This is a genomic window from Pseudomonas sp. I8001 (assembly GCF_013385345.1).
GTDB lineage: Bacteria > Pseudomonadota > Gammaproteobacteria > Pseudomonadales > Pseudomonadaceae > Aquipseudomonas.
Map to the genome: position 1 here is coordinate 229,006 of NZ_JACAQC010000005.1, position 115,343 is coordinate 344,348.

A 115,343-nucleotide genomic window follows, 5' to 3' on the forward strand; every position below is an offset into this window, starting at 1 on the left:
GTCTGGTGGCTTTTGCTCCCCACCTCTCGGATGGCTCGCGAATGATCGGCGGGCGTGGCGCTCTTGATAATCCGCTGCTGAGCTCTCACGTATTCGGATTCTTCTGCATTTACTGGCTGTACGTATGCATGACCACCAAGCGTGCGCACGTACTCTGGTTCAGCGTTCCGGCACTGGCAATCATGGGCGCTGCAGTGATGGCCACCGGCTCGAGAACGCCGCTGGTTGCCCTGCTCCTTGCCGTGCTCTGGATGAGTTTCATCACTCGCAATCGGCGCTCGGCCCTGCTGATCGCCTGTATGGCGCTGGGGGCCGCGGCGCTGCTGCTGCTCTATCCCGAACTGATCACCAATCGTGGCAGCTCGTCCCGCTTCGAACTCTGGAGCATGTCGCTTGAGCGTATTGCCGAACACCCCTGGATCGGCCACAGCTACGACTCAGAGTTGTACCTGACACTCGCCGACGGCAATCAACTGCGCGAACCCCACAGCTTTGCCCTCGGCGTGCTCTATTACGTCGGCATCATCGGCTTCATCCCGTGGATATTCATGCTCGGCTGGGGCCTGTACAAAAGCCTCAAGGAACGTGCGCAGCCATTGTTCATCCTGGCCTCCTCCCTGCTGGCCTATGGCATCGGTGCCGGCCTGACCGAAGGCGGCGGCATTCTCTCGCGACCAAAAGAGCACTGGTTCCTGCTGTGGATCCCGCTGGCACTGATCGCCGGCCTGAGCATCGCCCAGCGTCGCCGCAGCCTGCTGCGCATGCCGGTTCAACGCCTGAAATCGCAAGACTTCGAACAGCTGTGCGCCAACGCCCACGTGATCGAAGCCGATGGCCTGGGGCCCAAGGTCCTGCGCCTGGAGGATGGCAGCTTCCTCAAGCTGTTCCGCCCTCGTCGCTGGTACACCTCAGGCAGCTTCAATCCCTATTCAGAGCGCTTTGCCAGCAACAGCGAGCAACTGCGTGCATTGGGGATTCCATCACCGGTCATCCTCAATCTCTATCAGTTAAAGGATGCGAGCAGCGCCGTACGTTATCAGCCGCTGCCCGGCCTGACCCTGCGCCAGGCCCTGCAAAGCCTGGACAGCAGCCTGCGGGAATCGCTGATCGAACGTTTCGGCCGGTTCATGGCCCAGCTCCACGAGCGCGGCGTGTACTTCCGCTCCCTGCACCTGGGCAACGTACTTTTGATGGATGATGGCGAGTTCGGCCTGATTGACGTGGCAGACATGCGCATCTACCCATCGCCGCTGCGTAACGCCCTGCGCCAGCGCAACCTGCGGCACATGCAGCGTTATCCCCAGGACCGCAACTGGTTGTTCGAAACCCACTTTGAACAACTCGCCGCTGGCTACGCTTCGGCTGCATCGCCAAGCGCCACGGCGAAGATCCGTGACCAGGTGTCCAGGCTCAATCGTCCGGTTGCGCAGGTAGCGAACCCGGCCAAGTGATGGTTTGAAGCGCCGGGGTTGCAGGCCCCGGGCCATTGCGGTGAACGCAATGGCCCGGCCGAAGCCCTATGAGCTGCGCTGCGGCGCCAGGTACAGCCGCACCAACCCACGCAAGGTCTTGCGACCCCAGAACTTCAACGGAATCTGCTTGAGGATCTCCCGCGCCAGTGGGCGGTCACGGTCGGCGGTCTTGAGGAACATCGAGTTCAGGAAGTTGTAGCGAACCTGATCGTAGGCGGGATGATCGCTGAACAACCCGTAGGTCTTGAGGATGTTCTGGATCATGTAGCGGTGATTCTTGTAGGTGTTGGTCGCGTGCTGGCGATAGCGCGCCATCACCACGCTCAACACGTCGATGGTGTACCCGGCGTGGGTGATCTTCAATTCGATCAGCAAGTCTTCCAGCGGAATCAGCGGATCGAACCCTCCGACCTCTTCCAGCGCCTGCCGACGGATCATCAGCGTCGGTGCCGGCGGAAAGGGCTTGCGATCGAGGAACAGGTCATCGAAATCCAGGCTGCGAAACGGCAAGTCGCGGCGCTGCTTCTTCTCCGGGTATGGCTTGCCGTCCCCATCAATCAACTCGATATTGCCGGCGCAAATACCCACCTTCGGCTTGCCTTCCATGTAGGCAACCTGGGTGGCGATGCGCTCGGGCAGCATGATGTCATCGGAGCCGAATGGCGCGATCAGGCTGCCTTTGGCGCGAGCGATGGCACCGTTCAGGGTATTGGTCAGGCCCTGGTTCTGCTGCACCTGGAAATCAAACCCGTGTTCGGCCTGCAAGCGCTGGATGCGCTCCACGCTGTCATCCCTGGAGCCATCGTCTACCACCAGCAACTCGATGTTGGGGTAGGTCTGGCCGAGCACACTGAGAATGCTCTGCTCGATGTACGGCCCGTGGTTGTAGGAGGCGATGATCACAGTGACCAGGGGTTGCTGCAGACTCATGCTTTACCTACTTCACGCAGACCGGTTTCGATCAGGTTCAAATACTTGTGCCGGAACTCGTCCAGGGTGTGGTTTTCTTCCAGGTAGCGGAACACTTGCTCACCCTTGGCGCGCAGTTCTTCGTCGCTCAGCGCCAGGTAAGTGTCCAGTGCTGCCGCCAACTGCTCGACATTGCCCGGATCATGGGAGAGGCCGCCGGCACCTTGCACCAACGGCAGCATCGCCGGGCCATTGGAGGCGATGACCGGCAGATGGCCGCTCATGCCTTCCAGCAGCGCCAGGCCCAGGCCTTCGAACAACGACGGCATGGTCCAGATGTCGAAACCGCGCACATACTTCATGCCATCTTCGCGAAAGCCCAGCAGGTGCGCACGGCCGGTCAGGCCCAGGCGCTCGATATCGGCGCGCAGGTCTGCTTCGGCGCGGCCGGAGCCGATGATCCCCACCTGGGCCTCAGGGTATTTGTCCTTGAGGGTGGCGAACGCTTGCAACAAATGGGTGTGGCCCTTGATCGGCACCAGGCGGCCCAGGGCGCCAATCATCCGCGCATCCAGCGGCAGGCCAAGGGCCTTGCGCGCTTCATCCCGTGGCAACTGCAAGGCTTCGGCCTGGGGGATGTCGATGGCATTGGTGACAAAGGTGGTGTTTTCGCGGGTGAACCCGCAGTTGAGGTCCACCAGGTAATCCCTGACCGCTGCCGACACCCCGACGAATCGCCACGCCGGGCTGACCCACTTCTGCGTCTGGCGCCGGCGGTAGCCCCGGGCGTACTCGCCAAAACCGTGGGAGATGCCGATGCACAGGGGGATCTTCAACCAGCGGTTGAGCGACAGCATCATGTTCACCGACTTGAAGCGGTTACAGATGACCACGTCGAATTTCTGCTCGCGGCAATATTTGTAGATCTGCCACATCGCGCCGAAACGAATGCCCTTGAGGGACTTTTCCGGCAACTCGAAATAATGGGAGTGCTCAGCCACGCTCAGGGGCTGGCCGGGCAGCGGGCGGCCGCTGAGGAACCCGGATGTGACCTCGAAACGTTCAGCCGGCAAGGCCTTGACGATCTGCTCGCCGAGGTCGGCGAAGTCGTGGGTCTTGACGTTGTAGTCCGGCTGTAACTGCAAAACCTTGAAACGAGGTTTCATAACTCTCCATGCTGCAATCTGGCTGCGGGCGCGCAGCCCGGCGAAAAGGGGCGGCAGGCGCTGCAAGCCTGCCTTCAATAAGGTCTCAATCCTGCTTCAACACCCAGAGCAACTCATGACGGCGCACCGCCTTGCGGAAGAACTCATTCTCTCCGTAAGGCGATGGACTACGGCCCGCCAATAATTGCTGCAACCACCTGCGCACGCGGCGCTTGAACGGCGCCCGCGGCTGCAAGTCGTGCATCATGCCCAGGGCCATGGCCTTGTCCTGCTGCTGGCTGAGCGTCAGCGGCAAACTGCAAGGCACCAGTTCACGAGAGGCATCAAAACGCGGCGGCAAGGCCACGCCAGCGCCCGAATCACCCATGGGCCAACGATCGTTATCATGCAGGTGGTTGGCGTAGCCGAGCAACGTGCCCGGTTGCCACTCCAGGCCTTGCAAGGCTTCGAGAATCGCAGCGTGGGCGCAGATGTGATCCGGGTGCGGATCCAGCAACGGCGTCGGCAACACGATCACCTGCGGGCGCGCCTTGAGCAGCAATGCCCGCAGGTCGGCAATCAGGTTATTCCAGGTCGGGGCGCCGTCCACATCCCCGGGCAAGGCCAGGGCATTGAACTGGCGAAACAGCCGCGTATCGCCCAACTGAGCTTCCCGGGAAGCCTGGGGCTGATCCGGTGCGGCCTGCATCGCTGCAAGCTGCATGCAGAAGTACCCCAACTGCACGCACTGCGCTTCGGGAACGCCCGCCCAACGCGGCACGGTGACGCTGTCCCAGGCACGCAGGCGGCCTTTAAGCCGTGCGGCATCGGCCTTGGGCATGCCCATTTGTTGATAGTGATCGGCTTCGATTTCGCCCGCCGTCAGGGTGACGATCCAGCTCTCATCGGCTTGGCTGTAGAGGCTGAAGGCGGCCAGCTCGGCATCGTCGGCATGGGGCGCGATGACCATCACCCGTTGGCGACGGTAGTCCGGCTGGCGGAACAACCAGAGCGTAGGCTGCCCCTTGATGCGGCAGAAGCGCCCGCGCAAGCGCAGCTTACCGCTGGCCAGCGCTTCGCCCATGCCCGTCAGGTTGAGGTAACGCCGGCCTGAAAGACCACGCTCGAAGACTTGCCGGTCGGGTGCATCCAGGCCCGACACGTCCACCGCCGGGTCGAGAAAACGCCCGAGCCAAGAGCTTTTGAGTTCAATCCCGACGATCAGGGTTTCATCGCCCACCAGAGGCGTGTCCAACAGCAGGCGCCCGGCTTCAAGACGCAGGCCCGTGCACTCGCTCCCTTCAGGAAACGCGTACTCATAGTCGTCTTTAGGCGAGTAGAACAGATGATCGGCAAACCAGGCCTCATGCGCGGCCCACAGCACCACGGCCAGCACCAGCGGCAACCACCAGGCCACCAGCACACCGACAGCCACCAACAGCAACAGGCCCACCACCAGCGCAATACGCTTGTTGCGCCGGTGCTGCTTGAGCAATTGCTGTTTGCGACTCATACGCTGAACACCGGCACCGGGTTGCACCAGCGCTCCTTGTATTCACGGTCGGAACGCCCGAAGGAGAAACGCAGCGGCTTGTCGCTCGCTCGCGCTTGCTCCCAGGCACTTTGGGTATTGAGGAAACTCAGCACGCTGCCGGGGCTGAACGCCTTGGTTTCAGGGTCGACACCGCCGTTGACGTATTCGGCGCTGACCCACTGCGGCGCCTGCACCTGATACACCAGTTGCACGGCAATCGCAGCATCATTGAGAAACAGCACCGAGCCGAACAGGAATTCCTTGAGCAACTCCAGCACCTCGGCCAAGCGCTCGGCTCCCGCCGCAGGGAAACCCCAACGCCGCTGGAACAGGTCGCAATAAATCGCCGCCAGTTCGCTGCTGGAAAACTCGCCGACCGCCCTTACCACGCCGCCCGCCTCTTCCAGCAAACGCAGTTCGCGGCGCTGGTTGTAGCGAAACTTCTTCGACAGCTCTTCCGGTGTGCGCGCCATGGCCAACTGCTCGGCCTGGGGCTTGAGGGTGCTTACGCGCCCCTCATTCAGTGCAGAGAGATAGCGCGCGCGATGGCGCAACGGCACCTGCGCATCGGCGGCAAGCGGCAGGATGATCTCGGCGTTACCCAGATCAAACAGGCCTTTTTTGCCTTTGCGCTTGAGCACGTCCTTGGACAGGGCCAGGTCGCGCCCCCAGGTAGCAATTGCGCCCTTCAGCTCACCGTCCTGCTCCCAGCCCAGGTAGCGCACCGGAATCTGCGCCAGGTGCGCCAGCCGCTCGACGATCTGCGGATGAGTCGCCACGCTGCCGCCAAAACGCTGCCAGGCCTGGGCGTAAACCTCGGCCTCGACAGGCGTCCAGCCACGTTCACGCCAGCCCTGGAAGCGGTTCAGCATTTAGACCACGGCGTCATAAGGGTCCACGCCGTCCTTGACCACGAGGATGTCTTCCATGATCAGGTACTGCAGGTCGGAACCGAAGAACATGTTCAGCGCGTCGGTCGGCGAGCAGATCATCGCTTCGCCACGACGGTTGAGCGAGGTGTTCAGCGACACACCATTGCCGGTCAGTACTTCCAGTTCTTTCATCATGTCGTAGTAGCGCGGGTTGTATTCGCGCTTGAGCACCTGGGCACGGGAGGTACCATCTTCATGGACCACTTCCGGCACGCGGGTTTTCCACTCTTCCGACACTTCAAAAGTGAAGGTCATGAACGGCGCCGGGTGATCGACCTTGATCATCTGTGGCGCAACGGTGTCGAGCATCGACGGGCAGAAAGGCCTCCAGCGCTCGCGGAACTTGATCTGGTGGTTGATCCGGTCAGCCACGCCGGTGGCGCTTGGGCAACCGATGATCGAACGACCGCCCAGGGCACGCGGGCCAAACTCCATGCGGCCCTGGAACCAGGCCACCGGGTTGCCGTCGACCATGATCCTGGCGATGCGCTTGGGCATGTTTTCAATCTTGCGCCAGGCCGGCTTGCTCTCGTGCTTGGCGCACGCCGCGATCACGTCTTCGTTGCTGTAGGACGGGCCGAGATAGACGTGTTCCATCTTCTCAACCGGTACGCCACGGGCGTGAGACACGTAGGCGGCTGCACCCACCGCAGTACCGGCATCGCCGGACGCCGGCTGCACGAACAGCTCCTTGACGTCGTCGCGGGCAATGATCTTCTGGTTCAGCTTGACGTTCAGCGCACAGCCGCCGGCAAACGCCAGCTTGCCGGTGTCTTTGAGGATGTCGCCCAGGTAATGGTCGATCATCTGCAACGCCAGCTTCTCGAACAGCGCCTGCATGCTGGCCGCGTAGTGGATGTACGGCTCGTCGGCGATATCGCCTTCGCGCTTCGGACCCAGCCACTCGATCAGTTTTGGCGAGAAGTAGAAACCCTTGCCCTTCTCTTTGTAGCGACGCAGGCCGATGACGTTGGCGTAGTCGGTGTTGATCACCAGCTCGCCGTTTTCAAAGGAGGCCAGGCGCGAGAAATCGTACTTGCTGGCATCGCCATACGGCGCCATGCCCATGACCTTGAACTCACCGTCGAGCATCTCGAAACCGAGGAACTCGGTGATCGCGCCATACAGGCCGCCGAGGGAGTCCGGATCGTAGAATTCCTTGATCTTGTGGATCTTGCCGTTTTCGCCGTAGCCGAAGAAGGTGGTGGCGTACTCGCCCTTGCCGTCGATCCCGAGGATCGCGGTCTTCTCCTGGAAGCCCGAGCAGTGGTAGGCACTGGAGGCGTGAGCCAGATGGTGTTCAACCGGTTCGATCTTGATTTTCTTCGGATCGAAGCCCAGTTGCTCCAGGCACCAGACGATCTTGTTGCGATAGCGCTTGTAGCGACGGTTGCCCATCAGGATCGCGTCGAGGGCGCGGTCCGGGGCGTACCAGTAACGCTTGGCGTAGTGCCAGCGGGCCTCGCCGAACAGGCTGATGGGGGCGAACGGAATCGCCACCACATCAACGTCGGAAGGCTTGATACCGGCTTGTTCCAGGCAGAACTTCGCCGATTCGTAGGGCATGCGGTTCTTTGCATGTTTGTCGCGTACGAAGCGCTCTTCTTCGGCGGCCGCGATCAGCTTGCCGTCGATGTACAAGGCTGCGGAAGGATCATGGCTAAGGGCGCCGGACAGGCCAAGAATCGTCAATGCCACAGGGGTCTAGCCTCTTTTAGTCTGCATGCAGGCGCGTCACGCCTGAAAAAAGTGTGCTCCCCGCCTGGGCGAGAAACAGCTAAAGGGCGGGATTATAGCGTAAACACGGCGCGGGATGATCTAGGGATTGTGGCGACCGGTTGTCACTGCAGGCCTAGCGGAAAATCTCGATGCTGCCGTCCCTGTTCTGGCGGTAGACCGTGTAGGGCAGCACAAGGGTGTCGAGCAAGCCGGAGGCCACGAGCTCGGCGGCGAAGATCGGCAGGGAGCCGGAGGCATCGCGCGTGTGCTCTTTGGTGGTGTCGGGGGCGCCGTTCAAGGTGCAGAAACCGTAGATCACCCCACTGTAGATGCGCGGCACGTTTTCACAATAACTGCGCGATTCCTTGAGGTTCTGGCTGGCAACGGCGTCCGGGCGAAACACCGTGTTGATGGTGCCGCAACCGGTGGTGGATACCAGTACAGCGGCGAGAAGAAATCTGGTTGCAAGACTCACGGACAACTCCATTTGGCATAAGTGTGGGCATTCATCCCTGGCCCATACACCCCTACTGGATCCGTTTATGAACCCGGGCGCCAATAAATACTGATGTTGCCATCGGTACCTTGGCGATAAACCGTGTAGGGCAGGACCACTGTATCAACAATGCCCGAGACCGTTATATCCAATAGAACGAACGGCACCAGTATTCCAGTAGGGTCCGGCACGGCATGCAGCAGGCAGAAATCGAAGGCGACGCCACTGTAGACACGAGGAATCGACTGACAATAGGTTTTTTGCTTTCTGAGTTCACGTGCCGCTGCCGCATCCTCGCGCAATACCGTATTGGCCGTTCCACAGCCGCTCAACACAAGGATTCCAATGCTTAGCGCAGCAGTCATTTTTAGCGTCATGGCCAGCCCTCTGAATGGTCAGCAACGCTAACATCGGCCCTGTTCGTGCCCCAGACCCCGTGCACCGCCGCGCCATGTAGGAGGATTCCGAAATGGTAAAAGCTGGCTGAATCGTTAAACTCGCGCACTTTTGTGCGTCATGGATGCTGGTTTACTCATGAAAGTTGTTGCCCCCAAACGCTTCGCCCTGTTGCTTCCCGGCCTTCTGGGCCTGTGTAACGGCGCCCAGGCCGACGAGGCTCCGCTGGTCCTCGACCCCAGCGTGGTCACCGGTTCGCGCAGTGCCAGCCCGTCGTTTGACCTGCCGTATTCGGTGGACAGCATCAGCCGCGAGCAAATCAGCGATGGCCAACTGGGCATCAATGCTTCAGAGGCACTGTCCCGCGTGCCCGGCCTGGTGGTTCAAAATCGCCAGAACTACGCCCAGGACTTGCAGATTTCCTCCCGTGGCTTCGGTGCCCGCTCGGCATTTGGTGTGCGCGGTATCAAGCTGATCGCCGACGGCATACCCGCCAGCACCCCGGACGGTCAGGGCCAGGCGGCCACGTTCAACCTCGACACCGCCGAGCGCATCGAAGTCCTGCGCGGCCCGGCCGCCACACTGTATGGCAGCAATGCCGGCGGCGTGATCCAGATGTTCTCCCGCAACGGCGAAGGCCCGCCGCGCATCGGTGCCGAGACGCTGGTGGGCAGTGACGGCCTGAGCAAGAACCACCTCACCGCCGAAGGCGCGGCAGACGGCGCAGGCTTCGTGCTGGACGCCTCGCGCATGGACACCGACGGTTATCGCGACCACAGCAGCGCCCGCCGCGACCAGACCTTTGCCAAGCTCAATTTCGAGCCCGATGAAGACAGCAAACTGGCGCTGATCTACAGCAGCCTGGAACAGAACGGCACGCAGGATCCGCTGGGGCAGGCGTGGGATGCGTACAAGGCCGACCCGCGCTCGGTCAGCAGCGCCGCCGAGCTGTACAACACCCGCAAAAGCATCGACCACCAGCAACTGGGGATGAATTACGAGCGGTATTTCGGTGACGCCACACTGCAGGTGAATGCCTATACCGGGCGACGGAGCGTGATTCAGTACCTGTCGATTCCCAAGGGAACGCCCGCCAACGAACGCGGCGGCGGCGTGGTGCAGTTCGACCGCAAGTTCTACGGCGGCTCCGTGCGCTGGATGCAACCGGTCGACAGCGTGCCGGGCGAGCTGATGATCATCACCGGCCTGGATTTCGACCAGAGCGAAGACAGCCGCCACGGCTACCAGAACTACAGCGGCAACACCCTTGGCGTAAAAGGCCAGTTGCGCCGGGATGAAATCGACACCGCCCGCAGCCTCGACCCCTACATCCAGGCCAACTGGGCCATCAATCGCTGGACCCTGCAAGCCGGGGTACGCCACAGCACCATGGAACTGGATGTCGACGACCAGTTCCTGAGCAACGGCGACTCCAGCGGCAACAAGACCTATCAGAAGAACACACCGTCCGTGAGCGTGATGTACGCCTTCACGCCCGACCTGCACGGCTACGTCAGTGCCGGCAAGGGGTTCGAGACGCCAACCCAGGCGGAACTGGCGTACGCGCCGGGCAACATCGAAGGGTTCAACTTCGGCCTGAAGCCGTCGGAAAGCACGCAGTATGAAGTGGGCTTGAAGGCACAGTTGAACGACACCCGGGTCAACGCCGCTGTCTTCCAGATCACCACCGAGGACGAGCTGGTGGTGGACCAATCGATCGGCGGCCGCACCAGCTACCAGAACGCCGGCCGCACCCTGCGCCGCGGCTTCGAGCTGGGCATCGAAAGCCAACTCAGCGAGCAGTGGAGCACCAACATCGCCTACACCCGCCTGCAAGCCACCTACGACAGCGACTTCATTGGTGGCGGCAAACCGGTGGACAAAGGCAACTACCTCCCCGGTGTGCCGCAAACCACACTGTTCGCAGAGCTCAACTGGAAACCCCGGGACTGGGTCAGCACCGCCGTGGAAGGCATGTACCGCAGCAAGGTCTACGTCGAAGACACCAACCAGCAACACGCGGCACCGGGCTACAGCGTGTTCAACTGGCGTGCACGCTTTGAGCAGAAGGTGGAGCACTGGACGTTCCACCAGACCCTGCGCCTGGATAACTTGCTGGATCGCCAGTACGTAGGGTCGGTCATCGTCGGAGACGGCAACGGCCGCTATTACGAAGCAGCGCCGGGACGCTCGTGGTATGCAGGCGCCGGCGCCGAGTACACATTTTAGAAACTGACCATCGAACTTGTGGCGAGGGAGCTTGCTCCCGTTGGGCCGCGCAGCGGCCCTAAACCCCTAGCCCACTGCCTTTGGCAACCGCTGATCAATCACCCGATACAACGCACTGCTCTCAGGCCAGTTACGCATAAACCTTGCCCGATCCCTGGCATATGCCGGAGCGAAGCTGCTCAAGGACGTGTGCTGACACATCGAATCCAGGTCGATCAGCGCCCAGCGATCCGTGTGCCAGAACAGGTTATGCCCCTTGAAATCCCCATGGCTGATGCGCTCGCGGATCAACTCTGCGAACAAATAATCCAGGGCCTGCAATTCGGCCTCGGGTGCCTCGCCACTCTCAACATACGGCGCGAACCGCTCGATGATGTCCGGCCCCGGCAGGTACTCGGTCACCAGATACGCGCGGCTGCGCAGCCACAGGAAGCGCTTTTCCAGCAACGCCAGCGGCTTGGGCGTGGCGATGCCGAGGAACGCCAGGCGATTGCCTTCGCGCCACGAATGCCAGGCCCGGCTCGGGCGCCAGAAGCGCTTGAGCCAATGGGCAAAACCCTTGATGTTGTAGCGCTTGATCACGAGTGGTCGACCGGCCACCTCGACCTTGGCGACACTGGCCGCCCCACCGGTTTTATACAGGTGGCCCTGGTCGAGCAGCGCATCGGCCTGCGCCAGCACCGGCAGCATCGCCGCTTCTTCCTCACGACGAGTCGCGCGCAGGGCGAACGGCCCGCGCACGACGCTGAACAGCGTGCACTCCCGGCCAACCTTGCTCAGGAAGTCCTTCAAGCGCCAGACGCTGACCTTGCGTACCTGCTTCTGTAACGCTTCGAGCGGCAACGCGTGTTCGCCATTGCTCAGCAGGTAATACACCAGCAACTCTTCGGTAAACGGCTCGAGGTTTTTCGGCAACTGCGCGAAAAACACCCCAAGGTTTTCCAGCACCCGGTTGCGCGACAGCGGTTTGCCCGCTTCTTCGACACAGATCCCGGCGCCGTCGATCAAATACAGTTTGCCGTCCTGACGCAGCAGGTTGTCCAGGTGCAGGTCTTCCTGCCACAGGCCCTTGGCGTGCATCTGCGCAATCGCACCCAGCGCTTCGGCGAGCACCGCTTGCTGCTGGTCAGCCAGCGGCGGCAAGTGTTCAACAGCCTGCCACGCATCAGCCAGGCTATCGGCGCCTTCCAGAAACTCGAACAGCAGCCAACCACCCTCACCCTCTTGCAGACCATCGGCCAGCAACAGCGGTGTGGTCAGGCCTTGTTCGGCCAACAACCGCACGCCCCTGAGTTCACGCTGAAAATGCCGCGCCGCCTTGCTGCCCACCAACAATTTGGCCAGCACCGGGCGCCCGCGCCACACAGCTGCGCCGACATAACGCTGGCCCGGCAATACCCGCAGCAGGCTCAGCAGTTGCAACTGCCCAGGCCCGGCAGCGTCTGCCAGTTCGATGCTCAGGGGCAGGCTTGGCGTGCGTCCGGCATTTTTCAGTTCGGACAAACGCATCAGCGGTTCTCCTTGTGACTGCGCCGGGCCGCCAGGCGCTGGTGCCAGGTGGCAACCAATGCGCTGTCCTGCGGCTGGTCCAGGTAAGCCGCCAACAGCTGGCGAACCTGATCGTCCGACCACTGCGGCGCACGGCGCAACAGCGGTTCCAGGTCCTTGACCCGGTCCCGCCAGCCGAACAGCAGCGGGCGGGTTTTCTCCAGGTCGATCAACTGCGCCGCGTACCCGTCGCCGGTGGCCTGCAGGAAAATATGCTTGGGATAAAAACAGCCATGCACCTGGCCCACGCTGTGCAACTGACGAGCAAGCTGACCGCAGGCCAGCAGGATTGCCCGCTGCTGCACGTCGCTCAACTCAGACCATTGCTCCAGCAATGAATCCAGGTCATTCCAACCATCCAGCGCCCGGGTCAGCAACATCGCCCGATGCTCTCCGGCCACTTTGCGCTCACCGAAAAACGCCGCCTGCAATGCCGGAATACCCAATTGCCGATAGCGGCTGATATTACGAAATTCGCGGGCAAAACTCGGCTCGCCAAACGGGCGGTGCAAGGTGCGCGTCAGGTAGTTGCTCTGGCGCTTGAGGTAGTAGCCCTGGCCTTCGAGTTCGAGGCGAAACACGCTGCTCCAGCCGCCGCGGCTGGTATTGGGCTCGTCCACCGCATCCAGTTGCTTGGCCCATAGCGCGTCGAAAGTGCCGAGGCCGTTGCGCTCAAGCAATGCTCGATCTTCGGCCGCCAGGAAATCACTCATTCTCGCCCCTCGAAAAACTTCACCACGTGGCGAATTCGCTGTTTGTCCGCCGCACTCAAGTGTTTGCGCTGACGGTATTGCATGTAGAAACGCAGGCGCTGGGTAGCCGACAAGTGATACTTGGCGACTTTGTCCAGGCAGGCCAGGTCCTTGGTAATGCGGTACTTGAGCCAGAACCCGCGCCAGAAATCGCCATTGGGGCAATCGATCAGGTACAGGGTTTGCTGGTCGTCTACCAACAAGTTGCGCCACTTCAAATCGTTGTGGGTAAACCGGTGGTCGTGCATGGTCCGCGTGTATTCAGCGAGCTGGCGACTGATCTTGTTGACCCACACCGGGTCTGACAGTTGCGGGTCATTGCGCTCGGCCAATGCCGACAAGTCTTCAGTCTTCGGCAGCTCGCGCGTGATCATCGCCCCGCGGTGATACGCCAGGCCTTTACGCTCCAGACCCCAGGCGATCACATCGGCGGTGGGTATGCCCCACTTGGCGAAGCGCTTGAGGTTCTGCCATTCGGACTTGACTCGTGGCTTGCCCAGATAGCGGCGCAACCCCTTGCCTGCACCGACGTAGCGCTTGACGTAATAGTTGACCCCGCCGCGCTCCACGCGAATCACTTCGGACAACGGATCGCGGGTCAGCCGCTCGCCTTGCAGGGCGAACACGGCTTCCAGGCTACCAAAGTCATCCGCCAGGGCGGCGTAAGCGGGTTCCAGGTTCCAACCCGCCATCAGAGCGCATCCCCGTATCGTTGCTTGCGTGCGTAAAGCTTGGCGGCCATGCGTTCCAGCGCCGACAGCAGCGCGCTTTGCTCGCCCAGGATCTGGCGCAAAGGTTGCTGGAAGTACGCCTTGAGAAACCGCAGTTTGTCGCGCCGGGTCAAACCGATCTCCAGGGCGGAGTAGTAAAGCCCCGCCAGGTCCTTGTCACGCCAGCGCCGGGGAATCTTCGAACGCACCTGGGCACGGTGCAGGTCGATCACCGAGAGCTTGATGTTGTGCACGGTAACCGGCTGGTCGGTGTGCAACAGGAAATGGCACAGGTAGCAATCACGATGGTTCACGCCCCCCCGGTGCATCGTGCCCAGGGTGCGCGCAAGCTCAACGGTCAAGGCATGCCGAATCGCCGGCACGGGCGGCTGTTTGACCCAGTCCATGGTCAGGTCTTCAAGGCTGACGATAGGCGCCAGCTCTTCAGTGACGATGAACGAGTGCTGGTCGGCCGGGTTGCTGCCCTTTTCACCAAAGGCCACGCCGGTCATGGTGGGCACGCCGAGTTCCTGCAGACGCTGGATCGCGTCCCACTCCTGGCCCGCGCCCAAGACAGGCAACTTGGCCGTGATCAGGTTCTTGAGGATTTCACCCCAGCCAATTCCCCGGTGGATCTTTACAAAATAATGGCGGCCTTCCACTTCCGTACGCAGGGTACGGCGCGCGGCCAGCTCACGAAACACCTGGCCGTCCAGCTTCTCGACTTCGGCGAACGCATCGCGTCCGGCCCACAGGGTCTTGAACGGTTCGGCAAGAATCAACTTCATCGGTTTGGCTCCGCCAGAATCAGGTCCGCAGCGTACTGCGGCATGCTATAGAGGTCGGCCGTCTCAGCGAAGGCCAGACCATTGCGGCTCCACGCCGCGCGCGCTTGTGGATCGTCGAGCATATCCACCAGGTACTGGTTGAGCTGCGCCTGCTCGAACGGTTCGTCCAACACCCGCCCACTCTGGGCCTTGTCGATGTAAAACGCGTAGCCGCAGACCTTGCTCACCAGCACCGGGAGGCCGGCGACCACCGCTTCGATCAGCACCATGCCGGCCGCCTCGTTGTACGCGGGGTGGATCAACAGGTCAGCGCCCAGCAGAAAGCGCGGGATATCGCTGCGGCCCTTGAAGAACTGCACCTGGTCGCCCAGGCCCAGCGCAGCACTCTGCAATTGGAATACTTTGGGGTCGTCCTGGCCGATTACAAATAGCCGGGTGCGTTTCTTCAGGCTCGACGGCAGCGCGGCCACGGCCTTGAGGCTGCGATCGACGCCCTTGGTCTTGAAGCCCGAGCCAATCTGCACCAGCAGCAAATCATCGTCGGCCAGGCCGAATTCGCGACGAAACTCGGCGCGGATCTCGGCAGCATTGGGCGGCGCGCGGCGGTCGCGGGCGATGCCCGGCGGCAACAAATGAAAACGCTCGGCCTGGGTCCCGTAATACTGGGTGAACAGCTGCTGCTGGTGTTCGGACAGCACCATGATCTGCGTCTTGGCGTCTTTGTCGAACACTGCACGCTCGTATTCGGCAAAGTGCTTGTACCGGCCGAACCAGCGATACATCGGGTTGCGCAGGTTCTGCGCCTTGTCTTCGAACACGCCGTCGGCGGCGAAGTACAGGTCCAGCCCCGGCATCTTGTTGAAGCCCACCACGCGGTCCACCGGGCGCTTGGCCAGGTCGGCCTGGATCCAGGCGTAGAGCTTTTCATTGCGCCGATGGTTGACCAGCGCCTTGACCGGCGCCACCAGTACTTCAAAGCCCGGCGGCACGTCACCCTCCCAGATCAGCGTATAGACGCGAATCTGATGCCCGCGCTGCTGGCACTCCAGGGCAATGCGCATGAAGTCGCGCTGCAGGCCACCAAAGGGGAAGTATTTGTAGAGGACAAAAGCCAGTTGCATCAGTGTTCCTCAGCCAGTAACAACGTGCTTAAACGAGTTGCGACACGCTCAGGGTTCAGGCGAGTGAAGCACAGGGGCCACTCGCGCTTGAGATCGAACCGACGCTGGTCTTCGGCAGTCGGTTGATAAGTGCATTTCTTTTGCAGGCATGGCGCACACGGGAAGTCGCTGGCCAGGTGAATCTGCGCCTTGCCATAAGCCCCGGTCAGGCCGGGATTGGTAGGGCCGAACAGGGAAATCGTTGGCACATCCAGCGCTGCGGCCAAGTGGCCAAGGCCGGTGTCGACCGCAACACACGCCTTCGCACCCGCCAGCACTCGGGCCACGCCCGCGAGGTTCAGCCTGGGCAGCACTTCGGCGTTTTTCAGGCCCTGGGCCAGGCGTTCAGCCCGAGCTTTTTCGGCGGCATTGCCCCACGGCAACTTCACGTCCACGCCAAAGCGGTCCATGCGTTCGGCCAGGTCGCGCCAGTAGGCTTCCGGCCAGTGCTTGGTGTCCCAGGTGGTGCCGTGCAGCAGCAGTACAAACGGTTTTTTCGGCGGCAGGCCCAGCAGCTTGTCGACACTGAGGCCGTAGTCGCCCAGGCCTTTTGGCAGGTCATAACCGAGGGCGACGGCAAACAGCTGGCGCAAGCGCTCCACCGCGTGCTGCCCACGGGCCACGGCCAGGCGCCGGGAATAGAAGTGCGCCGCCAATGGCTCGCGAACCGACTGTTTGTCGAAACCGGCCACCGGGGCACGTACGTAGCGGGTCAGCCAGGCACTTTTCAGCAGGCCCTGGGCGTCGATCACCAGGTCGTATTTGGTCGACTGCACGCTCTTCTTGAAGCGCCGCCATTCGCCACTCTTGAAGGTCTGCCAGAGGTTCTTGCGCCAGCGGCGGATCGCCACCGGGATCACCTTGTCCACCGCCGGGTGCCAGGTGGGAATCTCGGCGAAGCCTTCTTCCACCACCCAGTCAAACCGGATGCCCGGGATCGCCCGCGCCGCGTCGGTCAACGCCGGCAAGGCATGAATCACATCGCCCAGGGATGAGGTCTTGATTACCAGAACCCGCAACTTAACGAACCTCGACCACAGTGCCCTGCAACCGCTGCAACGCGTCGCTGACAGGTTGCGGCAGCAACTGGCGCAGGCAGTTGTAGTGGCCGAAGCGGCAGGTGCGATCAAAACACGGGCTGCAATCCAGGCCCAGGCGCACCACTTCGACCTTGTCGGCCAGCGGTGGGGTAAACCCGGGAGACGTCGAGCCATACACTGCCACCAGCGGGCGGTTCAGCGCCGCGGCCACGTGCATCAGGCCGGAGTCGTTGGACACCACCGAGTCGGCACAGGACAGCAGGTCGATGGCCTCGGCCAGGGATGTGTCGCCGCTCAGGTTGACCGCCTCTTCGCGCAGCCCCGGGATCAAGCGCTGGCGAATATCCTCGCCCACCGAATGATCGTTTTTCGAGCCGAACAACCAGACCTGCCAGCCCTCGCGAATCTTCATCTCCGCAACCTTGGCGTAATGCTCCGAAGGCCAGCGCTTGGACTCGCCAAACTCGGCGCCAGGGCACAGCGCCAGCACCGGACGGTCCAGCTCCAGGCCGAACTTGGCCAGGGCGGCGTCGCGGGTGACCTGGTCGATTTGCAGGCTCGGGCGCGGATAAGGCGTCGGCAACTCGGCTCCCGGCGCGTAGGCCAGGGCCATGAAGCGCTCGATCATCAGCGGGTAACGGGCCTTGTCGAGCTTGCGCACATCGTTGAGCAGGCCATAGCGAAACTCGCCACGCCAGCCGGTGCGTTTGGGAATACCGGCGAAGAACGGCACCAGTGCCGACTTCATCGAGTTGGGCAACAGGATCGCCTGATCGTACTGGCCAGCCAGGGACTTGCCGATGCGTCGACGGGTCGCCAGCTCCAGCGCGCCGTGGCCGAGCGGGAAGCTCAAGGCCTGACGCACCTCGGGCATGCGCTCAAGGATCGGCCGGCTCCACTCGGGGGCGAGCACGTCGATTTGGCAGTCGGGATGACGTTGCTTGAGGCACTGGAACAGTGTCTGCGCCATCACCATGTCACCGACCCAACTGGGCCCAACGATCAGAATATTCATGTAGTTTCCACAAACGATACGGGGAGGCTCATGCCTCCCCGCCTTATATAGTGTTTCAGCTTAACCCCAGTTCATGCCAGATTCGCTGCACCTGGCGCCGTTCGTCAGCGAACTGGTCCCCGGCCACCGTACCGGCCTCGTTCTGCAGGGCCTGGCGGTGAGCGGCGGAACGGTAGGCTTTATACACCTCGCGCAGCAAATGGGCATCGGCGGCGGGCATCAGCCCGACCTGCTCCAGGCCTTCCAGAATGCGGATATTGTCGGTGTAGCGCAGCAACGATGGATGTTGCGCAGACCACGCCAGAGCCGCGTATTGCACCATAAATTCAATATCGACGATACCTCCGGCGTCCTGCTTGAGGTCGAACGACGCCGTGGGTTCGAAGGCATTCGCCGCCGTTCCCGCCGCCGTGGACTTGGTGCCGAGGTTGTCGCGCATCTTGGCGCGCATCTCGCTGACCTCCTGGCGCAGCTTGTCCAGGTCCTGCGCACGGCCCAGCACTTGCGCCCGTACCTGCTCGAAAGCACGGCCCACATCCTGACTGCCTACCAGCACTCGCGCACGCACCAGCGCCTGGTGCTCCCAGGTCCAGGCTTCGTTTTCCTGATAACGCGCAAATGCGCCCAGGGAACTCACCAGCAAACCGGATGCGCCCGAAGGCCGCAGGCGCATGTCCACTTCATACAACTGGCCCGAGTTGGTCTGGGTGGTCAGCAGGTGAATGATCCGCTGCCCCAGCCGGGTAAAGAACTGCGCGCCATCGATCGGCTTGGCACCGTCGGTTTCGGCCTGGGGGTCACCGTCATGGATAAACACCAGGTCCAGGTCCGAACCATGCCCCAATTCGATGCCGCCGACTTTCCCATAACCGACAATGATGAAGCCAGGATCGCACAAGGTGCCGTCCACCCGTTGCGGCGAGCCGTAGCGGGCAACCGTCTGGCGCCAGGCCAGGGCCAGCACTTGTTCGAGGATGGCTTCGGCGAGCCAGGTCAGGTAGTCGCTGACTTTCATCAGCGGCAGGCTGCCGGCGATTTCCGAGGCGGCCACCCGCAGGCGGTGGGCCAGCTTGAAGTGGCGCAGGGCTTCCATCTGCTGCTCAAGGTCGTCTTCGGGAATACGCGTCAGGCGCTCGCGCAATTCGGCGGCCAGTTCCGGCGCCAGCGGCGGCTTGAACAGGCGGCCTTCGTTGAGCAGTTCGTCCAGCAGCAGCGGGAAGCGAGTGATCTGCTCGGCAATCCACGGGCTGGCGGCGCACAGGGTCAGAAGGCGACGCAGGGCGTCGGGGTTTTCCGTCAGCAACACCAGATAAGCGGAACGCCGGGCGACGGCTTCGACCAAGGGCAGGACGCGCTCCAGTACCAGGTCCGGGTTGGCATGTTCGACGGCCTGGGCCAGCAAGCGCGGGATAAATGCATCCAGACGCTCGCGACCCAGGCGCTGCATGGCACGCAATTGCGGACTGCTGCGCAGGCCGGCCAGGGTTTTCAAGGCTTTGGGCGCGTCGGTAAAACCACCTTCCTGCAACTGACGGCAGGCGGCTTCCTCGTCCTGGGACTCCTCCCACAACGGTAACCACTCACCGCCCACCACCAACTCGCTCTCTTCGCCCTCTTCTTCATCCGGATCGGCAATCACCTGGCGGAAATGCCAGTCCACCCGGCCACGCCAGTACATCAGGCGCTCATGAAACGCGGTCCAGTCCGGAAAGCCCAGCATAAAGGCAATCCGCGCCTGGTCTTCGGTGCCATCCGGGAGCATCTGCGTCTGGCGATCGGCGATCGCCTGGATCGCGTGCTCGGTGTAGCGCAGGAATTCATAGCCATCGCGCAGCTCGGCGACCACCGCCGGCGGCAGGTAACCCTGGCCTTCCAGGGTACCCAGCACTTTTAACAGTGGGCGCTGCTGCAGGCTCAGGTCACGGCCACCGTGGATCAGCTGGAACGCCTGGGCGATAAATTCGACTTCACGGATGCCGCCCGAGCCGAGCTTGATGTTCTCGGCCATGCCCTTGCGCCGCACTTCCTGCTGGATCAGCTGCTTCATGGTGCGCAGCGCTTCGATGGCGGAGAAGTCCAGGTAACGCCGGTAGACAAACGGTCGCAGCATGTCGAGCAGTTGCGCACCGGCCACCTGGTCACCGGCCACCACCCGCGCCTTGATCATGGCGTAGCGTTCCCAGTCGCGGCCCTGGTCCTGGTAGTACTGCTCCAGCGCGTTGAAGCTGAGCACCAGCGCCCCGGCCGAGCCGTAAGGTCGCAGGCGCATGTCGACCCGGAACACAAAGCCGTCGACGGTCATCGGGTCCAGGGCCTTGATCAGTTTTTGACCAAGGCGGATGAAGAACTCCTGGTTGTCCAGCGAGCGCTTCACGCCAACCGTGTCGCCGCCTTCGGGGTAGGCGAAGATCAGGTCGATGTCGGACGACAGGTTCAGCTCCACTGCGCCGAGCTTGCCCATGCCGAGGATGACCATGTGCTGCGGTTCGCCGCTGCGACGGCCCGTGGGTGTGCCGAACAATACGCAGTGGCGCTGGTACAACCACTGATAGGCCTGGTCGATGCTGGCGTCGGCCATGTCCGACAGGTCGCGGCAGGTTTGCACCAGGTCCGCCTGTCGGGTCAGGTCGCGCCAGATGATCCGCACCTGCTGGCGGGTGCGCTGGCGGCGCAGAACCCGGCCCAGTTCGTCTTCTGTCTCGGCTTGTTGCACGGCCGTTGCAATCTGCCCGCACAGCTCGCCGGGGGCAAAGCTGCGGTCCAGTTCGCCCCAGGCCACCAGCTCGAGCAACATCAAAGGGTCACGAACACTCTGTTCAATGACGAAATCACTGGCGGCGCACACACGGGCGAAGTCAGCCCAACGTTGCGGCGTCCACTCAGAAAGGCCATTATCGCCGTCCAATCCGGCCACGGCGTCACGAAATGACTGCTCGGCCCGCTTGGCAAATGGAAGCAGGATGGCCGGGAGTTCGGCCTGCATTGGAAGGCTCATGGTCTATCCTTGATCGGCGCGTAAAGGGCTTGTAGCTGTGAACGCAAGAACCACGCTCGGTGAAGGACTGTCGAACAAAGGTTAGAAATAGCTGAAAATTTTTCTTTTTTGGCAGTCAACATCAAATCTCTACCCTTTCTTGTTCGCAAAAGATCAACAATAACGATTATGCTCGCCAGCTAGACCGAGCAATCCGCTCAGTCTTGTGTAGTTTTACTACTCGTATATACATTCGAAAGGCTGAAATGGCCGACGATTTGTAGTAAAACTACAGGACGCCGAAGCAACCTTCGGCCATCCAAGAATTTATGTCGTCTGCCCACAAGGCCAGTCGCAAACTTCAGGCAACCGATTCTGGTAGCCTTTCCGCCCTGGAGCAAGCCATGCAAGACCTCGATCCCGTCGAAACCCAGGAATGGCTGGACGCCCTGGAATCGGTTCTCGACAAAGAAGGCGAAGACCGTGCTCACTACCTGATGACCCGTATGGGCGAACTCGCGACCCGCAGCGGCTCGCAACTGCCCTACGCCATCACCACGCCGTATCGCAACACCATCCCGGTAACCCACGAAGCACGCATGCCTGGCGACCTGTTCATGGAACGCCGCATTCGCTCGCTGGTACGCTGGAACGCCATGGCGATGGTAATGCGCACGAACTTGAAAGATTCTGACCTGGGCGGTCACATCTCCAGCTTCGCTTCCAGCGCAACCCTGTATGACATCGGCTTCAACTACTTCTTCCAGGCCCCGACCGAAGAACATGGCGGCGACCTGATCTACTTCCAGGGCCACACCTCGCCAGGCGTCTACGCCCGTGCGTTCATGGAAGGCCGCATCACCGAAGAACAAATGAACAACTTCCGCCAGGAAGTCGACGGCCAGGGCCTCTCGTCCTATCCGCACCCTTGGCTGATGCCTGATTTCTGGCAGTTCCCGACGGTATCCATGGGCTTGGGCCCGATCCAGGCGATCTACCAGGCACGCTTCATGAAGTACCTGGAAGCCCGTGGCTTCATCCCTGAAGGCAAGCAGAAAGTCTGGTGCTTCCTGGGCGACGGCGAGTGTGACGAGCCGGAATCCCTGGGCGCCATCTCCCTGGCCGGCCGCGAGAAGCTGGACAACCTGATCTTCGTCATCAACTGCAACCTGCAGCGCCTCGACGGCCCGGTTCGCGGCAACGGCAAGATCATCCAGGAACTCGAAGGCGTGTTCCGTGGTGCTCAGTGGAACGTGACCAAAGTCATCTGGGGCCGTTTCTGGGACCCACTGCTGGCCAAGGACGTCGACGGCATCCTGCAACGCCGCATGGACGAAGTCATCGACGGCGAGTACCAGAACTACAAAGCCAAAGACGGCGCGTTCGTACGTGAACACTTCTTCAACACGCCTGAACTCAAGGCAATGGTTGCAGACCTGTCCGACGACGAGATCTGGAAACTCAACCGTGGCGGCCACGACCCGTACAAGGTCTACGCGGCGTACCACGAAGCGGTCAACCACAAAGAACAACCGACCGTCATCCTGGCCAAGACCATCAAGGGTTATGGCACCGGTGCCGGCGAAGCGAAGAACACTGCGCACAACACCAAGAAAGTCGATGTCGACAGCCTGAAGTTGTTCCGCGACCGCTTCGACATCCCGGTCAAGGACGAAGAGCTGGAGAACCTGCCGTTCTTCAAGCCGGAGCCAAACAGCGCCGAAGCCCGCTACCTCAGCGAGCGTCGCACTGCACTGGGCGGTTTCGTGCCACAGCGCCGCGCCAAGAGCTTCAACATCCCGACTCCGCCACTGGATACCCTCAAGGCGATCCTGGACGGCTCGGGCGACCGTGAAATCTCCACCACCATGGCCTTCGTGCGGATCCTCGCGCAGTTGGTCAAGGACAAGGAAATCGGCTCGCGTATCGTGCCGATCATCCCGGACGAAGCCCGTACCTTCGGTATGGAAGGCATGTTCCGTCAGTTGGGCATCTACTCCTCCGTCGGCCAGCTCTACGAGCCAGTCGATAAAGACCAGGTGATGTTCTACAAGGAAGACAAGAAGGGCCAGATCCTCGAAGAAGGCATCAACGAAGCGGGCGCCATGAGCTCCTTCATCGCTGCCGGTACTTCGTACTCCAGCCACAACCAGCCGATGCTGCCGTTCTACATCTTCTACTCGATGTTCGGTTTCCAGCGTATTGGCGACCTGGCTTGGGCAGCAGGCGACAGCCGTACCCGTGGCTTCCTGATCGGCGGTACTGCCGGGCGGACCACGCTGAACGGCGAAGGCCTGCAACACGAAGACGGTCACAGCCACATCCTGGCGGGCACCATCCCGAACTGCCGCACCTTTGATCCAACCTACGGCTATGAGCTGGCGGTGATCATCCAGGACGGCATGAAGAAGATGACCGAAGAGCAGCAGGACGTTTTCTACTACATCACCGTGATGAACGAGTCCTACCAGCAGCCAGCCATGCCGGCCGGTGTCGAGGAAGGCATCATCAAGGGCATGTACCTGCTCGAAGAAGACACCAAGGAAGCCGCTCACCACGTGCAACTGATGGGCTCCGGCACCATCCTGCGCGAAGTGCGTGAAGCTGCAAAAATCCTGCGTGAAGAGTTCAACGTCGGTGCTGACGTATGGAGCGTTACCAGCTTCAACGAACTGCGTCGCGACGGCCTGGCCGTAGAGCGCAGCAACCGCCTGCACCCGGGCCAGAAGCCTGCGCGCACCTACGTCGAAGAGTGCCTGGCTGGCCGTAAGGGTCCGGTTATCGCCTCTACCGACTACATGAAGCTGTTTGCTGAACAAATTCGTCAGTGGGTACCGTCCAAGGAATTCAAAGTCCTGGGCACCGACGGTTTCGGCCGTAGTGACAGCCGCAAGAAGCTGCGTCACTTCTTCGAAGTCGACCGTCACTTCGTGGTGTTGGCAGCCCTGGAAGCCTTGGCTGACCGTGGTGAAATCGAACCCAAGGTGGTAGCAGACGCTATCGTCAAGTTCGGGATCAACCCGGAAAAACGCAACCCACTGGACTGCTGAGGAGACTTTCTGTGAGCGAACTCATTCGCGTACCTGACATCGGCAGCGGTGAAGGTGAAGTAATTGAACTGTTTGTGAAGGTCGGCGACACCGTCGAAGCCGACCAGAGCATCCTGACCCTGGAATCGGACAAGGCGAGCATGGAAATCCCCGCTCCCAAGGCCGGCGTGGTCAAAAGCCTGAAAGTGAAGCTGGGCGACCGCCTGAAAGAAGGCGACGAACTGCTTGAGCTGGAAATCGAAGGTGCCGCTGATGCGGCCCCTGCGGCGGCCGCTCCTGCTGCTGCCCCGGCGCCTGCCGCCGAGAAGCCTGCCGCTGCTGCCGAGGCCCCTGCGGCTCCGGCGGCTGCACCTGCCGCCGAAACAGTCCAGGACATTCATGTTCCGGACATCGGTTCGTCGGGCAAGGCCAAGATCATCGAGCTGCTGGTTAAAGTCGGCGACACCGTCGAAGCCGATCAATCGCTGATCACCCTGGAGTCCGACAAGGCCTCCATGGAAATCCCTTCGCCGGCTGCCGGTGTGGTGGAAAGCATTGCCGTGAAGCTGGAAGACGAAGTCGGCACTGGTGACTTCATCCTCAAGCTGAAAGTAGCGGGCGCTTCGGCTCCTGCTGCTGCCGCTCCAGCCGCCGCTGCTCCGGCCGCCAAGGCTGAAGCCGCACCGGCTGCCGCCGCGCCTGCACCTGCGCCTGCTGCAAAAGCCGAGGCCGCACCGGCTCCGGCGGCTGCACCTGCGCCAAGCGGTGCCAAGGTTCATGCCGGCCCTGCCGTGCGCCAACTGGCCCGTGAATTCGGCGTCGAGTTGAGCGCGGTAACCGCCAGCGGTCCTCACGGTCGCGTGCTCAAGGAAGACGTGCAGGTTTACGTCAAATCCATGATGCAGAAGGCCAAGGAAGCTCCGGCTGCCGGCGCTGCTACCGGTGGCTCGGGCATTCCGCCGATCCGCACCGTCGACTTCAGCCGCTTCGGCGAAATCGAAGAAGTGCCGATGACCCGCCTGATGCAAATCGGCGCGGCCGGCCTGCACGCCAGCTGGCTGAACATCCCGCACGTGACCCAGTTCGACCAGGCCGACATCACCGACCTGGAAGCATTCCGCGTTGCGCAGAAAGCCGTGGCCGAGAAGGCCGGCGTGAAGCTGACCGTGCTGCCCCTGCTGCTCAAGGCTTGCGCACATTTGCTCAAGGAACTGCCGGACTTCAACAGTTCGCTGGCGCCAAGCGGCAAGGCGATCATTCGCAAGAAGTACGTGCACATCGGCTTTGCCGTTGACACTCCGGATGGCCTGCTGGTACCGGTCATCAAGAACGTCGACCAGAAGAGCCTGCTGCAGCTTGCCGCTGAGGCTGCTGCACTGGCTGCCAAGGCCCGCGACAAGAAGCTCACCCCGGACGACATGCAGGGCGCGTGCTTCACCATCTCCAGCCTCGGGCACATTGGCGGCACTGGCTTCACGCCAATCGTCAACGCGCCGGAAGTGGCGATCCTGGGTGTTTCCAAGGCCACTATCCAGCCTGTGTGGGACGGTAAAGCGTTCCAGCCGAAGCTGATGCTGCCACTGTCGCTGTCCTACGATCACCGTGTGATCAACGGCGCGGCTGCCGCACGCTTCACCCAGCGCCTGAGCCAGTTGCTGAACGACATCCGCACCATCCTGCTTTAAGCCACAACAGGTCTTCTGCCCATGCAGAAGACCTGGCTTCAACGATTTCCGAGCGCCACGCTCGTACCTCAACCCCGCCAATTGGCGGGGCTTTTTTTGCCTGCTTTCCAGGGAAAACCTGGACACGGAAATCGAGGTTGTACACCGCCCATCACCCCGGTTGCAGAAAACCGCTCGCTGGCCGATAACCCACTTATAGCACTTAGCCTTCATCCTCTCTTGTCAGCCTGTGCTGCATGATGCAACCTTGCCGCAGGCAACAGTAAAGAGGGCGTGAGCCCGGCGCGATGCGCATTTTTCCAAGCGAGTTTCCCCATGAAAAGCCAACCCGATGTCGCCCGTACGGCGGCCGAGGTAGTGACGCAATTACCGGTGCCTTCGCGCCTCGGTATGCTGCGTTTCGAGCGGCTTAATGAGGCTAGCTGGGCCCTGCTGTACCTCGACCCCAATTGCGAACGCCAGTTCGGCCTGCCCGCGATGGAACTGTGCGCCCTGATCGGCTCGCCCTACGCCAGCCTGATGGAGCCCCAGGCGCGCTATCAGCTGCATGATGCGATCCAGGAACAGCTGACCATCAGCCCGCATTACCTGGTGCGCTACACCCTGCACACCAACGACGGCCCGTTGAGCCTGCTGGAACTGGGTGAAGCCTACAAACAACACAATCGTCACCTGCTGCGCGGCTACCTGATGGTGGTCGACGGCCTGTTCAGTGATCTCCCACCGGCCCCTGCGGCAGACCTGGAGAGCCAGAACAGCCGCTTGCAGATTGCCCTGGAACTCAACCAGCGCGCCCAGCAGGAACAACTGCAACACCTTGAGCGGGTACGCGCCCAGCAGGAATTGATCCTGCTGCTGGCCCGCCAGCGCTACAGCACCAACAACTCGCTGCAGGAAGCCGCCGAGCTGATCACCCGCAGTGCCTGCGATATCTACCAGATCGACTGCGCGAGCATCTGGAACCTCGAAAACCAGCATCTGGTGCCGATTTCCGCTTATCACCGCGCCGATCAGCAGCACCACCTGCCAGAGTCTATCGATGCCAGTGGCTTCCCGGATTACCTGGAAGCCCTGCAAACCAGCCGTGCGATCGACGCCACCAACGCCATGCGCGACCCACGCACGCGTGAAATGGCCGAGAGCCTGCGCCCGCGGGACATCCACGCCATGCTCGACGCCAGCATCCGCGTCGATGGCAACGTGGTCGGCGTGTTGTGCCTGGAGCAAAGTGGCAGCACCCGCGTCTGGCAGTCCGACGAGATCGCCTTTGCCGGCGAGCTGGCCGACCAGTTCGCCCAGGTGATCAACAACCACAACCGCCGCACCGCCACCAGTGCCCTGCACTTGTTCCAGCGAGCCGTGGAGCAAAGCGCCAATGCGTTCCTGCTGGTCAATTGCGACGGCGTGGTGGAATACGTCAACCCCAGCTTTACCGCGATCACCCAGTACAGCACCGAAGAAGTCCACGGCCACCAGCTGTCGGAACTGCCGGCACTGGAGAACCTCAGCGAGCTGCTGTTCGACGCGCCTTCAAGCCTGGCCAAGAGCAACAGTTGGCAAGGCGAGTTCAAGAGCCGGCGCAAAAACCTCGAACCCTACTGGGGCCAGTTGTCGATCTCCAAGGTTTATGGCGACAACCGTGAGTTGACCCATTACATCGGCATCTACGAAGACATCACCCAGACCAAGCTGGCCCAGCAGCGCATCGAGCGGCTGGCCTACACCGACAACCTGACCAACCTGGGCAACCGCCCGGCGTTCATCCGCAACCTGGACGAACGCTTTGCCCGGGACAGCGACAGCCCCATCAGCCTGCTGCTGGTGGACATCGACAACTTCAAGCGGATCAACGACAGCCTCGGCCACCAGACCGGCGACAAGCTGTTGATCAGCCTGGCCCGGCGCCTGCGCAACAGCCTGACCGCCAGTGGCAGCCTGGCGCGGTTTGCCAGTAACGAATTTGCCGTGCTGCTGGACGATACCGACCTTGAAACCGGCCAGCAGGTCGCCAGCCAGTTGCTGGCCACCCTCGACAAGCCGATGTTCGTCGACAACCAGCTGATCAGCGTCACCGGCTCCGTGGGCCTCGCCTGCGCGCCGCTGCATGGCCGCGATCCGCAGACCCTGATGCGCAACGCCGGCCTGGCGCTGCACAAGGCCAAGGCCAACGGCAAACACCAGGTGCAGGTATTTACCGAAGCGCTGAATGCCGAAGCCAGCTACAAGCTGTTCGTGGAAAACAATCTGCGCCGCGCCCTGACCCAGAACGAACTGGACGTGTTCTACCAGCCCAAGCTGTGCCTGCGCAGCGGTCGTCTGCTGGGGATGGAAGCGTTGTTACGCTGGAACCATCCGGAAAAGGGCATGATCCGCCCCGATCAATTCATCAGCGTGGCGGAAGAGACCGGGCTGATCATCCCCATCGGCAAATGGATCGCCCGCCAGGCCTGCCGCATGAGCCGACAGCTGACAGCCGCAGGCATGGGCAACCTGCAAGTAGCGATCAACCTGTCGCCCAAGCAGTTTTCCGACCCGGACCTGGTGGCCTCGATTGCCACGATCCTCAAGGAAGAACAGTTGCCGGCCAACCTGCTGGAACTGGAGTTGACCGAAGGCCTGCTGCTGGAAGCCACCGAAGACACGCGCCTGCAACTGGACCAACTGAAGAGCTTCGGCTTGACCCTGGCGATGGATGACTTCGGTACCGGTTACTCGTCGCTGAGCTACCTGAAAAAATTCCCGATCGACATCATCAAGATTGATCGCAGCTTCATCCATGAAATCCCGGACAACCAGGACGACATGGAAATCACCTCGGCGGTGATCGCCATGGCCCACAACCTCAAGCTCAAGGTGGTGGCCGAAGGCATCGAGACTGCCGAGCAGCTGGCGTTCCTGCGCCGCCACCGTTGCGACGTCGGCCAGGGCTACCTGTTCGACCGGCCAATCCCGGGGGCCGAGCTGATGACGATGCTTAAACGCTACCCTCGCGGGCCAATCGCCTGACAGCGCGGTAACACTCGGGCACACTGGCAGTCTGAACTCTTACTTGTAACTCAATCTGACTGAGAGGACTGATCATGGTCTTGCGCTCGGAAATCCTGGTGAATAAAAACGTGCTTCCCACTCAAGAACAAGCTTTGCCTGGCCGTGAAACCCCGATGTCGCTGCCCGAGACGCACTTCGTCAACGGCAACCCCCTACTGGGCCCCTTTGTCGACAACGTAGAGTTTGCGATCTTCGGCCTGGGTTGCTTCTGGGGTGCAGAGCGTCGTTTCTGGCAGCGCGACGGTGTGGTCAGTACGGTGGTGGGCTATGCCGGCGGCTACACGCCGAACCCGACGTATGAAGAAGTCTGCTCGGGCCTGACCGGCCACAGCGAAGTGGTGTTGGTGGTGTTTGACCAGGACAAGATCAGCTACGAAGAGCTGCTGAAAATGTTCTGGGAACTGCACAACCCGACCCAGGGCATGCGCCAGGGCAATGACATCGGCAGCCAGTATCGTTCGGTGATCTACGCGGTCAAGCCGGAGCACCTGGAGGCGGCGAAGGCCAGCGCAGAGGCTTATCAGGCGGAATTGACCAAGGCCGGCCTGGGCACCATCACCACAGAAATCGAAGAAGCACCGACGGTGTACTTCGCCGAGGCGTATCACCAGCAGTACCTGGCGAAGAATCCGCAGGGTTACTGCGGAATCGGCGGCACCGGCGTGACCTGCCCGATCTAAGAGCGACACCGATAAAAATGTGGGAGCGGGCTTGCTCGCGAAAGCGGAGTGTCAGTCACTGAATGTGTTTCTGATACACCGCTTTCGCGAGCAAGCCCGCCCCCACATTGGGTCTTCAATACCTTGCGATTGGCTTACTCGGCGATAAGCCAATCCATCTGCCAGCCACCCTGGGTTTGCCCAAGCTGCTTGGACAACCACGGCAGCAGCTCACGCAACTCCTCCTCCAGCCCCCACGGCGGATTGGCAATTGCCAGACCCGAACCGGTCAGGGTGTTGGGCGTGTCCAGCGGATGCACCAGCAATTCCACCCGCAGCAACTTCGGCGCACCGGTACCGGCCAGGTCCTGGTAGAAGCGGCGCAGCATGCGCTGGTCCTTCACCGGGTACCAGATCGCAGCCACTGTCTGGCGCATCCGGCTCACGGCTTCCTTGAGGGACGCGGCGCAGCGCTGCATCTCGTCGAGCTTCTCGAACGGCGGGTCTATCAACATCAACGCACGCTTTTCCGGCACCGGCAGCAATGCCCGTGGCACGTGCCAGCCTTCGCCAAGGTGGACTTTCACCCGACGATCACCCTTCATGTTGTCCTTGAGCAGTAGGCCGTCTTCCGGGTGCTTTTCGTTGAGCAGCACGCGGTCCTGAGGACGAGTCAGGCGTCGCGCCAGCTCCGGCGAACCCGGGTAGTAGCGCAATTCGCCATCCGGGTTCATCTCGTGCAGCACACGCATGTAATCGGCGGTCAGCGGCGGCAGGTCGGCCTGGCCCCACAGGCGGGCGATGCCTTCCAGGTATTCACCGGTACGGTTCGCCTGGTCGCCCTGCAGGTCGTACAGACCAATGCCGGCGTGGGTGTCGAGATAGGCAAACGGCTGCTCCTTGCGCGACATCAGGGCGATGAGGCGGGTCAAGGTCAGGTGTTTGAAGACATCGGCGTGGTTGCCGGCGTGATAGGCGTGACGATAATTCATGGTTGCTCCTGCGCAGGGGGCGAAGTTTACCTTTTACGCAGGCAAAGGTGCAGGGCTGCGCGTCAGGTGGCGCTTATGCCGCAAACACAGGGGCGCTGCCGAAAATAGTCTAATTGGCGGTGCGAAAGCGGATTTATTGTGGCGAGCAATTATCCATGGAGGTCATAACAACTCATGAAAGACGCCACCATCGCTTTGCACCATGGCTTCAAGTCGGACCCGACTACCAAGGCCGTCGCCGTGCCGATCTACCAGAACGTCGCTTTCGAATTTGATAACGCCCAGCACGGCGCCGACCTGTTCAACCTCGACGTGCCCGGCAATATCTACACGCGCATCATGAACCCCACCAACGACGTGCTGGAGCAACGCATCGCGGCGCTGGAAGGCGGCATCGCGGCCCTGGCGGTGTCGGCCGGCAGCGCGGCGATCCACTACGCGATCCAGACCCTGACCCGTGCCGGTGACAACATCGTCACCACCCCGCAGCTGTACGGTGGCACCTACACCCTGTTCGCCCACTTGCTGCCGAGCTTCGGCGTTGACGTGCGCTTCGCCCGTGACGACTCCGCCGAAGCCATCGCCGAGCTGATCGATGACAACACCAAACTGGTGTACTGCGAGAGCATCGGCAACCCGGCAGGCAATATCATCGATATCGAAGCCCTGGCCAACGTCGCCCACGCCCGTGGCGTGCCGCTGATGGTGGACAACACCGTGGCCACGCCAATCCTGTGCAAGCCGATCCAGTTCGGCGCGGACATCGTCGTGCATTCGGTGACCAAATACGTGGGCGGCCACGGCAACTCGCTGGGTGGCGTGATCGTCGACAGCGGCACCTTTCCCTGGACCCAGTACCCGGAGAAATTCCCCGGACTCAACCAGCCGGAGCCGGCCTATCACGGTGTGGTCTACACCGAAAAATTCGGCCCGGCGGCGTTCATTGCCCGCGCCCGTACCGTGCCGCTGCGCAACACCGGCGCGGCCCTGGCGCCGATGAATGCATTCCTGCTGCTGCAAGGCCTGGAAACCCTGGCCCTGCGCATGGAGCGCCACACCGAAAACGCCTTGAAAATTGCCCACTTCCTGCAAGACCACGCACTGGTGGAGTGGGTCAGCTACGCCGGCCTGCCGGATCACCCCCACCATCACCTGGCGCAGAAATACATGCAGGGCAAACCGTCGGCGATTCTGTCCTTCGGCCTGAAGGGTGGTTATGAGGCAGGTGTGCGTTTCTACGATTCACTGCAGATCTTCAAGCGCCTGGTGAACATTGGCGATGCCAAGTCCCTGGCCTGCCACCCGGCTTCCACCACCCATCGCCAGATGAATGAACAGGAGCAGGCGAAGGCCGGGGTGAAGCCGGAGATGATTCGCCTGTCGGTGGGCATCGAGGCCATTGAAGACCTGATCGAGGACCTGCAGCAGTCGCTGACCTCAACCCAGCTCTGAGGCCAGCCAGGCGGCCAGCGCCTGATGGCTGACATCCGGCCGGCGCACGAAGTAGGCGACCTTGTGCTTCAAGGTCGCCGGCACAAAGGCGCTGTACAGGTCCGGGCGCTGTTCTTCCAGCCACTGCAACAGGTTGTCCACCTGCGTAACGCTCGTTTGCTCACCCAGGCGCTGGAGAACATGCGGCGGCACTTGCCACCATGGGCCGGGCTTTGCCGCTCCCGCTGCCGTAACCGCTACCTCATGCTGGCGACCATTGATCCAGTAGCGACTGAACACCGGGAGCAACTCCTTTGCCTGTGGCCCCAGCGCCTGCAACACAGGCAGGACATAAGCACCGTCCCAGAAGCGAAAGAACACCGCCGGCCCTTCCGGCAACAGTACCTTGGTCAGGCTGCGCAGATGCTCGACGACGGTGTGCAAGGAACAGGACGACACCGCCAGCCAACCCCAGTCGATACCTTCGCATTCGGCGGCCCATTTCAGAAAAGCGCTGTCCGCGGCGACCACCGCGACGTAGGGCATGACCTCATCCCACGCAGCATACTCGCTGCCCGCCCAGATGGGGCTAAGTGCACGTCCGTCGGTACGCCGCCACGCATCGAGCGGCTTGCAGTCGCTGGCATTGCCCATCACCGCAAACAACTGCTCGCCCGCCTGCAACGGCGCAGCCTCAAGCCACTGCCCGGGAGAAATCATGGCGCACCACCGGGCAGTGATGTATTGCGATGCAGGGGCGTATTGCACACGCCATTCCTGCAGCGCTCGCACTCTTCGCAAAAGGGTGCGCTGCGCTTCAGGCTTAACACCTGGACGGCACTCAACGGTGCAGGCATTACCGCCAGCAACTTTTCCTGCAGCCCCGGCGTCAGCGGCGCTCCCGCCGGTGCCGGGGCGCCGCCAAGCTGAATTTGCGTGCTGCTGAAAATCCCGCCCGCCGAAACGTTGATCCACTGCCCACCGGCCTGGAGGGTCACGCTGGCACCCGCATCAATAACGACGTTTTGCCCGGCACCGATGTGAATGGTCAACCCGGCACGTACCTGCTGGGAGCCCGCGACCATCAGGTGATCGTCCTGCTTGAGTTCGGTCAGGCGGTTGCCGTGGGTGGTGCGCTGTTCTTCGCCCTGAAGCTCGTGACGATCAAGGCCTTTGACGATCACGTCGCGCTGGTTGTCGACCTGCACGTGCTGGTCGTGCAGTACATGCTGGGTCCAGTTGCGCTGGGCGCGCAGGTAGATTTCCTCGGCACCCTTGCGGTCCTCGATGCGCAGCTCGTTGTAGCCACCGCCGCCGGGGCTGGTCTGGCTACGGAAGATGCTGCGGGTCTTGTCGGCTGGCAGGTCCAGCGGCACCGGCGTGGCGGCATTGGCCAGGCAACCGACCACCAGCGGCGTGTCGGCGTCGCCGTCGACGAAACCCACCAGCACCTCCATGCCCACCCGCGGGATCAACACCGAGCCGTAGTGCTCATGGGCCCAGCCACTGGCCACCCGCAGCCAGCAACTGGAATGTTCGTCGTGCTCCCCGGCGCGATCCCAGGCCATCTGCACCTTGACCCGGCCATACTCGTCACAATGGATCTCGCTGCCTGCCGGCCCTGTAACCACGGCGTTTTGATAGCCAGACACCGGCGGTCGCGATACCAGCAGCGGTGTTCGAAACGGCACCTCCCATGGCGTTACGACAAAGTGATTGCTGTAGCCCTGAGCCGATTCATCACCTGAGGCGTCGATGGTCGACTCCTCCAGCACCTGAGGCTGACGCCCTGCATGCGTCACCTGGGTGACCAGCCACAAATCATTCCATTCCTGGCGAGGATGCCCTTCCATCCTCAGGAACTGCCCGCTGACCAGGGACGGCTGGTCGCTATGGCCACTGGCCTGGCGAAAGTCACCGCGATGGCGCTCCAACCTACGTTGCGCCAGGTATTTACCATGAACGCGATCCGTAAAATTCCCGGGATAACACTGTTCCTCCAGCATGGGACGCTGGCCGCCGGACACCGTGCTTTCCAAGCTCAGGCGTGGCTTTCTGAAGTCGTAGTCCCGCAGATTCACATCGCTGGTACGGGTCTGCAACCGCAGGGTAAAACGCTTGATCACCGGCGTGTCGGCAACCATCCCCGAACCCGCCGCGTATTGAGTGGCTTGCTCAGGCTGGGCGAACACGCTCTGGTCATCGCCGAACACCAAAAGGTGGCGCTCGGGGTGGTGCTGGAAGTGGTAGTGAATGCCCGACTCGGCGCACAAGCGCTGGATGAACGCCAGATCGGTTTCGCCAAACTGAACGCAGTACTCACGCTCGGGGTACACCCCGCTCAGTTGAAACGAGAAGGCATCCGCCTGGATACCCTGCCCTTCCAGCACCAGTGCAATGACCTGCGGCACCGTCCGGTTCTGGAAAATCCGCTGGTGAGCGCTGTGCTCAAGATAAGCCAACTGCGGAACCAGCGTGATCTGATAACGCGTCAGGCGCTTGCCCGAGTCGCCTTGCGCCACCCGATAGACCTGGCCATGAATACCATGGCCATGCGCATCAAACCCCAGGAACGCCTGGCGATGCATCAAGCTTTCCAGGTCAAGGTCGGGTTGCTCGCTGACCAGTTCAAGGTCAAAACGATAGGGCAGGCTGATGAATTCATCGCCCGTGAACTCACGTACCTTGAGATCACTGGGCACACCGTCGAGGGTCAGGCTAAAGGCACTTTGATTGGCAGGAGCGAACATCCGGTGTTTCTCTGCGAGTAGTGGGTGGCCGATTCTGCACCAGCTGTTTGCCGAGCTGAGTGCGCTGCAGGCAAATCAGTAAATCCCTACATCGCAGGCGCTTTAATCTTCATGTATCAGGCATCGAAGCCCTACCACCAGCGTGCTAGCGTATTCGTCCCCCGTCGCCCCATGACAATGGAAAAAACATGGCCACCCGCTACGCAAAAATCGTCCTGACCCTTGCCCTGGCAGCCTTCGCCACACTCGTGGCCTTCAGCAACATCACCGACTACGGCTCCAACTTTGCCTTCGTCAAACATGTGCTGAGCATGGACACCACCTTCCCCGGCAACGCCGCGATGTATCGCGCCATCACCACCCCATGGCTGTGGCACGGTGCATATTGGCTGATCATCGCCGGTGAAGCCCTGACGGCCGTGCTGCTGGCGCGTGGAGCACTGGCCTTGTGGCGGGCTCGTCGTGCCACAGGTATCGACTTCAATCGCGCCAAGAAAAGCGCAATCGTCGGGCTGACCCTGGGTTTCGTGGTGTGGTTCTTCGGCTTTATGGTGATCGGCGGCGAGTGGTTCCTGATGTGGCAATCCCATCAGTGGAACGGCCAGGAAGCGGCGTTCAAGTTCTATATGGCGATCCTGGGTGTGCTGATTTTTCTCAACCAGCCGGACACTGACCACGACTGAAAAACCACGAATTCAAAATCGGTGGATGCCCTTTCACAAACTACTGTCAGATAGCTGACGGTAGTTTGTAGCCCTTTTCCCAAAGTATAAAAACCGCCTCACATTCAACGCTCACAGCCACCAGGCGAGCGCTTACATTGGCCGTTTACTTCAGTGATCATCTGAACCTGTGAAAACAACACTGCGAAATCTGGAAGGCAAAAAAAACGGCCCGTCATCCAAAAGATGCGGGCCGTTTTCACTTCAGCGGGCATTCAAGCCCCCGCCGATTACTTGTTGAGGTTGTAATCCGCCTCGGCTGCGTCAAACCGCTGAAGCATGCCAGCCGTCGGAGCGCCCAGCTTGCTCACGAAGTAGATCGCCAGGCTGGCGAAGATGAAGCCCGGGATGATTTCGTACAGGCCAAACAGGCTGAAGTGCTTCCACACGATCACGGTGATCGCACCCACCAGGATGCCGGCCAATGCGCCATTACGCGTCATGCCTTTCCACAGTACGGAGATCAGTACCACAGGACCGAACGCAGCACCGAAACCGGCCCAGGCGTAGCTCACCAGGCCCAGTACGCGGTTTTCCGGGTTGGCGGCCATGGCGATGGCAATCAGCGCCACCAACAGCACCATGGCGCGACCGACCCATACCAGCTCGACCTGGGAGGCGTTTTTACGCAGGAAGGTTTTGTAGAAGTCTTCGGTGAGGGCACTGGAGCACACCAGCAACTGGCAGCTCAGGGTGCTCATTACCGCCGCCAGGATGGCCGACAGCAGCACACCGGCAATCCATGGGTTGAAGAGCAGCTTGGCCAGCTCGATGAACACACGCTCGTGGTTCTCGGTCACGGGACCGGCGACTTCCGGGTGCGCCGAGAAGTAGGCGATACCGAAGAAGCCCACCGCCACGGTGCCGCCCAGGCACAGGATCATCCAGGTCATGGAGATGCGACGTGCGTTGGCAATCGATTTCACCGAATCCGCCGCCATGAAACGCGCGAGGATGTGCGGCTGGCCGAAGTAACCCAGGCCCCAGCCCATCAGCGAAATGATGCCGATGAAGGTGGTGTTTTTCAGCATGTTGAAGTTGTCAGGGTTCTGCGCTTCGATCGCCAGGAAGGTGGTGTCGACGCCACCGGTGGCCAGCAGCACGATGATCGGGGTCAACAACAAGGCGAAGATCATCAGCGTGGCTTGCACTGTGTCGGTCCAGCTCACGGCCAGGAAACCCCCGACGAAGGTGTAGGCAATGGTCGCGGCAGCACCGGCCCACAGCGCGGTCTCGTAGGACATGCCGAAGGTGCTTTCAAACAGACGGGCGCCAGCCACGATGCCGGAAGCGCAGTAGATGGTGAAGAACACCAGGATCACCACCGCAGAGATGATTCGCAGCAGGCCGCTTTTATCTTCGAAACGGCTGGAGAAGTAATCCGGCAGGGTCAGGGCGTCGCCGTTGTGCTCGGTCTGCACCCGCAGGCGGCCGGCTACAAACAGCCAGTTCAGGTAGGCACCGACGATCAGGCCGATGGCGATCCAGCTTTCCGACAGGCCAGACATGTAGATCGCGCCGGGCAAGCCCATCAGCAACCAGCCGCTCATGTCCGAGGCACCGGCCGAGAGCGCGGTAACCACGCTGCCGAGGCTGCGACCGCCGAGGATGTAGTCGGAAAGGTTGTTGGTGGAGCGATAGGCCATAAAGCCGATCAGCACCATGGCAGCGATATAGATCACAAATGTGATCAGGGTAGGATTACTTACGCTCATTGAGTTACGCCCTGGCTTTGTTTTTATGTAGCGGCGGTCTGTCCGGACGGCCATCCACTTTGCTAGTGGATAGACGAAGCCTGGCGCCGCGCATTTATGACTGACGTTTCCCCAGGAAAGCCATCAGCCGATGAACCGTCAGTAAGAGGTTGCACCTTGGGCGCGAATGCTATTCAACAAAGCAAATAAGGTGCAACCAGTTTCTTGAGAATAAGTTGCACCTCGATGTTTTTTGTGGAAAACACCGTGTTTTTGCTCCTTTTCGGAGCAAGAGCAGCCAAAGTCATAAGCAAATGCACCAAGGCGCAGCCGATTCGGCTGCGGCGATAATTTTTCCCGATCAGCATCAAAAAATTCATGGATAAAAAGGGTTGCACCCGGTTGCACCTCTCTCGGCGCAAAGCTAATCTTGCCGCCAGCTGATGCCACGCAGTAGTGGCACCCATGAGGATAAAAAGATGGCTACGACCACCCTTGGGGTCAAACTTGACGACCCGACCCGCGAGCGCCTGAAGGCGGCCGCGACCTCCATTGATCGCACGCCGCACTGGCTGATCAAGCAGGCGATTTTCAATTACCTGGAGAAACTCGAGGGTGGTGCAACCCTGGCCGAGCTCAACGGCCTGGGCAGCAAGGACGCGGAAGAAGCCGGCGAGGTCCAGACCGACCACGCCCACCAGTGCTTTCTGGAATTTGCCGAAAGCATCCTGCCGCAATCCGTACTGCGCGCCTCGATCACCGCCGCCTACCGTCGCCCGGAGCCGGAAGTGGTGCCGATGCTGATCGAGCAGGCTCGCCTGCCCGCGGCAATGGCCGAGGCCACCAACAAGCTCGCCTCTTCGATCGCCGAGAAACTGCGCAATCAGAAAAGCGCCGGCGGCCGTGCAGGCATCGTCCAGGGCCTGCTGCAGGAATTCTCCCTGTCGTCCCAGGAAGGCGTAGCGCTGATGTGCCTCGCGGAAGCGCTGCTGCGCATCCCCGACAAGGGCACCCGCGACGCACTGATCCGCGACAAGATCAGCACCGGCAACTGGCACCCGCACCTGGGCAACAGCCCGTCGCTGTTCGTCAACGCCGCCACCTGGGGCCTGTTGCTGACCGGCAAACTGGTCGCCACCCACAACGAAGCCGGCCTGACCTCGTCCCTGAGCCGCATCATCGGCAAGAGCGGCGAGCCGATGATCCGCAAGGGCGTCGACATGGCCATGCGCCTGATGGGCGAGCAGTTCGTCACCGGTGAAACCATCGCCGAAGCCCTGGCCAATGCGAGCAAGTTCGAAGCCAAGGGCTTCCGCTATTCCTACGACATGCTCGGTGAAGCCGCACTCACCGAACACGACGCCCAGAAGTACCTGGCCTCGTACGAACAAGCCATCCACTCGATCGGCAAAGCGTCCCACGGTCGTGGGATTTATGAAGGCCCGGGCATTTCCATCAAGCTTTCGGCCCTGCACCCGCGTTACAGCCGTGCGCAGTACGAGCGCGTGATGGACGAGCTGTACCCGCGCCTGCTGTCGCTGACCCTGCTGGCCAAGCAGTACGACATCGGCCTGAACATCGACGCCGAAGAAGCCGACCGCCTGGAGCTGTCCCTCGACCTGCTGGAACGCCTGTGCTTCGAGCCGCAACTGACGGGCTGGAACGGCATCGGTTTCGTGATCCAGGCTTACCAGAAGCGTTGCCCGTATGTGATCGACTACGTGATCGACCTGGCACGCCGCAGCCGCCACCGCCTGATGATCCGCCTGGTAAAAGGCGCGTACTGGGACAGCGAAATCAAGCGCGCCCAGGTCGAAGGCCTGGAAGGCTATCCGGTGTACACCCGCAAGGTGTACACCGACGTTTCCTACATTGCCTGCGCACGCAAACTGCTTTCGGTACCGGAAGTTATCTACCCGCAGTTCGCCACCCACAACGCTCACACCTTGTCGGCGATTTACCATATTGCCGGTCAGAACTATTACCCCGGCCAGTACGAGTTCCAATGCCTGCACGGCATGGGCGAGCCTCTGTACGAGCAGGTTGTAGGCAAGGTCTCCGAAGGCAAGCTGAACCGTCCGTGCCGCGTGTACGCACCCGTCGGCACCCACGAAACACTGCTGGCTTACCTGGTGCGTCGCTTGCTGGAAAACGGCGCCAACACCTCGTTCGTCAACCGTATTGCCGACCAATCCATCTCGATCCAGGAGCTGGTGGCCGATCCAGTGGCCAGCATCGAGCAGATGGCGACGCTGGAAGGCGGCTTCGGCCTGCCGCACCCGCGTATCCCGCTGCCGCGTGACCTGTATGGTGCCGAGCGCGCCAACTCCGCCGGTATCGACCTGGCCAACGAACACCGCCTGGCGTCGCTGTCCTGCGCCTTGCTGGCTACCGCGCATAACAACTGGAAAGCCGCGCCGATGCTCGGTTGCGCTTCCAGCAATGAAGCGGCTGCACCGGTGTTGAACCCGTCGGATCTGCGTGACGTGGTTGGCCACGTACAGGAAGCAACTGTCGAAGACGTCGACAACGCCATCCAGTGCGCCCTGAACGCTGCGCCAATCTGGCAGGCCACCCCGCCCGCCGAACGCGCCGCGATCCTGGAACGTGCCGCCGATTTGATGGAAGGCGAGATCCAGCCGCTGATGGGCCTGCTGGCCCGCGAAGCCGGCAAGACCTTCGCCAACGCCATCGCCGAAGTGCGTGAAGCCGTGGACTTCCTGCGTTACTACGCGGTGCAGGCTCGCAACGATTTCACCAACGACGCTCACCGCCCGCTGGGTCCGGTGGTGTGCATCAGCCCGTGGAACTTCCCGCTGGCGATCTTCAGTGGGCAGGTCGCCGCTGCACTGGCCGCCGGCAACCCGGTACTGGCCAAGCCTGCCGAGCAAACACCGCTGGTGGCCGCACAAGCCGTGCGCCTGCTGCTGGAAGCCGGGATTCCGGAAGGCGTGCTGCAACTGCTGCCGGGCCAGGGCGAAACCGTCGGTGCGCGCCTGGTGGGTGATGATCGCGTCAAGGGCGTGATGTTCACCGGTTCCACCGAGGTTGCGCGCTTGCTGCAACGCAGTGTCGCCGGCCGTCTGGATGCACAGGGTCGTCCGATTCCGCTGATCGCCGAAACCGGTGGCCAGAACGCAATGATCGTCGACTCCTCGGCACTCACCGAACAAGTGGTGATCGACGTAGTGTCGTCGGCCTTCGACAGTGCCGGTCAACGTTGCTCGGCCCTGCGCGTACTGTGCTTGCAGGAAGATTCCGCTGACCGCGTCATCGAAATGCTTAAAGGTGCCATGGCTGAATGCCGCCTCGGCAACCCGGAGCGCCTGTCGGTGGATATCGGCCCGGTGATCGACGCCGAAGCCAAGGCGGGCATCGAGAAACATATCCAGGCCATGCGCGACAAAGGCCGCAACGTTTACCAGGTCGCGATTGCCGATAGCGAAGAGATCAAGCGCGGCACCTTCGTGATGCCAACCCTGATCGAACTGGAAAGCTTCGACGAACTGCAACGGGAGATCTTCGGCCCGGTGCTGCACGTGGTGCGCTACAAGCGCAAAGAGATCGACCAGCTTATCGGCCAGATCAATGCATCCGGCTATGGCCTGACCCTGGGCGTGCACACCCGCATCGACGAGACCATCGCCAAGGTGATCGACAACGTCCATGCCGGTAACGTCTACGTTAACCGCAACATCGTGGGTGCCGTGGTCGGTGTGCAGCCGTTCGGTGGCGAAGGCTTGTCGGGCACTGGCCCGAAAGCTGGCGGCCCGCTGTATCTGTACCGTCTGCTGTCGACCCGTCCTACGGACGCCATCGAGCAATCCTTCGTCCGTGGTGATGCACTGGCCGCACCGGATGTTCGCCTGCGGGAGGCCATGAGCAAGCCGCTGACCGCCCTGAAAGCCTGGGCCGACAGCAGCAAGCTGAGCGACTTGAGCGCCCTGTGCGTGCAGTTCGCCGCGCAATCCCAAAGCGGTATCACCCGCCAACTGGCCGGCCCGACCGGCGAGCGCAACAGCTATGCCATCCTGCCCCGCGAGCACGTGTTGTGCCTGGCGGAAGTGGAAGGCGACCTGCTGACGCAACTGGCGGCCGTGCTGGCAGTCGGCGGCTCGGCGGTATGGCCGGAAACTGAATTGACCAAGGCCGTGTTCGCACGCTTGCCGAAGGATATTCAGGCGAAGATCACGCGGGTGGCTGACTGGACCAAGGATGAAACCGTGTTTGATGCCGTGCTGCATCACGGCGATTCCGACCAACTGCGCGGGGTTTGCCAGCAAGTGGCCAAGCGTGGCGGGGCGATTGTCGGGGTTCACGGTTTGTCTTCGGGCGAAACCGGGATTGCCCTGGAGCGTCTGGTGATCGAGCGGGCGTTGAGCGTCAACACCGCTGCGGCGGGCGGCAACGCCAGCCTGATGACCATCGGCTAACTGAAGAAACGCGGTCAAAATGTGGGAGCAGGCTTATGTGGGAGCTGGCTTGCCTGCGATGGCATCACCTCGGTGTATCTGACACATCGAGGTGCCTGCATCGCGGGCAAGCCCGGCTCCCACAAAAGCCCCCACATTGACCGCGTTCCACCTTCGAGCCGCGTTTTGCTCCTCCATCACCCAGATCAATCTTGCTATCCAGCCTCTATTTGCGCACTTAGACTCAGGCCCATTCCCACACAGGTAAGCCGCCATGTCCGAGACGCTGCTCAGTTCCCGCAATCTGGCTTTCGAGCTGTACGAAGTCCTCGATGCCGAGGGCCTGACCCAGCGCGAGCGGTTTGCCGAACACAACCGTGAAACCTTCGACGCCGCCATCGGCACCGCCCGCAGCATTGCCGAGAAGTTCTTCGCCCCGCATAACCGCAAGGGCGACGAGAACGAGCCCCGCTACGAAAACGGTCAGGCGATTCTGATTCCCGAGGTGAAACCGGCGGTAGATGCCTTCCTCGAAGCCGGTTTTCTCAACGCCGCCCGCAGCTTCGAAGCCGGTGGCATGCAACTGCCCACCCTGCTCTCCCAGGCGTGTTTCGCCCACTTCCAGTCGGCCAACGCCGCATCCACGTCCTACCCGTTCCTGACCATGGGCGCCGCCAACCTGATCGAGAGCTTCGGCACCGAGGAGCAGAAACAACGCTTCCTGCAACCAATGATCGAAGGCCGCTTCTTCGGCACCATGGCCTTGACCGAGCCCCATGCGGGCTCATCGCTGTCGGATATTCGTACCCGCGCAGAGCCGGCGGCTGACGGCAGCTATCGCCTCAAGGGCAACAAGATCTTCATCTCCGGCGGCGATCACCCGCTGTCGGAGAACATCGTGCACATGGTGCTGGCCAAGCTGCCGGACGCACCTGCCGGGGTGAAGGGCATTTCGCTGTTTATCGTGCCCAAGTTCCTGGTCAACGACGACGGCAGCCTGGGCAAGCGCAACGATGTGCTGCTGGCCGGGCTGTTTCACAAGATGGGCTGGCGTGGCACCACCTCGACCGCGTTGAATTTCGGCGATAACGGCGAGTGCGTCGGCTACCTGGTGGGCCAGCCGCACCAGGGCCTGAGTTGCATGTTCCAGATGATGAACGAAGCGCGGATCGGCGTGGGCATGGGCGCGGTGATGCTGGGTTACGCCGGCTACCTGTACTCCCTGGAATATGCCCGTGAACGTCCCCAAGGCCGCTTGCCCGACAGCAAGGATCCCAACACCGCGCCGGTGTCGATCATCCAGCACGCCGATATCAAACGCATGCTGTTGACCCAAAAAGCCTACGTGGAAGGCGCCTTCGACCTTGGCTTGTACGCCGCGCGCCTGTTCGACGACACCACCACCCTGGAAACCGAAGCTGCGCGCAAACAGGCCCACGAACTGCTGGACCTGCTGACGCCGATCGTCAAATCCTGGCCATCGGAGTTTTGCCTGAAGGCCAACGAACTGGCGATCCAGATTCTTGGCGGCCATGGTTACACCCGCGAATACCCGGTGGAACAGTACTACCGCGACAACCGCCTGAACCCGATCCATGAAGGCACCCACGGCATTCAGTCGCTGGACTTGCTCGGGCGCAAGCTGGCGCAGAACGGAGGTGCGGGCTTGAAGCAACTGATCCGCCTGATCGCCGAGACCGGCGCACGGGCACAGGAGTATCCGTCGCTGAATGCCTTGCGGGAACCGCTGGAACAACTGGTGGCGCGCCTGCAAGAGGTCACCCTCGGCCTGCTGACGGATCTCGCCCAGGGCAAGGTCAACAGCAGCCTGGCGAATTCGGCGCTGTACCTGAAGGTGTTCGGGCATATGGTGATTGGCTGGCGCTGGCTGGAACAGGCAATTCGCGCCGAGGAAGGGCTGGCCAGGGGCAATGCTGCCGATGTCGCCTTCTATAAGGGCAAGCTCCAGGCCGCCCGGTACTTCCTGACGTGGGAAATACCGGGCTGCCATCATGAACTGGCGATTCTCGAGGCACGCGATGACACGTGCCTGGGGATGCAGGATGAGTGGTTCTAAGGCGTTCCGATTGCCTTGGAAATCACCTCGACCGTGGCGCTGACTTGCTCTTGGTAACGGTCGAGTTCCTGCTGGTGGTGCTTTTGCATTTCGATCTGCTCGGCGCACAGGTTCAGCGCCGCCAGCACCAATAGCTTGTCACCGATCAGCGTCGGGTACTTTTTCTTGGTGGTGGCCAGGGATGCCTTGAGCATCGTCACGGCGCTCATCAGGGTGTTGTCTTCCCCCTCCGGTGCCTTGATCGAGTAATCCTCACCGAGAATCGAAACGACCTTTATCCCTTCATTCATGCGCTGACAGGACCTGCGCTCACACGCTCAACCAACGCCTGGATACGGGCAGCGGTGGCGCCCTGCTTTTCTTCCTGTTCCATCAGGTTCAGCTGCAAGCTGTCGTTTTCATCCTTGGCGCGAGCCAGTTCGGCCTTGAGGGATTCGTTGGTGCCCAGTAGATCCTGGTTCTGCTGTACCAGGTCGCTGACCAGTTGTTCCAATTGGCTGAGGGATGCTTCTAACATTTTGATTTCTCGGGCTTTTTCAAAGGGCGGTGACGATAAAGAAAATTCACCTCGGATGCCAGGGTTATCCCTGGCGCGGGGCCTTGATTTTACAGGGCAGGCCACGCTTTCGAGCCTTAGTGACTGCATTTATGGCATCTGGTTCCTGAATCCCGTCGGCCCGCCCCGATCTGCGACAAAAGCGCGCACCCCCTCAAGACTTTAGTCGTATGACCGATAGGTCATGGACACCCCGCTCAAACCCCGCATGGATCGCGCTTCTCCCCAGGATCACAACATGTCTCTTCGTAATATGAATATCGCGCCGCGGGCCTTTCTCGGCTTCGCGTTGATTGGCGCGCTGATGTTGTTTCTCGGTGTGTTCGCCCTGAACCAGATGAGCAAGATCCGTGCGGCGACGGAAGACATCACCCTTAGCAGCGTGCCGAGCATTCGCGCCCTGGACGAGTTCACTCAACTGACCCTGCGCCTGCGGGTGCTGTCGTATCGCCTGCTGACCAACCGCGAGCCTGACGTCCAGCAAAAGACCCTTGAGTCTTTTGACGTGCGCAATCAGCAGATTCGTACGGCCCAGGCGGTCTACGAGAAGTTGATCGACAGCAGCGAAGAACGTGCTGCCTACGATGAATACGTGCGTCTGCTGGCCCAGTACCATCAGATTGAAGAGCGCATGAAGAGCCTGTCACGGGCCAATCAGGTGGAAGAGCTGCGCACGCTGCTGAATACCGAGCTGCTGAACAACTCGGATCAGGTCAACGCCGTACTGAACCGGCTGCTGGACATCAACAACAAGATGGCGCTGGCCACCAACCAGCAAGCTGCCGACCAGTACGACATGGCGTTTGAGCTGGTGGTGATCCTGCTGATCCTCGCCACGGCGCTGACCATGCTGTTCGCCTGGTTGCTGACCCGCAGCATCACCCTGCCGATCGCCCAGGCCCTGGATGCCGCCGAGGAAATCGCCGAAGGCAACCTGACGCGCCCGATCAAGGTGGAAGGCAACGACGAAGCCGGCCGACTATTGTTGGCAATGGCCAAGATGCAGGACAAATTGAAGGACACCTTGCAGCGCATTTCCGGCTCGGCCACCCAATTGGCCTCCGCCGCGGAAGAGCTGAATGCCGTGACCGACGAAAGCGCCCGTGGCCTGACCCAGCAAAACAACGAAATCGAACAGGCCGCCACGGCGGTGAACGAGATGACCAGCGCGGTTGAAGAAGTGGCCCGCAACGCGGTCAGCACTTCCGAAGCCTCGAAGAACGCCACGTCGTCTGCGGGCGATGGACGTGATTTGGTGCAGGAAACCGTCAGCGCCATTGAACGCATGAGCAGCGACGTGCAAGCCACTGCCACCTTGATCGGCAACCTGGCGGAAGAGTCCCGGGACATCGGCAAGGTGCTGGACGTGATTCGTGGTTTGGCTGACCAGACCAACCTGCTGGCCCTGAACGCCGCGATTGAAGCGGCGCGTGCCGGTGAAGCCGGGCGTGGTTTTGCGGTGGTGGCGGATGAGGTGCGGGCCCTGGCCCATCGCACCCAACAGTCCACCAGCGAAATCGAGCGGATGATCGGCAGCATTCAGGCCGGTACCGAGCATGCAGTGGATTCGATGCGCAACAGCACCGAGCGGGCGGAATCGACGTTGAACATCGCCAAGGGTGCGGGGATGTCGCTGGACACCATCAACACTGCCATCGTTGAAATCAACGAGCGCAACCTGGTGATCGCCAGTGCCGCTGAAGAGCAGGCGCAGGTGGCGCGGGAAGTGGATCGTAACCTGGTGAATATTCGTGACTTGTCGGTGCAGTCGGCAACCGGCGCCAGCCAGACCAGTGCGGCGAGCAGTGAGCTGTCGCGGTTGGCGGTGGATTTGAACGGGATGGTGGGGCGGTTCAGGCTTTAACGGATACCGCAGGGCTAAAAATGTGGGAGCGGGCTTGCTCGCGAATGCGGTGGATCAGATACGCATAAGGCGACTGACACACCGCTTTCGCGAGCAAGCCCGCTCCCACATTGAATATGCGCCAGCCATTCAAAACCTTTTTGACAGCACAGCAATTCAACAGGTTAGAATCGCTGGCACGCAGACTGCATGGTCAGTTTGCGCCTCGTCTTTCCTGCTCATGGAGTACTGCCTTTGAATGCGACGACCATCAACAGCCTGTTCTTGATCGGCGCGTTGCTGGTAGGTGCGAGCATTCTGGTGAGTTCTCTTTCGTCCCGCCTGGGGATTCCGATCCTGGTAATCATCCTGGCCGTGGGCATGATCGCCGGCGTCGACGGCGGCGGCATCATCTTCGATAACTACCCGACTGCCTACCTCGTGGGCAACCTCGCCCTGGCCGTGATCCTGCTCGACGGCGGACTGCGAACGCGGGTAGCCAGTTTCCGTGTAGCCCTCTGGCCTGCGTTGTCCCTGGCGACGGTCGGGGTGCTGATCACCACCGGCCTCACCGGCATGGCAGCCGCCTGGCTGTTCAACCTCAACATCATTCAAGGCCTGCTGATCGGCGCCATCGTCGGCTCCACGGACGCCGCAGCGGTGTTCTCGCTGCTGGGCGGCAAAGGCCTGAACGAACGGGTCACCGCCAGCCTGGAAATCGAATCCGGCAGCAACGACCCGATGGCGGTGTTCCTCACCGTCACCCTGATCGACATGCTTGCCAGCGGCCAGACCGGCCTGCACTGGAGCCTGCTGGGCCACTTGATCCGCGAGTTCGGCATCGGCGGCATCATCGGCCTGGGCGGAGGCTGGTTGATGCTGCAGATGGTCAACCGGATCAACCTGGCCAACGGCCTGTACCCGATCCTGGTGATTTCCGGCGGCCTGGTGGTGTTCGCCCTGACCAACGCCTTGCACGGCAGCGGTTTCCTCGCCGTTTACCTGTGCGGCCTGGTGATCGGCAACCGCCCGGTGCGCAGCCGGCATGGCATTTTGCATATGCTCGACGGCATGGCCTGGCTCGCGCAGATCGGCATGTTCCTGGTGCTGGGCCTGCTGGTCACGCCCCATGATTTGCTGCCCATCGCGCTGCCGGCCCTGGGCCTGGCGCTGTGGATGATTCTCTTCGCACGGCCGCTGTCGGTGATCGTCGGCCTCTTGCCGTTCAAGGCCTTCCATGGCCGAGAGAAAGCCTTTATCGCCTGGGTCGGCCTGCGCGGTGCGGTACCGATCATTCTGGCGGTGTTCCCGCTGATGGCCGGCCTGCCCCACGCGCAGCTGTACTTCAACCTGGCGTTCTTTATCGTGCTGGTGTCGTTGCTGGTGCAGGGTACGAGCCTGCCGTGGGTCGCCAAACTGTTGAAAGTGACGGTACCGCCAGAGCCGGCGCCGATTTCCCGGGCGGCCCTGGAAGTGCACGTCACCAGCGAGTGGGAGCTGTTCGTCTACCGCCTGGGTGCCGAGAAATGGTGCATCGGCGCCGCCCTGCGGGAGCTGAAAATGCCCGAAGGCACGCGGATCGCCGCGCTGTTTCGTGGCCAGCAACTGCTCCATCCGTCGGGTAGTACGGTGCTCGAAGTCGACGATCTGCTGTGCGTAATCGGCCATGAACACAACTTGCCGGCCCTCGGCAAACTGTTCAGCCAGGCACCACAACGGGGCCTCGACCTGCGCTTCTTCGGTGACTTCGTCCTGGAAGGCGACGCCCAGCTGGGCGCGGTTTCGGCCCTGTACGGGCTCAAGCTCGAGGGCATCGACCCGGACATGCCACTGAGTCGTTTCATCACCCAGAAAGTCGGCGGTGCGCCGGTCGTCGGCGACCAGGTGGAATGGAACAACACCATTTGGACCGTCGCGGTCATGGACGGGAACAAGATCGGCAAAGTCGGCGTCAGATTCCCCGAAGGAAGTCGCCCGGGCCCCGGACTCTTCCTCTAAACTGCGGGGCGACGGCGCGCCAGTCGATGTCGGGACGCCCCCTATTTTTCACCTTGCTCGACCGGTCTCTATGACAACCCTGCGCACTTTTCTCGCCACTGCCCTGCTGGGCCTGACTCTCTGCGTCGGCACCGTACACGCGGCCGACCCGCCCAGCATCGATTCCGTCCAGCAAACCCTGGACAAGCTGCCGGACCGCAAACTGCCCGACGCCGACATGAAGGCGCTGCAAAGCATCCTGCAGCAAACGCTCACCTTCCTGGGCAACCAGCAGGACTACCAGCAGCGCCTGGTGGACCTCAAGCGCCAGCTCGAAGACGCGCCGCGCCAGACCGTCGACAACCAGCGCGAACTGACCCGCCTCAAGGCCACCAAGGTCATTCCCGTCGCCCAGCGCTACGCCACCTTGCCCGTGCCACAGCTTGAACAACTGCTGGTGCAGCGCACCACCCAGCAAGGCGACCTGCAAAAGGAACTGGCCGACGCCAACAGCCTGACCATCGCGGCCCAGACCCGTCCCGAGCGCGCCCAGACCGAAATCAGCAGCAGCCAGACGCGCATCCAGCAGATCAACGCGACCCTCAAGGCCGGTAAAGACAACGGCAAGACCCTCAGCGGTGACCAGCGCAACCAGCTGAACGCCGAGTTGGCCGCCCTCAACGCGCTGATTCCCCTGCGCCGCCAGGAACTGGCCGGCAACAGTCAATTGCAAGACCTGGGCAACAGCCAGCACGACCTGGTGCTGGAAAAGACCGCGCGCCTGGAGCAGGAAATCCAGGACCTGCAAACCCTGATCAACCAGAAACGCCTGGCCCAGTCCCAGGAAACCGTGACCCAGCAGTCCATCGAAGCCCAGAAGGCCGGTGGCAGCAGCCTGCTCGCCACGGAAAGCGCGGCCAACCTGAAACTGTCCGACTACCTGCTCAAAAGCACTGACCGGCTCAACGAGCTGACCCAGAAAAACCTGCAAACCAAGCAGCAACTGGACAGCGTGACCCAAAGCGACTCGGCGCTGGACGAGCAGATCAACGTGCTCAAGGGCAGCCTGTTGCTGTCCAAGATCCTCTACAAACAAAAGCAGGCCTTGCCGCGCCTGACCGTGGACCGCGACCTGGCGGATGACATCGCCAACATTCGCCTGTACCAGTTCGAGGTCAACCAGCAGCGCGAACTGATCAGCACCCCGAGCACCTACGTCGACAGCTTGCTGGCCAACCAGCCGGCCGACCAGGTGACGCCACAACTGCGGCGCACCCTGCTGGAACTGGCGATCACCCGCAGCGACCTGCTGGAACGCTTGAGCCGGGAACTGAGCGCACTGCTCAACGAATCCATCACCCTGCAACTGAACCAGAAACAACTGCTGAGCACCGCCACCACCTTGCGGGCGACCCTCGACGAACAGATGTTCTGGATTCCGAGCAACAAGCCGCTGGATACCGAATGGCTGGAAACCGTACCGGCGCACCTGAGCAAACAGGTCAATACCCTGCCGTGGGCCTCCAGCGTCAGCGAGCTGTATGACGGCCTGACCCAGCGCCCGCTGCTGTTCCTGCCCCTGCTGTTGTTGATCGGCGCGCTGCTGTGGCGTCGCAGCTACCTGTATGCCCGGCTGAAAAAAATCCATATGGACATCGGCCACTTCAAACGCGACAGCCAGTGGCACACGCCGGTGGCGATCCTGGTGAATATCGCGCTGGCGATGCCGGTGGCCCTGGGCCTGGCACTCTGCGGCTATGCGCTGCAGATCGACGCCCGCGGGCAAAACGCCAACCTCGGCGCCGCCCTGCTGCAGATCGCCCAGGCGTGGCTGGTGTTCTACACCGCGTATCGGATCCTCGCGCCCGGCGGCGTCGCCGAGTTGCACTTCCGCTGGGAAAAACCCCAGGTCGAATTCCTCCAGGGCTGGGTACGCAAGCTCGGGCTCGTGGTACTGGCGTTGGTGGCCGTGGTGGCCATCGCCGAGCATCAGCCGGCAGCGCTGGCCGACGATGTGCTGGGCATCGGTGTGGTACTGACCTGCTACGCACTGATGGCGTGGCTGCTCGGGCGCCTGCTGCTCAACAGCCCGACCCACGAAAAAGCCTCGCTGTTTCGCAAGGCCGTGGGCCTGGTGTTTACGGCACTGCCGGTGGCGCTGTTTATCGCCGTATGTTTTGGCTACTACTACACCGCCCTCAAGCTCAGCGACCGGCTGATCAACACCTTGTACCTGCTGATGTTCTGGCTGGTGATCGAAGCCACCTTCGTACGTGGCCTGGGCGTTGCGGCACGGCGCCTGGCCTATGCGCGGGCCCTGGCCAAACGCCAGGCCGCCAAGGAAGCCGGTGATGGTGAAGCAGTGATCGAAGAGCCGACCCTGGACATCGAACAGGTCAACGAACAGTCGATGCGCCTGATTCGCCTGGCGCTGCTGGGCGGCTTTATCGCTGCGTTGTACTGGGTATGGTCCGACTTGATCTCGGTGTTTTCCTACCTGGACAACGTCACCCTCTACGAATACACCAGCGGCACCGGCGCCAATATCAGCATGGTGCCCATCAGCATCGGCGACTTGCTCGGCGCCCTGATCATCATCGGCATCACCTTCGCCCTGGCGCGCAACCTGCCCGGCCTGCTGGAAGTGTTGGTGCTGTCCAAGCTCGACCTGGCCCAGGGCAGCGCCTACGCCACCACCACCTTGCTGTCCTATGTGATTGCCGGCGTCGGGTTTGTCTCCACCCTGTCGACCCTCGGCGTGAGCTGGGACAAGTTGCAATGGCTGGTGGCCGCGCTGTCGGTGGGGTTGGGTTTCGGGATGCAGGAAATCTTCGCCAACTTCATCTCCGGCATCATGATCCTGTTCGAGCGGCCGGTACGGATCGGCGACACCATCACCATCGGCAACCTGTCGGGCACGGTGAGCAAGATCCGCATCCGTGCCACCACCATCACCGACTTCGACCGCAAGGACATCATTGTCCCGAACAAGACGTTCATCACCGGGCAACTGATCAACTGGTCGCTGACCGACACCATCACCCGGGTCACCCTGAAGCTGGGCGTGGACTACGGCTCGGACCTGGACCTGGTGAAGGAATTGCTGCTCAAGGCCGCCGCCGAAAACCCACGCGTGTTGAAGGACCCGGCGCCCCACGTGTACTTCCTCAACTTCGGTGAAAGCACCCTCGATCACGAACTGCGCATGCATGTACGGGACCTGGGCGACCGCAACCCGGTGATCGATGAGGTCAACCGCTTCATCAACCGCGAGTTCAAGAACCACCACATCAACATCTCGTTCCGGCAGATGGAGGTTTACCTGAAGAACCTGCATGGCCAGGAATACAAGCTGGTGCCGGTGGAAGAAGAAAACCGGACCATCCTGCCGCCCGCCCAGGACCAGGACCTGCCCGAGCCGCCGCCCGCCAAACTCGACTAAACGCGCTCTCCCCAGCAGAATGGTCGGACATTCTGCTCAGGAGATGGCCGTTGAAAGCCCTCGACGAACTGACCTTCGACAACCGCTTCGCCCGCCTGGGCGACGGCTTCTCAACCCATGTGCTGCCCGAGCCCATCGACGAACCGCGTTTAGTGGTGGCGAGCGAGGCAGCCATGGCGCTGCTGGATCTCGACCCCGCCGTGGCCGAAACACCGGTATTTGCCGAGCTGTTCGGCGGGCACAAGCTGTGGGCCGAGGCCGAGCCGCGGGCGATGATCTATTCCGGGCATCAGTTTGGCTCGTACAACCCGCAACTGGGGGATGGCCGCGGATTGTTGCTGGGCGAGGTGTACAACCAGGCCGGCGAGCATTGGGACCTGCACCTCAAGGGTGCCGGGCAAACCCCGTACTCGCGCATGGGCGATGGTCGTGCGGTGTTGCGCTCGTCGATCCGGGAGTTTCTGGCGTCGGAAGCACTGCATGCGCTGGGCATTCCCAGCAGTCGTGCGCTGTGTGTGATCGGTTCCACCACGCCGGTGTGGCGCGAGAAACAGGAGCGCGCCGCCATGGTGCTGCGCCTGGCCCACAGCCACGTGCGCTTTGGGCATTTCGAATATTTCTACTACACCAAGAAGCCTGAATTGCAGAAGCAATTGGCGGAGCACGTGCTGTCTCTGCACTTCCCCGAATGCATGGAACAGTCGGAACCGTATCTGGCGATGTTCCACGAAATCGTCGAGCGTAATGCCGAGTTGATCGCCAAGTGGCAGGCCTATGGGTTCTGCCATGGAGTGATGAACACCGACAACATGTCGATCCTCGGCATCACCTTCGACTTCGGGCCGTTTGCATTTTTGGACGATTTCGACGCGCAGTTCGTCTGCAACCACTCCGACCATGAAGGGCGTTATTCCTTCAGCAACCAGGTGCCGATCGGGCAGTGGAACCTGAGCGCACTGGCCCAGGCGTTGACGCCGTTTATCAGCGTCGAGGCGCTGCGTGAAACGCTGGGGCTGTATCTGCCGTTGTTCCAGGCCCATTACCTGGACCTGATGCGCCGCCGACTGGGCCTCACCACCGCCGAAGATGACGATCAAAAACTGGTGGAGCGCCTGCTGCAACTGATGCAGAACAGCGGCGTCGACTACACCCTGTTCTTCCGCCGGCTGGGGGATGAATCCGCCGCATTGGCCGTGGCGCGGTTGCGCGACGACTTTGTCGACCTCAAGGGGTTTGATGAGTGGGCGGATCTGTACAAGGCGCGCGTGGAGCGCGACGCCAGCGGCACAGAAGAACAGCGACGTGAGCGGATGCATGGGGTGAATCCGCTTTATATCCTGCGCAACTATTTGGCGCAGAACGCCATCCAGGCGGCGGAGCTTGGGGATTACAGCGAAGTGCGCCGGCTGCATGAAGTGCTGACCAAACCGTTTGAAGAGCAGCCGGGGATGGAACAATACGCCCAGCGGCCGCCGGATTGGGGGAAGCATTTGGAGATTAGTTGTTCTTCATAGCGCGACCTAGATAAAGGTCTCCACTGAAACCCCAAAGCGCTCCGCCAGCCAACGAATCTGCCGCAGGTTGAGCTGGCGTTTGCCACTAAGTACTTCAGAGACAACCGACTGCGCACCAACGCCCGGGAGATCACTTTGGGTCAAGCCATGCTCTCGCATCATTGAACGTAGCACTTCAACGCCACTGGCAACGGGCATCGGCCGGTGCTCGAGATCGTAGGCCTCGATCCAGTCACTGAGGATATCCACCAGGCTCATGAGCGGGCTGGATTCATCTTCGCCTATCAGGTCCAGCAATTCGTCGAGGGCGCTGACCAAGGTATCGTAGTCCGCCTCGTTTCTTGGCTTGCGCAGCAATGACGAAACAAATTGCCAGTGTTCGGCAGCCTGCCTGATGAGTGCGCTCATCTGATTTTCTCCTTCCATTTACCTTGCTCATATTCACGGTGATCGAACAGGTACTTGATATAAATTCGTTGTACTTGGTAATGCACGAAGGCAATCAACCTCAGCTTATTGCCCCCGATGTCAAACACATGGAACTGCCCGACTTTGTCTGTTGCAGGGAACATTCCTTTCATCGACGCAAAGTCGGCGGGACTGTTGCGTTTCATTCTGCGATACCACTCATCCAGTGCCGTGGCTGAATGCGGCCATCTTTCTTTCGCTTCCCATATCCTTTTTTCGCTGATCACTCGCATGCAACATCCTTATCGCATCTTGCTATGAAGGTTAGTCTTGCCGAAAAAATATCGCAATCTGCGATATTCCTTGGCGGACCAGTGGCGCAATTCCAAGCACCCTTCAACAGCCTAGATACGCCGCGATAGAAGTCACCACCAAAAATGTGAACGCGTACGTCACTAGCGTCGAACCTTGATAAACACCCTTCCCGGCTCCAAATAGAACCCATTGGCCACTTTCACGGAGCCCAGCATGTCCGACTCTCTAGTAATCCCCTGCCCCCACTGCAACGGTCTTAACCGCATCCCCAATGAACGCCTGGGCGATGCGCCTAAATGCGGGCGCTGCAAGCAACCGGTGCTGCTGAGCAAACCCTTTGAGCTGAAACAGGGCGATTACGCCAGCCAGATCAAGGGCGACCTGCCGTTGCTGGTGGACGTGTGGGCCGAATGGTGCGGGCCGTGCAAGTCGTTTGCGCCGGTGTTTGAGCAGGCCGCCGGGCAGTTGGCCGGGAAGTGTCGATTGGCCAAGCTCGATAGCGAGGCCAATCAGCAGTTATCCGCTCAGTTGGGGATTCGCTCGATTCCCAGCCTGATCCTGTTCAAGAATGGCCGGGAAGTGGCGCGTCAGAGCGGTGCGTTTCCGTTACCGCAGTTGATGAGCTGGCTGCGCAGTCAGGGCGTTTGAGGTAGCGGGACGCCCCGGTCCATCACTTGCCCCATCAGCAATACGCCCAATTCGCTCAATTGATGAATGGCCAACGCGACATCGCGCTGCTTGCCGGTGAGGTCGTCGGAAAGGTCGAGCAAGAGGGTGGTGACTGAGGAGAAGGTTTCGTAGGTATTGAGGATCAGGGTTTCGGTGGCTTGGCCGGGGCTGACTGTAAAAAGGTACGACGGGGGATTTGGAGTAGCTTTAAACATGGTCGACATTCCTGATTGGAGCCGCCATCTGATCGCTACTAAACGAATTAGGGTGGCAGCTGTACGCAGGTTAGTAGACCGGGAAATGTCGAAGCCGGCGCGCCCGAAGACGCCCTACGCACAGCTACCATCAAGCACAGACTCAGCGCCTGAAAGATGAAGCTTATGCACTTAACGACAAACACTCGGGCTACTAAACCCGATCACTGAGAATTCAGCGACCGAGCAACCTTAGAGACGCCCATCCAGACGCACAAGCCGGCGGATTCTGGCGTAACTGTAGGCAACGGCGCAAGACGACGATTTCCCTGTAGGAACAAAGACCAAATGTGGGAGCGGGCTTGCTCGCGAATGCGGTGAGTCAGTCAATAGAGAATTCGACTGATCCACCGCATTCGCGAGCAAGCCCGCTCCCACATGGGTGATGTGTTGCCTGCTAAATCACGCGTTTTCCAGCAAGTTATGCAATTCCACAAACTGCTGTGTCAGCTTGTGCCGTGGGTCCAGGTGGATCAGCGGCATGTTCGCCTGGTGCGATTCACGCATGCGCACCGAACTGGTGAGGTACACCGGCAGTACCGGCAACCCTTCGGCAATCAATTCATCCAGCATCTGCTGCGGCAGGCTCGCCCGGGCCTGGAACTGGTTGACCACGATGCCTTCCACTTCCAGCCCTTCGTTGTGGTCTTCCTTCAATTCTTCGATCTCGGCCAACAGGCCATACAGCGCCTGGCGGGAGAAGCTGTCGCAATCGAAGGGGATCAACACGCGATCAGCGGCAATCAGCGCTGAAACGGCATAAAAGTTCAGCGCCGGCGGCGTATCCAGGTAGATCCGGTCGTAGTCCTCGCTCAATTCATCCAGCAGCTTTCGCAGCTTGTTGATCTTGTGCTTGGCCTCGAGCTTGGGCTGCAGGTCTGCCAGTTCCGCGGTGGCGGTGATGACGTGCAGGTTGTCGAACGGGGTTTCGTAGATATCCACCTGGTTCTTCTTCGAAAACGGCCCGGAAGACAGGGTTTGCTTGAAGAAGTCGGCGATTCCCATGGGGATATCGTCTCCGGTCAGCCCGGTGAGGTACTGGGTAGAGTTAGCCTGGGCATCGAGGTCCACCAACAGGGTTCGATAGCCTTCGCTGGCGCTGACCGCCGCCAGGTTGCAGGCAATGCTGGACTTGCCAACACCGCCTTTTTGGTTGAACACCACGCGCCGCATGGAAAAACCTCCGTGTATCAATGAATGACCCGAGTGTAGAGGGCAAAAGCGCCCGTTAGCTACCTCGTTTGTTCCTGTACTACAGCATCAGAGGCTCTATCTCGCATAACAATTTCCCGTCTGTCCGACAAAGCAGGAATTGCCTGACACCTGCTGCCCTACCTGCATGATGGACAATCGGTAATTCTTTCCAGCGAATTTGTAATCATCCGTGAACAATTCTTTACCAAAGTTTGCTAGAACCCCGCAGCACCGGGATAATGCGCGCCATTCGGCGATTGCACCCTGTCCCGGTATTCGGGGCCAATGGCCGCACAAGGAAGCCCGCAGGGGCGGGATAACTTCTCAGTGATCAATTTCAACATCGCCCAATGGCGCGCCTGGGCTCCCGGGCTCGAAAGCGCGGACGACTGGCGTACCTGGTGCCGGCAGCCGATGTTGCTCGCCCGCAGCGACGCGGCACCCGACGTGTCCTTCCTGCCGGCCATGCAGCGCCGGCGCCTGAGCCGCCTGGCGCGCATGGCCTTCAGTGTGGGCTGGCCCCTGGCCGAAGGCTTGCAACAGCTGCCATTGGTGTTTGTTTCCCGTCACGGCGAAACCCCACGCACCCTCGATATTCTCAGCGACCTGGCCAACGACGAGCCCCTGTCGCCGACCCAGTTCAGCCTGTCGGTGCATAACGCGGTGATTGGCCTGTGGTCGATCCTGCGCAATGAAACCAGTGAAATGACCGCCCTCGCCGCCGCCGGCGATGGCCTGGAGCACGGCATGCTCGAAGCCGCTGCCCTGCTCAATGAAGGCGCACCGGCTGTATTGCTGATCATTACCGAGGAACAGCCCCCCGAAGCCTATGCGCGCTGGATCGAGGACGTGCCCTTCCCCTACGCCCTCGGCCTGCTGCTGACACCGGGCGACGAGTGGCAGCTGGAACTGAATACAGCCGCTGTCCAACCCACCACCAAAGCCCAGTGGCCCCACGCCCTGAACCTGCTGCGCACCCTGCTGAACGAAGAGGGCGCCTGCCAACATGCCTGGAAGAACCGAGTATGGAACTGGCAACGCAAGTCCTGACCGAAAAGCCCCGGAAGGCCTACTACTGGCGCCTGTTCGCCACTGCCACCGCCTTCGGCCTGTTTGGCCTCGGCGGCCTGTGCCTGCGTGTGCTGGTGTTTCCGCTGCTCAGTTGCCTGCCGGGTGATGCCAAACAGCATCAGCGACGCGCCCGCCACACCATCAGCTGCCTGTTCTGGTTGTTTATCCGCATGATGATGCGCCTGGGCATCCTGACCTACAGCGTCGAAGGCGCGGAAAAGCTTGGCCGCCCAGGCCAGATGATCATTGCCAACCACCCATCGCTGGTGGACGTGGTGTTCCTGATCGCCCAGATGCGCCAGACCAACTGCGTGGTCAAGCAGAGCCTGTGGCAGAACCCGTTCACCCGGGGCCCGGTGCGCGACGCCGGTTACATCAGCAACGACGGCAGCGCCGACATGCTCGACGCCGCCGCCGATGCCCTGCGGGACGGCCAGACCCTGATCATTTTCCCGGAAGGCACCCGCACCTCACCGGGCCAGGCACCGACCTTTCATCGCGGCGCCGCCGCCATTGCCCTGCGCGGTGCGAGCATCATCACTCCGGTAGTGATCAAGGTCAGCCCCACCACACTGACCAAGGCCGAACCCTGGTATCGCATCCCGAATCGCCGCTTTCACTTCAGTTTGCGCGTGGGTGCCGATATAGAACCACAGGCGTTTGCCGCACAAGGGCCCGCGCCCCAGGCATCACGCAAGCTCAACGATTACCTGCACCAGTATTTTATTAAGGAGCTCGCCGAAGATGAGCGACCAACACCGCCTTGAGCACGACATAAAAACGCTGATCATCGAGGCCCTGGGCCTGGAAGACATCAGCGAGAGCGACATCGGCAACGAGCAAACCCTGTTCGGCGAAGGCCTTGGCCTGGATTCAGTCGACGCCCTGGAATTGGGCCTGGCGATCCAGAAAAAGTACGGCATCAAGATCGATGCCGACGCCAAGGACACCCGCAATCACTTCACCAACGTGGCCAGCCTCGCGGCGTTCGTCACGGCCCGACAGGCAGCTTGAGACCGTACCATGCAAACTCGTGACGATATTTTCAACACCTTGCGCGACGCCCTGGTGGAACTGTTTGAACTGGAACCGGAACGCGTCACGCTCGACGCCAACCTGTACCAGGACCTGGAGATCGACAGCATTGATGCAGTGGACCTGATCGACCACATCAAGCGCCAGACCGGCAAGAAAATCGCCGCCGAAGAGTTCAAGGCCGTGCGTACCGTGAATGACGTGGTCGAGGCGGTCTACCGTCTGGTTCAACCGGCCGCATGAGCCGGCTGATCGGCCTTGGCCTGTTGCTGGCGGGGCTGCTGTACCCTTTTGCGGTGTATTACGGCACTGAGCATTTTGCCCCGTGGCAATTTGGCCTGCTGCTGGGCAGCCTGTGGCTGTTGCGCGCCCTGACCGGCGCCAGGCGCCCGGGCAGCCGCTGGATGGCGGCGGCGATCATTGTCTTTTGCCTGCTGCTCGCCTGGTTCGACAACCCGCAGATGCTGCGCTGGTACCCGAGCCTGGTCAGCGCCTTCATGCTGGCACTGTTCGGCCTGAGCCTGAAATACGGGCCGCCGATGGTCGAGCGCCTGGCGCGCATGAGCGAGCCGCAACTGCCCGAAGAAGCGATTGTGTATACCCGCCAGGTCACCGTGGTGTGGAGTGTATTTTTCCTGTGTAACGGCCTGCTCGCCGCCGCGCTCACCCTGTGGGCGCCGCTGAGCTGGTGGACGTTGTACAACGGCATGATCGCCTACGGGCTGATGGGGCTGTTGTTTGCCGTGGAATGGCTGGTACGACAAAGGGTTCGAGGCCGCGTATGAATTGGTTGAATCTTGAGCACTTGCTGCTTGAGCCTGTGGAGCAGCGTTTGGTGACCACCGAACCTGCCCTGGATCACCCACACCTGTGGGAGAAGTCCCTGAGCCTGGCCGGCGGGTTGCAAGCCCGGGGCATCCAGCGCCTGGCGGTGTACCTGGAAGATGCCGGCTTGCTGGCGATCGCCCTGCTGGGTGCGTGGCGAGCAGGCGTCAGCGTGTTGTTGCCTGCCGACCTGCAACCACAAACGCGCCAACGCTGGGACGATGCCGTCGACGCCTGGTTGACCGAGGCCAGCGACTTGGACGCGCTGTATCAAGCGCCATCAAGCGCCGAAGCCCTGGACCTGGATGCCTGCTGCCTGAGCCTGTGCACCTCCGGCTCCAGCGGCGAACCCAAGCGCATCGACAAAACCCTGCGGCAGATGGCCAATGAAGTCCAGGCGCTGGAAACCTTGTGGGGCGCCGACCTGGGCGAGGCGTGCATCATCGGCAGCGTCGCCACCCAGCATATCTATGGCTTGCTGTTCCGGGTGCTGTGGCCGTTGTGTGCCGGGCGCACCTTTGTGCGCCAACAGTTGGCATTTCCCGAGGACTTGCAGCGCGCCAGCCGCGAGCATGCGCAATTTGCCTGGGTCGCCAGCCCGGCGCTCCTCAAGCGCATGGGTGACAACCTCGACTGGCCAGCGCTTACACCGGTCAAACGGGTGTTTTCCTCCGGCGGCGCCTTGCCCCTTGAGGCCGCCGGCAGCCTGCATCAGCGTTTGCAGCAATGGCCGACGGAAATCCTCGGCAGCTCGGAAACCGGCGGCATCGCCTGGCGCCAGGGCGAACAACCGTGGCAGCCGTTTGCCGACGTGCAGCTGAGCCAGGACGCCGACGGCGCCTTGCGCATCGCCTCGCCATACTTGCCCGCCGGCCATGTCGAACAGACCGCCGACGCCGCCACCATCCACGCCGACGGCCGCTTCGAATTGCTCGGCCGCCTGGACCGCATCGTCAAGCTGGAAGAAAAACGCATCTCCCTGCCGATGCTCGAACAAGCGCTGATGGACCATGCCTGGGTCGCTGAAACGCGCCTGGGCGTGGTGCAGGAAAACCGCGCCTCCCTCGGCGCCCTCGTGGTGCTCAGCGCAGGCGGCTTGCATGCCCTGCGTAACCAGGGCCGGCGCACCGTCACCCAAACCCTGCGCCAGCACTTGAGCCAACACTGCGAAGCCCTGGCGCTGCCCCGCCGCTGGCGCCTGTTGCGCCAATTGCCGCTGAACACCCAAGGCAAGCTGCCCCAGGCCGACGTCGAAGCCCTGCTGCTGGCACCGCGCCCGAAAGCCCCGGAAGTACTGGAACAAGTCGAAGCCAACGGTGAATGGACCCTGCAACTGGCGATCCCGCCGGACCTCGCCTACTTCAGCGGCCACTTCCCGCAAACCCCGGTGCTACCGGGCGTGGTGCAAGTGGATTGGGCGCTGAGCCTGGGCCAGCAACTGCTCAAGCTGCCGGGGCCGTTCGCCGGGATGGAAGTGCTCAAGTTCCAGCAACTGGTACGCCCGGATGACCGGATCGAACTGCACCTGCGGTTCGACCAGGAGCGCGGCAAGTTGTACTTCGCCTACCGCAATGAGGCGGCCGCCTGCTCCAGTGGGCGGATCGTGCTGGGGAGGGTCAGTGATTAAGCTTTTGTGGCGAGGGAGCTTGCTCCCGCTGGAGTGCGCAGCGCTCCCAACCCAGGCACTGTGGTTTATCAGGCAAATCGGTGTCGCCTGTGTTGGGGCCGCTTCGCAGCCCAGCGGGAGCAAGCTCCCTCGCCACGCACAGCGCTTCTGCCAATGGGGTACCTGTTATGCATAACCCCTGCGCCTTGATCCCGGTCTACAACCACGAGGCCGCCGTGCCCGCCGTGGTTCATAGCGTGCTGTCCAGCGGCCTGCCATGCCTGCTGGTAGACGACGGCAGCAGCGCCGCCTGCGCCGCCGTGCTGGCGCAACTGGCAACCCTCGACAACGTGTCCCTGCTGACCCTGCCCGCCAACCAGGGCAAAGGCGCCGCCGTCATGGCCGGCTTTCGCGAAGCCGCACGCCTGGGCTTCACCCACGCCCTGCAAGTGGACGCCGACGGCCAGCACGACCTGCGGGAAGTCGGTACCTTCCTCGACGCCTCCCGCGCCCACCCGAATGCGGTGATCTGCGGCTACCCGGAATACGACGACAGCGTGCCCAAGGGCCGCCTTTACGCGCGCTACCTGACCCACGTGTGGGTGTGGATCAACACCTTGTCGCTGCAGATCCGCGATTCCATGTGCGGCTTTCGTGTGTACCCACTGCCACCGACCCTGGCCTTGATGGACTCGGCCAACATCGGCAAACGCATGGATTTCGACTCCGACATCCTGGTGCGCCTGGCCTGGCGCAACCAGCCGATGCGCTGGCTGCCGACCAAGGTCCACTACCCCGCCGACGGCCTGTCGCACTTTCGCCTGTTCCACGACAACGCGCTGATTTCCTCGATGCACACCCGGCTGTTCTTCGGCATGTTGGTGCGCGCGCCGATGATCCTCTGGCGCCGGTGGCAGGCATGAGCCAGGACACCAAGCACTGGGCCGACCGCGAGGAGCGCGGCAGCTTCTGGCTGATGAAATTCACCGCCTTCGCCGCCAAGGTCCTCGGGCGCCGGCTGCTGAGCCCGCTGCTCTACGGCATCGTTTTCTACTTCTTTCTGTTCGGCCGCACGGCCCGCCAAAGCGCCTGGCAATACCAGCAGCGCCTGGCCGACTGGAGCCGGCGCGACGACCTGCGCCCTACCCACAGAAGCGTCTTCGGCCAGTTCATGGCATTCGCCGACGCCCTGCTGGACAAGCTCGACGTATGGAACGGCAAGTTGCGCCTGGAGCAGATCGAAATCATCGACCCGGCCCAACTGCGCGGCCAACTGCGCAGCGAACGCGGGCAGATGCTGGTGGGCGCGCACCTGGGCAATCTTGAGGTGTGCCGCGCCCTCGCCGAGCTTGGCGAAAAGGTCACCATGAACGTGCTGGTGCACACCAAGCACGCTGAACGTTTCAACCGGATTCTGGGCGAAGCCGGGGCGACCAATCTGCGCCTGATCCAGGTCAGCGAACTTGACCCGTCGGTGATGATGCTGCTCAGCCAGCGCCTCGACGACGGCGAGTGGCTGGCGATTGCCGGCGACCGCGTACCGCTGCATGGCGGGCGTACGGTGCGCGTGGATTTCCTCGGCCATGACGCCGCCTTCCCCCAAGGCCCGTGGCTGTTGGCCGGTTTGCTGAAATGCCCGGTCAACCTGCTGATGTGCTTGAAGCATCAAGGCCGTTATCGCCTGATCATCGAGCCGTTTGCCCAGTTGATCGAATGGAAACGCAGCGACCGCCCGCAGGTGATCGCACAATGGACCGCCCGCTACGCCGAGCGCCTGGGCCAGTTCTGCCTGGAAGCGCCCCAACAATGGTTCAACTTTTACCCTTTCTGGAAGACCGATGAAGACGCATCTTGAGCCGGTAACCTTCGGCGAAATTCCCCTGCGCATCGAAGACGTGCTGGCCCTGGCCAACCGTCAGGCGCCGACTCAACTGCAAGCCGATGCCAAGTACCGCCAGCGCATCGCCAAGGGCGCGCAGTTCCTGGATTCGTTGCTGGACAAGGAAGGCGTTATCTACGGCGTGACCACCGGCTACGGCGACTCGTGCGTGGTGGCCGTGCCGTTGCAGCACGTCGAAGCACTGCCCCGCCACCTCTACACGTTCCACGGCTGCGGCCTGGGCAAGTTGCTGGATGCGCAAGCCACCCGCGCGGTGCTGGCGGCGCGGTTGCAGTCGCTGTGCCACGGCGTGTCGGGCGTGCGCGTGGAGTTGCTGGAACGCCTGCATGCGTTCCTGGAGTTCGACGTGCTGCCGCTGATTCCGGAAGAAGGCTCGGTGGGCGCCAGCGGTGATTTGACGCCGCTGTCCTACGTGGCCGCAACCTTGTCTGGTGAGCGCGAAGTGATGTTCCGTGGCGAGCGCCGCCAGGCGGCGGAGGTGCACCGCGAGCTGGGCTGGGACCCGCTGGTGCTGCGCCCGAAAGAGGCCCTGGCACTGATGAACGGCACCGCCGTGATGACCGGCCTCGCCTGCCTGGCCTTCGCCCGCGCCGACTACCTGCTGCAACTGGCCACGCGCATCACCGCGCTGAACGTGGTGGCGCTGCAAGGCAACCCGGAGCATTTCGACGAGCGCCTGTTTGCCGCCAAGCCGCACCCGGGGCAGATGCAAGTCGCCGCCTGGCTGCGCAAGGATCTGGCCATCGACGCGCCGACCGCGCCGCTGCATCGCCTGCAAGACCGTTACTCCCTGCGCTGCGCCCCCCACGTCCTGGGCGTGCTGGCCGACAGCCTGAACTGGTTGCGCTCGTTCATCGAGATCGAACTCAACAGCGCCAACGACAACCCGATCATCGACGCCGAAGAAGAACGCGTGCTGCACGGCGGCCACTTCTACGGCGGCCACATCGCGTTCGCCATGGACAGCCTCAAGACCCTGGTGGCCAACGTCGCCGACCTGCTGGACCGCCAGCTCGCGCTGCTGGTGGACGTGCGTTACAACCACGGCTTGCCGAGCAATTTGTCGGGTGCGCCAGCCGAGCGGGCGATGATCAACCACGGCTTCAAGGCTGTGCAGATCGGCACCAGCGCCTGGACCGCCGAAGCGCTGAAAAACACCATGCCGGCCAGCGTGTTCTCGCGCTCCACCGAGTGCCACAACCAGGACAAGGTGAGCATGGGCACCATCGCCGCCCGCGATGCGATTCGTGTGCTGGAACTGACCGAACAAGTCGCCGCCGCCACTTTGCTCGCCGCCAACCAGGGCGTATGGCTGCGGGCCCAGGCTGAAGACGCACGCCCGCTGCCGCCGGCGCTGGCCGCCATGCACGACGAGCTGGCCAAAGACTTCCCGCCGGTCATCGAAGACCGCGCCCTGGAAGGCGAACTGCGCCTGTGCCTGAAACGCATCGCCGAGCAACACTGGAGGCTGCATGCGTAGCCCCGGCGTGTTGCACTGCGACACTGAAATCCTCGTGCCGTTTTTCGACATCGACACCATGAACGTGGTGTGGCACGGGCACTACGTAAAGTACCTGGAAGTCGCCCGCTGCGCCTTGCTGGACAAGATCGGCCAAAACTACACAGCGATGCTGGAAGCGGGTTACGCCTGGCCGGTGATCGACATGCAGCTGCGCTATGTGCGCGGAGCGACCTTCGGCCAGACCATCAACGTGCGCGCCAGCCTGGTGGAGTGGGAGAACCGCTTGAAGGTCAATTACCTGATCAGCGACAAGGCCACCGGTGAGCGTCTGACCCGCGCCAGCACCGTGCAAGTGGCGGTGGAAATTGCCAGCCGCGAAATGCAGTTGGCGTCGCCAAAAATATTCACTGACGCCATAGAGAGAGCCTTGAAATGAGATTCCCTGTGGGAGCGGGCTTGCTCGCGAAAATCGTCAACGATAACGCAGGCCGCCTGACACCCCGTGGCGCCCTCAGGTTCTTCGCGAGCAAGTCGAATCGTCGCACCGCCGCTCCCACAGGAATCGCCTTCATTCTGTTGTTGGGCATTCCAGGCCTGGCCCATGCTTTCGACCTGCAACAACTCAGCGATCAGCTTGCAAAACCGTCGGTGATCCACGGCAACTTCATCCAGGAAAAACACCTGCGCGCGCTGCCGCAGCCGCTGACCAGCAAGGGCACCTTCGTCCTGGCCAAGGACCACGGCCTGCTGTGGCTGCTGAAAACCCCGCTGCAACAGGACTACCGCATCAGCGCCAACGGCATCGCCCGGCGTGACGCCAACGGCTGGCAATTGCTGCCGAACAAGAGCGCCGGCGCCGAGCAGAACCGTTTGTTCCTCGCCGTGTTACAGGGCGACAGCAGCGGCTTGCAGCGTGACTTCGAGCTGCAACTGCAAGGCGAAGCCCAGCAGTGGAAACTCACGCTGATCCCGCGCTCGCTGCTGCTCAAGCAGGTGTTCACCCAAATCAATATCGACGGCGGCGAACTGGTGCAGAAGATCGAGCTGCTGGAAACCCAGGGCGACAGCACCGTACTGCGCATGCAGGACAGCACCAGCAGCCAGCCCTTGAGCGACGCGGAGCAACACGACTTTGCCGAGTGAACGCTGGTTGCCGCGCCTGTTCCTGATCCTGCTGGTGGCCGTGTTGGCCCTGGCGGGCTGGCAATGGCGCCATGGCGCACCGCTGTCGGCGAACCTGATGGAACTGGTGCCCGGCACCGCGCCGGATGCGCTGGAGCTGCGCGCCGAACAGCGCATGCAGGAACCACTGAACCGCGAAATGCTGGTGCTGGTGGGGCATGCCGACCGGCAAAAAGCCGTGGCCATGGCGACGCAATTGGGCGAAGCCTGGCAAGCCAGCGGCCTGTTTGAGAAAGTTCAGTGGAACCTCCAAGCCGACCTGCCGGCCCTGCGTCAGCAGTTGCTGCAAGGCCGGCTGGCGATGCTCTCGGCCAAGGATCGCGAGCAACTGATCGACGAGCCCCAGGCGTTTATTCAGCAGCGGGTTCAGGCGCTGTTCGACCCGTTCACCGGCTTCAGCCTGGTGCCCAGCCAGGACGATTGGCTGGGCCTCACCGGGCGCATCCAGAACAGCCAGCCGCAACACGGTTCGGTGCAGCTGGATATCGGCAGCGGCGCGCTGATCGCCGATGCCGACGGCAAAAGCTGGGTACTGCTGCGGGCCCGCACCACCGGCAATGCCTTCGACATGAAACTGCCGCTGCAAGTGGCTGACCTGCTCAAGGCCAGCCGCGGGCAGGCCGACCAGCAAGGCGCGCAATTGCTCGCCGCAAGCGGCCTGCTGTATGCAGCCAATGGTCAGCAGCAGGCCACCCGGGAAATCACTTGGGTCGGCGGCGGCGCGACGGTAGGCATCCTGTTATTGCTGCTGCTTGCGTTCCGCCGCTGGCGGGTGTTGCTGGCGTTCGTGCCGGTGCTGGTGGGCATGCTGTTTGGTGCGGTGGCCTGCGTGGCGCTGTTCGGGCATATGCATGTGATCACGCTGGTGCTGGGCTCGAGCCTGATCGGCGTGGCGGTGGATTACCCGCTGCATTACCTGTCCAAGAGCTGGAGCATGAGCCCTTGGCGCAGTTGGCCAGCGTTGCGCGTGACCTTGCCGGGCCTGAGCCTGAGCCTGGGCACCAGTTGCATCGGTTACCTGGCCCTGGCGTGGACGCCGTTCCCGGCGCTGACGCAAATCGCGGTGTTCTCCGCTGCCGGTCTGGTGGGCGCTTACCTGTCGGCCGTGTGCCTGTTGCCGGCCTTGCTCAAAGGCGTCGAGCTGCGCCCGGCGCAATGGCCCCTGCGCATTGCCGAGTTCCTGCTGAGCGTGCGCGAGTCGCTGCTCAAGCGCCTGCCAAGCCCGGTGTTGTTGATACTGGTGTTGGTGTTTTGCGCCGGTGGGCTGTGGCACCTGAACAGCAAAAACGATATCCGCCAGTGGATCGGTGCGCCACCGCAGTTGCTGCAGGAAGCCCAGGCCGTTGCGCGGATTACCGGGTTCCAGCCCACCAGCCAGTTCTTCCTGGTGCGGGCGGACAACCAGCAGCAGTTGCTGGAACGCCAGGCCGCGCTGAGCCAGCGCCTGGATCAGTTGGTGAACATGGACAAGCTCCAGGGTTACCTGGCGCTCAACCAGTTGGTCAGCGCGCCGGCGGAGCAACAGCAACTGCGCGAGGCCCTGAAACAGCTGCCGCAGTACTGGCAGCCATTGCTGGACCTCGGTGTGCCCGCCAGCGCGCTGCAAGCCGAGCTGGCCCAGTTGCAGGCCTTGCCCACCGAAGACATCGACGCAGCACTGGTCGGCCCGCTGGCCGAGCCGTGGCGCACGCTGTGGCTGGGGAATGTCGACGGTGGCGTGGCGGCGATGGTGAGCCTGCAAGGGTTGAACAACCCGGCCTTGCTGCGGGTGCAGGCCCTGGATCTGCCCGGCGTGCAGTTGGTGGACCGCCTGGGCGACTTGAACCAGGTGTTTGCCGCGACGCAAATCAGCGCCGCCGAATTGAAATTGATGTCCTGCGTGTTGATCGTACTGCTGCTGATCCTGCCGTTCGGCTTCGGCGGTGCCTTGCGCATCGTCGCCCTGCCGTTGCTGGCGGCGCTGTGCAGCCTGGCCAGCCTCGGTTGGCTGGGGCAGCCGTTGACGTTGTTCAGCCTGTTCGGCCTGCTGCTGGTGACCGCCATCAGCGTCGATTACGCGATCCTGATGCGTGAACAAATTGGCGGCGCCGCCGTGAGCCTGTTGGGCACACTGTTGGCGGCCGTGACTACTTGGCTATCGTTCGGCCTGCTGGCTATTTCCAGCACACCGGCGGTGAGTAATTTTGGGCTGTCGGTGAGCCTGGGGCTGGCGTTCAGCTTCATGCTGGCGCCGTGGGCCAGCCCGTCCGGGACAAGGAAGATGAGATGAGCAGCCAATACCTGAGTAAAAACTACGTCGAAGAAACCAAGTTCGGCTTCTGGTTCCTGCGCAGCCACACCTGGCAGCACCATGTGCTGCGCGTGGCCATCAACGACCTGCGCAGCTTGTTCAGCGCCCCGCTGCCGGTTGCTCCGGTGCTGCTGGACGCCGGCTGCGGCCAGGGCAAGTCGTTCCAGTACCTGCAGCAGGTGTTCGCCCCCGAACGCCTGATCGGCCTCGACGCCGACCCACACAGCCTCGACCTGAGCCGCGCCGAAGCCGCGCGCCAGGGCATCGCCATCGAGTTGATCGGCAGCGACTGCGCGACCCTCGACGTGGCCGACGCCAGTGTCGACGTACTGTTCTGTCACCAGACCTTCCATCATCTGGTGGAACAGCATCGCGCCCTGAAAGAGTTCTATCGGGTGCTCAAGCCGGGCGGCTACCTGCTGTTTGCCGAATCCACCGAGGCCTATATCGACACTTGGGTAATCCGCTGGCTGTTTCGTCACCCGATGCATGTGCAGAAAAGCGCCGAGGAGTACCTTGAGATGATTCGCGAGCAGGGCTTTGAGTTCGGCCCGCAGAACGTCTCGTACCCGTACCTGTGGTGGAGCCGCGCCACCGACTTCGGCCTGCTTGAGCGCTGGGGCCTGCGCCAGCCAAAACCGGCCGGCCAGCGCGAAGAAACCCTGGTCAACGTGGTCGCCCGCAAACCTCTGGCGAGCGCTGAAACATGATCCGAATGCTGTTGATCGGCTGTCTGTTGCTGCTGGGCGCGTGCGCCAGCCAGCCGCCGTTGCCGTCGAAAAACCCGGTACTGAGCCTGCCACTGCAACTGCACGTACAGCGCGAACAGGACGGCCAGCGCCAGGACTGGTTGCTGGTGATGCAGCGCGAAGGCGGCGGGATTCGCTGGTCGATGATGGACCCGCTGGGCATTCCCCAGGCTCGGCAGATGCTGATCAATGGCGCCTGGCAGGCCGACGGTCTGCTGCCGCCCAATCCCCAGGCACGTGAATTGTTTGCCGCGCTGTTGTTCGCCCTGACCTCGGCGGATGAAGTTTCCAGGCTGTACCCCGGCACCCAGGAAATGGACCTGATCCGCACCCTGCCGTCCCACTGGAAGATCACCTATCACTCCTCCCTGGTGTTTCGCGTGGACGTGATCGGGCAACACCTGACCTACCACATCTCGCCGCTTGGGGCTGCCCGATGACCGCCTACCTCAATGCCCTCGGCGTGATCTGCGCCCTGGGCCGCGACAAGCGCGAAGTCAGCCGCAGCCTGTTTGCCGGCGACTGCTCCGGCATGCGCGCCGAAAGCGGCTGGGTGCCGGAGCGTGTGTTGCCGGTGGCCGCTGTGCACGGTGAACTGGCGGCGATACCGCCCGGGCTGGAATCCCATCGCAGCCGCAATAACCAGTTGCTGCTGGAAGCCGCGTTGCAGATTGACGACGAGATCCGGCAAGCGATCCAGACGTTCGGCGCGTCGCGCATTGGCATCGTGCTCGGCACCAGCACCTCGGGCATCGATGAAGCCAGCCGTGGCATCGCCCACTATCTGCGGGAAAACCAGTTCCCCGCCGACTACGACTATCAGCAACAGGCGCTTGGCGCCCCGGCCGATTTCCTCGCCGACTGGCTGCAACTGAGCGGCCCGGCCTACGTGATTTCCACCGCCTGCACCTCCAGCGCACGAGCGCTGATGAGTGCCCAACGCCTGTTGGACCTGGGTGTGTGCGATGCGGTGATCTGCGGTGGCGTCGACACGCTGTGCAAGCTGACCCTCAATGGTTTTTCGTCCCTGGAAGCGGTTTCGGCAGAGCGCTGCAATCCGTTTTCGCTGAACCGCAACGGCATCAATATCGGCGAAGCCGCCGTGTTGTTCCTGATGAGCAAAACCCCGGCGCCGGTCGCACTGCTGGGCAGTGGCGCCAGTTGCGACGCCCACCATATTTCCGCCCCCGAGCCTACCGGCAAGGGTGCGTTGCAAGCGATGCGCAAGGCCCTAGCCAGCGCACAACTGGCGCCCGGACAAATCGGTTACCTGAACCTGCACGGCACCGCTACCCAACATAACGATGCCATGGAAAGCCTGGCGGTCGCGGCCCTGTTCCCGGACGGCGTAGCCTGCTCCTCGACCAAACCCATGACCGGCCACACCCTGGGCGCCGCCGGCGCGCTGGAAGCGGCGTTCTGCTGGCTGAGCCTGGCAGAAGGCGTAGTGCCGCCCCATGTCTGGGATGGCCAGGCGGACCCCGACCTGCCCGTACTGAAGTGGGCGTCGCCCGGCGACGCCCTGGAAAAACGCTGCCTGATGAGCAACTCGTTTGCCTTCGGTGGCAACAACGTCAGCCTGATTATCGGAGACGCCCCATGACTGATTGGCCGCTCGCCGAACTGCTGCCCCACGCCGGTGACATGATCCTGATCGATCAGGTCCTGAGCTTTGATGAAGAACAGATCCAGACCCGCCTGACGGTCAAGCCCGGCGGTCTTTTCAACCGCGCCGACGGCAGCCTGCCTGCGTGGGTCGGCATTGAGTTGATGGCGCAAAGCGTCGCCGCCTACGCCGGTTGCCGTGCGCGCCAGAAAGGTGAAGCCGTGGAGTTGGGCTTCCTGCTGGGCACGCGCAAGTTCGAGTGCAACGTCGAGCACTTTCCCGCAGGCACCGAGCTGACCATCCACGGCCTGCGCTCCCTGGAAGACGACAACGGCATGGGTGTGTTCGAATGCCACCTCACCGGTCACGGCATCCAGGCCAGCGCACGCTTGAACGTATTTCGACCGCCCCAGGCGGCCAACTATTTAGATGAATCGAAGGACACCACGCCATGACTGAATCCGTATTGGTGACCGGCTCCAGCCGTGGCATCGGCCGCGCTATCGCTGTGCGCCTGGCCCAGGCCGGGCACGACATCGTGCTGCATTGCCGCAGCGGGCGTGCCGAGGCGGATGCGGTGCAGGTCGAAATCGAAGCGCTGGGGCGCAAGGCCCGGGTGTTGCAATTCGATGTGGCGGACCGCGCCAGCTGCAAGGAGATCCTTGAAGCCGACGTGGAAGCCCATGGCGCGTATTACGGCGTGGTGCTCAATGCGGGCCTGACGCGCGATGGCGCGTTTCCAGCGCTGTCGGAAGACGATTGGGACGTGGTGATGCGCACCAACCTCGACGGTTTCTACAACGTGCTGCACCCGGTGATGATGCCGATGATTCGTCGTCGCGCCGCCGGGCGGATCGTGTGCATCACCTCGGTATCCGGGCTGATCGGCAACCGCGGCCAGGTCAACTACAGCGCGTCCAAGGCCGGCCTGATCGGCGCCGCCAAGGCCCTGGCCATCGAGCTGGGCAAGCGCAAGATCACCGTCAACTGCGTGGCCCCCGGGCTGATCGACACCGCGATGCTCGATGAAAACGTACCGGTGGAAGAGCTGATGAAAATGATCCCGGCCCAGCGCATGGGCACGCCGGAAGAAGTCGCCGGGGCGGTGAATTTCCTGATGTCGGCAGAAGCCGGCTACATCACCCGCCAAGTGCTGGCCGTGAATGGAGGCCTGTGCTGATGAAACGCGTGGTGGTCACCGGCATAGCCGGCGTTACGTCCCTGGGCAGCGATTGGGCAACCATCGCCGCCAACTTCCGCGCCAACCGCAGCGGCATCCGGCGCATGGACGAGTGGGACCGTTTCACCGAACTGAACACCCGGCTGGCCGGGCCGATCGATGATTTCGTGGTGCCCGCCCACTGGACCCGCAAGCAACTGCGCAGCATGGGCCGGGTTTCCCGGCTGGCTGTATGGGCGGCGGAGCAGGCGCTGAAAGATGCCGGCTTGCTGGGCGACGAGTCGATCAAGGACGGGCGCATGGGCGTGGCCTGTGGCTCGTCCACCGGCAGCACCGACGAGATCAAGGCCTTCGGCAATATGCTGCTGAACTCGGTGGCCGAGGGGCTGAACGCCAACTCCTACGTGCGGATGATGCCCCACACCACGGCGGCGAATATCAGCATTTTCTTCGGCCTCACCGGCCGGCTGATCCCCACGTCCAGCGCGTGCACCAGCGGCAGCCAGGGCATCGGCTACGCCTATGAGGCCATCAAGTTCGGCCGCCTGCCGCTGATGTTGGCAGGTGGCGCCGAAGAGCTGTGCCCTACCGAAGCCATGGTGTTCGATGCGCTGTACGCCACCAGCCTGAAAAACGATGCACCACAAACCAGCCCGCGTCCCTACGACAGTGGCCGCGACGGCCTGGTGATCGGCGAAGGCGGCGGCATCCTGGTACTCGAAGAGCTGGAACATGCACTGGCCCGTGGCGCGCATATCCACGCGGAAATCGTCGGCTTCGGCAGCAACGCCGACGGCCAGCACACCACCCGCCCGGAACAGGCCACCATGCGCCGCGCCATGGAACTGGCATTGGAAGATGCGGGGCTTGCGCCCGACGCGATCGGCTATGTGAACGGCCATGGCACCGCCACCGACCAGGGCGACATCGCCGAAACCCTGGCCACCAGCAGCCTGTTCGGTAGCCGCATGCCCATCAGTTCGCAGAAGAGTTTCCTTGGGCATACTCTGGGCGCATGCGGCGCGCTGGAGTCGTGGTTCAGCATCGAGATGATGAACCGCAACCAATACGTGCACACCTTCAACCTCGACGAAGTCGACCCGCGCTGCGGCGAGCTGGACTACCTGCAAGGTGAGTTCCGCGAGCTGCACAGCGACTACGTGATGAACAACAATTTTGCCTTTGGCGGCGTCAACACTTCGCTGATTTTCCGCCGCTGGGTGTAAGTTTTTTTACTGACTGGAGAAATGGAATGTCTTCCCTGCTACGCGCAACACTGGTCGCTTTGGCCCTGCTCACCACCGCTGGCTGCACCAACAAACCGGTGCTCAACACCCAGCATGACTTGCCGGCGAACCCGCAGGTCAACGAAGAAAAAATGAAGCAGACCATTATCGCGGCCTTGAACAAACGCCAATGGGTGGTGCAGCGCCTGAGCCCGAAACTGGTGCAGGCCGAGATCAACGTGCGCAACCAGTTCCACGCTGAAATCGACATTCGCTACACCGCCACCAGCTACGCCATCACCTACCGCGACAGCCGCGACCTGGGTTACAAAGACGGCAAGATTCACCGCAACTACAACCGCTGGGTGAGCATGCTGGACCGTGACATCCTGGCGGCGTTGCGCACCAATGGTGTGAGTGACACGGCGCAGTTGCTCCAGCAGACCGGGACGTCGAAGCAGAACTGAAACACCCGCTGCCCTGTGGCGAGGGAGCTTGCTCCCGTTGGGGTGCGAAGCGCCCCTGAAACCTGCGATTGAGGGTTGCCTGGTAAAACTCAGTCGTCGGGTTTCGGGGCTGCTGCGCAGCCCAGCGGGAGCAAGCTCCCTCGCCACAGGTTATACGTCGGTCATACCAATGCCTTGCGGGTCAGCAGCTCGACAAACGCCTTGGCCATCGGCGTCTGCTGACCCTTGCGCTGCACCAGCCACACCGCCGTCACCGCCTCCTGATCCAGCAACGTGCGATACACCACGCCATCAATGCGGATCCGCTGATACGACGCCGGCAACACCGAGACACCCAACCCCGCCGCCACCAGGCCGATGATGGTCATCGCTTCCCCGGCCTCCTGCGCGAAATGCGGGCTGAAGCCCGCATCACGCGCCAGGCTCATCAATTGGGCATACAAGCCACTGCCGTAAGTCCGCGGGAAAAACACAAACGGTTCTTCGGCCAATTGCGCCAGGTGCAAACCCCGCTCACTGCCCTCCACCAACGGATGCCCGGCGTTCAGCACGGCCACCAAGGGCTCGCGCATCAGTTCCACGACGCTCAAGGAATCGGGCAACGGCAACGGTCGCATCAACCCCACCTGAATCGACTCATCCACCAGCGACTCGGCCACCTCCGTGCTGCTCATCTCCTGCAGATTCAAATGCACCGCCGGGAATGCCTGGCGAAACGCGAAGATCGCCTGTGGAATGCTGGAGTTGAACGGCGCAGAAGAGGTGAAGCCAATCTTCAACTCCCCCAGTTCCCCCAGCTGCGCCCGACGCGCCACGTCCGCCGCTTTATCCACCTGCGCCAGCACCAACCGCGCCTCTTGCAGGAACAACCTGCCGGCCTCGCTCAGCTCGACCCGACGATTGGTACGCTCAAACAACCGCGCACCTATCTCCTGCTCCAGCGCCTGGATCTGCTGGCTCAGGGGCGGCTGGGAGATCCCCAGCACCTGCGCGGCGCGGCCAAAATGCAGCTCTTCAGCCACGGCGATGAAGTAACGCAGGTGGCGCAGTTCCATGAAAACCTCATTAGGTCGTAAAAGCTCTTAAACAGGTCGAACAATATATTGGAAAGAATCAATAGGGAGCTATATTCTTTTTTGCATTGCCAGCCCTGGCAGCCTTTCCTCCCCGAGGTCCCGCGTGAAATCTGCTGTCGCTCCGCTTGCTCAAGAAGTACCGCCCACCGCCCTCGATGAAGTGGTGGCACAGCTCAACGAGCAGTACATCGAAAAAGGCACCCCGATGTTCATGCGCACGGTGCTGGCGCTGTTCTCCGGCGGTTTCGCCACTTTCGCCCTGCTCTACTGCGTACAGCCGATGATGCCGGCGCTGTCCCACGAATTTTCCATCAATGCCGCGCAAAGCAGCCTGATTCTCTCGGTGGCCACCGGCATGCTTGCCATTGGCCTGCTGATCACCGGGCCGATTTCCGACACCCTGGGGCGCAAGCCGGTGATGGTTGCCGCGCTGTTCTGCGCCGCACTGTGCACCATCGCCAGCGGCTTGATGCCAAGCTGGGAAGGCATCCTGCTGATGCGCGCACTGGTGGGCCTGTCCCTCAGCGGCCTGGCAGCGGTGGCCATGACCTACCTGAGTGAAGAGATCCACCCGCAACACATCGGCCTGGCCATGGGTTTGTACATCGGTGGTAACGCCATTGGCGGCATGAGCGGGCGCTTGATCATCGGTGTGCTGATCGACTTCGTCAGTTGGCACACGGCGATGCTGATCATTGGCGCCCTGGCGCTGATCGCAGCCACGGTGTTCTGGAAGATCCTCCCCGAGTCGCGCAACTTCCGCGCCAGCACCCTGCACCCGCGCAGCCTGGTGGACGGCTTCACCATGCACTTCAAGGACGCCGGCCTGCCGTGGCTGTTCCTCGAAGCCTTCGTGCTGATGGGCGCCTTTGTGACGATGTTCAACTACATCGGCTACCGCTTGCTGGCGGACCCGTACGATTTGAGCCAGGCCGTGGTAGGCCTGCTGTCGCTGGTCTACCTCTCGGGTATCTACAGCTCGGCGAAAATCGGCTCCCTGGCCGACCGCCTAGGCCGTCGCCGAGTGCTGTGGGGCACCATCGTGCTGATGCTCGGCGGCATCGCCCTGACGCTGTTTACCCCGCTGTGGCTGGTAGTGCCCGGCATGCTGATCTTCACCTTCGGCTTCTTCGGCGCCCACTCAGTGGCCAGCAGCTGGATCGGCCGCCGCGCGCTGAAAGCCAAGGGCCAGGCGTCGTCGCTGTACCTGTTCAGTTACTACGTGGGGTCGAGTATTGCGGGGACGGCGGGCGGGTTTTTCTGGCACTACGCCGGGTGGAACGGGATTGGCGGGTTTATCGTCGCGCTGTTGATCGTCGCGTTGCTGGTGGCGTTGAAGCTGGCGAAGTTACCGCCGTTGCAGGAAGCCAAGGCTTAATCACCGCTCACAAAAAAGCCCGGCATCTGCCGGGCTTTTTCATTGCCGCGCGATCACTCGTGATACTGCGCCGACAACTCGTGCACCGCCCGCAGGAACGCGCCTGCGTGCTCCGGATCAACTTCCGGAGTAATGCCGTGGCCAAGGTTGAACACGTGACCACTGCCTTTGCCGTAGCTGGCAAGGATGCGGCCCACTTCAGCGCGGATCGCTTCCGGCTTGGCGTACAGCACGGTCGGGTCCATGTTGCCTTGCAGCGCAACCTTGTTGCCCACGCGGCGACGGGCTTCGCCGAGGTCGCAGGTCCAGTCCAGGCCCAGCGCGTCGGCGCCGGCGTCGGCGATGCTTTCCAGCCACAGGCCGCCGCCCTTGGTGAACATGATCACCGGCACCTTGCGGCCTTCGTGTTCGCGGATCAGGCCGCTGACGATCTTGCGCATGTAGGCCAGGGAGAACTCCTGGTACGCCGCCGCCGACAGGTTGCCGCCCCAGGTGTCGAAGATCTGCACCGCCTGGGCGCCGGCCATGATCTGGCCGTTGAGGTAGGAGGTGACCGACTGCGCCAGCTTGTCCAGCAGCAGGTGCATGGCTTGCGGGTTGTCGTAGAGCATGGCCTTGGTCTTGCGGAAGTCTTTCGACGAGCCGCCTTCGACCATGTAGGTGGCCAGGGTCCACGGGCTGCCGGAGAAGCCGATCAGCGGCACGCGGCCGTTCAGCTCGCGGCGGATGGTGCTGACCGCATCCATGACGTAGCCCAGGTCCTTGTGGGGATCGGGGATCGGCAGGGCTTCGATATCGGCCAGGGTGCTGACGACTTTCTTGAAACGCGGGCCTTCGCCGGTTTCGAAGTACAGGCCCTGGCCCATGGCGTCAGGGATGGTCAGGATATCGGAGAACAGGATGGCCGCATCCAGCTGTGGATAGCGGTCCAGCGGTTGCATGGTGACTTCGCAGGCGAACTCCGGGTTCATGCACAGGCTCATGAAGTCGCCGGCGTGGGCGCGACTGGCGCGGTATTCCGGCAGGTAGCGACCGGCCTGGCGCATCATCCACACAGGGGTGACGTCCACGGGTTGCTTGAGCAGGGCACGAAGGAAACGGTCGTTCTTGAGGGCAGTCATGTCGGCATCCGCAAAAAAAGTGCGGGCATTTTCTCAGAGCGCGACGCAAAAGGCACGGCAAGAGCCGTGCCTTTTGTCTATCGGGTCAATTTGTCGCGGATATGAAAGCGCCACAAAACAAATGTGGGAGCGGGCTTGCTCGCGAAAGCGGTGGGTCAGCCAACACATCTGGTGACTGATATACCGCATTCGCGAGCAAGCCCGCTCCCACATTTTGATCCCATTTCAATCCGGGATCGGGGTCAGACCTGCAGGTAATCCAGGATCCCTTCGGCGGCGTTGCGGCCTTCGAAGATGGCCGTCACTACCAGGTCAGACCCGCGCACCATGTCGCCACCGGCGAAGATTTTCGGGTTGCTGGTCTGGTGTTTGTACTGGCCTTGTTCCGGGGCTACAACGCGGCCCTGGCTGTCGGTCTGGATTTCGAACTGCTCGAACCACGGCGCCGGGCTTGGGCGGAAACCGAAGGCGATGACCACGGCGTCTGCCGGGATGATCTCTTCGGAACCCGGGATCGGCTCGGGGCTGCGACGGCCACGGGCGTCCGGTTCGCCGAGACGGGTCTCGACCACTTTCACGCCTTCGACACGGTCTTCACCGACGATAGCGATCGGCTGGCGGTTGTAGAGGAATTTCACGCCTTCTTCCTTGGCGTTCTTCACCTCTTTGCGCGAACCCGGCATGTTGGCTTCGTCACGACGGTAGGCACAGGTCACCGACTTGGCGCCCTGGCGAATCGAAGTGCGGTTGCAGTCCATCGCGGTATCACCACCGCCCAGCACCACGACCTTCTTGCCTTTCATGTCGACGAAATCTTCCGGCGACTTTTCAAAGCCCAGGTTGCGGTTGACGTTGGCGATCAGGAAGTCCAGAGCGTCGTACACGCCCGGCAGGTCTTCACCGGCGAAGCCACCCTTCATGTAGGTGTAGGTGCCCATGCCCATGAACACGGCATCGTATTCTTCGAGCAGTTGCTCCATGGTCACGTCCTTGCCGATTTCGGTATTGAGGCGGAACTCGATACCCATGCCGGTGAAGACTTCGCGACGATGGCTCAGTACGGTTTTTTCCAGCTTGAACTCGGGGATGCCGAAGGTCAGCAGGCCACCGATTTCCGGGTTCTTGTCGAACACCACCGGGGTCACGCCGCCACGCACCAGCACGTCGGCACAGCCCAGGCCCGCCGGGCCCGCGCCGATGATCGCGACGCGCTTGCCGGTCGGCTTGACCTTGGACATGTCCGGGCGCCAGCCCATGGCGAACGCGGTGTCGGTGATGTACTTCTCCACCGAACCGATGGTCACCGCGCCGAAGCCGTCGTTGAGGGTGCACGCACCCTCGCACAGACGGTCCTGCGGGCACACCCGGCCGCACACTTCCGGCAGGGTGTTGGTCTGGTGCGACAACTCGGCGGCGGCGAGGATGTTGCCCTCGGCCACCAGCTTCAGCCAGTTCGGAATGAAGTTATGCACCGGGCACTTCCATTCGCAATACGGGTTACCGCAACCCAGGCAGCGGTGGGCCTGGTCGGCCGAGTGCTGGGGTTTGAAGGGCTCGTAGATTTCCACGAACTCTTTCTTGCGTTGACGCAACAGTTTCTTCTTCGGATCTTTGCGCCCGACATCGATGAACTGGAAGTCGTTATTCAGACGTTCAGCCATGTTAAAACCTCATCAAACTCTTCAGGCGCATATCACTGCGGGTTGGCACGGATGCTGGAAAGCAACGATTTCAGGTTGGCAGCCTTGGGCTTGACCAGCCAGAAACGGCGCAGGTAGTCATCGAGGTTTTCAGCGAGGTTACGACCCCATTCGCTGTTGGTTTCCTCGACATATTCGTCCAGCACATGCTGCAAGTGGTTGCGATAGGATTCCATCGCTTCGCCGCTGATCCGCTGGATCTCCACCAACTCGTGGTTCACCTTGTCGACGAAGGTGTTGTCCTGGTCGAGCACGTAGGCGAAACCGCCGGTCATGCCCGAACCGAAGTTGTAGCCGGTCTTGCCCAGCACCGCGACAAAACCACCGGTCATGTACTCGCAGCAGTGATCGCCCGTGCCTTCAACCACGGTGTGGGCACCGGAGTTACGCACTGCGAAACGCTCACCGGCCGTGCCCGCGGCAAACAGCTTGCCGCCGGTTGCGCCGTACAGGCAGGTGTTGCCGATGATGGCACTGTCTTGAGTCTTGTAGACGCTGCCCACTGGCGGGACGATCACCAGCTTGCCGCCGGTCATGCCCTTGCCCACGTAGTCGTTGGCGTCGCCTTCGAGGTACATGTTCAAGCCACCGGCGTTCCATACGCCGAAGCTCTGGCCAGCGGTGCCCTTGAAGCGGAAGGTGATCGGCGCCTTGGCCATGCCCTGGTTGCCGTGCTTGCGCGCGATTTCGCCGGAGATGCGTGCGCCGATGGAACGGTCGCAGTTGCAGATATCCAGGGCGAATTCGCCGCCGCTTGCGTCGTTGATCGACGAAGTGGCCATCTCGACCATCTTCTCGGCCAGCAGGCCCTTGTCGAACGGCGGGTTGCGGTCAACCTGGCAGAACTGTGGCTTGTCGGCCGGGATGTGATCGCTGCCCAACAGCGGCGTCAGGTCCAGGTGTTGTTGCTTGGCGGTCTGGCCTTCGAGGATGTCCAGCAGGTCGGTACGGCCGATCAGCTCTTCCAGGGAACGCACGCCCAGCTTGGCCAGCCACTCACGGGTTTCCTCGGCGACGTAGGTGAAGAAATTCACCACCATGTCGACGGTCCCGATGTAGTGGTCCTTGCGCAGCTTCTCGTTCTGAGTGGCCACGCCGGTGGCGCAGTTGTTCAGGTGGCAGATGCGCAGGTATTTGCAGCCCAGGGCGATCATTGGCGCGGTGCCGAAGCCGAAGCTTTCGGCGCCGAGGATTGCAGCCTTGATCACGTCGAGGCCGGTTTTCAGGCCACCGTCGGTTTGCACCCGGACCTTGCCGCGCAGGTCGTTGCCGCGCAGGGTCTGGTGGGTTTCAGCCAGGCCCAGTTCCCACGGTGCGCCGGCGTACTTGATGGAGGTCAGCGGCGAAGCGCCGGTGCCGCCGTCGTAGCCGGAGATGGTGATCAGGTCGGCATAGGCCTTGGCCACACCGGCGGCGATGGTGCCCACGCCGGCTTCCGCTACCAGTTTCACCGAGACCAGGGCCTGCGGGTTGACTTGTTTCAGGTCGAAAATCAGCTGCGACAAATCCTCGATCGAGTAGATGTCGTGGTGCGGCGGCGGCGAAATCAATGTCACGCCCGGCACTGCATAACGCAGCTTGGCGATCAGGCCATTGACCTTGCCGCCTGGCAGTTGCCCGCCTTCGCCCGGCTTGGCGCCCTGGGCAACCTTGATCTGCAGCACTTCGGCGTTGACCAGGTATTCCGGGGTTACACCAAAACGGCCAGTGGCGACCTGCTTGATTTTCGAGCTCTTGATGGTGCCGTAGCGCGCCGGGTCTTCACCGCCTTCGCCGGAGTTGGAACGCGCACCCAGGCGGTTCATGGCTTCGGCCAGGGCTTCGTGAGCCTCAGGCGACAAGGCGCCCAGGGAAATACCGGCGGAGTCGAAACGCTTGAGGATCGATTCCAGTGGCTCGATCTCGCTGATGGCCAGCGGCGTGTCCAGGGTTTTCACCTTGAACAGGTCGCGGATCATCGACACCGGGCGGTTATCCACCAGCGCGGTGTATTCCTTGAACTTGGCGTAGTCGCCTTGCTGCACGGCGGCTTGCAGGGTGTTGACCACGTCCGGGTTGTAGGCGTGGTATTCGCCACCGTGCACGAACTTCAGCAGGCCGCCTTGCTGGATCGGCTTGCGCGCGCTCCAGGCTTCGGCGGCCAGGGCTTTCTGCTCGGCTTCGATGTCGACGAAACGCGCACCCTTGATGCGGCTCGGCACGCCACGGAAGCTCATCTCGCAAACTTCTTCCGACAGGCCGATGGCTTCGAACAATTGCGCGCCGCGGTAGGACGTGACGGTGGAGATGCCCATCTTCGACAGGATCTTCAGCAGGCCCTTGGTGATGCCTTTACGGTAGTTCTTGAACACCTCGTAGAGGTCGCCCAGCACTTCGCCGGTACGGATCAGGTCGCCGAGTACTTCGTAAGCCAGGAACGGATACACCGCCGAGGCGCCGAAGCCGATCAACACCGCAAAGTGATGCGGGTCGCGGGCGGTGGCGGTTTCAACCAGGATGTTGGAATCGCAACGCAGGCCCTTTTCGGTCAGGCGGTGGTGTACCGCGCCGGTGGCCAGGGAAGCGTGGATCGGCAGCTTGCCCGGGGCGATATGGCGGTCGGTCAGCACGATTTGGGTACGGCCGGCGCGAACGGCTTCTTCCGCCTGATCGGCGACGTTGCGCACAGCGGCTTCCAGGCCGAGGCTCTCGTCGTAGTTCAGGTCGATGATCTGCCGGTCGAAGCCCGGGCGATCCAGGGTCATCAACGAGCGCCACTTGGCCGGGGAAATGACCGGCGAGCTGAGGATCACGCGGGAAGCGTGCTCAGGCGATTCCTGGAAGATGTTGCGCTCGGCACCGAGGCACACTTCCAGGGACATCACGATGGCTTCGCGCAGCGGGTCGATCGGCGGGTTGGTCACCTGGGCGAACTGCTGGCGGAAATAGTCGTACGGCGTGCGCACGCGCTGGGACAGCACGGCCATTGGCGTGTCATCGCCCATGGAGCCGACGGCTTCGTAGCCCTGCTCGCCCAGTGGGCGCAGCACCTGGTCACGTTCTTCGAAAGTGACCTGGTACATCTTCATGTACTGCTTGAGCTGGTCGACGTCATAGAAAGCCGAACCGTGGTCGTTGTCTTCCATGGTTGCCTGGATGCGCAGGGCATTCTTGCGCAGCCATTGCTTGTACGGATGACGGGACTTCAAGCGATTGTCGATGGCATCGGTGTCGAGGATCTGACCGGTCTCGGTGTCCACGGCGAGGATCTGGCCCGGGCCAACGCGGCCCTTGGCGATCACGTCTTCCGGCTTGTAGTTCCACACGCCGATTTCCGACGCCAGGGTGATGAAGCCGTTGGTAGTGGTCACCCAACGCGCCGGGCGCAGGCCGTTACGGTCGAGCAGGCACACGGCGTAGCGACCGTCGGTCATTACCACGCCGGCCGGGCCGTCCCACGGTTCCATGTGCATCGAGTTGTACTCATAGAACGCCCGCAGGTCGGGGTCCATGGTCTCGACGTTCTGCCACGCTGGCGGAATGATCATGCGCACGCCACGGAACAGGTCGATGCCGCCGGTGACCATCAGTTCGAGCATGTTGTCCATGCTGGAGGAGTCGGAACCCACGCGGTTGACCAGCGGGCCGAGCTCTTCCAGGTCCATCAGGTCGTTGGCGAACTTGGTTCGACGGGCCACGGCCCAGTTGCGGTTGCCGGTGATGGTGTTGATCTCGCCGTTGTGGGCGAGGAAGCGGAATGGCTGGGCCAGCGGCCATTTCGGCAGGGTGTTGGTGGAGAAGCGCTGGTGGAACACGCAGATTGCGGTTTGCAGGCGCTCATCGCTCAGGTCTGGATAGAAGGCGGTCAAGTCCGCCGGCATCATCAGGCCTTTATAAATGATGGTCTTGTGGGAAAAGCTGCAGATGTAGTGGTCGGTGTCGGCGGCATTGGCCACGGACGAGCGACGACGAGAGGTGAACAGCTTGATCGCCATGTCCTGGTCGCTCAGGCCGTCGCCTGCGATGAACACTTGTTCGATCTGCGGCAGGCGCTCCAGGGCCAGGCGGCCCAGTACGCTGGTGTCGATCGGCACTTTGCGCCAGCCGACGAGCTGCAGGCCAGCGGCCAGGATCTCGCGGTTCATGTTCTCGCGAGCAGCTTCGGCTTTTACCGGGTCCTGGTTGAAGAACACCATGCCCACAGCGTACTGCTTGGGCAAATCGGCGCCGAAATGTTCCTTGGCGACTGCGCGCAGGAACTGGTCGGGCTTTTGAATCAGCAAGCCGCAACCGTCACCGGTCTTGCCGTCGGCGTTGATCCCACCGCGGTGGGTCATGCAGGTCAGGGCCTCGATGGCCGTTTGCAAAAGGGTATGACTGGGCTCGCCCTGCATGTGGGCTATCAGGCCGAAACCGCAGTTATCCTTGAATTCATCGGGTTGGTACAGACCTGCTTTCATAGACACTTTCTCACCAGGCTGCCTCTTATTCCGAGGCAAATTTCTTTTCAATTCAACCGGTTACCTTCCACGCCGAACGTACGCCGACTTAGCGGGGGCAAAAGGGAGGTCATTGTACACACCGACACAGACGCTCACAAATTTAGCGACGAAATGTCGCAAATCTATGTCGCATTTATGAAAGGTTTAAAGCGATATGCTGTGCTAGTCAAAACTTTTTTAATTTTGACCGCTACGACTCAAAAGCCACTGTGACGCAGACACCACAAAGCGCGCGGCCTTCAGGGCTGCACGCTGTGTTGTTTTTTTTGAGGTGCCGAGAGGGCGGCCTGGGTAAGGCCGCCGGATCTTCAGCGAGTTGTTGCCAGTTCTTGTTGAACGCTGGCGACAGTGCGAGGCCAAGGTTTACCAGCCTGAACCTTCGCTGGCAAGGCCTTGATAGCGGATTCCGCTGCTGCACGGCTGGAGAAGTTGCCGTACGTGATTACATAGAGAGGCTTGCCGTTGAGCACTTTCTTGAAATAACGGTACTCGCCGCCCTGCTCTTTCACGAACGCCTGGGCGTTGGCTTCGGAGCTGGTGCCGAGGATCTGCACCACGAAATTACCGGTAGGCTGGCTGGCATACCAGCTGCTGCCGGCAGCGCCAGTCGCGGCCTTGGCCACGACGGCCGGTTTTTCGGCAGGCTTGGCGGCTGGAGCCGGTTTGGCCGCAGGCGCCGGGGCGACCGGCTTGGCAACAGGCGCAGGCTTGGCGGTGGCGACCTGGGCTGGCGCTGGCGTCGGCTTGGCCGCTGGCTGACCGGCTGGCACGCCCGCAGGTGGCGCGGTGGTGGTCACGGTCGGCGGCGTGGCGCTGGAGCCTTCCACGGGCACCCCATCGTCGCCTTCGGAGATGCCGCCAGCTTCTTCGGCGAGCGGGCCGCGCATCACCGGTTGGCCGACCATTGGCAGGTTGGTGGGTTGGCCGGAGTTGGCAAACTCAACGTTCGGTGTTGGCTTGCCCAGTGGCAACTGCGCCTGTTCGGTTGGCGCGCCAGCGGTGGTCGGTGCCTTGTTGCGACCTGGAATCAACCAGGCGGCGGCGACGGCAACCACGACAACGGCAGAAATTGCCAATACGTGCTTCTTCGGCATAGTAAACCCCATCTTTGGACGCTTTACCGCTGAGCGGCTGGCAATCATGGCTTCGATCATGGCATCCCGGGCAACCTGGTTGATGGTGCCAGGCCAGCCGTCGGAGCTTTCGTGAATATCAGAGATCTGCGAAGCGGAGAAAAGTTCGATGCCCTGCCCTGCGCCTTCCAGCCGCTGGGCCAGGTATTCGCGGGTTTCTTCTTCTTCGTAAGGCTGCAGTTCGATGACGTGGAACAGCTCCTGCTCGCCGCTGATCTGTTCAAGTTCGGCGATCAGCGAAGACTCGCCAAACAGAAACACATGCGGGCGCCCTTCAGGCGTACCGGCCGCCAGGGCCAGCAACGCTTCCAGGGCAGATTCGTCGAGCTGCTCGGCGTCATCCACCAGCAGGTAGACTTCCTGGCCGGTCAGGCCCAGTTGCACCACTTGCTTGAGGATCGCATTCGGCTCGGCAGTGGACACGTCGAGGGCCTGGGCCACTTGACGCAACACGCCTGCCGCATCACCGGCACCACGGGCGGAGACCACCACGCTCTGTACCGATTGCTTGTTGGTGCTGGCCACCAGTGCCTGGCGCAGCAAGGTCTTGCCGCTGCCCAATGGGCCGGTGACCACCAGCAGCAACTGGCTGTAGCGCGCCAGGTGGTGCAGTTGTCCCAGCACCGGCTTGCGTTGCGCAGGGAAAAACTTGAAACCAGGCACCCGAGGAGCAAAAGGGTCGTGGCTTAACTGGTAATGGCCGAGGAACGCCTCGTCGGCATGCAAACTAGTCATCGGGATCTTATTAACCTTTAAGCTGGGCCAGGGCGCGGTAATCCGCTCCCAGCGTGGCCTGTAAAATCTCTTTCGGATAATCGTCGGTCACTACCGCTTCGCCCATTCGGCGCAACAGCACCAGTCGCAGTCGACCGTCGATCACTTTCTTGTCTATTGCCATATGTTCGAGAAAATCTGCCTCGGTCATCTCCTCGGGAGGAATGACCGGCAACCCGGCGCGCTGGAACAGGCGGATCCCGCGATCACGCTCCTGGGCGCTGATCCAGCCCAGGCGTTGCGACATCTCCAATGCCATCACTGTGCCAGCCGCTACGGCCTCCCCATGCAACCACACACCATAGCCCATGTGGGTCTCGATCGCATGGCCGAAGGTGTGGCCGAGGTTCAAGGTGGCGCGCACGCCGGACTCACGCTCATCGGCATTCACCACCAGCGCCTTGGCGGCGCAGGAGCGGGAAATCGCTTCGGTGAGTGCCACCTGGTCAAGGGCGCGCAGGGCGTCGACGTGTTCTTCCAGCCAGGTCAGGAACGGCTCGTCGCAGATCAGTCCGTACTTGATGACTTCCGCCAGGCCCGCCGACAGCTCGCGGGGTGGCAGGGTATTGAGGGTGGCAGTGTCGATCAGCACCACATTCGGCTGATAGAACGCGCCGACCATGTTCTTGCCCAGCGGGTGGTTGATGCCGGTCTTGCCGCCCACCGACGAATCGACCTGGGACAGCAAGGTGGTCGGTACCTGGATAAAGTCCACGCCGCGCTGATAGCAGGCGGCTGCAAAGCCAGCCATGTCGCCGATCACACCGCCACCCAGGGCAACCACCGTGGTGCGCCGGTCATGACGGGCCGTCAGCAGGCCATCAAAGATCAGTTGCAGGGTTTCCCAGGTCTTGAAGGCCTCGCCGTCCGGCAGCACCACCGAGATCACCGAGTACGCCGCCAGGCTGCGGCTCAGACGCTCAAGATAAAGCGGCGCGACCGTTTCATTGGAGATGATCGCCACTTGCCGCCCGGCAATATGCGGTGCGAGCAACTCGGGCTGGTCCAACAAACCTTCGCCAATATGGATCGGGTAGCTGCGCTCGCCAAGATCGACCTTAAGTGTCTGCATGTGTCCCCGCGTTGAAGATGAAAGCAGGCGTCCTGCCCTACATTAACGTTGTCGGCAACGTCGGGATCTGACGCTGCCTGATGGCTCTACGCCACAACTCGGACGGTCATGACGCGCCGCCGAGGATAGCGCATTTCGGCCCTGGCTTTAACGGGGTGGCAACTGTGCCAGGCGCTCGAGAATGTCGAGAACCACCATTCGTGGCGGCCGCTCATCGGTTTCCACCACCAGATCGGCGATTTCCCGATAAAGCGGGTCGCGCAGCGTCAGCAGGTCCCGCAGGGTTTTTGCCGGGTCGGCGGTGCGCAGCAATGGGCGATTGCGGTCGCGAGCGGTGCGGCCCACCTGCTGCTCGACAGACGCGTGCAGATAAACCACGCGACCGCCGGCGTGCAGCGCCCGGCGGTTCTCGTCGCGCATCACTGCGCCACCGCCGGTGGCCAATACCACGCCATCGCAGCCGCACAGCTCGGCAATCATCGCCTGCTCGCGGTCGCGAAAGCCCAGTTCGCCTTCCTTATCGAAGATCCACGGGATATTGGCGCCCGTGCGCAATTCAATTTCCTTATCGGAGTCTTTGAATGGCAGGCGCAGCTCTTTGGCCAGCAAACGGCCGATGGTGCTTTTTCCAGCCCCCATCGGTCCTACAAGAATCAAATTTCGCACAGAATCAACGACTCACAGCAATCGCCTGGTTATTCATAATACGCGGAGTCAGGAATACCAGCAGCTCGGATTTTTTCTCCGAAACCACATCCCGCCGGAAAAGGCGGCCAAGATACGGCACATCGCCCAAAAATGGCACTTTATCTACCACTTTGCTTTGAGTATTGGAGAAAACCCCGCCGATCACGATGGTCTCCCCGTCCTTGACCAGCACCTTGGCATTGACCTCGTTTTTCTTGATCGGCGGCACATCGTTGAGCCTGTTCAGGTAGTCGGGCTCGTCCTTGGTGACCTTGACCTCCAGGATCACCCAGCCGTCCGGGGTGATTTGCGGGGTCACTTCCAATGACAAGGAAGCCTCCTTGAACGACACCGAGGTCGCGCCGGTGGAGCTGGACTCCTGATAGGGAATCTCGGTGCCCTTGAGGATTCGCGCGGTTTCCTTGTCGGAGGTGACGACCTTGGGCTGCGAAACGATTTCACCATTGCCGGTTTTTTCCATGGCGGTCAGTTCCAGGTCCAGCAGCAGGTTGTCGGTGATAAACGCGACACCCAGGCCGGCGCTGCCGTTGACCGCCCCCAGGTCCACAAACGGCGAGCTGGGCGGGATTTCAGGCGGCTCGGTGCCTTCGGCCAGCGGTTTCCTGATCCCGCCAGCGCTCCAGTTACCCCGATTCAGTTGCCCGCCCCAGCGCACGCCAAGGCTTTTGTCGTAATCCACATTGGCCTCGACGATCCGCGCCTCGATCATCACCTGCCTTACCGGAATATCCAGTTGCGCCACAATCTTGCGCAGCTCCTCCAGCCGCTCCCGGGTCTGGTAGGCGATGATGTTGTTGGTGCGGTCATCCACCGCCACCGAGCCGCGCTCATCGGTTGCACCTTCCAGGCCCACGGCCGACTGGAAGAGCTTGGCCAGGTCCGACGCCTTGGCGTAATTGACTTGCAGCAACTCGCGGCGCAGCGGTGCCAACTCAGTCATTTGCTTGCGCGACTCCATCGCCAGCAACTCGCGGGCGGCCAACTCCTCGGCCGGCGCGACCAGCAGCACATTGGCCGTCACACGCTTGTCCAGCCCCTTGGTTTGCAGCACCAGGTCCAGGGCCTGGTCCCAGGGCACGTCCTTGAGGCGCAGGGTGATCGAACCCTGCACGTCGTCGCTGGTCACCAGATTGAGGCCGGCAACGTCAGCAATCTGCTGCAGCACCGCGCGCAACTCGATATTCTGGAAGTTGAGGGACAGCTTGTCCCCGGTGAATGCCACGCGTCCGGTACTCAGGGGCGCATTGCCAGGTGGCGGCAGGTGAATCAAGTCGATTCGATTGGGCACAGCCATGACCATCGGTGCCGTGAACGCTATCCATAGCGCCACACCGAAGGACGAAAAAGTCCTTTTCATTGTTTGTTTCCGTTATGAGTTCACGTTCAGGGCAAGGGTTTGCGAGCGTTCCAGCCACGCGCCCTGGCCATCCGGGAAAAGCTCGGCCAGTTCGACATGGGAGTCGTGGATTGCCGTGATGCGCCCGTGGTCCGGGCCCAGGTAATCGCCGATTGCCAGCCGATGGACAGACGACGCTCCGCGCAGCAGGGCGAAGGTTTGAGCCCCCAGGGACAAGGTCCCGATCATTTCGAACTGCTCCACGGCGAAGCCTTCGAGGATTCCGCGAGGCCTGGCGAGATCAGGTCCGGCAGCCGGTCGCCCGGCGGGTCGAACCAGTTGGCGAGAGGGCGGCTGGAAAGGGTCGCGCAAGGCTGCAAAATCGTACGCCACTTGCTGCGGCCCGGGCTCGGCGACAGCCTGTGCCGGCGGGTGCAAATCAACCTTCGGGTCATCGCCCGCCTGGCGGTTGTGACGATAGGTCCTGGCTACCAGACTGAGATGCAACTCCGAGGGATCGACAGGACTGAATGCCAAGTCATGCACCGTGACAATTCCTCGCAAGCTGGCCATGCCGTTGATGAACGCCGCCAGGTCGTGAAAAGTCCCGGTGACGCCAATCTGCATGGGCGATTCGATGTACAGGGCGCGAGGCTGGTCATCCCGAAGTTCGATGGCCTCCAGCACCAAGCCATTGGCGGCACTCAGGCGGCCAATATCTTCAAGCAGGCCGGGTACCTGGGTGTCGGCAGGCAGCCGCCGTAACAGGTTGGCGAAATGGCCTCGCATTGTTTCGAGTTCGCGGACCAGGGACTCCAGGCCGGCAGCCTGGATGGTTTTCAGCGCGACCTGCTGTTCAAGCGCCACTTCCTGCGACTCAAGCTGGCGCAGTTGCTCCCGCGCCCCACTCAAGTAGAAGGTATTGCCCACCGCCCACAGCAGGCAAACCACCGCGCCAGCCAGCAACGCCTTGCCCGGCAAGGGCCAGTTGGCGGCGTTCTGGCAGAGCTGGGTTATATCGGATTCTGTCAGCCCTGGCAGGCCTGACGCCCCTCTCATTGGCGCACCTCATCCGAGTGACCATGGCGAACCGTCAACTGGAAGCCATTGTCGTCGCCCTCCTGCGCGCCGCGAACCCGTTGAAGCCGGGGCGCTTCCAAGTCTTCGGCAGCTTCGAGGCCTCGCATGAACTGAGCAATGTCCCGGTTCGATCCGGCCGTGCCGCTGATGGAAACAGACCCGCCGTCGACGCTCACTTCGCGCAACTGCACCCCGTCCGGCACGGCACGGGCCAACTGGTCCAGCAACTGAGCACCCGCCGCACGATCGTCCTGCAAACCCTGCACAACTTTCATCCGTTCCATCAACTGCTGGCGCTGCTCATGCAGTTCGTCGATGGCCTTGATCCGCGAGTCGAGCCCGGTGACACCCTGGCTCAACTGGTTATTGCGAGCCAACTGCCGATCGATTGCACGGTCGATCACCTGGTCTGCCAGCCAAACCGCAGCCAGCGCCACCGCTGCAGCCCCCGCCAAAAACACCAGAAAATATTTGCGCCGCCGCTCATTCCGTTCTGCGCGCCACGGCAACAGGTTGATTCGTGTCATCAGTCGAAACTCCTCAGGGCCAGCCCGCAGGCCACTCCCATTCCCTGGGCATCCACGGCCCATTGCGCGCCATCGACACGACGGCCCGGCGTGATGCTGTCCGAAGCCTGCCTGCCCGCGCGAGCCAATGCAAATGCTTCGACATCCACTATCCGCGTCGCCAGCCCCGCAAGGGCCAAAACCGCCTCACGGGCCTCCACCTGTTCCTTGAGGCAGGCAACCAGCAGCACATCGACGCTTTGCGGGTCATGGGCCGACGGGCCCTGCACCTGGAAGTCGATAGCCACATCCTCCAGCGGATAAGGAATGTACTGGTCTGCTTCCCCATGGATTCGACGCACCATTTCAGCATCCGTCAGCCCCGCGTCCATCTCCAGCACGCGGGTAATCACCGAGGGCCCTGCCACGGCCACGGCGGCATGCCTGAGTGATGTATGCGCCTGTACCAGCGCCCGGGAAAGTGCCTGCGCGACGGCATCGAAATCAACCACGCTGCTGTCGACCACCGCATGGGCCGGCAACTGCTGCATGGCGTAGCCCCGCACGCTGTAGCCAGTGCCTGAAGCCTCCAGCTCCACCAGCCTGACGCCGGTGTCATTGATGTCGATACCCAGGACGGCATCGGCTTTTCGCCTGAAAAATCCCTTTCTCATAAAACTCCCCAAAACTTTCCCTGTCTTACGGACTGATTGCTGCCAGGCTTCCTGCATTCGGTCGGCTTGTATGAGCGGCGCGAATGACGCCCGAAGCCGAAAAATGCTTTAATGCCCAGCGTTTTTTCCCGCGTTTATCTGCTGGCCGGGTCGATCCACCACTTGCCGTGCATGCCCCGACGCCTAACCCATTCTTTTCCTTGGAAATCCAAAAGCCTTGATTCGTCTGCTGAAGTTTTTCGGGTACTCCATTGTCGCGATCGTCTGCGGGCTGATGCTCGTGCTCAGCGGGGCCTATCTCTACCTTAGTCCGGGTTTGCCCTCCGTAGAGGCCCTGAGAAGTATCCAGTTGCAGATTCCTTTGCGGGTCTACAGCAGCGATGAAAAACTGATCGCGGAGTTCGGCGAAATGCGCCGCACACCGATCCGTTTCGCCGACATTCCACCCAATTTCATCAACGCCCTGCTGTCGGCTGAAGACGATAACTTCGCCAATCACTATGGCGTCGACCCAAGCAGCCTGGTGCGGGCGGCCACGCAGTTGGTAAAAAGCGGACACATTCAATCCGGTGGCAGCACCATCACCATGCAGGTGGCGAAGAACTTCTTCCTCACCAGCGAACGCAGCTTTTCCCGCAAAGCCACGGAAATCCTCCTGGCGTTGCAGATCGAACGTCAGCTGACCAAGGATGAGATCCTTGAGCTGTACGTCAACAAGATCTATCTGGGCAACCGCGCCTACGGCATCGAGGCGGCTTCGCAGGTTTACTACGGCAAGTCGATTCGTGACGCCAGCCTGGCGCAGATGGCGATGATTGCCGGCCTGCCCAAGGCGCCTTCACGCTTTAACCCGCTGGCCAACCCGGCGCGCAGCAAAGAGCGCCGCGACTGGATCCTGGGCCGCATGTACAAGCTGGGCAAGATCGACCAGGCCGCGTACGAAAGTGCGGTTGCCGAGCCGCTGAACGCCAGCTATCACGTGCCGACCCCGGAAGTGAATGCCCCGTATATCGCCGAAATGGCCCGTGCCGAGATGGTCGGCCGCTATGGCAGCGAGGCGTACACCGAAGGTTTCCGCGTGACCACGACGATTCCGAGCAACCTGCAGGAAATCGCCAACAAGTCGGTACACGATGGCTTGGTCGCCTATGACCAGCGCCATGGCTACCGCGGCCCTGAATCGCGCCTGCCGGGCAAGACCCTGAGCGCCTGGACCGTCGAGCTGGGCAAACAGCGCCCGATCAGCGGCCTTGAACCCGCCATCGTCACCCAGGTGAAGAAAGATGGCCTGCAGGTACTGACGCGCACCGGCGAAGAGCATGTGTCGTGGGACAGCATGAAATGGGCCCGCCCTTTCCTGAACACCAACAGCATGGGCCCGATGCCCAAGCAGCCGTCGGACGTGGCCCAGGTCGGTGACCTGGTTCGCGTGCAGCGCCAGAAGGACGACAGCCTGAAATTCAGCCAGGTGCCCGTGGCACAGGGCGCGCTGGTGTCGCTTGACCCGCAGAACGGTGCAATCCGTGCCCTGGTCGGCGGCTTTGCCTTCGAGCAGAGCAACTACAACCGCGCCACCCAGGCCAAGCGCCAGCCGGGTTCCAGCTTCAAGCCGTTCATCTACAGCGCTGCACTGGATAACGGCTACACCGCCGCCAGCCTGGTCAACGATGCACCGATCGTGTTCGTCGACGAGTACCTGGACAAGGTCTGGCGCCCGAAGAACGACACCAACACCTTCCTCGGCCCGATCCGCGTCCGCGAGGCGCTGTACAAGTCGCGTAACCTGGTGTCGATCCGCCTGCTGCAGGCGATGGGCGTAGGCAAGACCATCGACTACATCACCCGCTTCGGCTTCAACAAGTCGGACCTGCCGCCCAACCTGTCCCTGGCACTGGGTACCGCCACGCTGACGCCGATGGAAATCGCCACCGGCTGGAGCACCTTTGCCAACGGCGGCTACAAGATCACCCCGTACCTGATCGACAAGATCGAAAGCCGTAGCGGCGAAACCCTGTTCACCGCCAACCCGCCACGGGTACCGGGCGACGTGGTCAATGGCGTCGCGGCCACTGACGGCCAGGCAGCACCGGCCAACGGCGGCATCACCATCGAGCCGACGCCAGGCGAAGCCCCGGCAGCCGGCGCTCCCGCCGCACCACAAGCGCCGGCGGTAGCCGAACGCGTTGTGGATGGCCGTACCACCTACATCCTCAACAGCATCCTGGAAGACGTGATCAAGAAAGGTACGGGGCGTCGCGCCCTGGCCCTGGGCCGTGCCGATATCGCCGGCAAGACCGGTACCACCAACGATTCCAAGGATGCCTGGTTCTCCGGCTACAACGCCGACTACGTGACCACCGTATGGACCGGTTACGACCAGCCGGAAAGCCTCGGTCGCCGGGAGTTCGGCGGCACCGTCGCGCTGCCGATCTGGATGAGCTACATGGGCGCCGCGCTGAAGGATATGCCGCTGCATACCCAGCCGGAACCGGAAGGCATCCTGAGCCTGCGGATCGACCCGGTCAGCGGCCGTGCAGCAGCGCCGAGCACGCCGAATGCGTACTTCGAGCTGTTCAAGAGCGAGGACACGCCGCCGTCGGTCAACGAGCTGGGCAATGGTGTTGCACCGGGCAGCCCGCTGCCGGCGGACGAGGCGGCGCCGATCGATTTGTTCTAACACGCAGTTCCAATGTGGGAGCGGGCTTGCTCGCGAAAGCGGAGTATCAGGCTCAGATGGGCCGACTGACACACCGTCTTCGCGAGCAAGCCCGCTCCCACAGTTGGATCACCGCCAGGCTCGAGCCAATTGCCAGCCACAAAAAAAGCCCCGACTCGCAAGAGCCGGGGCTTTTTGGTGGTGCGCTACAACGGCTTAGCCGTTGAACACATCATCCACACTTTGCAGCGGGTAGTTCTTCGGATACGGCAGGGTGGCCACACCCGTCTCGATTGCGGCTTTGGCCACGGCATCGGAGATCAGGGTGATCAGGCGCTTGTCCATTGGTTTCGGGATGATGTACTCACGACCGAATTCCAGCTTGATGCCGCCGTAGGCGTCGCACACTTCCTGAGGAACCGGCAGCTTGGCCAGTTCGCGCAGGGCGTTGGCGGCCGCAACTTTCATCTCTTCGTTGATGCGCTTGGCGCGAACGTCCAGGGCACCACGGAAGATGAACGGGAAGCCCAGTACGTTGTTGACCTGGTTCGGGTAGTCCGAACGGCCGGTGGCCATGATCACGTCGCTACGGGTGGCGTGGGCCAGTTCCGGGGAGATTTCCGGATCCGGGTTGGAGCACGCGAACACGATCGGGTTGGCCGCCATGGACTTGAGGCCTTCGGCGCTCAGCAGGTTCGGGCCGGACAGGCCAACGAACACGTCTGCACCGTCCAGGGCGTCAGCCAGGGTACGCTTGGAGGACGGATGCGCGAACATCGCCTTGTACTGGTTCAGGTCGGTACGCTCGGACTGCACAACGCCCTTGCTGTCGACCATGTAGATGTTTTCCAGCTTGGCGCCCATGCTCACCAGCAACTTCATGCAGGAGATGGCCGCGGCGCCGGCGCCCAGGCAAACGATCTTGGCTTCGCCAAGGGTTTTGCCGGCGATTTCCAGGGCATTGATCATGCCGGCCGCGGTAACGATCGCGGTGCCGTGCTGGTCATCGTGGAATACCGGGATGTCGCACTGTTCGATCAGGGCCTTTTCGATCTCGAAGCACTCAGGTGCCTTGATGTCTTCCAGGTTGATGCCACCGAAGGTGATGGAGATGCGCTTGACGGTGTCGATGAAAGCCTGCGGGCTCTCGGAATCGACTTCGATATCGAATACGTCAATGCCGGCGAAGCGCTTGAACAGCACGCCTTTACCTTCCATGACTGGCTTGGAAGCCAATGGGCCGAGGTTACCCAGGCCGAGGATCGCGGTGCCATCAGAGATCACTGCAACCAGGTTGCCTTTGCCGGTGTACTTGTAGGCCAGTTCAGGATCGCGGGCGATTTCACGTACGGGCTCGGCAACGCCAGGGCTGTAGGCCAGCGACAGGTCGCGGGCGGTGGCAGTGGCTTTGGTGAGCTCTACACTCAGCTTTCCTGGACGAGGATGGGCATGATATTCGAGAGCGGCAGTTTTCAAATCAGACATATCGGCATTCCGCTTTTACTGTTGGTCGACGGACCGCCGAGGATACGCGTGTCGCAAAGTCCCCACAAGACTGGGCAGTCACAGGTGTCAAGGGCCCTGCCCTACGACTTTTGGCCAAGAGCCACGGGATACAAGGGCTCAACTGTTCACAATCGACCTGAAAAATGTCTACAATTTTTTCTTACGGCGCCTGCTCGAGCATGCCGGGATCGGTCAGTGGCAACAGCCAGCGTGCCTGGCCCTTTTCCAGGCCGCCGCGTCGGGAGCGGTCCAGCACCCAGCCGCGGGCTTCGATGGACTGGCCCTGCAAACCTTTCAACAGCGCACTGTCGAATCGGCCCACCAAATTGGGTGCAATGCGCAGTACCAGTGAGCCCTGCAACTCAATCCAGACTCCGCCGCGATTGCGTTCGATTTTGCTCACTCGGCCGTTGACCACGGCAAAGCCCGAGCGCTGGATCTTCGACGCATCGACCACCGGTGACCGGCGCCACACCCCCAGCCGGGCCTGCCGGGCGCTGCGTTCGGCGGCTTGCTGGCAGGCCACCAGTTCCACATTCGGCGCGACCGCCACCTGGAAGCCAAGGCCTTCGGCGAGCAACTGCGCTTCCAGATTTGCTCCATTGGCACCGTAGAGATGGGCCAGGGTGCGGCCGTAACGGTCCTTGCTCTCCCGTCCGGGCACCACGCCAACGCGCCCACCGCTCGCGCCCACAAGACTTTGCAGGCGCTCGCGAGCGGCCACGGCGAAGGGCTCGTCAGTGCGCCCCTGCTTGCCGGTTTCCGGGGCATTGACGCCGATCATGCGTATGCTGCGGCCATCCTTGAGGCGCACGGTGTCGCCATCCACTACCCGCTGCACGTCGAAGGTCGCGACATCGCCGGGCGCCGGGCAGGACACCTCGGCCTGGGCGGGCGCCAGCCAAATCGCAGACACAAAAAAGGCGCCCACAAGGGACGCCTTTTCATCAGCGAGGACAAGCCATACAGGCCATCCAAGCGGACCAGCCTTACTCGGCTTTAGGAGCAGCTTTAGCGCCGAAAGCACCGAAGCGGGTCTTGAAGCGGTCAACACGGCCGCCAACATCCAGAGTCTTCTGCTTACCGGTGTAGAACGGGTGGCACTCGTTGCACACGTCGATTGGCAGAGCTTTGCCGAAAGTCGAACGGGTTTCGAACTTGTTACCGCAGCTGCAGGTAACGTCGATGGCAACATAGTTTGGATGGATATCGGCTTTCATGGTGTATTCCTCAGGCTAGCGTGCCGCCAATCAACACTATTGTTGAATACCGCACGTAATTAGGCCGCGGATTCTACCAGACCTTTTTAAACGCGCAAGAAGCACAACGGCCCCTTTCATCAGAAAAGCGCGGCATACACAAGGCCCTGTGGGAGCCGGGCTTGCCCGCGATGCAGGCGCCGCGGTGCCTCAGGTGCACCGTGTCGATACTATCGCGGGCAAGCCCGGCTCCCACATCCACCGCTGGTCTGCTAGGCTCCCGCCCTTCTTCGCCGCCCGTCATATGAGAACCCCCGCGTGCCCGACGCCATTTTGCGCCTCGCCCTGCCCTCGCCCCTGCGCCGCCTGTTCGATTATCGGGCCCCTGCCGGCGTATTGCGGTCGCAGTTGCAGCCCGGCATGCGCGTACGGGTACCGTTTGGCCGGCGGGAGATGATCGGCATCCTGGTGGAAGTCGCCGATCACAGCGAAGTGCCCGCCGAGAAGCTCAAGCCCGCCGTGGCCATCCTCGACGCCACGCCGCCGTTGCCGCCCGCGCTGTTCAAGCTGTGCCTGTGGACCTCGCAGTATTACCAGCACAGCCTCGGCGACACCTTGAGCTGGGCGCTGCCGGTGCTGTTGCGCCAGGGCGAACTGGCCGAGACGCGCCAGGAGCGTTTCTGGTCGATGGTCCCGGGGGCGCGCATGGACGACCCGCGCATCGCCCGTGCCCCGCGCCAGCGTGAAGCCCTGGCAACCCTGGCCCAGCATCCCCACGGTGTCGCCCATCAGCTGTTAAGCAAGCTGATGCTGAGCAAGGACAGCCTGGACTTGCTGCTGGCCAAGGGCCTGGTGCAGGTGGAGATCCGCAAGCATGCTCCCGGCGAGCGCCACGAACACTGGCTGGCTCAGCCGGAATTGCCGCTCAACCCCGAACAACGCGCCGCCTACGAGGCAATTCGCGCCGGCTTCGACAGCTTCCACGCGTTCCTGCTGGCCGGCGTCACGGGCAGCGGCAAGACCGAAGTCTATTTGCAACTGATCCGCGAAACCCTCGAAGCCGGCAAACAGGCACTGGTGCTGATCCCCGAGATCAACCTCGGCCCGCAAACCCTGGCGCGTTTCGAGCAGCGTTTCAACGCGCGCATCGCCCTGGTGCACTCGGCGGTCAACGACCGCGAGCGCCTGGAATCCTGGCTCGCCGCCCGGGACGGCGAGGCCGACATTATTATCGGCACCCGTTCGGCGCTGTTCACCCCGATGAAAAATCCCGGGCTGATCATCATCGACGAAGAACATGACGGCTCCTATAAACAGCAGGAAGGCCTGCGCTACCACGCCCGCGACCTGGCGCTGGTGCGTGCCCGCCAGGAAAACATCCCGATTGTGCTGGGCTCGGCCACGCCTTCCTTGGAAAGCCTGCACAACGCCTACACCGGGCGCTACGGCCTGCTGCGTCTCAATGAACGTGCCGGCGGTGCCAAGCAACCCCGCTTCCTGCGCCTGGATGTAAAAAGTCGCCCGCTGGACAGCGGCATTTCCGGGCCGATGCAGCAAGCCATCGGGCAAACCCTCGCGGCGGGCCAGCAAGTGCTGGTGTTCCTCAACCGCCGGGGTTTTGCGCCGACGCTGCTGTGCCACGACTGCGGCTGGATGTCCGAGTGCAATCGCTGCGATGCGCGAATGACCGTGCACCAGCGCTCCGGCGAGTTGCGCTGCCATCACTGCGGCCATGTGGAACGGGTGCCGCGGCACTGCCCGCAGTGCGGCAAAGTCGACTTGCGACCGGTGGGCGCGGGCACCGAGCGCGCCGAAGAACGACTGGGCATCCTGTTCCCGGATTACCCGGTGCTGCGGGTCGACCGCGACAGCACCTCGCGCAAGGACGCGATGAATCAGTTGTTCGCCACGATCCAGAAGGGCCAGCCGTGCATTCTGGTGGGCACGCAGATGCTTGCCAAAGGGCATCACTTCCCACGGGTGACCCTGGTGTCGATCCTGGATGCCGACGGCGGGCTGTTCTCCGGGGATTTTCGCGCCAGCGAGCGCATGGCGCAGTTGATCGTGCAGGTCGCAGGCCGGGCCGGGCGGGCCGAAGAGCCGGGCAAGGTGATCATCCAGACGCACCTGGCCGACCACCCGCTGCTGATTCAACTGACAGAACAAGGCTACTTTGCCTTCGCCGAACAGGCCTTGAGCGAACGCCGCTCGGCCGGCTTGCCGCCGTTTGCGCATCTGGCGCTGCTGCGGGCCGAAGCGCACAAGCCGGGGCAGGCCGAAGGTTTCCTGGATGAAGCGTGCAGCGAGGCTGAACGTTTGCTGGGGGAACTGGGTCTGACCGGCATCGAGCTATTGGGCCCGGTGCCAGCACCGATGGAACGCCGCGCCGGGCGTTACCGCGCCCAGCTACTCTTGCAAGCCAGTGCCCGCGCGCCGCTGCATCGTTTATTAAGCAGCTGGTTACTTGCGCTGGAGCAAATGCCCAGCGGGCGACAAGTGAGATGGTCGTTGGACGTAGACCCGGTAGATTTGTACTAACCCCCTGTGGCGAGGGAGCTTGCTCCCGCTGGGCTGCGTAGCAGCCCCAAAAAAGCCGGGAGCGCTACGCACTCCAGCGGGAGCAAGCTCCCTCGCCAGAGCAAGCTCCCTCGCCACAGGTTAATCGTCCGTCAAGGTCCCGCGAAGGTTGGCAAGCCCGCCCTCGCCACGGATAATGCCCAGTTTTTCCACCTGCGCATCGCGCGCCACCGCTTGCGGTCGAAAGAGAACACCATGAAAGACACCATTCGCCAGCTGATCCAACAAGCCCTCACCCAACTCGTCAACGAAGGTGTGTTGCCTGAAGGCCTGACGCCGGCGATCCAGGTGGAAAATACCCGCGACAAGACCCACGGTGATTTCGCCAGCAACATCGCGATGATGCTGGCCAAGCCGGCCGGCCTGAAGCCGCGCGACCTGGCGGAAAAAATCATCGCCGCGCTGCCGGCCGACCCGCAGGTAACCAAGGCTGAAATCGCCGGCCCAGGCTTCATCAACTTCTTCCAGAACACCCAGGCCCTGGCTTCGCGCCTCGACGCGGCCCTCGCCGACGCGAAAATCGGCGTGCGCAAGGCCGGCCCGGCACAACGCGTGGCCATCGACCTGTCGGCACCGAACCTGGCCAAGGAAATGCACGTGGGCCACCTGCGCTCCACCATCATTGGCGACGGCGTGGCGCGGGTCCTGGAATTCCTCGGCGACGACGTGATCCGCCAGAACCACGTGGGCGACTGGGGTACCCAGTTCGGCATGTTGATGGCCTATCTGCAGGAAAACCCGATCACCAGCAACGAGCTGTCGGACCTGGAGAACTTCTACCGCGCCGCCAAGAAGCGTTTCGACGAATCCGAAGAATTCGCCGACCGCGCCCGTGGCCTGGTGGTCAAGCTGCAAGCCGGCGATGCCGAATGCCTGGAACTGTGGGGCCGCTTCCGCGAGATCTCGCTGTCCCACTGCCAGGAAATCTACGAGCTGCTCAACGTCAAATTGACCATGGCCGACGTGATGGGCGAAAGCGCCTACAACGACGACCTGATCAACGTGGTCAACGACCTCAAGGCCAAGGGCCTGCTGGTTGAAAGCAACGGCGCGCAGTGCGTGTTCCTCGAAGAATTCAAGACCGCCGACGGCGACCCGCTGCCGGTGATCATCGTCAAGGCCGATGGCGGCTACCTCTACGCCACCACCGACCTGGCCGCCGTGCGCTACCGCAGCGGTGTGCTGAAAGCCGACCGTGCCCTGTATTTCGTTGACCAGCGCCAGGCCCTGCACTTCCAGCAAGTGTTCGAAGTGGCGCGCCGCGCCGGTTTCGTCACCCACCCGATGCAGATGGAACACATGGGCTTCGGCACCATGAACGGCGCCGATGGCCGCCCGTTCAAGACCCGTGACGGCGGCACCGTGAAGCTGATCGACCTGCTGAACGAAGCCCAGGACCGCGCCTACAACCTGGTGAAGGAAAAGAACCCGGAGCTGGCCGAAGCCGACCTGCGCAACATCGCCCGCGTCGTGGGGATTGGCGCGGTGAAATACGCCGACCTGTCCAAGCACCGCACCAGCGACTACAGCTTCAACTTCGAATTGATGCTCAACTTCGAAGGCAACACCGCGCCGTACCTGCTGTATGCCTACACACGGGTGGCCGGTGTGTTCCGCAAGCTGGGCAAGGATTTCAGCGAAGTCGAAGGCCAGATCAACCTTGAGGCGCCACACGAGCAGGAACTGGCCGCCAAGCTCGCGCAATTCGGCGAAGTGCTGAACAGCGTCGGCGAAAAAGGCACACCGCACATCCTCTGCACCTATTTGTACGAAGTCGCCGGTTTGTTCTCCAGCTTCTACGAGAACTGCCCGATCCTGACCGCAGACGACGAAGCCCAAAAGCAGAGCCGCCTGCGCCTCGCCGCACTGGCAGGACGGACCCTCAAGCAAGGCCTGGAATTGTTGGGCCTGGAAACTCTGGAGCGTATGTAAGTTGGCTGCCAAGAAAAAACCTGCACCCAAGCGCGGCGCCAGCCGCTACCAGGCACCGGCGAAGAAGCCTATTCCGGGCTGGTTGTGGATGGCCATCGGCCTGACGGTCGGCGCGTTTGTGGTGTTCCTGATGAAGCTCGACCCGGGCAAGGGCGATGACGTCAAACGGGTCAAGCAAGAACAGCAGAAGGCCACGAAAATGGCCGAGGCGAACAAGACACCGCCTAGCCCGACTGCGCCGGTGAAGCCGAAATACGACTTCTACACGCTGCTGCCGGAATCGGAAGTGATCGTGCCGCCGGACGCCGTGCCGGAGAAAACCCTGCCGACGCCGCAGCCGGTGCCGACTACGCCGGTTACCCCGGCGGAAGCAGCGAAGATCGACACGGCCCGGGCCCAGGCTGCGCTGGCCGGGATTACCCCGCCGCCACCGCCGCCGGTCGCCACCACCAAGGCCGCGCCCGTGACCAAGTTCTTCCTGCAGGCGGGCTCGTTCCCGAAACAGGCGGATGCGGACCGTGTGCGCGCGCAGATTATTCTGTTGGGGCAGGCGGTGACGGTGGAGTCCGGGACGGTTAAGGATGCGACCTGGTATCGCGTGCTGGTGGGGCCGTTCAGCAACCGTGAACAGCTGACCGTGGCCCAGAAGCAACTGGCCGGCGCCGGGTTTAGCAACCTGTTGTTACAACAACGCCAGAGCCGCTGATTCCGGAAACAGCATCGGGTTAATGTGGGAGCGGGCTTGCTCGCGAATGCGGTAGATCAGTCAATATTTTAGGTGACTGACACACCGCATTCGCGAGCAAGCCCGCTCCCACATTTGATTTTCATCGGCCTCAGGACCGAGTCCGACACATAAACACCACTCGTCCGCCCTCCCGTCCTACAGTTGAAATCCCCCCCGCCACCCCCATATGAGTTCCATCAGGGCATTTTCGCCCCGCAGCGTGGAGACTCTCCCCTTGACCACCATCGTTTCAGTTCGCCGCCACGGCAAAGTCGTCATGGGCGGCGACGGCCAGGTTTCACTTGGCAATACCGTGATGAAAGGCAACGCGAAAAAAGTCCGTCGCCTGTACCACGGCCAGGTCCTCGCCGGTTTTGCCGGCGCCACCGCTGACGCCTTTACCCTGTTCGAGCGCTTTGAAGGCCAACTTGAGAAGCACCAGGGCCACCTGGTCCGTGCCGCCGTCGAGCTCGCCAAAGAATGGCGCACCGACCGCTCCCTCAGCCGCCTGGAAGCCATGCTGGCCGTCGCCAACAAAGACGCCTCGCTGATCATCACCGGCAACGGCGACGTGGTTGAACCCGAAGAAGGCCTGATCGCCATGGGCTCCGGCGGCGGCTACGCACAAGCGGCGGCCAGCGCCCTGCTGAAGAAAACCGACCTGTCGGCCCGGGAAATCGTCGAGACTGCCCTGGGTATCGCTGGCGACATCTGTGTCTTCACCAACCACAACCTGACCATTGAGGAGCAGGACCTCGCCGAGTAAGCCGCAGGCTTATTCCCGCTTGAGGACCGTCAATTACTATGTCCATGACTCCCCGCGAAATCGTCCATGAACTCAATCGCCATATCATCGGCCAGGACGATGCCAAGCGCGCCGTTGCCATCGCCCTGCGTAACCGCTGGCGCCGGATGCAACTGCCCGAAGAATTGCGCGTTGAAGTAACCCCCAAGAACATCCTGATGATCGGCCCGACCGGTGTCGGTAAAACCGAGATCGCCCGGCGCCTGGCCAAGCTGGCCAATGCTCCATTCATCAAGGTCGAAGCCACCAAGTTCACCGAAGTGGGCTATGTGGGCCGTGACGTCGAATCGATCATTCGTGACCTGGCCGACGCTGCCCTGAAGCTGCTGCGCGAACAGGAAATGACCAAGGTCAGCCATCGCGCCGAAGACGCCGCTGAAGAACGCATCCTCGACGCCTTGCTGCCACCGGCACGCATGGGCTTCAACGAAGACGCCGCACCGAGCTCGGATTCCAACACCCGCCAGCTGTTCCGCAAGCGCCTGCGTGAAGGCCAGCTGGACGACAAGGAAATCGAGATCGAAGTCGCCGAAGTGTCCGGCGTCGACATCTCCGCACCGCCTGGCATGGAAGAAATGACCAGCCAGTTGCAGAACCTGTTCGCCAACATGGGCAAGGGCAAGAAGAAAAGCCGCAAGCTCAAGGTGAAGGAAGCGCTGAAACTGGTGCGTGACGAAGAGGCCGGGCGCCTGGTCAATGAGGAAGAACTCAAGGCCAAGGCCCTGGAAGCAGTCGAGCAGCACGGCATCGTGTTTATCGACGAGATCGACAAAGTGGCCAAGCGCGGCAATTCCGGCGGCGTCGATGTGTCCCGCGAAGGCGTGCAGCGCGACCTGCTGCCGCTGATCGAAGGTTGCACCGTCAACACCAAGCTGGGCATGGTCAAGACCGACCACATCCTGTTTATCGCGTCCGGTGCGTTCCACCTGAGCAAGCCGAGCGACCTGGTGCCGGAGCTGCAAGGCCGCCTGCCGATTCGCGTTGAACTGAAAGCGCTGACGCCGGGCGATTTCGAACGCATCCTCAGCGAGCCGCACGCGTCGCTGACCGAGCAATACCGCGAGCTGCTGAAAACCGAAGGCCTGGGGATTGAGTTCCTGCCGGACGGTATCAAGCGTCTGGCGGAGATTGCCTGGCAGGTCAACGAGAAGACCGAGAACATCGGTGCCCGTCGCTTGCACACCCTGCTTGAGCGCCTGCTGGAGGAAGTGTCCTTCAGTGCCGGCGACATGGCGGGCGCGCAGAATGGCGTGGCAATCAAGATCGACGCCGACTACGTCAACAGCCACCTGGGCGAATTGGCGCAGAACGAAGATCTGTCTCGTTATATCCTGTAAGGCTTACGCAGGAACCGCTCTGCTTTAATGTGGGAGCGGGCTTGCTCGCGAATGCGGTGGGTCAGTTTATGCAACGGTGACTGACCCAGCGCATTCGCGAGCAAGCCCGCTCCCACAGTTTAAAGCCGGTTCCTTCAGGATCATCTCTGAGCGGTTCCCCAAATGACCAAACTGCCTACCGCCATCAACCTGCACAAAGCCTCCAGGACCCTGGGCCTCACCTACGGTCCCGACGAGGTGTATCAACTGCCCGCCGAATTCCTTCGCGTGCACTCCCCCTCCGCCGAGGTCCAGGGCCACGGCAAACCGATCCTGCAATTCGGCAAGCTCAATGTCGGCTTGACCAAGATCGAACCCGCCGGCCAATACGCACTGAAATTGACCTTCGACGATGGCCATGACAGCGGATTGTTCACATGGGACTACCTCTATCAACTTGCCGTGCGTCAGGACGCGCTGTGGGCTGACTATCTTGCCGAGCTGAAAGCCGCCGGAAAAACCCGCGACCCGAGCCAGTCGGTCGTGCGGCTGATGCTCTAGCCCAGGCCTCTTGCTCATTAGTGGGCATTTTCTAATTCCATCTGCTTGAATGCCCCTCTGTCGTGGCCAACGATTGGCCCGCTTGCGAAAAAAATTAAACTCGGGTAACCAATGGAACTGGCAAGTTCCCTGCATTTGACGATGCGGTATTAACGGTCACCCGAGCAGTAGTACCAGGCTGTGCTGTGTGGCAAGTAGTGGTACACAGCGGTACCCGGTACTCGTCTGTCGGACAATGGAGCGTCGTAGATGAGTAACAAGAACAACGATGACTTGAAACGCCAGGCCTCGGAAAACACCCTGGGGCTGAACCCGATCATCGCGTTACGGAAAAAGGATTTACTGGCATCCGCTCGGATGGTGCTGACCCAGGCCATCAAACAACCGTTGCACAGCGTCAAGCATGTCGCCCATTTCGGCGTCGAATTGAAGAACGTGGTGTTCGGCAAATCACAGCTGACACCCGAGGCCGACGACCGTCGTTTCAACGACCCGGCGTGGACCCAGAACCCGCTCTACAAACGTTACCTGCAAACCTACCTGGCGTGGCGCAAGGAGCTGCACGACTGGATCGGTGACAGCAACCTGTCGGAACACGACATCAGCCGCGGCCACTTCGTCATCAACCTGATGACCGAAGCCATGGCGCCCACCAACAGCGCAGCCAACCCGGCGGCGGTCAAACGCTTCTTTGAAACCGGCGGCAAGAGCCTGCTGGATGGCCTGTCCCACCTGGCCAAGGACATGGTGCACAACGGCGGTATGCCGAGCCAGGTCAACATGGGCGCCTTTGAAGTGGGCAAGAGCCTGGGCACCACCGAAGGCGCCGTGGTGTTTCGCAACGATGTGCTGGAGCTGATCCAGTACCGGCCGATCACCGAGCAGGTGCACGAACGTCCGCTGCTGGTAGTGCCGCCGCAGATCAACAAGTTCTATGTATTCGACCTGAGCCCGGACAAGAGCCTGGCGCGCTTCTGCCTGCGCAATAACCAGCAGACGTTTATCGTCAGTTGGCGCAACCCGACCAAGGCCCAGCGCGAGTGGGGCCTGTCGACCTACATCGAGGCGCTGAAAGAAGCGGTCGATGTGGTGAGCGCGATCACCGGCAGCAAAGACATCAACATGCTCGGCGCCTGCTCCGGCGGCATCACCTGCACCGCCCTGCTGGGCCACTACGCGGCGCTGGGCGAGAAGAAGGTCAACGCCCTGACCCTGCTGGTGAGCGTGCTGGACACCACCCTGGACACCCAGGTGGCGTTGTTCGTCGACGAACAGACCCTGGAAGCGGCCAAGCGCCATTCCTACCAGGCCGGTGTGCTGGAAGGCCGCGACATGGCCAAGGTGTTTGCCTGGATGCGCCCCAATGACCTGATCTGGAACTACTGGGTCAACAACTACCTGCTGGGCAACGAGCCACCGGTGTTCGACATCCTGTTCTGGAACAACGACACCACCCGCTTGCCGGCCGCGTTCCATGGCGACCTGATCGAACTGTTCAAGAACAATCCCTTGGTGCGCGCCAATGCCCTGGAAGTGTGCGGCACGCCGATCGACCTGAAGCAGGTCACTGCCGATATTTATTCTTTGGCCGGCACCAACGACCACATCACACCGTGGCAGTCCTGCTACAAGTCGGCGCAGCTGTTTGGCGGCAAGGTGGAGTTTGTGCTGTCCAGCAGCGGGCATATCCAGAGCATTCTGAACCCGCCGGGCAATCCCAAATCGCGTTACCAGACCAGCGATACGATGCCGGGCAAGGCCCTGGACTGGCAGGAGAACGCCACCAAGCACACCGATTCGTGGTGGTTGCATTGGCAGGCGTGGCAGGCGGAGCGGTCGGGCAAGTTGAAGAAGGCGCCTGCGAACCTGGGCAACAAGACTTATGCAGCGGCGGAAGCGGCGCCGGGCACATACGTTCACGAAAGGTAGGCGGGAATGGGATCAAATGTGGGAGCTGGCTTGCCTGCGATGGCATCAACTCGGTGTGCCTGATACACCGTAGCGTCTGCATCGCAGGCAAGCCAGCTCCCACATTGACTGTGTTCCCGCAGGGAAATAGCGCCATTTTGCAGGGTAAGCCCATGCCGCAACCGTTCATCTTCCGTACCATCGACCTGGATGGCCAAGCCATCCGCACGGCGGTACGCCCGGGCAAGCCTCACTTGACGCCGCTGCTGATTTTCAACGGCATCGGCGCCAACCTTGAGCTGGTGTTTCCGTTCGTCCAGGCCCTGGACCCGGACCTGGAAGTGATTGCCTTTGATGTGCCAGGCGTCGGCGGCTCGTCGACCCCCAGCCGGCCTTATCGCTTTCCCGGCCTGGCCAAACTCACCGCGCGCATGCTCGATTACCTGGACTATGGCCAGGTCAACGCGGTGGGCGTTTCCTGGGGCGGCGCGCTGGCGCAGCAGTTCGCCTATGACTATCCGGAACGCTGCAAGAAGCTGATTCTGGCCGCCACCGCCGCCGGTGCCTTCATGGTGCCGGGCAAGCCGAAAGTCTTGTGGCTGATGGCCAGCCCCCGGCGTTATATCCAACCGTCCCACGTGGTGCGCATTGCACCGATGATCTACGGCGGCTCCTTCCGTCGGGATTCGAAACTGGCCGCCGAACACGCGAGCAAAGTGCGTTCGGCGGGCAAGCTGGGTTACTACTGGCAACTGTTCGCCGGGCTTGGCTGGACCAGCATCCACTGGCTGCACAAGATCAAGCAGCCGACCCTGGTGCTGGCCGGCGACGACGACCCGCTGATCCCGCTGATCAACATGCGCATGCTGGCCTGGCGCATTCCCAACGCCCAACTGCACATCATCGACGACGGCCATCTGTTCCTGATTACCCGGGCCGAGGCCGTGGCGCCGATCATCATGAAGTTTCTCCAGGAAGAACGCCTGAGGGCGGTGATTCACCCGCAACCCGCACTTTAGCCGGCGGCGGTCAGGACGACCGCGCCGCGCAACTTGGCCAGAACCGACTATGGTTCTGAATTGGCGTGCTTGTTGATGGCTTGACGAAGGAGTGTTGGCGCATGCGAGAAAGACCCGTATCGAACCCGGTGCCCACACCCGCCGCGTTCATCAATATTGAAAGTGCGATCACCGGCCTGCGCGGCCGGGACTTGCTCTCGACCCTGCGCAGCGTCGCCGCACACGGCTTGCGCAACCCGGTGCACACCGCCCGCCACGCCCTGAAGTTGGGCGGGCAATTGGGCCGCGTGCTGCTCGGGGAAACGGTGCACGAGCCGAACCCGAAGGACAGCCGCTTCGCCGACCCGACCTGGCAGCTCAACCCGTTTTATCGGCGCAGCCTGCAAGCCTACCTGAGCTGGCAAAAACAGACCCGCCACTGGATCGACGACAGCAACCTCAGCGCCGACGACCGGGCGCGGGCGCACTTTGCCTTTGCCCTGCTCAACGATGCGGTGTCGCCATCCAACACCCTGCTCAACCCGCTGGCGATCAAGGAGCTGCTCAACTCCGGCGGCAACAGCGTGGTGCGTGGCGTCAGCAACCTGTTCGACGACCTGCTGCACAACAACGGCTTGCCGCGCCAGGTCACCAAGCAGGCCTTTGAAGTCGGCAAGACGGTGGCCACCACACCCGGTTCGGTGGTGTTTCGCAATGAACTGCTGGAGCTGATCCAGTACAAGCCCATGAGCGAAAAACAGTACGCCAAGCCGCTGCTGGTGGTGCCGCCGCAAATCAACAAGTACTACATTTTCGACCTGAGTCCGAACAACAGTTTCGTCCAGTTCGCCCTGAAAAATGGCCTGCAAGTGTTTATGGTCAGCTGGCGCAACCCGGATGTACGCCACCGCGAATGGGGCTTGTCCACCTACGTCGCGGCTTTGGAAGAAGCGCTGAACGTAACCCGCGCAATCACCGGCGCCCGCGAGGTCAACCTGATGGGCGCCTGCGCCGGTGGCCTGACCATCGCCGCGCTGCAAGGCCATCTGCAGGCCAAGCGCCAGCTGCGCCGCATCTCCAGCGCCAGCTACCTGGTGAGCCTGCTGGACAGCCAGATCGACAGCCCCGCCACCCTGTTCGCCGACGAACAGACGCTGGAAGCCGCCAAGCGCCGCTCTTACCAGCAAGGCGTACTCGACGGCCGGGACATGGCCAAGGTATTCGCCTGGATGCGTCCCAACGACCTGATCTGGAACTACTGGATCAACAATTACCTGCTGGGCAAGGAACCGCCGGCCTTCGACATCCTGTACTGGAACAACGACAACACCCGCCTGCCCGCCGCGCTGCACGGCGACTTGCTGGACTTCTTCAAGCACAACCCGCTGAGCCACCCCGGCGGCCTGGAGGTGTGCGGCACGCCCGTCGACTTACAGAAAGTCACGGTGGACAGTTTCAGCGTGGGCGGCATCAACGACCACATCACGCCGTGGGACGCGGTGTACCGCTCCACCCAGCTGCTGGGCGGCGACAAGCGCTTCATTCTGTCCAACAGCGGGCATGTCCAGAGCATCCTCAACCCGCCGGGCAACCCCAAGGCCAACTACGTCGAGAACCTCAAGCTGAGCAGCGACCCGCGCGCCTGGTACTACGACGCCAATCATGTCGAGGGCAGCTGGTGGCCCAACTGGCTGGCGTGGATCCAGCAGCGCTCCGGTGTGCAGCGCGAAACCCTGACCGCCCTGGGCAACCAGAATTACCCACCGATGGAAGCGGCGCCGGGCACCTATGTGCGAGTCCGCTGAGCCCCACGACGACTTTAAGAAGACTGGATGAAGACCCGCGACCGTATCCTTGAATGTGCCTTGCAGTTGTTCAACCACAAGGGCGAGCCGAACGTGTCGACCATGGAGGTGGCCAATGAAATGGGGATCAGCCCCGGCAATCTCTATTACCACTTCCATGGCAAGGAACCGTTGGTGCTCGGGCTGTTCGAGCGCTTTCAAAACGAATTGGCGCCGTTGCTCGATCCGCCGGAAGACGCACAACTGGCGGCCGAGGATTACTGGCTGTTCCTGCACCTGATCGTGGAGCGCATGGCGCACTATCGGTTTCTGTTCCAGGACCTGTCGAACCTGGCGGGCCGCTTGCCGAAACTGGCCAAGGGCATCCGCAACCTGCTGACGGCGCTCAAGCGCACGCTGGCCTCGTTGCTGGCCCGCCTCAAGACGGATGGGCAACTGGTCAGTGAAACCCAGGCGCTGGGGCAGTTGGTGGAACAGATCACCATGACCTTGCTGTTTTCCCTGGACTACCAGCGGATTCTCGACCGAGAAGGTGAGGTGCGGGTGGTGGTGTACCAGATCATGATGCTGGTGGCCCCGCATCTGCTGATGCCGGCGAGGCTGGCGACAGAGAGGTTGGCGCTGCGCTACCTGGACGACGCGGACTAAAATGTGGGAGCGGGCTTGCTCGCGAAAGCGGAGTGTCAGTCAGCACGTGTGTGACTGATCCACCGCTTTCGCGAGCAAGCCCGCTCCCACATTGGATTTGTGTTGTTCTGTAGATTCCATAAAAAACGCCCGACCTTCGCAGGCCGGGCGTTTTTATGTGTCCCGTAAAAATCAGGACTGACTGGTAGGCGTCGGGCTTGCCGGCGTTGCAGTCGGGGTAGCAGCAGGCGTCGGTGGCGTGACCGAGTTGGTCGCCGGCGCTGCAGTTGCAGGCTTGGCCGCTACCGCTGGCTTCGGCGCTGCTGGCTTTTTGGCTACGGCAGGCTTCTTCGCCGCAGCCGGTTTTGCAGCTGGCTTGGCCGCTGCAGGTTTTGCAGCCGCAGGCTTGGCGGCGGGTTTGGCAGCAACCGGCTTGGCTGCAGGTTTCGCAGCGGCTGGCTTGGCAGCAGGCTTCGCTGCAGCAGGTTTGGCGGCGGCGGTTTTCACCGCTGGCTTGGCTGCTGCTTTTGCTGCCGGCTTGGCTGCAGGTTTCGCCGCAGGTTTTGCAGCTGCTTTAGCGGCCACTGGTTTAGCGGCAGGCTTGGCGGCCGGTTTAGCCGCTGCGGTTTTCGCCGCAGGCTTGGCAGCCGGTTTTGCAGCAGCTTTGGCCGGCGCCTTGGCGGCTGGCTTGGCTGCCGGTTTGGCGGCGGCCTTGACCAGCGGTTTAGCGGCGGTTTTAGCAGCAGGCTTGGCCGCTGCAGTTTTCGCCGCAGGCTTGGCAGCCGGTTTAGCCGCTGCAGTTTTAGCCGCAACTGGCGCAGCTTTAAGGCCGGTGAGTTTTTCGATTTGCCTGGTCAAGGTATCGACCTTGCTGTGCAGCGCTTTCACTTCAGTACGGCTAGGTACGCCGAGTCGCGAAATGGCACTGTTCAGGCGCTTGTCAAAAGCCCCTTCCAGTTCGCCCCACTTGTCGCTGATACGTGATTTGGCAGAACCGGCGGAAGCCTTTGCCGCATCGACTTGTTTACCCACTGTGCTCTTGGTCAACTTCTCGGCCTTCTCGCCGTCTTTAACCAAAGTCTCGAAGTATTTACCGCCGTCACTGCTCACCTTCGAGTACACGCCTAAACCGGCCAGCCAGATCTTGCGGGAGTATTTTTCAACTTCCCCGATCCACGAGCTGCCTTCTTTATCAGTAGTCTTTTTACCAGCCATCCCGTTGTCTCCTTAGTGTTTACGCGCGACACGTTCGAGCAATGCCGTCAGCTCATCGAGCTTAGCAGAGAGTGTCTCCACGTCATGTTTAGACGGAATGCCGATCCGATTCAAGGCACTTCCAACACGACTATCAAAAGCGCTTTCAACTTTATCCAGTTGCACTTCGACTCGACCTTTGACGCCGAAGACTTCGCTCTTGACTTGATCAATCTGACTGTTGGCTGCATCAAGTTGTTCAATCACAACTTTTTTGCCTTTAGTTTCAACATGTTGACCAGTCTTAACCAGCTCTTTGAAATACTCGGCGCCCTCGCTTCCGACCTTGGCGTAAGCCCCCAAACCGGCCAGCCAGATCTTGCGGGCATAGGATTTAACGTCAGTCAGGGCGTTAGTTCCGGTAGCAATTTTTTTCTTCAAAATAACTTTGGCCATGGTGCACCTCACGCATAAAGGGGGGAGGAACTGCCCACAGAAGTTGGGGGCTTGGGCACAAAGTAGGCAGAAAAATTAGAATCGGCACCCTAAGAAGGTCGCAAATCAGGCCAGGGCTTTATCCAGTGCCTTCTCGATTTCGGACTTGATGGTGCCACTCATGGCCGACATCAACAGACCCAGCTCGACTTCAATCCGCAGGGAATCTTCCGCCACTTTCACGGTGCCTTTAACGCCCGAACGTTTGAGGTTCAGTGTGTCGCCGGCCCACGAAGACTCCAGGCCATATTGCTCCTTGAGTTTGCTCGCCAACTTGTCGGCTTTTTCTCGGGCAGCGTCTTTGCCCAGTGTGTGGGCACGTTCAACCTGTATACGGGCCATTTGAATGACTCCTCGTTATAGAGACTTGTCGACCCGCCATGCGGCAAAAGGTCTCGGTGACCACCTATCTTACCTTCAGCCTTGCCAAGACAAAGCATGCCTTGGGGATTAGAATGCCCCCATTCTCTTTTGGTGACAGCGATATGACTGATCAGCGCAAAGGCAGCGATGCCGAACCCACCACTCACTTCGGCTTCAAGAACGTCCCGGAAAGCCAGAAAGCGGAAAAAGTCGCCGAGGTGTTCCACTCGGTCGCCGCCAAGTACGACTTGATGAACGACGTGCTCTCCGGCGGCATGCACCGTCTGTGGAAGCGCTTCACCATTGAGTTGTCGGGTGTACGCACCGGCAACCGTGTGCTGGATATCGCAGGCGGCACGGGCGACCTGGCCGCCAAGTTCTCCAAGCTGGTGGGCCCCACCGGGCAGGTGGTACTGGCCGACATCAACGGCTCGATGCTCAAGGTCGGTCGTGATCGCCTGCTGGACAAAGGTGTGGCGGGCAATATCGAGTTCGTCCAGGCCGACGCTGAAAAGCTGCCGTTCCCGGACAACCACTTCGACTGCGTGACCATCGCCTTCGGCCTGCGTAACGTGACCCACAAGGAAGACGCACTGCGCTCGATGCTGCGCGTACTCAAGCCCGGCGGTCGCCTGCTGGTGCTGGAGTTCTCCAAGCCGACCAACGCACTGATGTCCAAGGTCTACGACACCTACTCGTTCGCCTTCATGCCGTTGATGGGCAAGCTGATCACCAATGACGCCGAAAGCTACCGCTACCTGGCCGAATCGATCCGCATGCACCCGAACCAGGAAACCCTGAAGTCGATGATGGTAGAGGCCGGTTTCGACCGCGTGACCTACCACAACATGACCTCGGGCATCGTCGCCCTGCACCGCGGCATCAAGCCCTGATGCTGTTCGCAGGCCTTCTCGCCAGCGTCGAACACGGCCTCAACCGTGTACTGCGCCTGGACAGCACCGCCCTGGCACGGCTGGCGCACCTGAACGGCAGGATCATCGCCGTCGACTGCACCAGCCCCGCCTTGCAGCTGTTTATCCTGCCCAGCGATGAAGGCCTGTTGCTGGCGTCCCACTGGGCCGCCGACGCCGACTGCACCCTGCGTGCTTCCGGCTCAAGCCTGCTGCGCCTGGCCCTGAGCCGGGACAAGACGGCGATCCTCCACGGCCCGGACGTGGAACTTGAAGGCGACAGCGCGGTGCTGATGGACCTGGCCGCCGTGCTGCAAGACCTGGAACTGGACTGGGAATACGAGCTGTCACGTTGGCTCGGCCCCGTGGCCACCCAACTGATCAGCGGTCATCTGCGCAGCCGTACGCGCTGGTACCAGCAGGGTTTCGCCAGCCTGAACCAGAACCTCGCCGAATACCTGAGCGAAGAATCGCGCACCCTGGTCGGACAACGGGAAGCGGAAGCGCGCTTTCGCGAACTCGACCAGGCCAAACTCGACCTGGAACGACTTGAGGCGCGCTTCGAGCGCCTGAGCCGCTCCCTTGATTCAAGCGATAACGCATGAAGCTGCTCGCCGTCCGCCGTTTGTTTCGTATCCAGCGCGTCGTAATCCGCTACCGCCTCGATGACCTGCTGTTCGCCCTGCCGCTGCCGTGGTTCCTGCTGGCGGTGCGCTATGTGCTGCCGTGGCGCTGGTTCCCGCGCAAGACCCTCGAGCTGAGCCGTGGCGCGCGCCTGCGCCTGGCGTTGCAGGACCTGGGGCCGATCTTCATCAAGTTCGGGCAGATCCTCTCCACCCGCCGCGACCTGTTGCCCGAAGATATCGCCGACGAGCTGATGCTGTTGCAGGACCGCGTGCCGCCGTTCGACTCGCAACTGGCAGTCACGCTGATTGAAGAACAGCTGGGCAAGAAGATCAGCGAAGTCTTCAGCCGCTTCGACATCGCGCCGCTGGCCTCGGCCTCGGTGGCCCAGGTGCATGCCGCGCAACTGAAAAGCGGCGAAGAAGTGGTGGTGAAGGTGATCCGCCCGGGCCTCAAGCCGATCATCGGCCAGGACCTGGCGTGGCTGTTCATCCTTGCCCGCGCCGCCGAGCGCTTTTCTGCCGATGCACGCCTGCTGCACCCGGTAGACGTGGTGCTGGACTACGAAAAAACCATCTACGACGAACTCGACCTGCTGCGCGAAGCGGCCAACGCCAGCCAGCTCAAGCGCAACTTCGAAGGCTCGCAGCTGCTGTACGTGCCGCAAGTCTATTGGGACTGGTGCCGCCCGAAAGTGCTGGTGATGGAGCGCATCTACGGCGTGCAGGTCACCGACCTGGCGACCCTGGCCGACCAGCGCACCGACATGAAGATGCTTGCCGAGCGCGGCGTGGAAATTTTCTTCACCCAGGTATTCCGCGACAGCTTCTTCCACGCCGACATGCACCCCGGCAACATTTTCGTCAGCACCGTGAACCCGTGGAGCCCGCAGTACATTGCGATCGACTGCGGCATCGTCGGCAGCCTGACCCCGGAAGACCAGGATTACCTGGCGCGCAACCTGTTCGCTTTCTTCAAGCGTGACTACCGCCGCGTGGCGCAGTTGCACATCGATTCGGGCTGGGTGCCGGCCGAAACCAAGCTCAACGAATTCGAAGCGGCGATCCGCACTGTGTGCGAGCCGATCTTTGAAAAACCGTTAAAGGATATTTCCTTCGGTCAGGTGCTGATGCGTCTGTTCCAGACGGCGCGGCGCTTCAATATGGAAGTGCAGCCGCAGTTGGTACTGTTGCAAAAGACCCTGCTGAACATCGAAGGCCTGGGCCGTCAGCTGTACCCGGACCTCGACCTGTGGAACACCGCCCAGCCGTTCCTCGAGCGCTGGATGCGGGACCGTATCAGCCCGAAAACCCTGCTGGGCAACCTGCAAAGCCAGGTCGAGCAACTGCCGCACCTGGCCAACATGACCCGCGACCTGCTGGAGCGCATGTCCCAGCCCCACGCCAAGGACCCCGCACCGCCGTGGCACAAGCGCAAGGACGACTGGTTCCTGCGCCTGCTGGGCGCCGCGCACCTGGTGGGCGGTACGATACTGGCCGCCGGCGGGCCGCTGAATGAACTGGGCCACTGGCCGGCCGGCATCATGGTCGCGGTGGGCGTGTATCTGATCGTGCGTCGATAGCCAATCCGGTTATACACTGTCGCAAATTGCCGGAGCCGAAAATGAAAGACTGGCTGGACGAGATCAAGTGGGACAGTGACGGCCTGGTGCCGGCCATTGCCCAGGACTACAAGACCGGGCGCGTGCTGATGATGGCCTGGATGAACCGCGAGGCCCTGAGCCTGACCGCCGCCGAGAACCGCGCCATCTACTGGTCACGTTCCCGTGGCAAACTGTGGCGCAAGGGCGAAGAGTCCGGGCACGTGCAAACCCTGCATGAGATGCGCATCGACTGCGATGCCGATGTGGTGATCCTCAAGGTCGAGCAGATCGGCGATATCGCCTGTCACACCGGCCGTCACAGCTGCTTCTACCGCGTGTTCCAGAACGGCGAGTGGAAGACCGTCGAGCCCGTGCTCAAAGACCCGCACGCTATCTATTCGGCAGGACACTGAACATGAGCGATACCCTCAACCGTGTGGCCCAGGTGCTGGAAGACCGCAAAGGCGCGGACGCCGACAGCTCCTACGTCGCCAGCCTGTACCACAAGGGTCTGAACAAGATCCTGGAAAAACTCGGCGAAGAATCCGTCGAGACGATTATTGCGGCCAAGGACGCGCAAATCAGCGGCGACTGCAGCGACGTGATCTACGAAACTGCCGACTTGTGGTTCCACAGTCTGGTCATGCTCGCCCAACTGGGGCAGCATCCACAGGCAGTGCTTGATGAACTGGACCGTCGCTTCGGCTTGTCCGGGCATGCCGAAAAGGCCTCGCGCCCGTCCGTCTGACCAACTTTTACAGAGGAATTGCAGCATGGGCATTTTTGACTGGAAACACTGGATCGTCATTCTTGTGGTCGTTGTGCTGGTGTTCGGCACCAAGAAACTGAAAAACCTCGGCACCGACGTCGGTGAATCGATCAAGGGCTTTCGCAAGGCCATGAACGACGACGAAAAGCCTGCCGACCCGGCCGTCAATCCGGTGCCACCGGCGCAGCCTGTACATCCGCAGGCCACTCAGCCGATCACTGAACGTCGCACCTTCGACGTGCAGGCCGAGCACGTCAAAGAGCAGAACCAAAAAGACTCGTGAGTACTGAATAATGTTTGGTATCAGCTTCTCTGAACTGCTGCTCGTCGGCCTCGTGGCCCTGCTGGTACTGGGGCCGGAACGCCTGCCCGGTGCCGCGCGCACGGCCGGCCTGTGGATCGGGCGCCTGAAACGCAGTTTCAACGCGATCAAACAGGAAGTTGAACGGGAAATCGGCGCCGACGAGATTCGCCGGCAACTGCACAACGAACACATTCTGTCGTTGGAGCAGGAGGCACGGAAGATTCTCTCGCCGGTGCAGGAAACGCCCAAGCCGGTCGAGCCTGTGGCCGAGCATTCGATTGCTCCGCCCGCCGCACCCGCGCCTGCACCGGTCGCTGAACCCGTGCACGCCGTCGAGCCTGCGCCCACTGCGCCCGTGACCCCGACCGAACCCGCGCCGACACCTGCCGTGTCACCCGCGCCCCACGACCCTACATTGCCGCCGCGAGCCCCATGAGCGCTGATAAACCGGAAACCGACCAGCACATGCCACTGGTCTCGCACCTCACCGAGTTGCGCACCCGCCTGCTGCGCTGTGTCGCGGCGATCTTCATCATCTTTGCCGGGCTGTTTGCCTTCACCCAGCAGATCTACACCTTCGTCTCCACGCCGCTGCGCAATTACCTGCCCGCCGGCGCGACGATGATCGCCACCGACGTGTCATCGCCGTTCCTCACGCCGTTGAAGCTGACGATGATGGTCTCGCTGTTCCTGGCGATCCCGGTGATCCTGCATCAGATCTGGGGCTTTATCGCGCCGGGCCTGTACAAGCATGAAAAACGCATCGCCGTGCCGCTGCTGGTGTCGAGCATCCTGCTGTTCTATACCGGGATGGCCTTTGCCTACTTCCTGGTGTTCCCGCTGATCTTCAAGTTCTTCGCCGCCGCCACCCCGGCCGGTGTGGAAATGATGACCGACATCACCAGCTACCTCGACTTCGTGATGACGCTGTTCTTCGCCTTTGGCGTAGCCTTCGAAATCCCGGTGGCCGTGGTGCTGCTGGTATGGATCGGCGTGGTCGACGTCAAATACCTGAAGAAGATCCGCCCGTACGTGATCATCGGCTGCTTCGTGGTCGGCATGATCCTGACCCCGCCGGACATCTTCTCCCAGACCCTGCTGGCCGTACCGATGTGGATGCTGTTCGAGATTGGCATCCTGTTTGGCAGCCTGGTGAGCAAGCGTGGCGATCACCCCGATGACCAACCCGCCGACGACGACCAGCCGCCAGCGACCCAGCCGTGAACCTGCTGCTGCTTGAGGAGGCCGACTTTATCGCGGCCGACCGGGTGGTGCTGCGTGATCGGCGCCTGGTGCATATGCAGGAAGTCCACCGTGCCGCCGTAGGCGACAGCC

The 115,343-nt window shown here is 61.9% G+C and carries 98 protein-coding genes (2 of these 98 only partly in view); 55 read left to right on the top strand and 43 right to left on the bottom strand.

The window, feature by feature from the left end; all coding sequences use genetic code 11:
• Positions 1–1,451, top strand: partial view of an O-antigen ligase family protein gene (locus HX839_RS02855; RefSeq protein WP_177020759.1) — the 3' portion only. 427 nt of this gene lie to the left of the window's left edge; 1,451 of the gene's 1,878 nt are visible here — the last part of the coding sequence; its start codon lies beyond the left edge, outside the window; the stop codon is at positions 1,449–1,451.
• A 66-nt stretch (positions 1,452–1,517) separates the two neighbouring features.
• On the opposite strand, the gene HX839_RS02860 is transcribed toward HX839_RS02855, so the two are convergent.
• The 7 genes from HX839_RS02860 to HX839_RS02890 form a co-directional block, all read right to left on the bottom strand.
• Positions 1,518–2,402: a glycosyltransferase gene (locus HX839_RS02860; RefSeq protein ID WP_003209477.1), complete on the bottom strand. Its 885-nt coding sequence runs from the start codon at positions 2,400–2,402 to the stop codon at positions 1,518–1,520.
• A complete protein-coding gene (locus tag HX839_RS02865; protein ID WP_008439138.1) occupies positions 2,399–3,547 on the bottom strand; it encodes a glycosyltransferase family 4 protein in 1,149 nt (382 codons plus the stop codon). The genes HX839_RS02860 and HX839_RS02865 overlap by 4 nt, the downstream gene beginning before the upstream one ends.
• Positions 3,548–3,632: 85 nt before the next feature.
• Entirely contained in the window at positions 3,633–5,039 is a 1,407-nt protein-coding gene (locus tag HX839_RS02870; RefSeq protein ID WP_177066699.1) for a PIG-L deacetylase family protein, read from the bottom strand.
• On the bottom strand, positions 5,036–5,932 hold the full coding sequence (locus HX839_RS02875; protein WP_003209464.1) for a GNAT family N-acetyltransferase: 897 nt from the start codon (positions 5,930–5,932) through the stop codon (positions 5,036–5,038). The genes HX839_RS02870 and HX839_RS02875 overlap by 4 nt, the downstream gene beginning before the upstream one ends.
• The gene (locus tag HX839_RS02880; protein ID WP_177020756.1) at positions 5,933–7,690 is read right to left on the bottom strand and encodes a carbamoyltransferase; all 1,758 of its coding nucleotides are present in this window, start codon (positions 7,688–7,690) and stop codon (positions 5,933–5,935) included.
• A gap of 154 nt (positions 7,691–7,844) precedes the next feature.
• Positions 7,845–8,198: a YceK/YidQ family lipoprotein gene (locus HX839_RS02885; protein WP_003209459.1), complete on the bottom strand. Its 354-nt coding sequence runs from the start codon at positions 8,196–8,198 to the stop codon at positions 7,845–7,847.
• Between the two features lie 53 nt (positions 8,199–8,251).
• Complete coding sequence (locus tag HX839_RS02890; RefSeq protein ID WP_003209457.1) at positions 8,252–8,584, bottom strand: YceK/YidQ family lipoprotein; 333 nt, start codon at positions 8,582–8,584, stop codon at positions 8,252–8,254.
• A 157-nt stretch (positions 8,585–8,741) separates the two neighbouring features.
• On the opposite strand from HX839_RS02890, the gene HX839_RS02895 reads away from it, so the two are divergent.
• Positions 8,742–10,832, top strand: coding sequence for a TonB-dependent receptor (locus HX839_RS02895; RefSeq protein ID WP_177020755.1), 2,091 nt, complete (start codon positions 8,742–8,744; stop codon positions 10,830–10,832).
• A 66-nt stretch (positions 10,833–10,898) separates the two neighbouring features.
• On the opposite strand, the gene HX839_RS02900 is transcribed toward HX839_RS02895, so the two are convergent.
• From HX839_RS02900 to glnE, 8 genes are read right to left on the bottom strand one after another with little or no spacing between them, the layout of a single operon-like run.
• Entirely contained in the window at positions 10,899–12,341 is a 1,443-nt protein-coding gene (locus HX839_RS02900) for a lipopolysaccharide kinase InaA family protein (RefSeq protein WP_177066700.1), read from the bottom strand.
• Entirely contained in the window at positions 12,341–13,093 is a 753-nt protein-coding gene (locus HX839_RS02905) for a lipopolysaccharide kinase InaA family protein (protein WP_008439156.1), read from the bottom strand. Before HX839_RS02905 ends, HX839_RS02900 begins: the two co-directional genes overlap by 1 nt.
• Positions 13,090–13,824 carry a lipopolysaccharide kinase InaA family protein gene (locus tag HX839_RS02910; protein WP_003209451.1) on the bottom strand — a complete coding sequence of 245 codons (735 nt, stop codon included), beginning with the start codon at positions 13,822–13,824 and terminating at the stop codon, positions 13,090–13,092. Before HX839_RS02910 ends, HX839_RS02905 begins: the two co-directional genes overlap by 4 nt.
• A complete protein-coding gene (gene rfaP, locus HX839_RS02915) occupies positions 13,824–14,630 on the bottom strand; it encodes a lipopolysaccharide core heptose(I) kinase RfaP (RefSeq protein ID WP_134325629.1) in 807 nt (268 codons plus the stop codon). The genes HX839_RS02910 and rfaP overlap by 1 nt, the downstream gene beginning before the upstream one ends.
• Positions 14,627–15,751, bottom strand: coding sequence for a glycosyltransferase family 4 protein (locus tag HX839_RS02920; RefSeq protein ID WP_003209448.1), 1,125 nt, complete (start codon positions 15,749–15,751; stop codon positions 14,627–14,629). The genes rfaP and HX839_RS02920 overlap by 4 nt, the downstream gene beginning before the upstream one ends.
• Positions 15,751–16,809, bottom strand: coding sequence for a lipopolysaccharide heptosyltransferase I (gene waaC, locus HX839_RS02925; protein WP_177020752.1), 1,059 nt, complete (start codon positions 16,807–16,809; stop codon positions 15,751–15,753). Before waaC ends, HX839_RS02920 begins: the two co-directional genes overlap by 1 nt.
• A gap of 1 nt (position 16,810) precedes the next feature.
• Complete coding sequence (waaF, locus tag HX839_RS02930; RefSeq protein WP_177066701.1) at positions 16,811–17,845, bottom strand: lipopolysaccharide heptosyltransferase II; 1,035 nt, start codon at positions 17,843–17,845, stop codon at positions 16,811–16,813.
• Positions 17,846–17,900: 55 nt separating this feature from the next.
• Positions 17,901–20,840, bottom strand: a complete 2,940-nt coding sequence (glnE, locus tag HX839_RS02935; RefSeq protein ID WP_102367964.1) for a bifunctional [glutamate--ammonia ligase]-adenylyl-L-tyrosine phosphorylase/[glutamate--ammonia-ligase] adenylyltransferase — start codon at positions 20,838–20,840, stop codon at positions 17,901–17,903.
• Between the two features lie 383 nt (positions 20,841–21,223).
• Between glnE and aceE the strand changes: the two genes are divergently transcribed.
• The 4 genes from aceE (at position 21,224) to msrA (ending at position 29,261) form a co-directional block, all read left to right on the top strand.
• Positions 21,224–23,869, top strand: coding sequence for a pyruvate dehydrogenase (acetyl-transferring), homodimeric type (gene aceE, locus HX839_RS02940; RefSeq protein WP_003209439.1), 2,646 nt, complete (start codon positions 21,224–21,226; stop codon positions 23,867–23,869).
• An 11-nt stretch (positions 23,870–23,880) separates the two neighbouring features.
• Positions 23,881–25,533, top strand: coding sequence for a dihydrolipoyllysine-residue acetyltransferase (gene aceF / locus HX839_RS02945; RefSeq protein ID WP_003209438.1), 1,653 nt, complete (start codon positions 23,881–23,883; stop codon positions 25,531–25,533).
• A gap of 315 nt (positions 25,534–25,848) precedes the next feature.
• Positions 25,849–28,539, top strand: coding sequence for a bifunctional diguanylate cyclase/phosphodiesterase (locus HX839_RS02950; RefSeq protein WP_003209437.1), 2,691 nt, complete (start codon positions 25,849–25,851; stop codon positions 28,537–28,539).
• A 74-nt stretch (positions 28,540–28,613) separates the two neighbouring features.
• The gene (gene msrA / locus HX839_RS02955) at positions 28,614–29,261 is read left to right on the top strand and encodes a peptide-methionine (S)-S-oxide reductase MsrA (RefSeq protein WP_003209436.1); all 648 of its coding nucleotides are present in this window, start codon (positions 28,614–28,616) and stop codon (positions 29,259–29,261) included.
• A 134-nt stretch (positions 29,262–29,395) separates the two neighbouring features.
• Here the strand turns inward: msrA and HX839_RS02960 are convergent, their stop codons facing one another.
• Positions 29,396–30,232 (bottom strand): 23S rRNA (adenine(2030)-N(6))-methyltransferase RlmJ, encoded by an 837-nt coding sequence (locus HX839_RS02960; protein WP_003209435.1) that lies wholly within the window; start codon positions 30,230–30,232, stop codon positions 29,396–29,398.
• A 174-nt stretch (positions 30,233–30,406) separates the two neighbouring features.
• Between HX839_RS02960 and HX839_RS02965 the strand changes: the two genes are divergently transcribed.
• On the top strand, positions 30,407–31,684 hold the full coding sequence (locus HX839_RS02965) for an O-acetylhomoserine aminocarboxypropyltransferase/cysteine synthase family protein (RefSeq protein ID WP_177066702.1): 1,278 nt from the start codon (positions 30,407–30,409) through the stop codon (positions 31,682–31,684).
• Here HX839_RS02965 and HX839_RS02970 read toward each other — a convergent pair.
• Both HX839_RS02970 and HX839_RS02975 read right to left on the bottom strand, forming a co-directional pair.
• Positions 31,670–32,383: a DUF4123 domain-containing protein gene (locus HX839_RS02970; protein WP_177066703.1), complete on the bottom strand. Its 714-nt coding sequence runs from the start codon at positions 32,381–32,383 to the stop codon at positions 31,670–31,672. The genes HX839_RS02965 and HX839_RS02970 overlap by 15 nt on opposite strands.
• A complete protein-coding gene (locus HX839_RS02975) occupies positions 32,380–34,413 on the bottom strand; it encodes a type VI secretion system tip protein VgrG (protein WP_177066704.1) in 2,034 nt (677 codons plus the stop codon). Before HX839_RS02975 ends, HX839_RS02970 begins: the two co-directional genes overlap by 4 nt.
• A gap of 188 nt (positions 34,414–34,601) precedes the next feature.
• Between HX839_RS02975 and HX839_RS02980 the strand changes: the two genes are divergently transcribed.
• Positions 34,602–35,096: a DUF2165 family protein gene (locus HX839_RS02980; RefSeq protein ID WP_008439179.1), complete on the top strand. Its 495-nt coding sequence runs from the start codon at positions 34,602–34,604 to the stop codon at positions 35,094–35,096.
• Positions 35,097–35,365: 269 nt separating this feature from the next.
• Here the strand turns inward: HX839_RS02980 and putP are convergent, their stop codons facing one another.
• Both putP and HX839_RS02990 read right to left on the bottom strand, forming a co-directional pair.
• Entirely contained in the window at positions 35,366–36,850 is a 1,485-nt protein-coding gene (gene putP / locus HX839_RS02985; RefSeq protein ID WP_003209422.1) for a sodium/proline symporter PutP, read from the bottom strand.
• Between the two features lie 138 nt (positions 36,851–36,988).
• Positions 36,989–37,279, bottom strand: coding sequence for a hypothetical protein (locus HX839_RS02990; RefSeq protein WP_157222894.1), 291 nt, complete (start codon positions 37,277–37,279; stop codon positions 36,989–36,991).
• A gap of 29 nt (positions 37,280–37,308) precedes the next feature.
• Here HX839_RS02990 and putA point away from each other — a divergent pair, with 29 nt between their 5' ends.
• Both putA and HX839_RS03000 read left to right on the top strand, forming a co-directional pair.
• Positions 37,309–41,262 carry a trifunctional transcriptional regulator/proline dehydrogenase/L-glutamate gamma-semialdehyde dehydrogenase gene (gene putA / locus HX839_RS02995; protein ID WP_177066705.1) on the top strand — a complete coding sequence of 1,318 codons (3,954 nt, stop codon included), beginning with the start codon at positions 37,309–37,311 and terminating at the stop codon, positions 41,260–41,262.
• Positions 41,263–41,515: 253 nt separating this feature from the next.
• Positions 41,516–43,318: an acyl-CoA dehydrogenase gene (locus HX839_RS03000; protein WP_177066706.1), complete on the top strand. Its 1,803-nt coding sequence runs from the start codon at positions 41,516–41,518 to the stop codon at positions 43,316–43,318.
• Here HX839_RS03000 and HX839_RS03005 read toward each other — a convergent pair.
• Both HX839_RS03005 and HX839_RS03010 read right to left on the bottom strand, forming a co-directional pair.
• Positions 43,315–43,608, bottom strand: coding sequence for a cell division protein ZapA (locus tag HX839_RS03005; RefSeq protein ID WP_003209415.1), 294 nt, complete (start codon positions 43,606–43,608; stop codon positions 43,315–43,317). The genes HX839_RS03000 and HX839_RS03005 overlap by 4 nt on opposite strands.
• On the bottom strand, positions 43,605–43,835 hold the full coding sequence (locus HX839_RS03010; RefSeq protein WP_003209413.1) for a hypothetical protein: 231 nt from the start codon (positions 43,833–43,835) through the stop codon (positions 43,605–43,607). The genes HX839_RS03005 and HX839_RS03010 overlap by 4 nt, the downstream gene beginning before the upstream one ends.
• 277 nt (positions 43,836–44,112) lie before the next feature.
• On the opposite strand from HX839_RS03010, the gene HX839_RS03015 reads away from it, so the two are divergent.
• From HX839_RS03015 to selO, 4 genes are all read left to right on the top strand, one after another.
• Entirely contained in the window at positions 44,113–45,738 is a 1,626-nt protein-coding gene (locus HX839_RS03015) for a methyl-accepting chemotaxis protein (RefSeq protein WP_023659353.1), read from the top strand.
• 234 nt (positions 45,739–45,972) lie between these two features.
• Complete coding sequence (locus HX839_RS03020; RefSeq protein ID WP_008439183.1) at positions 45,973–47,715, top strand: potassium/proton antiporter; 1,743 nt, start codon at positions 45,973–45,975, stop codon at positions 47,713–47,715.
• A 70-nt stretch (positions 47,716–47,785) separates the two neighbouring features.
• Positions 47,786–51,136 (top strand): mechanosensitive channel MscK, encoded by a 3,351-nt coding sequence (mscK, locus tag HX839_RS03025; RefSeq protein WP_102604294.1) that lies wholly within the window; start codon positions 47,786–47,788, stop codon positions 51,134–51,136.
• A 50-nt stretch (positions 51,137–51,186) separates the two neighbouring features.
• Positions 51,187–52,650, top strand: coding sequence for a protein adenylyltransferase SelO (selO, locus tag HX839_RS03030; protein WP_177066707.1), 1,464 nt, complete (start codon positions 51,187–51,189; stop codon positions 52,648–52,650).
• Positions 52,651–52,656: 6 nt separating this feature from the next.
• Here the strand turns inward: selO and HX839_RS03035 are convergent, their stop codons facing one another.
• Together HX839_RS03035 and HX839_RS03040 are read right to left on the bottom strand one after the other, a co-directional pair.
• The gene (locus tag HX839_RS03035; protein ID WP_134325620.1) at positions 52,657–53,058 is read right to left on the bottom strand and encodes a type II toxin-antitoxin system HigA family antitoxin; all 402 of its coding nucleotides are present in this window, start codon (positions 53,056–53,058) and stop codon (positions 52,657–52,659) included.
• A complete protein-coding gene (locus tag HX839_RS03040) occupies positions 53,055–53,351 on the bottom strand; it encodes a type II toxin-antitoxin system HigB family toxin (protein ID WP_093202502.1) in 297 nt (98 codons plus the stop codon). Before HX839_RS03040 ends, HX839_RS03035 begins: the two co-directional genes overlap by 4 nt.
• Before the next feature lie 235 nt (positions 53,352–53,586).
• On the opposite strand from HX839_RS03040, the gene trxC reads away from it, so the two are divergent.
• The gene (gene trxC / locus HX839_RS03045) at positions 53,587–54,021 is read left to right on the top strand and encodes a thioredoxin TrxC (RefSeq protein WP_003209402.1); all 435 of its coding nucleotides are present in this window, start codon (positions 53,587–53,589) and stop codon (positions 54,019–54,021) included.
• Here trxC and HX839_RS03050 read toward each other — a convergent pair.
• Positions 54,009–54,257: a DUF6124 family protein gene (locus tag HX839_RS03050; RefSeq protein WP_003209399.1), complete on the bottom strand. Its 249-nt coding sequence runs from the start codon at positions 54,255–54,257 to the stop codon at positions 54,009–54,011. The genes trxC and HX839_RS03050 overlap by 13 nt on opposite strands.
• A 441-nt stretch (positions 54,258–54,698) precedes the next feature.
• Positions 54,699–55,469, bottom strand: a complete 771-nt coding sequence (locus HX839_RS03055; protein WP_003209397.1) for a ParA family protein — start codon at positions 55,467–55,469, stop codon at positions 54,699–54,701.
• Positions 55,470–55,817: 348 nt separating this feature from the next.
• Here HX839_RS03055 and HX839_RS03060 point away from each other — a divergent pair, with 348 nt between their 5' ends.
• From HX839_RS03060 to HX839_RS03150, 19 genes are all read left to right on the top strand, one after another.
• Positions 55,818–56,540, top strand: coding sequence for a beta-ketoacyl synthase chain length factor (locus tag HX839_RS03060; protein ID WP_008439188.1), 723 nt, complete (start codon positions 55,818–55,820; stop codon positions 56,538–56,540).
• Positions 56,516–57,328 (top strand): 1-acyl-sn-glycerol-3-phosphate acyltransferase, encoded by an 813-nt coding sequence (locus HX839_RS03065; protein ID WP_177066708.1) that lies wholly within the window; start codon positions 56,516–56,518, stop codon positions 57,326–57,328. The genes HX839_RS03060 and HX839_RS03065 overlap by 25 nt, the downstream gene beginning before the upstream one ends.
• The gene (locus HX839_RS03070; RefSeq protein WP_008439197.1) at positions 57,306–57,575 is read left to right on the top strand and encodes a phosphopantetheine-binding protein; all 270 of its coding nucleotides are present in this window, start codon (positions 57,306–57,308) and stop codon (positions 57,573–57,575) included. The genes HX839_RS03065 and HX839_RS03070 overlap by 23 nt, the downstream gene beginning before the upstream one ends.
• A 9-nt stretch (positions 57,576–57,584) precedes the next feature.
• Entirely contained in the window at positions 57,585–57,839 is a 255-nt protein-coding gene (locus HX839_RS03075; protein ID WP_003209389.1) for an acyl carrier protein, read from the top strand.
• A complete protein-coding gene (locus HX839_RS03080) occupies positions 57,836–58,381 on the top strand; it encodes a membrane protein (RefSeq protein ID WP_008439202.1) in 546 nt (181 codons plus the stop codon). Before HX839_RS03075 ends, HX839_RS03080 begins: the two co-directional genes overlap by 4 nt.
• On the top strand, positions 58,378–60,048 hold the full coding sequence (locus tag HX839_RS03085) for an acyl-CoA synthetase family protein (protein ID WP_177066709.1): 1,671 nt from the start codon (positions 58,378–58,380) through the stop codon (positions 60,046–60,048). The genes HX839_RS03080 and HX839_RS03085 overlap by 4 nt, the downstream gene beginning before the upstream one ends.
• A gap of 167 nt (positions 60,049–60,215) precedes the next feature.
• A complete protein-coding gene (locus tag HX839_RS03090; protein ID WP_177066710.1) occupies positions 60,216–60,950 on the top strand; it encodes a glycosyltransferase family 2 protein in 735 nt (244 codons plus the stop codon).
• Entirely contained in the window at positions 60,947–61,882 is a 936-nt protein-coding gene (locus HX839_RS03095; protein ID WP_177066711.1) for a glycosyl transferase, read from the top strand. Before HX839_RS03090 ends, HX839_RS03095 begins: the two co-directional genes overlap by 4 nt.
• Positions 61,866–63,407, top strand: a complete 1,542-nt coding sequence (gene hutH, locus HX839_RS03100) for a histidine ammonia-lyase (protein WP_177066712.1) — start codon at positions 61,866–61,868, stop codon at positions 63,405–63,407. Before HX839_RS03095 ends, hutH begins: the two co-directional genes overlap by 17 nt.
• Positions 63,400–63,825 carry a thioesterase family protein gene (locus HX839_RS03105; RefSeq protein ID WP_177066713.1) on the top strand — a complete coding sequence of 142 codons (426 nt, stop codon included), beginning with the start codon at positions 63,400–63,402 and terminating at the stop codon, positions 63,823–63,825. Before hutH ends, HX839_RS03105 begins: the two co-directional genes overlap by 8 nt.
• On the top strand, positions 63,822–64,532 hold the full coding sequence (locus tag HX839_RS03110; RefSeq protein WP_102604300.1) for an outer membrane lipoprotein carrier protein LolA: 711 nt from the start codon (positions 63,822–63,824) through the stop codon (positions 64,530–64,532). Before HX839_RS03105 ends, HX839_RS03110 begins: the two co-directional genes overlap by 4 nt.
• Positions 64,522–66,840 carry an MMPL family transporter gene (locus HX839_RS03115; RefSeq protein WP_177066714.1) on the top strand — a complete coding sequence of 773 codons (2,319 nt, stop codon included), beginning with the start codon at positions 64,522–64,524 and terminating at the stop codon, positions 66,838–66,840. The genes HX839_RS03110 and HX839_RS03115 overlap by 11 nt, the downstream gene beginning before the upstream one ends.
• Positions 66,837–67,571 carry a class I SAM-dependent methyltransferase gene (locus HX839_RS03120; RefSeq protein WP_177066715.1) on the top strand — a complete coding sequence of 245 codons (735 nt, stop codon included), beginning with the start codon at positions 66,837–66,839 and terminating at the stop codon, positions 67,569–67,571. The genes HX839_RS03115 and HX839_RS03120 overlap by 4 nt, the downstream gene beginning before the upstream one ends.
• On the top strand, positions 67,568–68,050 hold the full coding sequence (locus tag HX839_RS03125; protein ID WP_023659350.1) for a hypothetical protein: 483 nt from the start codon (positions 67,568–67,570) through the stop codon (positions 68,048–68,050). The genes HX839_RS03120 and HX839_RS03125 overlap by 4 nt, the downstream gene beginning before the upstream one ends.
• Positions 68,047–69,213: a beta-ketoacyl-[acyl-carrier-protein] synthase family protein gene (locus HX839_RS03130; RefSeq protein ID WP_177020736.1), complete on the top strand. Its 1,167-nt coding sequence runs from the start codon at positions 68,047–68,049 to the stop codon at positions 69,211–69,213. Before HX839_RS03125 ends, HX839_RS03130 begins: the two co-directional genes overlap by 4 nt.
• Positions 69,210–69,671 (top strand): hotdog family protein, encoded by a 462-nt coding sequence (locus tag HX839_RS03135; protein ID WP_102604305.1) that lies wholly within the window; start codon positions 69,210–69,212, stop codon positions 69,669–69,671. Before HX839_RS03130 ends, HX839_RS03135 begins: the two co-directional genes overlap by 4 nt.
• Positions 69,668–70,396, top strand: coding sequence for a 3-oxoacyl-ACP reductase FabG (gene fabG, locus HX839_RS03140; RefSeq protein WP_087692521.1), 729 nt, complete (start codon positions 69,668–69,670; stop codon positions 70,394–70,396). The genes HX839_RS03135 and fabG overlap by 4 nt, the downstream gene beginning before the upstream one ends.
• Positions 70,396–71,622: a beta-ketoacyl-ACP synthase gene (locus HX839_RS03145; RefSeq protein ID WP_177066716.1), complete on the top strand. Its 1,227-nt coding sequence runs from the start codon at positions 70,396–70,398 to the stop codon at positions 71,620–71,622. Before fabG ends, HX839_RS03145 begins: the two co-directional genes overlap by 1 nt.
• 26 nt (positions 71,623–71,648) lie before the next feature.
• Positions 71,649–72,089, top strand: coding sequence for a hypothetical protein (locus HX839_RS03150; RefSeq protein WP_177066717.1), 441 nt, complete (start codon positions 71,649–71,651; stop codon positions 72,087–72,089).
• Positions 72,090–72,250: 161 nt separating this feature from the next.
• Here the strand turns inward: HX839_RS03150 and HX839_RS03155 are convergent, their stop codons facing one another.
• Positions 72,251–73,144 carry a LysR family transcriptional regulator gene (locus tag HX839_RS03155; protein WP_003209358.1) on the bottom strand — a complete coding sequence of 298 codons (894 nt, stop codon included), beginning with the start codon at positions 73,142–73,144 and terminating at the stop codon, positions 72,251–72,253.
• Positions 73,145–73,325: 181 nt separating this feature from the next.
• On the opposite strand from HX839_RS03155, the gene HX839_RS03160 reads away from it, so the two are divergent.
• Positions 73,326–74,543 carry an MFS transporter gene (locus HX839_RS03160; protein WP_371132458.1) on the top strand — a complete coding sequence of 406 codons (1,218 nt, stop codon included), beginning with the start codon at positions 73,326–73,328 and terminating at the stop codon, positions 74,541–74,543.
• A 53-nt stretch (positions 74,544–74,596) separates the two neighbouring features.
• Here HX839_RS03160 and hemE read toward each other — a convergent pair whose 3' ends face one another.
• The 10 genes from hemE to pilM form a co-directional block, all read right to left on the bottom strand.
• Positions 74,597–75,664 (bottom strand): uroporphyrinogen decarboxylase, encoded by a 1,068-nt coding sequence (hemE, locus tag HX839_RS03165; RefSeq protein WP_003209355.1) that lies wholly within the window; start codon positions 75,662–75,664, stop codon positions 74,597–74,599.
• Between the two features lie 242 nt (positions 75,665–75,906).
• Entirely contained in the window at positions 75,907–77,325 is a 1,419-nt protein-coding gene (locus HX839_RS03170) for an FAD-dependent oxidoreductase (protein ID WP_003209353.1), read from the bottom strand.
• 32 nt (positions 77,326–77,357) lie between these two features.
• The gene (gltB, locus tag HX839_RS03175) at positions 77,358–81,803 is read right to left on the bottom strand and encodes a glutamate synthase large subunit (RefSeq protein WP_003209351.1); all 4,446 of its coding nucleotides are present in this window, start codon (positions 81,801–81,803) and stop codon (positions 77,358–77,360) included.
• A 350-nt stretch (positions 81,804–82,153) separates the two neighbouring features.
• Complete coding sequence (locus HX839_RS03180) at positions 82,154–83,713, bottom strand: SPOR domain-containing protein (RefSeq protein WP_177054811.1); 1,560 nt, start codon at positions 83,711–83,713, stop codon at positions 82,154–82,156.
• A gap of 10 nt (positions 83,714–83,723) precedes the next feature.
• The gene (gene aroB, locus HX839_RS03185) at positions 83,724–84,824 is read right to left on the bottom strand and encodes a 3-dehydroquinate synthase (protein WP_003209346.1); all 1,101 of its coding nucleotides are present in this window, start codon (positions 84,822–84,824) and stop codon (positions 83,724–83,726) included.
• Positions 84,825–84,971: 147 nt separating this feature from the next.
• Positions 84,972–85,490: a shikimate kinase AroK gene (gene aroK / locus HX839_RS03190; protein WP_003209345.1), complete on the bottom strand. Its 519-nt coding sequence runs from the start codon at positions 85,488–85,490 to the stop codon at positions 84,972–84,974.
• A gap of 4 nt (positions 85,491–85,494) precedes the next feature.
• Complete coding sequence (locus HX839_RS03195) at positions 85,495–86,832, bottom strand: type IV pilus secretin PilQ (protein WP_177066729.1); 1,338 nt, start codon at positions 86,830–86,832, stop codon at positions 85,495–85,497.
• Positions 86,833–86,901: 69 nt separating this feature from the next.
• Positions 86,902–87,927, bottom strand: coding sequence for a pilus assembly protein PilP (locus HX839_RS03200; protein ID WP_177066718.1), 1,026 nt, complete (start codon positions 87,925–87,927; stop codon positions 86,902–86,904).
• Positions 87,924–88,475: a PilN domain-containing protein gene (locus HX839_RS03205; protein WP_087692529.1), complete on the bottom strand. Its 552-nt coding sequence runs from the start codon at positions 88,473–88,475 to the stop codon at positions 87,924–87,926. The genes HX839_RS03200 and HX839_RS03205 overlap by 4 nt, the downstream gene beginning before the upstream one ends.
• Positions 88,475–89,128, bottom strand: coding sequence for a type IV pilus biogenesis protein PilM (gene pilM, locus HX839_RS03210; RefSeq protein ID WP_087692533.1), 654 nt, complete (start codon positions 89,126–89,128; stop codon positions 88,475–88,477). Before pilM ends, HX839_RS03205 begins: the two co-directional genes overlap by 1 nt.
• Positions 89,129–89,348: 220 nt before the next feature.
• Here pilM and HX839_RS03215 point away from each other — a divergent pair, with 220 nt between their 5' ends.
• Entirely contained in the window at positions 89,349–91,805 is a 2,457-nt protein-coding gene (locus tag HX839_RS03215; protein WP_371315621.1) for a penicillin-binding protein 1A, read from the top strand.
• Between the two features lie 195 nt (positions 91,806–92,000).
• Here the strand turns inward: HX839_RS03215 and HX839_RS03220 are convergent, their stop codons facing one another.
• From HX839_RS03220 to rpmE, 3 genes are all read right to left on the bottom strand, one after another.
• Positions 92,001–93,269 (bottom strand): malic enzyme-like NAD(P)-binding protein, encoded by a 1,269-nt coding sequence (locus HX839_RS03220; protein ID WP_003209334.1) that lies wholly within the window; start codon positions 93,267–93,269, stop codon positions 92,001–92,003.
• Positions 93,270–93,450: 181 nt separating this feature from the next.
• Entirely contained in the window at positions 93,451–94,221 is a 771-nt protein-coding gene (locus tag HX839_RS03225) for a thermonuclease family protein (RefSeq protein ID WP_177066720.1), read from the bottom strand.
• A 58-nt stretch (positions 94,222–94,279) separates the two neighbouring features.
• Positions 94,280–94,510 (bottom strand): 50S ribosomal protein L31, encoded by a 231-nt coding sequence (gene rpmE, locus HX839_RS03230; RefSeq protein ID WP_003209330.1) that lies wholly within the window; start codon positions 94,508–94,510, stop codon positions 94,280–94,282.
• Positions 94,511–94,807: 297 nt separating this feature from the next.
• Here rpmE and HX839_RS03235 point away from each other — a divergent pair, with 297 nt between their 5' ends.
• The 10 genes from HX839_RS03235 (at position 94,808) to HX839_RS03280 (ending at position 107,766) form a co-directional block, all read left to right on the top strand.
• Entirely contained in the window at positions 94,808–97,027 is a 2,220-nt protein-coding gene (locus HX839_RS03235) for a primosomal protein N' (RefSeq protein ID WP_177066721.1), read from the top strand.
• A 234-nt stretch (positions 97,028–97,261) separates the two neighbouring features.
• Positions 97,262–98,998, top strand: coding sequence for an arginine--tRNA ligase (gene argS / locus HX839_RS03240; RefSeq protein WP_003209327.1), 1,737 nt, complete (start codon positions 97,262–97,264; stop codon positions 98,996–98,998).
• A gap of 1 nt (position 98,999) precedes the next feature.
• The gene (locus tag HX839_RS03245) at positions 99,000–99,704 is read left to right on the top strand and encodes an SPOR domain-containing protein (protein WP_003209324.1); all 705 of its coding nucleotides are present in this window, start codon (positions 99,000–99,002) and stop codon (positions 99,702–99,704) included.
• Between the two features lie 256 nt (positions 99,705–99,960).
• Positions 99,961–100,491, top strand: coding sequence for an ATP-dependent protease subunit HslV (hslV, locus tag HX839_RS03250; protein ID WP_003209323.1), 531 nt, complete (start codon positions 99,961–99,963; stop codon positions 100,489–100,491).
• A 38-nt stretch (positions 100,492–100,529) separates the two neighbouring features.
• Positions 100,530–101,867 carry an ATP-dependent protease ATPase subunit HslU gene (gene hslU / locus HX839_RS03255; RefSeq protein WP_003209321.1) on the top strand — a complete coding sequence of 446 codons (1,338 nt, stop codon included), beginning with the start codon at positions 100,530–100,532 and terminating at the stop codon, positions 101,865–101,867.
• Positions 101,868–102,029: 162 nt separating this feature from the next.
• A complete protein-coding gene (locus tag HX839_RS03260) occupies positions 102,030–102,407 on the top strand; it encodes a gamma-butyrobetaine hydroxylase-like domain-containing protein (protein ID WP_003209319.1) in 378 nt (125 codons plus the stop codon).
• A 249-nt stretch (positions 102,408–102,656) separates the two neighbouring features.
• A complete protein-coding gene (gene phaC, locus HX839_RS03265) occupies positions 102,657–104,336 on the top strand; it encodes a class II poly(R)-hydroxyalkanoic acid synthase (protein ID WP_003209318.1) in 1,680 nt (559 codons plus the stop codon).
• Positions 104,337–104,488: 152 nt separating this feature from the next.
• On the top strand, positions 104,489–105,334 hold the full coding sequence (gene phaZ, locus HX839_RS03270; protein ID WP_003209316.1) for a poly(3-hydroxyalkanoate) depolymerase: 846 nt from the start codon (positions 104,489–104,491) through the stop codon (positions 105,332–105,334).
• Positions 105,335–105,435: 101 nt separating this feature from the next.
• On the top strand, positions 105,436–107,118 hold the full coding sequence (gene phaC / locus HX839_RS03275) for a class II poly(R)-hydroxyalkanoic acid synthase (RefSeq protein ID WP_003209314.1): 1,683 nt from the start codon (positions 105,436–105,438) through the stop codon (positions 107,116–107,118).
• Positions 107,119–107,145: 27 nt separating this feature from the next.
• Positions 107,146–107,766 carry a TetR/AcrR family transcriptional regulator gene (locus tag HX839_RS03280; protein ID WP_003209312.1) on the top strand — a complete coding sequence of 207 codons (621 nt, stop codon included), beginning with the start codon at positions 107,146–107,148 and terminating at the stop codon, positions 107,764–107,766.
• A 171-nt stretch (positions 107,767–107,937) separates the two neighbouring features.
• Here HX839_RS03280 and HX839_RS03285 read toward each other — a convergent pair whose 3' ends face one another.
• The 3 genes from HX839_RS03285 to HX839_RS03295 form a co-directional block, all read right to left on the bottom strand.
• Positions 107,938–108,960 (bottom strand): phasin family protein, encoded by a 1,023-nt coding sequence (locus tag HX839_RS03285; protein WP_177008289.1) that lies wholly within the window; start codon positions 108,958–108,960, stop codon positions 107,938–107,940.
• A gap of 12 nt (positions 108,961–108,972) precedes the next feature.
• Positions 108,973–109,395: a phasin family protein gene (locus HX839_RS03290; protein WP_134325603.1), complete on the bottom strand. Its 423-nt coding sequence runs from the start codon at positions 109,393–109,395 to the stop codon at positions 108,973–108,975.
• Positions 109,396–109,500: 105 nt separating this feature from the next.
• Positions 109,501–109,776 (bottom strand): polyhydroxyalkanoic acid system family protein, encoded by a 276-nt coding sequence (locus HX839_RS03295; protein ID WP_008439272.1) that lies wholly within the window; start codon positions 109,774–109,776, stop codon positions 109,501–109,503.
• 143 nt (positions 109,777–109,919) lie between these two features.
• Between HX839_RS03295 and ubiE the strand changes: the two genes are divergently transcribed.
• The 9 genes in view from ubiE to HX839_RS03340 are tightly spaced (at most 41 nt apart) and all read left to right on the top strand, a layout consistent with a single transcriptional unit that may run on beyond the window.
• Entirely contained in the window at positions 109,920–110,690 is a 771-nt protein-coding gene (gene ubiE / locus HX839_RS03300; RefSeq protein ID WP_003209306.1) for a bifunctional demethylmenaquinone methyltransferase/2-methoxy-6-polyprenyl-1,4-benzoquinol methylase UbiE, read from the top strand.
• A complete protein-coding gene (locus tag HX839_RS03305; protein WP_003209304.1) occupies positions 110,690–111,313 on the top strand; it encodes an SCP2 domain-containing protein in 624 nt (207 codons plus the stop codon). Before ubiE ends, HX839_RS03305 begins: the two co-directional genes overlap by 1 nt.
• Positions 111,310–112,914: a ubiquinone biosynthesis regulatory protein kinase UbiB gene (gene ubiB / locus HX839_RS03310; RefSeq protein WP_003209302.1), complete on the top strand. Its 1,605-nt coding sequence runs from the start codon at positions 111,310–111,312 to the stop codon at positions 112,912–112,914. Before HX839_RS03305 ends, ubiB begins: the two co-directional genes overlap by 4 nt.
• A gap of 41 nt (positions 112,915–112,955) precedes the next feature.
• Positions 112,956–113,348, top strand: a complete 393-nt coding sequence (hisI, locus tag HX839_RS03315; RefSeq protein WP_003209300.1) for a phosphoribosyl-AMP cyclohydrolase — start codon at positions 112,956–112,958, stop codon at positions 113,346–113,348.
• A 2-nt stretch (positions 113,349–113,350) separates the two neighbouring features.
• Positions 113,351–113,683 (top strand): phosphoribosyl-ATP diphosphatase, encoded by a 333-nt coding sequence (locus HX839_RS03320; RefSeq protein WP_008439273.1) that lies wholly within the window; start codon positions 113,351–113,353, stop codon positions 113,681–113,683.
• 25 nt (positions 113,684–113,708) lie between these two features.
• Positions 113,709–113,987, top strand: a complete 279-nt coding sequence (locus tag HX839_RS03325) for a twin-arginine translocase TatA/TatE family subunit (RefSeq protein ID WP_003209298.1) — start codon at positions 113,709–113,711, stop codon at positions 113,985–113,987.
• Positions 113,988–113,997: 10 nt separating this feature from the next.
• Positions 113,998–114,444 carry a Sec-independent protein translocase protein TatB gene (gene tatB, locus HX839_RS03330; RefSeq protein ID WP_003209296.1) on the top strand — a complete coding sequence of 149 codons (447 nt, stop codon included), beginning with the start codon at positions 113,998–114,000 and terminating at the stop codon, positions 114,442–114,444.
• Entirely contained in the window at positions 114,441–115,232 is a 792-nt protein-coding gene (gene tatC, locus HX839_RS03335; RefSeq protein ID WP_003209295.1) for a twin-arginine translocase subunit TatC, read from the top strand. The genes tatB and tatC overlap by 4 nt, the downstream gene beginning before the upstream one ends.
• Positions 115,229–115,343, top strand: partial view of a 16S rRNA (uracil(1498)-N(3))-methyltransferase gene (locus tag HX839_RS03340; RefSeq protein WP_003209293.1) — the 5' end (the start) only. It continues 593 nt past the right edge of the window; the window shows 115 of its 708 coding nt (coding positions 1–115); the start codon lies at positions 115,229–115,231; the stop codon falls past the right edge of the window. Before tatC ends, HX839_RS03340 begins: the two co-directional genes overlap by 4 nt.

What these genes read in the sequence shown, in the direction of transcription:
- HX839_RS03180 (WP_177054811.1), bottom strand. Translation starts at nt 83,713, where the DNA reads ATGACTAGTTTGCATGCCGACGAGGCGTTCCTCGGCCATTACCAGTTA.
- HX839_RS03070 (WP_008439197.1), top strand. Translation starts at nt 57,306, where the DNA reads ATGAGCGACCAACACCGCCTTGAGCACGACATAAAAACGCTGATCATC.
- mscK (WP_102604294.1), top strand. Translation starts at nt 47,786, where the DNA reads ATGACAACCCTGCGCACTTTTCTCGCCACTGCCCTGCTGGGCCTGACT.
- ubiB (WP_003209302.1), top strand. Translation starts at nt 111,310, where the DNA reads ATGAAGCTGCTCGCCGTCCGCCGTTTGTTTCGTATCCAGCGCGTCGTA.
- gltB (WP_003209351.1), bottom strand. Translation starts at nt 81,803, where the DNA reads ATGAAAGCAGGTCTGTACCAACCCGATGAATTCAAGGATAACTGCGGT.
- ubiE (WP_003209306.1), top strand. Translation starts at nt 109,920, where the DNA reads ATGACTGATCAGCGCAAAGGCAGCGATGCCGAACCCACCACTCACTTC.
- HX839_RS03090 (WP_177066710.1), top strand. Translation starts at nt 60,216, where the DNA reads ATGCATAACCCCTGCGCCTTGATCCCGGTCTACAACCACGAGGCCGCC.
- HX839_RS03145 (WP_177066716.1), top strand. Translation starts at nt 70,396, where the DNA reads ATGAAACGCGTGGTGGTCACCGGCATAGCCGGCGTTACGTCCCTGGGC.
- HX839_RS03195 (WP_177066729.1), bottom strand. Translation starts at nt 86,832, where the DNA reads ATGGTCATGGCTGTGCCCAATCGAATCGACTTGATTCACCTGCCGCCA.
- HX839_RS02965 (WP_177066702.1), top strand. Translation starts at nt 30,407, where the DNA reads ATGAAAGACGCCACCATCGCTTTGCACCATGGCTTCAAGTCGGACCCG.
- HX839_RS03105 (WP_177066713.1), top strand. Translation starts at nt 63,400, where the DNA reads ATGCGTAGCCCCGGCGTGTTGCACTGCGACACTGAAATCCTCGTGCCG.
- HX839_RS02860 (WP_003209477.1), bottom strand. Translation starts at nt 2,402, where the DNA reads ATGAGTCTGCAGCAACCCCTGGTCACTGTGATCATCGCCTCCTACAAC.
- HX839_RS02975 (WP_177066704.1), bottom strand. Translation starts at nt 34,413, where the DNA reads ATGTTCGCTCCTGCCAATCAAAGTGCCTTTAGCCTGACCCTCGACGGT.
- HX839_RS03000 (WP_177066706.1), top strand. Translation starts at nt 41,516, where the DNA reads ATGTCCGAGACGCTGCTCAGTTCCCGCAATCTGGCTTTCGAGCTGTAC.
- HX839_RS02885 (WP_003209459.1), bottom strand. Translation starts at nt 8,198, where the DNA reads ATGGAGTTGTCCGTGAGTCTTGCAACCAGATTTCTTCTCGCCGCTGTA.
- HX839_RS02960 (WP_003209435.1), bottom strand. Translation starts at nt 30,232, where the DNA reads ATGAATTATCGTCACGCCTATCACGCCGGCAACCACGCCGATGTCTTC.
- HX839_RS03015 (WP_023659353.1), top strand. Translation starts at nt 44,113, where the DNA reads ATGTCTCTTCGTAATATGAATATCGCGCCGCGGGCCTTTCTCGGCTTC.
- rpmE (WP_003209330.1), bottom strand. Translation starts at nt 94,510, where the DNA reads ATGAAAGCCGATATCCATCCAAACTATGTTGCCATCGACGTTACCTGC.
- HX839_RS02900 (WP_177066700.1), bottom strand. Translation starts at nt 12,341, where the DNA reads ATGCGTTTGTCCGAACTGAAAAATGCCGGACGCACGCCAAGCCTGCCC.
- HX839_RS02875 (WP_003209464.1), bottom strand. Translation starts at nt 5,932, where the DNA reads ATGCTGAACCGCTTCCAGGGCTGGCGTGAACGTGGCTGGACGCCTGTC.
- HX839_RS02950 (WP_003209437.1), top strand. Translation starts at nt 25,849, where the DNA reads ATGAAAAGCCAACCCGATGTCGCCCGTACGGCGGCCGAGGTAGTGACG.
- HX839_RS03125 (WP_023659350.1), top strand. Translation starts at nt 67,568, where the DNA reads ATGATCCGAATGCTGTTGATCGGCTGTCTGTTGCTGCTGGGCGCGTGC.
- HX839_RS03065 (WP_177066708.1), top strand. Translation starts at nt 56,516, where the DNA reads ATGGAACTGGCAACGCAAGTCCTGACCGAAAAGCCCCGGAAGGCCTAC.
- HX839_RS03040 (WP_093202502.1), bottom strand. Translation starts at nt 53,351, where the DNA reads ATGCGAGTGATCAGCGAAAAAAGGATATGGGAAGCGAAAGAAAGATGG.
- HX839_RS03290 (WP_134325603.1), bottom strand. Translation starts at nt 109,395, where the DNA reads ATGGCCAAAGTTATTTTGAAGAAAAAAATTGCTACCGGAACTAACGCC.
- HX839_RS03050 (WP_003209399.1), bottom strand. Translation starts at nt 54,257, where the DNA reads ATGTTTAAAGCTACTCCAAATCCCCCGTCGTACCTTTTTACAGTCAGC.
- HX839_RS02920 (WP_003209448.1), bottom strand. Translation starts at nt 15,751, where the DNA reads ATGCAACTGGCTTTTGTCCTCTACAAATACTTCCCCTTTGGTGGCCTG.
- aroB (WP_003209346.1), bottom strand. Translation starts at nt 84,824, where the DNA reads ATGCAGACACTTAAGGTCGATCTTGGCGAGCGCAGCTACCCGATCCAT.
- fabG (WP_087692521.1), top strand. Translation starts at nt 69,668, where the DNA reads ATGACTGAATCCGTATTGGTGACCGGCTCCAGCCGTGGCATCGGCCGC.
- HX839_RS03155 (WP_003209358.1), bottom strand. Translation starts at nt 73,144, where the DNA reads ATGGAACTGCGCCACCTGCGTTACTTCATCGCCGTGGCTGAAGAGCTG.
- HX839_RS03280 (WP_003209312.1), top strand. Translation starts at nt 107,146, where the DNA reads ATGAAGACCCGCGACCGTATCCTTGAATGTGCCTTGCAGTTGTTCAAC.
- rfaP (WP_134325629.1), bottom strand. Translation starts at nt 14,630, where the DNA reads ATGAAGTTGATTCTTGCCGAACCGTTCAAGACCCTGTGGGCCGGACGC.
- HX839_RS03055 (WP_003209397.1), bottom strand. Translation starts at nt 55,469, where the DNA reads ATGCGGCGCGTGGTGTTCAACCAAAAAGGCGGTGTTGGCAAGTCCAGC.
- HX839_RS03120 (WP_177066715.1), top strand. Translation starts at nt 66,837, where the DNA reads ATGAGCAGCCAATACCTGAGTAAAAACTACGTCGAAGAAACCAAGTTC.
- HX839_RS03205 (WP_087692529.1), bottom strand. Translation starts at nt 88,475, where the DNA reads ATGACACGAATCAACCTGTTGCCGTGGCGCGCAGAACGGAATGAGCGG.
- HX839_RS03005 (WP_003209415.1), bottom strand. Translation starts at nt 43,608, where the DNA reads ATGAATGAAGGGATAAAGGTCGTTTCGATTCTCGGTGAGGATTACTCG.
- HX839_RS03110 (WP_102604300.1), top strand. Translation starts at nt 63,822, where the DNA reads ATGAGATTCCCTGTGGGAGCGGGCTTGCTCGCGAAAATCGTCAACGAT.
- HX839_RS03150 (WP_177066717.1), top strand. Translation starts at nt 71,649, where the DNA reads ATGTCTTCCCTGCTACGCGCAACACTGGTCGCTTTGGCCCTGCTCACC.
- HX839_RS03035 (WP_134325620.1), bottom strand. Translation starts at nt 53,058, where the DNA reads ATGAGCGCACTCATCAGGCAGGCTGCCGAACACTGGCAATTTGTTTCG.
- HX839_RS03260 (WP_003209319.1), top strand. Translation starts at nt 102,030, where the DNA reads ATGACCAAACTGCCTACCGCCATCAACCTGCACAAAGCCTCCAGGACC.
- hemE (WP_003209355.1), bottom strand. Translation starts at nt 75,664, where the DNA reads ATGACTGCCCTCAAGAACGACCGTTTCCTTCGTGCCCTGCTCAAGCAA.
- HX839_RS03320 (WP_008439273.1), top strand. Translation starts at nt 113,351, where the DNA reads ATGAGCGATACCCTCAACCGTGTGGCCCAGGTGCTGGAAGACCGCAAA.
- HX839_RS02870 (WP_177066699.1), bottom strand. Translation starts at nt 5,039, where the DNA reads ATGAGTCGCAAACAGCAATTGCTCAAGCAGCACCGGCGCAACAAGCGT.
- HX839_RS03200 (WP_177066718.1), bottom strand. Translation starts at nt 87,927, where the DNA reads ATGAGAGGGGCGTCAGGCCTGCCAGGGCTGACAGAATCCGATATAACC.
- hslU (WP_003209321.1), top strand. Translation starts at nt 100,530, where the DNA reads ATGTCCATGACTCCCCGCGAAATCGTCCATGAACTCAATCGCCATATC.
- msrA (WP_003209436.1), top strand. Translation starts at nt 28,614, where the DNA reads ATGGTCTTGCGCTCGGAAATCCTGGTGAATAAAAACGTGCTTCCCACT.
- glnE (WP_102367964.1), bottom strand. Translation starts at nt 20,840, where the DNA reads ATGAGCCTTCCAATGCAGGCCGAACTCCCGGCCATCCTGCTTCCATTT.
- waaF (WP_177066701.1), bottom strand. Translation starts at nt 17,845, where the DNA reads ATGAATATTCTGATCGTTGGGCCCAGTTGGGTCGGTGACATGGTGATG.
- HX839_RS03085 (WP_177066709.1), top strand. Translation starts at nt 58,378, where the DNA reads ATGAATTGGTTGAATCTTGAGCACTTGCTGCTTGAGCCTGTGGAGCAG.
- HX839_RS03095 (WP_177066711.1), top strand. Translation starts at nt 60,947, where the DNA reads ATGAGCCAGGACACCAAGCACTGGGCCGACCGCGAGGAGCGCGGCAGC.
- putA (WP_177066705.1), top strand. Translation starts at nt 37,309, where the DNA reads ATGGCTACGACCACCCTTGGGGTCAAACTTGACGACCCGACCCGCGAG.
- HX839_RS03220 (WP_003209334.1), bottom strand. Translation starts at nt 93,269, where the DNA reads ATGTCTGATTTGAAAACTGCCGCTCTCGAATATCATGCCCATCCTCGT.
- aceE (WP_003209439.1), top strand. Translation starts at nt 21,224, where the DNA reads ATGCAAGACCTCGATCCCGTCGAAACCCAGGAATGGCTGGACGCCCTG.
- HX839_RS02980 (WP_008439179.1), top strand. Translation starts at nt 34,602, where the DNA reads ATGGCCACCCGCTACGCAAAAATCGTCCTGACCCTTGCCCTGGCAGCC.
- HX839_RS02890 (WP_003209457.1), bottom strand. Translation starts at nt 8,584, where the DNA reads ATGACGCTAAAAATGACTGCTGCGCTAAGCATTGGAATCCTTGTGTTG.
- hutH (WP_177066712.1), top strand. Translation starts at nt 61,866, where the DNA reads ATGAAGACGCATCTTGAGCCGGTAACCTTCGGCGAAATTCCCCTGCGC.
- HX839_RS03305 (WP_003209304.1), top strand. Translation starts at nt 110,690, where the DNA reads ATGCTGTTCGCAGGCCTTCTCGCCAGCGTCGAACACGGCCTCAACCGT.
- HX839_RS03295 (WP_008439272.1), bottom strand. Translation starts at nt 109,776, where the DNA reads ATGGCCCGTATACAGGTTGAACGTGCCCACACACTGGGCAAAGACGCT.
- phaC (WP_003209314.1), top strand. Translation starts at nt 105,436, where the DNA reads ATGCGAGAAAGACCCGTATCGAACCCGGTGCCCACACCCGCCGCGTTC.
- HX839_RS02895 (WP_177020755.1), top strand. Translation starts at nt 8,742, where the DNA reads ATGAAAGTTGTTGCCCCCAAACGCTTCGCCCTGTTGCTTCCCGGCCTT.
- tatC (WP_003209295.1), top strand. Translation starts at nt 114,441, where the DNA reads ATGAGCGCTGATAAACCGGAAACCGACCAGCACATGCCACTGGTCTCG.
- phaZ (WP_003209316.1), top strand. Translation starts at nt 104,489, where the DNA reads ATGCCGCAACCGTTCATCTTCCGTACCATCGACCTGGATGGCCAAGCC.
- putP (WP_003209422.1), bottom strand. Translation starts at nt 36,850, where the DNA reads ATGAGCGTAAGTAATCCTACCCTGATCACATTTGTGATCTATATCGCT.
- HX839_RS02865 (WP_008439138.1), bottom strand. Translation starts at nt 3,547, where the DNA reads ATGAAACCTCGTTTCAAGGTTTTGCAGTTACAGCCGGACTACAACGTC.
- HX839_RS02970 (WP_177066703.1), bottom strand. Translation starts at nt 32,383, where the DNA reads ATGATTTCTCCCGGGCAGTGGCTTGAGGCTGCGCCGTTGCAGGCGGGC.
- phaC (WP_003209318.1), top strand. Translation starts at nt 102,657, where the DNA reads ATGAGTAACAAGAACAACGATGACTTGAAACGCCAGGCCTCGGAAAAC.
- HX839_RS03130 (WP_177020736.1), top strand. Translation starts at nt 68,047, where the DNA reads ATGACCGCCTACCTCAATGCCCTCGGCGTGATCTGCGCCCTGGGCCGC.
- tatB (WP_003209296.1), top strand. Translation starts at nt 113,998, where the DNA reads ATGTTTGGTATCAGCTTCTCTGAACTGCTGCTCGTCGGCCTCGTGGCC.
- HX839_RS03285 (WP_177008289.1), bottom strand. Translation starts at nt 108,960, where the DNA reads ATGGCTGGTAAAAAGACTACTGATAAAGAAGGCAGCTCGTGGATCGGG.
- HX839_RS03325 (WP_003209298.1), top strand. Translation starts at nt 113,709, where the DNA reads ATGGGCATTTTTGACTGGAAACACTGGATCGTCATTCTTGTGGTCGTT.
- argS (WP_003209327.1), top strand. Translation starts at nt 97,262, where the DNA reads ATGAAAGACACCATTCGCCAGCTGATCCAACAAGCCCTCACCCAACTC.
- HX839_RS03080 (WP_008439202.1), top strand. Translation starts at nt 57,836, where the DNA reads ATGAGCCGGCTGATCGGCCTTGGCCTGTTGCTGGCGGGGCTGCTGTAC.
- HX839_RS03170 (WP_003209353.1), bottom strand. Translation starts at nt 77,325, where the DNA reads ATGGCTGAACGTCTGAATAACGACTTCCAGTTCATCGATGTCGGGCGC.
- hisI (WP_003209300.1), top strand. Translation starts at nt 112,956, where the DNA reads ATGAAAGACTGGCTGGACGAGATCAAGTGGGACAGTGACGGCCTGGTG.
- HX839_RS02905 (WP_008439156.1), bottom strand. Translation starts at nt 13,093, where the DNA reads ATGAGTGATTTCCTGGCGGCCGAAGATCGAGCATTGCTTGAGCGCAAC.
- HX839_RS03075 (WP_003209389.1), top strand. Translation starts at nt 57,585, where the DNA reads ATGCAAACTCGTGACGATATTTTCAACACCTTGCGCGACGCCCTGGTG.
- HX839_RS03010 (WP_003209413.1), bottom strand. Translation starts at nt 43,835, where the DNA reads ATGTTAGAAGCATCCCTCAGCCAATTGGAACAACTGGTCAGCGACCTG.
- HX839_RS03135 (WP_102604305.1), top strand. Translation starts at nt 69,210, where the DNA reads ATGACTGATTGGCCGCTCGCCGAACTGCTGCCCCACGCCGGTGACATG.
- trxC (WP_003209402.1), top strand. Translation starts at nt 53,587, where the DNA reads ATGTCCGACTCTCTAGTAATCCCCTGCCCCCACTGCAACGGTCTTAAC.
- pilM (WP_087692533.1), bottom strand. Translation starts at nt 89,128, where the DNA reads ATGAGAAAGGGATTTTTCAGGCGAAAAGCCGATGCCGTCCTGGGTATC.
- HX839_RS02910 (WP_003209451.1), bottom strand. Translation starts at nt 13,824, where the DNA reads ATGGCGGGTTGGAACCTGGAACCCGCTTACGCCGCCCTGGCGGATGAC.